The following is a 115,343-nucleotide window of genomic DNA, read 5'->3' on the forward strand; positions in this document are numbered from 1 at the left end:
ACAAGACGGCAGGCGCCGAACCCGAATCGACGCTGCAGCCGATCCACGTGCAGGCGTCCTCGCTGGGGACGGTGGAACGGCTCGACCGCGAAATGATCAGCAATGCCGCCGCCGTCAACGGCGACATGACCAGCATGTTGCGCATTAATCCGAATGTGCAGTTCGACGACGCGCTGCTGTCATCGGCGACCGGCGGCGAGATTGCGCCGGCCGAGATCAGCATCCACGGCGCCAAGGCCTACCAGAACGAAATCCTGCTCGATGGCGTATCGATTTCCAATGATATCGACCCGGGCAACAAGATCACTACCACCAGTCCCGACCTGATACCGGGTTCGGCGCAATCGCTGGCAGTCGATGCCAGCATCCTGTGCGATATCGAGGTGCTCGATTCGAACGTCTCGGCCGAATATGGCCGCTTCGTCGGCGGTGTGATCAAGTCGCGCGTGTGTGCGGCACGCAAACAATTCGGCGGCAAGGTCGCCATCGGCTATACCTCGTCGAGCTGGAGCAAGCTGCTGATCGATCCGGCGCGCGAACAGGAATTCGAAGAGTCGTCGAACGCCGACCTGCAACCGCGTTTCAAAAAATGGACCTATAAAACCACGGCGGAAGCCCGGTTCGGCGATGCCTGGGGGGTGTTGGTGAGCGGTGTGCGCCGCACTTCCGAAATTCCGCTCAACCGCTTCACCACCAGCAACGAAGGCACCACCGTCAGCCGCGAAGTGACGCAAAAGCGCGAGCAGGATACGCTGGTGGTCAAGGCCGACTACACGCCCGCGACCGGTATTCACAAGGGTGAAATGACGCTCGCTTATGCGCCGTCGAACAACAGCTATTTCATCGAAAACTACCGCGACAGCGACTACACCATCAAATCGGGCGGCCTCAATCTGAGCGGACGGATCGAATCGCGCTACGACCTGGCGACTGTGACCAACCAGCTGTCCTGGTCGCGTAACAAGCAATCGCGCCGGGGCGAAGCGGACACCTATATGAACTGGCGCTGGTCGGCCGACAAGAACTGGGGCGATCCGACCCTCGGCGTCAACCCGATGAGCGGCGAGGGCGCACAAGGCGATGTGGACCAGGAAATCAAGACCGCCGAATACAAGCTGCGCGCCGCCTTCACGCCTTTCAACACCGGACCGGTCAGGCACCGCGTGGCCAGCGGCCTGGAGCTGCGCAACCAGGAAGGCACGTATGCGCGCCTGAAAACCCAGTATAACTATTCCACCGTCTCGAGCCTGCCGGCCACCGGCATCATGGCGCGCTGCCTGGGCACCGATGGCATCACGGATACCGTGGCGTGCTCCGCCGCGCCCAGCCGGCAAGGCGTGGGACAGTACTTCCGCACCGAGATTGTCTATAACGTCGGCGCCATCGACGTCAAAGCCCATTCGTCTTCCGCCTATCTCGAAGACGAAGCCACGTGGGGCGATTTTTCGCTGCGGGCCGGCATGCGCGGCGACCGTGATTCGCTGATCGGCAAGACCAATATTGCACCGCGCGTCAAACTGGGCTGGCAGGCCAGCGACGTGCTGGCGCTGGACCTGGGCGCCAACCGTTATTATGGCCGTAACCTGTTTGCTTTTGCCATGCAGGAAAAGGTTAATGCGCTCAAGACCCAGCGCACCCGCAGTTCCTCGTCGCTGGTCTGGGGCGCTCCGACCACCACCAAACCGTCGAACCGCCTCGAGGACATGGACTCGCCCTACGACGATGAACTGACCGCCGGCCTGACCTACGAGTCGGACCTGCTGGCCGGGCCGCTGAGCGTGCGCTATACCCACCGCGACGGCAACGACCAGATCGTGCGGGTGTCGAGAACCAACCAGTCCGACTGCGCCAACAACAGCTGCTTCATCTTCACCAACAACGGCCAGAGCACCACCAGGGATATCACGGTCAGCTGGTCGAACGCGCGCGCATTCAAGATACTCAAGAGCGCCAACCGGTTCTGGGTAGCGGTCAACAAGAGCGATACCAAGGCCAACTACTCAACCTATGCGGCCAGCTACAGCACCGCCATGCTCAACGACGCACTGGTGATGTATGACGGCACCGTGATGCGCTATTCGGATATTCCCGCGGCCAACTACAACCGCCCGTGGACCGCCCGCCTGGGCGCCATGACCACCTTGCCGGCGCAGCACCTGACCATCAACAATATGCTGCGCGTGCGCGGCGGTTTCGAGCAGATCCTGCAACGCGGTTCGGCGGTGGTCGATGGCGTGAGCCTGGTCAATTTCGAGCGCACCAATATGCCGCGCTCGGTGGCGCTGGATACCGTGATCCGCTGGACGCCGCGCATCTACAAGCGGCAGGAACTCGAAGTGAAACTGACCATCGAAAATATTACCAACCACAAGAACATGATCGCGGTAAACGATACCTATGCGAGCTACGAACGCGGCCGCACCATCGCACTGGAGATCGGCTATGACTTCTAAATTCAAACTGATTGCCGTCGTCGGCCTGTGGTTCACCATGTCGGCTGCTACGGCGGCCGAAGCCTTCCGCTGGGACGAGCGCGTGCAGCGCGGCCAGCTCGATAATGGTTTTACCTATTACATCGTCGATGGCAAAACCATGGGCAGCACGGTTTCGCTGCAACTGGTGGTACGCGCCGGTTCGCTCGACGAGCGCGACGACCAGTCCGGCGTGGCGCACATGGTCGAGCACATGGTGTTCAAGGCGTCTGCCGCCCACCCCGAGGGCGTGGGCAACTACATGGAAAGCCAGGGCTGGCGCATCGGCAAGCACTACAACGCGCAAACCAATTTCGAGCGCACCTTGTACCAGCTGATGGCCGATAAAAAGCCTGACACGATCGCAGCCGGCGTGGGTGCGCTTGCGCAAATCGCCGGCGGCGCGCAAATCCCGGCCGATGCGCTCGAGCGCGAACGCCAGGTAATCCTGGAAGAGTGGCGTGGCAAGCTCGGTGTGCGCGAGCGCATGGACCGTCAGCGCCGCGCCATGCTGCGCGAAGGTTCGCTGTATCCGCAGCGGCCCACCATCGGTACCGAAGCGAGCATCCGCACGCAGCCGGCCGAATCGCTGCGCAAGTTTTACCAGGACTGGTACCGGCCCGGCAATATGGCGCTGGTGGTCGTGGGCGACGTCGATGCCAAGACCCTGCGTGCGCAAATTGCAGCCGCCTTCAATGGCTTGAAGCCGGCCGCGCTGCCCGCACGCAATGCCGCCGATCCGGTGTTGCGCGACCAGCTGCAAATCCTGCGCCTGCAGGATTCGGAAAGCGGCACCAGCCAGGTGGGCTTCGTCAACCGCTTTGCCGTGGACAAGCGCCAGGACGACGAAGGCTTGCGTGCTCGGCTGGTGGACCGCGTGGCCGAACGCAGCCTGCGCGCGCTGGTGCGCCAGGCCGCCGACAGCCTGCCGGCGGGCGTGTCGTCGCTTACCAGCAGCAAGGGCGAGCTGGGCGAAGCCACGGCGTCGCTGGGCTTTGCGTCCAGCGTTGCCGTTGGCAGCCACCAGGCGGGACTGCGCCAGATCCTCGTGATGCGCGAGCGCGTGCGCCGCGATGGCCTGCGCGAAGATGATATTCGCAGCGAGATCGCCGAGATCCGCCGCCTCAACGCCAAGGGTCCGCAGCAGCAGGCCGCGCGCGATTTCCAGGGCTGGCAGCAAATGCTGGTCGGCGCGGTGCAGGCCGAGCGCGTGCTGCAAGACCCGCAGCAAAAGCAGGCGCAGATCGGCCGCATCGCCGACGCCATCACGCCGGCGGAAGTAAACGCGCGCGTGCGCCAGTGGATCCATGCCCCCGACCGCGCCGTGTTCATGCTGGCGCCGGGTCTGAGTTCGCTCACCTTGCCGACCGCCGCAGAAGTACTGGCGATGCAGAAGGCGCTGGCTGCGGAACCGTTGCCGGCGCTGGTGAAGGTGAACAAGGAGGCGCCGGCCGCCTTGCCGGCAGTGGTGCTGCCCGAGATCGAATCGTCGGGCGCCGTGGTGCGCCAGGACGACCTGGGCGAGGGCGTGCAGCGCTGGACCCTGGACAATGGCGACTCGGTGGTGTGGCGTTACACGCCGAACGACACGGTGATGCGCTTTGCTGCCCAGTCGGGCGCCGGCTATCGCTTGCCGGGTGCGCCCGGCTGGCAATGGCAGCTGGCTGCGCAACTGGGCAACGCCGCCGACCTCGAAGGCCAGGAGCGTGGCGAGATGGCGCGCTGGAGCGCGGGCAACAAGGTGAGGCTGTCGCAACAGCAGACCGAAACCCAGCTGGCCTACACGGCGCAAGTGCCGGCGGCGCAGCTGGACGACTTGTTCCTGCTGTACGCGGCCGGCCAGGCACAGTCCGAGATATCGCAGGCCGCCCTGAGCGACGCCAGCGAACAACTGGCGCGCGTGAGCGCACGCCGCCCCGACAGCGCCGGCGACCGTGCCAGCCGCGAGATGAGCCGCCTGCGCTATGGCGAACGGCTGCCGGCCGACGCCATGCCGGACGTGGCGGCCGTGCAGGAACTCGACAGCCAGGCAGGGTTGCAGCTGGTGCGCCGCCAGTGGCGGCAACTGACGGCGCTGCCGGTCACGTATTTCGTCAGCGGTCCGGCCGATGCCGCCACCGTGAGGGCAGCGGTGGAGCGCCACCTGGCCGGCATTGCGCGCCAGGCGCCTGGCGCCGCTGCTGTCGCGCCCACGGCATCCAGCGCAGTCGGCGTCACCGGCGCCGGCACCGGTACTGCCGATGGCACCGCAACGCCTGCGTTTGCAGCCAGCGCGCTGCAGCAGGCAGCTGGCTACCGCGAAAGCCGGCTGGCGATCGGCATCGAGCCGCAGGGCAGCGTGCGCGCCCACGGCAGCCAGCCGTTGGCGTGGTCGCCGGAGCGGGCCATGCGCACGGCCATTGTTTCGCGCATCGTATATCGCCAGCTGCGCACCGAGCTGCGCGAAAAAGAGGCGGGCATCTATCGCCTGAACTACAAGCTGAGCCTGGAGCCGCAGGGCCGCCTCACCAGCGAACTGTCGTTCACCGCCGCGCCGGAACGGCTCGATGCGCTGTGGGCGTCCGCCCGGGCCGTGCTGGAAAACCTGCCGACACGGATCGACACCGCCATGCTGGACGAAGAAATCCAGCAAATGCGCAGCGACGAAGGCAAGCGCAAGACCGACGCCACGGCCCAGTTCAACCGCCTGCAACTGAGCTATGCGCGCTACGGCGACGCGCGGTACTTGAAGGAGAGCGGGCAACTGGCGGCGGGCCTCACACCCGGCAGCGTGCGCGCGCTGGCGCAGGAGTTCAGGCTGGCGGGCGACCTGGTGGTGGTGACGGTGCTGCCGAAGGACGCTGCGCCGCAATAGCGGTCATGTGTGCGGCAGGGCGCGTCCGGTTGCATGTGCGGGACGCGCCCTGCCGCCGAATCATGGTCAAATTCTCGCATTGCATCGATACGGGAGCGGCCATGAAACATACATTAAAAGTCGGCGACAAGGTGACGTGGGAATCGTCGCAGGGCACGGTGCACGGCACCATCAAGAAGAAGTTGACGGCGCCGACCGACCTCAAGGGCCACCACGTGGCCGCGTCGGCCGAGTATCCCGAGTATCTGGTCGTCAGCGACAAGACCGGCGCTGAGGCGGCGCACAAGGCCGAGGCCTTGAAAAAGGCTTGAAGATGGCGTTACGGTTGCCGGGCGCTGTTGGCGTCCAGGATGCCGATGATCATCTGCTGGAATTTCTCTGCTTCTTCCTGGTGTATTTGATGGCCGGAATTCTCGAACAGGAATAGCTGCTTGCGTGGAGCGTGGAGTTTTTCAAAATATTCGATAGCCACGCCGGTGGAAGTCTGGATATCGTTCTTGCCGACGAAGAAATAAACCGGGCACTGAACCGTTGCTAAGCTCTTGCGCAGGTCGATGCGCATCACGTCGGTCCATACCGAGGACCAGGTCTTCGACCACTCGCCGAAAAAGGCCTTGAATTCAGGATCGAACACGAATGTTTTACCCTCCTTGTAGAACAGCCATTTGCGGAGGTAGAACATATCCTGTGCAGTGTTGAAAGGAGGATTCACCTTGGCCAGTTCGTCGCTGGCGTCGGCATTGTCCTTGAGTTGGGCCTTCAGCGTTTGCAGCAGTTCATTTTCGCTGTCCATCTGGCTGACCACGGGATTGACGGCAAAGTAGGCGTGCAGCCAGTCGGGATGGTTTTTCACCATGTCGAAGCCAAGCACGTTGCCCCACGAACTGCCCAACAAGTATATTTTCTCCTGGCGCAGGGTCTTCCTGACAAACTCGACGACCTGGCGCGTGTCATCGGTCATCTGGGCCAGGGTTGGCGGATTCGGCGACGGGTTCAGTTTCAAGGTTTTTCCGGCGTCGCGCTGGTCCCACTGGACGATGGTAAACCTGGTTTTTAACACGGTGGTGTACCGGGCGGCATTATTCATCATGGAGCTGCCGGGGCCGCCAGACAAAAATAGCAACACCGGCTTGCTGGCATCGTCCGTTTTGATTTCGATCGCCTGCTTGATGCCGCCAATGTCGGGCATGAGCAGCACGTCCATTGCCGTTTCTTGCGCCAAACATACGGCGCTGGTCAGCGCCAGTAAAAACATCAACAGAGATTTTTTGAGCACGGGTAGGGCCTTGTATCGTGGGATGGACATTGATAAGCCCGCCAGGCGGGAAGATTGTCAATATACCAGCACTCGAGGCTGCGGCCTTACTGCGACTTTGGCTTAGCCATGGCCAACACCTGCGGCAGGTGCACCCGCCCGCCGACACCGCTCCGAACAATACTTCACCTGCTCCCAATCACGCTCCCACTTCTTGCGCCACGTAAAAGGCAACTGGCAATGCGCACACAGCTTGGTCGGCAGCTCGGATTTTTTGCGCATTTTCGCCATGCGATGTTCTCCTCAGTTGCTCTTGCCGAGCTCCTTCTCCAGGAAGGTTTCCAGGCCTTCCAGCGACTTTCCCTTGGTTTCCGGCAGACAGGTCGTGACAAAAATTAGCGATAGCACATTGATGCCGGCAAACACGAAGAATGTGGCACTGCCGAAGTGCGCCATGGCAATCGGGAACAGCAGCGCAACCAGGCCGTTGAATACCCACTGGCACGCCACGGCGGTGCCGGTCAGCACGCCGCGCACGTGCATCGGGAACAGCTCCGACATCAGCAGCCAGTACACGGGCGAAATGAGCATCTGCATGAACAGCAGGAAGCACAGGATGCAGGCCAGGGCGGCGTAGCTTTTGAGCAGTCCCTCGGGCATCAACAGCAGCACCGCACCGAGCGCGGCCTGGGTGGCAATCACGAAGCCCAGGCCCGTCATCAGCATCGGCCGGCGTCCGTGCTTGCCGATCAGCCAGATGCCGATGAAGGTGGCGATCAGTGCGACCACGCCGTTGCCGATGGTGGCGGTCAGCGCCGCGTTGGTGCCGAGACCAGTTGACTTCAAGATGATCGGCGTGAAGTACATGAAAGCGTTAACGCCGGTGAACTGGGCCACGAAGCCGAGGCCGATACCTATCCACAGCAGTTTGCGGATCCACGGCGTGCCCAGCACGGCCGACCAGCCGGCCTGGTCGCGGTCGATTTCGTTGAGCTTGACCATCTCGTCGAGTTCGCGCTCGATCTGCTTGTCGCTCGAGCGTATCTGTTCCAACACGGCGCGGGCGTCGTCCATGCGGTTCTTGCTGGCCAGCCAGCGCGGCGAGGCTGGCACCATCAACATGCCCAGCCCCAGCAGGACGGCCGGCACTGCCGCAATCGCCAGCATGTAGCGCCAGACGTCGGGCGAGCCGTAAAAATGCGCCAGCGCCGCGTTGAGGATGTATGCGATCAATTGCCCGCTGACGATCATCAGTTCGTTTTGGCTGACCAGCCGGGCGCGCCGGCTGGGTCCCGCCATCTCGGCAATAAACACCGGAACCGTGGACGACGCGCCGCCGACGGCCAGGCCCAGCACGAAGCGCATGGCCACCATGATCGCGACCGAAGGGGCAAACGTGGTGCCCAGCACGCCGATCAGGAACACCAGAGACAAGCCCATCAGGGTGGTACGGCGGCCATATTTATCCGACAGCGTACCGGCCATCAGCGAACCGATGGCGGCGCCAAACACCAGGGCAGACGTGACGATGCCGTCAGTGACCGGGGTGAGGCCCAGGCCGCCCTGTTCGAGCGGCGCGCTCATGAAGGGCAACGCGCCCGAGATCACGCCGGTGTCGTAACCGAACGCCAGCGCGCCCATGGTAGCGGCGATGGCTACCTTGAAGACAAAGCGGCTTTCCTTGGTGTCGGGCGGGGCCGCCTTGGCGGGCGGTTCTGAGTGGGAGGGCATGACTGAATCCTTCGCAATTTCTTAGCATCAATCTTGTGCAGATTAAATGAAATTGCTCGGGATGTAAGTTCGGTGGGAGACATATGGCACCTGCCAGCGGTCGCTCAGGAATCTGTCAGTTCGCCGTACAGCGCCAGGTATTCCTGGCTCAGCTTGTGATTGCGGTCAAGGTGGATCATCGGCAGGTTGCGCTCGTGCGATTCGCGGATGCGGACCGAACTCGACAGCTTGTTCTCGAATACCGGCAAGCCTTCTTCCGTGAGCTGCTCGACCATGCGGCGCGGCAGGCTGGCGCGCGGCTGGAACTGGTTGACGACGATGCCTTCGATGGCCAGGTCGGCGTTGTGGTCGGCCTTGATCTCCTTGATGTTGTTAATCAGGGTGTAGAGGGCCTGGCGTGAAAAATCGTCGCAATCGAACGGAATCAGGCAACTGTCCGCACCAATCAGGGCGGCCTGGCTGAAGAAATTATAGGCGGGCGGGGTGTCGATAAAAATGTCATCGTATTCCTTGCCCAGCTCGCGCAGCAAGTCGCGCAGCTTGTAGATCTTGTTGCGCGATTCGAGCTTCGACTGCAGGTCGCCCAGCTCCGGGTGCGCGACGATGATGGACAGGTTCTCGAACGGTGTCGGATGGACATAGTGGCCGGCCGGCTGGGCAAACTGGCTGAAGCTGAGCACCTGCTCGAAATAATCTTTCAAAGTCGGCGTGGCCGCGTGCGCCGCCGCGCCCAGCACGTAGCGGCTGGAATTGCATTGCGGGTCGATGTCGATCAGAAGAGTGCGCTTGCCCTGGCTGGCAGCGATCGCTGCCAGGTTTACCGCGATGGTGGATTTACCGACGCCACCTTTTTGATTGAAGATCACCCGTTTCATCGCACGCCCATGTAGTAATGGAAATGCAACCATTCTAGATGAACTGGCGTGGGTGGGCGATATAAAGATGGCCGGGTCACCCATCCCCTGGCACTACCAAGGCAATTGGTCTCCGTTGTACGACCGGAACGACCCGCTATCGGCCGGGGTGAGCGCATCGAGTACGCGCAGCATGTCGCTGGCGGCGTCGTGCGCCGGGCGGCCGATGGCGTCACCGCGAAATGGCTGCGACAGGTGCGAGTTGACCGTGCCCGGATGCAGCGCGACCAGCACGCAGTTCTTCTGGTTGCGCGCCAGTTCAATGGCAGCCGTCTTGACCATCATGTTGAGGGCCGCCTTCGAGGCGCGGTAGCTGTACCAGCCGCCGAGCCGGTTGTCGCCGATGCTGCCGACCTTGGCCGACAGCATGGCCATGACGGCCCGCTCGCTGTCCAGCAAAGGCACGAAGTGGCGCAGCAGCAGCGCCGGGCCGAACACGTTGGCCGTGAACGTGGCCTGCATTTGCGCGGTATTGAGGTCGGCGAGGCGCTTCTCCGGCATGAACGCTGGCGTGTGCAGCATGCCGGCGGCGTTGATGATCAGGTGCAAGCGCGGCCCGGCCGCGCACTGCCGCGCGGCCTCGGCGACGCTGTCCTCATAGGCAAAGTCGAGCGGCGGTAGTGAGTGGCGATGCAGTTCGCGCACCGATGCGCAGCGCGGCGAGGCGCGCAGCAGCGCGACAAAGGCGGCGCCGATGGTGCCGGAGGCGCCGATTACCAGCGCGTGAAACTGGTCGGGAAGGCTGTCCAGCATTGTGTGGTCCTTGTGCATGTCGATCGCAGAAGAATAATACGGCACGCATGCAAAAACGCCCACTGGCGAGAGCGGGCGTTCTGTTTGACACTGTTCTTGGTGGCCCGGGGCGGAATCGAACCACCGACACAAGGATTTTCAATCCTCTGCTCTACCAACTGAGCTACCAGGCCAAGGACCAGAATTATAGCAGGGTCCCGAAAAAGCGCAAGCGCCAATTTCTATTCCGCACAAACGCTATAATGGTTGGATGAATAAATCCACGTCCCCGTCCACCTCCGCCGCCACCACCGCCTCCACGGTCAGCGCCGAGATTTGTATCGTCGGCAATGGTGCGATTGCCAAGACCACGGCACTAGGGCTGGCGAATGCCGGCCTCAAGGTCATTCTGCTGGGGCCGCCAGCGCCCCCGGTGACGGCGCCCACTGAAGGCTGGGACGCCCGGGTTTATGCTCTCAACCATACTGCGCACCGCCTGCTGTCGTCGCTCAAGGTATGGGGCGCGCTCGATGCCGAGCGCGTCACCCCGGTCGATGCGATGATCGTTCATGGCGACGGTCCCCATCCCGGTGGCCTGGCGTTCGATGCCTACGGCGCCCACACTGACACCTTGGCGTGGATACTGGAAGAGCGCAATCTGAACCAGGCGCTCGACGCTGCGCTGCGCTTTGCCCAGAACGTCACCATTGTCGGTGGCCGCGCGGCGGCGCTGCTGCGTGGCGACGACCATGCCACCGTCACATTGGGCGATGGCAGCAGCGTCGAGGCGCAACTGGTGGTCGGTGCCGACGGCGCCGAGTCGTGGGTGCGCGGCCAGTGCGATATCGGCCTCGATTACCGCAGCTACGGCCAGCGCGGCGTGGTCACCAACTTCGCTTGCGAAAAACCGCACCACGGCGCGGCGCACCAGTGGTTCACCGGAGAGCAGGGCATCGTGGCGCTGCTGCCGCTGGCGGGCAACCAGGTCTCGCTGGTGTGGTCGGCGCCCGATGCGCTGGCCGATACCCTGCGCGCCGAGTCGGCGCAGCAGATCGCCGACCGCCTGGCCGTGTATGCCGCCGACAAACTCGGTGCACTGACGCCGTTGCAACCGGAACTGGTGCGCGATTTCCCGCTGCGCCTGATCCGCCCCCACACCATGACGTCGCCGCGCGTGGCGCTGGTGGGCGACGCCGCCCACGTGGTCCACCCGATGGCCGGCCATGGCATGAACCTGGGTTTTGGCGATGTCGCGCAACTGATCGAAACACTGGCCGCGCGCGAGCCGCAACGCGGCGTGGGCGACGCCCGCGTGCTGGCGCGCTACGAGCGCGCGCGCAAGGAAGACGTGCTGCTGATGCAGGTCACCACCGACGGCCTGGCGCGCCTGTTCGGCGCCGATGCCGAACCGCTGCGCGCGGTGCGCAACCTGGGCTTGAACCTGCTCGATAAAATTCCGCTGCTCAAGCGCCGGTTGATCTCGCACGCCATGGGCAAATAAGCTTAAATGAAGTTATTGGAGAAGTTATGAGAAAGAGTAAGTTGGCATTGGTGCTGATGTCGGTGTTGTTGGCGTCGTGCGGCAATGCGCAAGATGCGCAAAAAGCGCCGTCGGAAGCGCCGTCGGAAGAAGCGCTGCGCAAGATCGTCGAGCCGCGCCTGGGCGAGGGCGTCAAGGTCGATTCGATCAAGGCTACGCCGTATAGCGGCCTGTATGAAATCCGCATGGGCAGCGACATCCTGTACACGGACAAAACCGGTACCTATGTGTTCAATGGCCATATCTTCAACCTCACCACCGGCAAGGACCTCACGCGCGAGCGCATCGACGAGATGACCCGCGTGAAGTTCTCCGATCTGCCGCTGGACAAGGCGCTCAAGACCGTCAAGGGCGACGGTTCGCGCGTGATCGCGGTGTTCGAAGATCCGAACTGCGGCTATTGCAAGCAGTTCCGCAAGACCACGCTCACCGAAATCGACAACGTCACCGTCTATACCTTCCTCTATAACATCCTGCGCGAAGACTCGTTCACCAAGTCGGCCGGCGTGTGGTGCGCGCCCGACCGCAACAAGGCCTGGGATGACTGGATGTTGAACGGCAAGCAGCCACCGGCGGCGCCGGCATCGTGCGCCACCCCCAACCAGGAAATCGTCGCGCTGGGCCGCAAGATCGGCGTGACCGGCACCCCGACCATCATCTTCACCGATGGTTCGCGTCTGCCAGGTGCGGTAGACACCAAGACGCTCGAAGCGAAATTCGCGCAATTAAAAAAATAGCAGTCCGTCAGTCCAAACCAGCAGTACGTCCTCCAGGAGATTTTTTACATGATCACTTTGAATATCAACGGCAAGGACGTACAAGTCGATGCCGATCCGTCCACGCCCATCCTGTGGGCGCTGCGTGATAACCTGAATATGACCGGCACCAAGTTCGGTTGCGGCGCGGCGCTGTGCGGCGCCTGCACCGTGCACCTGGCCGGCGAGCCGGTGCGCTCGTGCGTGATGCCGATTTCGGCCGCCGTGGGCCAGAAAATCACCACGATCGAAGCGATGGAGTCCGACGCCATCGGTAAAGCGGTGCAGGAAGCGTGGGTCAAGCTCGACGTGCCGCAATGCGGCTACTGTCAGAGCGGGCAAATCATGAGCGCCACCGCGCTGCTGCGCACCAATAAAAAGCCGAGCGACGCCGATATCGACAACGCCATGAGCGGCAATATCTGCCGCTGCGGCACTTACCAACGCATCCGCGCCGCCATCAAAGACGCCGCCAGCACCATCGCTTAAGGGGGACGTATGCGTATCGAATGGATCAATAAAGACAACGTCGACGTCGCGCTGGCATCGCAGACTGCAGCCCCTGCCGGCGTGTCGCGCCGCGGCTTCATGAAGACCGGCGCTGTCGCCGGCGGTGGACTGGTGCTCGGCTTCTTCATGCCCGGCGCCGGCCGTTTCGCCAACGCCCAGCAGCCACCGGCCAAGGTGTACGAGCCGAATGCGTTCCTGCACATCGCGCCCGACAACACCGTGACGGTGCAGGTGAACCGCCTGGAATTCGGCCAGGGTGTGCAGACGTCGATGCCGATGCTGATCGCCGAGGAACTGGACGCCGACTGGTCGAAGGTCAACGGCGCGCTGGCGCCGGCGGGCGACCAATACAAGGATCCGGCGTTCGGCATCCAGATCACCGGCGGCTCGGGCAGTATCGCCCATTCGTACATCCAGTACCGCGAAATCGGCGCCAAGGCGCGCGCGATGCTGGTCGCGGCGGCCGCCGAACAATGGCAAGTGGCGCCCGCTCAAGTAAAAGCCGCCAACGGCGTGCTGACCGGCCCTGGCGGCCAGAGCGCCACCTTCGGCGCCATGGCCGATGCGGCCATGAAGCAGCCGGTGCCTGCCACCGTGGTGCTCAAGGACCCGAAAGACTTCAAGATCATCGGCAAGCCGGTCAAGCGGCTGGACGCCAAGCTCAAAGCCACCGGCAAGCAGCAGTTCGGCATGGACTTCAAGGCGCCCGACAGCAAGGTGGCGCTAGTCGCCCGTCCACCCGTGTTCGGCGCCAAGGTGGGCAAGCTGGACGCCAGCAAAGCCAAGGCGATCAAGGGCGTGCTCGCCGTGCTGGAAGTGAAAACCGACCGTGGCGGCAGCGGCGTGGTGGTGGTGGCCGACGGCTACTGGCCGGCCAAGATGGGCCGCGACGCATTGGTGATCGACTGGGACACCAGTGCGGTGCAAAAGGTCAGCAGCGAACAGCAGCTGAAAGAGTTCAAGGCGCTGGCGCAAAAGCCGGGCGCCGCCGCCCGCAAGGCGGACACCTCGAAGCTGGCCGGCGCGCCGAAGAAAATCAACGCGGTCTACGAGTTTCCGTACCTGGCGCACGCGCCGATGGAGCCGCTCAACTGCGTGGTCGATCTGCGCGCGGACGGCTGCACCGTGTGGGCCGGCACCCAGTTCCAGACCGTGGACCAGGGCGCGATTGCCGCCACCGCCGGCCTGAAGCCGGAGCAGGTGGTACTGCACACCATGATGGCCGGCGGCGGGTTCGGGCGCCGTGGCGTGCCCACGTCCGACTACCTGGTCGAAGCAGTCAACGTCGCCAAGGTGTGGCGCGCGGCCGGCAAGACCGACCCGGTCAAGGTGGTGTGGAGCCGCGAAGACGACATCAAGGGCGGTTACTACCGGCCGTCGCACGTGCACCGCGCCGACATCGGCCTCGATGCCAAGGGCAATATCGTCGCGTGGGATCACGTGATCGTGGGCCAGTCGATCGCCGCCGGCACCATGTTCGAGCCGATGATGATCAAGGACGGCGTCGATTCCACCATGGTCGAAGGCATGGGCGAGCCGTACGACGTGCCGCTGAACCTGAGCGCCCGCATCGCCAAGGCCAATGTGCCGGTGCTGTGGTGGCGCTCCGTGGGTTCCACCCATACCGCCTACGTGATGGAAACGCTGATCGACGAAGCCGCGCACGCGGCCAAGATGGACCCGGTGGCGTACCGCAAAAAAATCATGGGTGAGAAAGGCAAGCGCCACGTCGCCGCGCTGGACCTGGCCGTGGCCAAGTCGGGCTACGGCAAAAAAGCGCTGCCGAAAGGGCAGGCGTGGGGCGTGGCCGTGCACGAATCGTTCAGCACCGTGGTGGCCTACGTGGTGGTGGCGTCGGTCAAGGATGGCATGCCGAAGCTGCATAAAGTGACGGCCGGCGTGCATTGCAACACCGCCGTCAACCCGCTCACCATCGAAGCGCAGGTGCAGGGCGCGGCGCTGATGGGCCTGGGCATGACGATACCCGGCGCGGCCATCACGCTCAAGGACGGCGTGGTCGAGCAGCAGAACTTCAGCGACTACTCGGTGGCGCGCATGACCGACATGCCGGCCATCGACGTCCACATCGTGCCATCGAACGACGCGCCGACCGGCATGGGCGAACCAGGCCTGCCGCCACTGGCGCCCGCGTTTGCCAATGCGCTGTTCAAGATCACCGGCAAGCGCTTGCGCAAGCTGCCGTTCGATCTGGCATCGGCGTAAAAAGCTGTATGGCGTTGACCGGTATTTTGCTGGCGGCCGGACGGGGCAAGCGGTTCGACCCGTCCGGTGTGCAAAACAAGCTGCTGCAACTGGTCGATGGCGAACCGGTGGTGGCGCGCAGCGCGCGCCATATGCTGGCCGCGCTGCCGCGCGTGCTGGCCGTGGTGCGTCCCGGCGACGACCGCGTGGCGGCGCTGCTGGGCCGTTTGGGCTGTGAAGTACGCGTGGCCGACAACGCCGACCTGGGCATGGGCGAATCGCTGGCCACCGCCATCGAGTACACGCGTGGCGCCGAAGGCTGGCTGATCGCGCTGGGCGACATGCCGTGGGTGCAGCCTGCCACCATGCGGTCGCTGGCCGCCGCCATCGAAAGTGGCGCCAACATCGCCGCGCCGGTCCATCAAGGCCGGCGCGGCAATCCGGTCGCGTTCAGCGGTTATCATTTACCCTTGCTGCTGGCGCTGGACGGCGACCAGGGCGCGCGTGCCATCGTCAACAGCCATCCCGTGCACGAGGTGGTGGTGGACGACAGCGGCGTGGTGCGCGATATCGATATGCCTGCCGATTTGACATAGTAAACACCAGGATCAAGATGAAGAAAACGACTAAAACCCCGGCCATCGTCTATACCATCGTGGGTCACGACCTGGCGGCCCACCTGTTCCACGTGACCTTGACCGTGGCGGCGCCGTCCGAAGCAGGGCAGGTGTTCGCACTGCCGGCCTGGATCCCGGGCAGCTACATGATCCGCGAGTTTTCGCGCAATATCGTGCGCATCCGCGCCGAGTCGGACGGCCAGCCGGTCGAGCTGACCAAGCTCGATAAACACAGCTGGCAGGCCGCGCCGCTGAAAAGCCAGGCGGCGCCGCTCACGCTGCACTACGAAGTCTATGCATGGGACCTGTCGGTGCGCGCCGCCCACCTGGACCAGAACCACGCCTTTTTCAACGGCACCAGCGTGTTCCTGCGCGTGCTGGGCCAGGAAGAAACGCCGCACGTGGTCGATCTCCAGCGCCCGGACGACGATGCGGCCAAGACCTGGCGCGTGGCCACTGCGCTGCCGGAATTGAAAGCGAAGCGCTATGGCTACGGCACCTATATCGCCGCCAACTACGACGAATTGATCGACCACCCGGTGGAGCAGGGCGATTTCGCGCTGGCCACCTTCAAGGCGCACGGCATTCCGCACGACGTGGTGGTCACCGGCCGCGTGCCGAACCTGGACCTCGCGCGCCTGTGCAGCGACCTCAAACGTATTTGCGAGACGCAAATCACCTTCTTCGAACCAAAATCGAAAAAAGCGCCGATGGACCGCTACGTGTTCATGACCATGGCGGTGGGCGACGGCTACGGCGGCCTCGAACACCGGGCCTCGACCGCGCTGATCTGCAATCGTGGCGATTTGCCCACCACGGCAGCGGTAAACAAGGACATCGGCGACGGCTACCTGCAATACCTGGGCCTGTGCAGCCACGAGTACTTCCACACCTGGAACGTCAAGCGCATCAAGCCGGCCGCGTTTGCGCCGTACAACCTGCAAGTGGAGAACTATTCGCCGCTGCTGTGGCTGTTCGAGGGCTTTACCAGTTACTACGACGATTTGATGCTGGTACGTTCGGGCCTGATCGCCGAACCCAGTTATTTCAAATTGCTGGGCAAAACTATCGGCAGCGTGCTGCGCGGCAGCGGCCGCACCAAGCAAAGCGTGGCCGACTCGAGTTTCGACGCCTGGGGCAAGTACTACCGCCAGGACGAAAATGCGCCCAACGCCATCATCAGCTATTACACCAAGGGCTCGCTGATCGCGCTGGCGCTCGACCTCACCATCCGCGCCAAGACCGGCGGCAAGAAGTCGCTCGACGATGTGATGCGCGCCTTGTGGGAGCGTTTCGGCCGCGACTTTTACCAGGGCGGTGGCCGCGGTGTGACACCGGCCGAAGTGGAAGCGCTGTTCGACGAAATCGGCGGCGCGCGCTTCAAACCGTTCTTCGACAAGTACATCCGCGGCACCGAGGACGTGCCGCTGGCCAAGCTGCTGGCGCCTTTCGGCGTCAAGTATGCCGACGACCGCAAGTCGTCCAAGCCTAGTCTCGATGCCAACCTGGGCCGCGACGGCAGTGACTGCAAGTTAGCGGCCGTGCACGAAAAGGGCGCCGCGCACCTGGCCGGTTTGTCGGCCGGCGACCTGCTGGTGGCGATCGATGGCTTGCGCGTGACCGCCACCAACCTGGACAATCTGCTGGCGCGCTACGCGGTGGGCAGCTCGGTCGAAATCCATGCATTCCGCCGCGACGAGTTGATGGTGTTCAGTGCCGTATTGCAGGGCGAGCGGGTGCCCGGCATCACGCTCACGCTCGATCCGGTTGCGAAGAAATCGGCCGGGCCGTTGCGGCCGAGCGCTGCGCGGTAAAGCGCTGGCCGCATCCGGGCCGCCCCATTCATCGATGGCCGCACCCACCGTGCGGCCATTTTTTTACATTGGATGTGCCAGATTCCGGCATAAACACGCCATCATCCGGCACAAAATCCTGTAATCGGCCCCAACCACTGTCTCTTTTGGCATAAAGATGGTCACCGAGCCCCCGGTAATGCTGCTATCATGCGAATAATTCTCATTCGCTAAATTGCGCTTATCATGGCCACTGCATCGATTTCCCGCTCCGACATCGTCTGGCGGACGCTGGCTGCCGTCTTCGGCGGCTATGCCTTTACCTGGGGGCTGATCGCCTTCGGCATGGCTGCAATGGTTGCCGCCGACATGGAATTCCATGACGCTGAGCACCTGACCGCCATCATCGGTTTCCTGGTGTTTTTGACCATCTTCCTGACCGCATTCGCTGCGCGCAATATCGTACGCGTGTGGCTGGTGCTGGTCGGTGGCGCCGTGGTCATGGCCTCGGCTGCCGAACTTATCAAGAACCTGATCACGTAACCAACGCTGACATTACGGAGTTTTTCCAATGCTGCAGAATTTCAGACAGTCGATGGCCTGGGTGCATACCTGGTTCGGACTGGCCCTCGGATTTGTACTGGTGGTTGTATTTTTCTTCGGTTCGCTGTCGGTGTTCGACCGCGAGATCGACCGCTGGGCCATCCCCGCTTCGCGCTTCGAACCGCAGCCGATGCCGTCGTTCGACAAGTTGATGCGCCCCATTTTCGAAGACATGCAGCCGTTGCCGCAGGCGCGTGCTTTTACCGAACCGCTGGTCAATGGTCCGCTGCCTGATCATTTCGACAAGGTGAAAAGCTGGGGCGCGTACACCACCCACCGCGATCCGGTGCTGACCATGTTTGCCGGTTACGAGGTACCGAACGCCAAGGATCCGGAAACCATGATCTTCGCCCAGCGCACGGTCGATCCGCGCACCGGCGCCGCCTTGCCCGACGACCGCCTCAAGGTCGGCAGCGGTTTCTTCTACCCGCTGCACTACAGCCTCACCTTTTACTGGAAAAACGTCGGCTACTGGATCGTCGGTTTTGCCGCCCTGATGATGCTGGTCGCGCTGGTGACGGGCGTAGTCATGCACCGCAAGATCTTCCGCGAACTGTTCACGTTCCGGCCGAAAAAGACCACCCAGCGCAGCATGCTCGATCTGCATAATCTCACCGGCGTGGTTGCGCTGCCGTTCCACTTCTTCTTCGCCTTTACCGGCCTGGTGATTTTCGCCGGGATTTATTTCCCGATCGGCCACACCCAGCTGCAAGCCTTGCACGACCAGCACGAGATACACGAAGCGCTGGAAACCGGCCTGCCGCACGACCCGGCCGGCGTCCCGGCAAAAATGGCGTCGGTCGATGCCATGGTCAAGGAAGCGCAGCGCCGCTGGGCCGAGAAGGGCATGGCTGGCGACGTCGGTTTCCTGCAAGTGCAACACGTGGGCGACGCCAACGGCTATGTCAGCATTTACCGCGCCGGTACCGACCGTATCGCGCTCACCGGCGAGGGCATCCACTTCAAGGCGTCCACCGGCGTCGTGATGCGCGAAGACCCGCCGCCCACCGCCGTCGGCCGCATTAACGAATTCCTCACCGGCCTGCACTTGCAGCACTTCCGCCACTGGCTGTTGCGCTGGCTGTATGTGCTCGGTGGCCTGCTCGGTTGCGCGTGTATCGCCACCGGCTTTCTGTTCTTCGTTGAAAAGCGCAAGCGCCAGCATGCCAAGCAAGGCAGCAGCGGCGCCCGGGTTGTCGATGCCTTGGGCGTGACCACGCTCACCGGCATGATCATTGCCGCGCTGGGCATGCTGATCGCCAACCGCCTGCTGCCGGACGTCATGCCCGACGGCTGGCCACTGCGCGGCGACATGGAAAAATACTGCTTCTGGGGTACCTGGGTGGTGGCGATGGCGCATGCGTTCTGGCGCACCGCGCCAGTGGCCGAAGGGCGCATCGCCCCGGCCTGGCGCGAGCAATGCCTGGCCATTGCCGTGCTGGGCGTGACCGCGCCGGTACTGAACTGGGTCACCACCGGCGACCACCTGCTGCGCACGATCGGCAACGGCTACTGGCCGGTGGCTGGCGCCGACCTGTTCATGCTGACCGGCGCTGCGCTGGCGCTGGTTGCCGCGCGCAAGCTGCAATTGCGCGCCGAGAGCAAGGTCACAGCGAACACCCCCGTGATGGAGGCCGGTCATGCCTGATGCATTGATGTTGTTGGTGGCGCTGGTCGTCACCGTGATGGGCATGGGCTGGCTGGCCCTGTCGATGGAAAACCACTGGGAGCAGGTACGCGGCAAGGCTGCCTGTCCGCCGGCCACGGTCAAGTCGCTGCGGGTGCTTGGGGCGGTGGCGTTGTTGACGTCGCTGGTGCTGTGCCTGATGGTCGACTCGGCGTCGATGGCGTCGCTGGTGTGGGTGATGAGTGTGGCCGGCGCGGCGGTGATCGTGGCATTTACACTCACCTGGAAAGCAGCAGCACTGGCTCCCCTGGTATTCTGGACCAAGAGCGCCTGAAAATCCCTCCATAGCACGCTTGGAAGGGATTTTCAGGCGCACTACTGTTTAGTTAAACAGGCGGGCCAGCTCGGCGCCCGGATCGTCGGCGCGCATAAAGGCTTCGCCTACCAGGAACGCGTGCACGTTTGCTGCACGCATGCGCTCCACGTCGGCCGGCACCATGATGCCCGACTCGGTGATCACCAGCTTGTCGTCGGGGATGCGGTCCAGCAGCCCCAGAGTATTGTCCAGCGAGACCTCGAACGTGCGCAGGTTGCGGTTGTTAATCCCCAGCAGCCGCGTTTTCAAACGCAGCGCAGCGGTCAGTTCGTCGCCATCATGGGTTTCTACCAGCACGCCCATGCCCAGTTCGTGGGCCACCGCTTCCATCTCCGCCATCAAGCCGTGATCGAGCGCCGAGACGATCAACAGGATCGCATCGGCCCCCATCGCGCGCGCTTCGTAGATCTGGTAGATGTCGATCATGAAGTCCTTGCGCAGCACCGGCAGCGCACACGCGGCGCGGGCCTGTTCCAGGTATGCCACCGAACCCTGGAAGAACTGCTCGTCGGTCAGCACCGACAGGCACGCGGAGCCATTGGCTTCATAGGTTTTGGCGATGTCGGCCGGACGGAAGTCAGCGCGGATCACGCCTTTCGACGGCGACGCCTTCTTGATTTCGGTGATGACGCCCGGTTTGCCGGCGTCGATTTTTGCGCGCAGGCTCGCTTCAAAGCCGCGCAGCTGGGCGCGCAGTTCGATGTGCGATTCGACGTCGCCGCGCAAGCTGGCGAAGCTGCGGTGTTTTTTGGCGGCAGCCACTTCGTCGGCTTTGACGGCGAGGATTTTGTTGAGGATATCGGACATGGTCGGCGATTCGTTTATTCGGGTGTTCTATGGATCCCCGCATTCGCGGGGATGACGGAATTGCGTGTGGCGGTCGCGTTGGCGGGGCTTGCTTCTGGACGACGCTCTTCTGTTCGCCGTCAGCTGGCCTTAGTTGGCCTTATTTGGCCTCAGTTGGCAGCGCCCAAGGTTTGCGTCACGCTCACAAACTGCTCGACCTTTTTCAGCGCGTCGCCCGAGGTGATGGCGGTGCGGGCGCGTTGCAGGCCGTCTTCGATCGAACTGGCCACGCCGGCCGCGTACAGCGCGGTGCCGGCATTGAGCGCCACGATATCGAAGGCCGGACCCGGTTCCCCGCGCAGCGCTTCCATCATCTTGGCTTTCGATTCGGCGGCGTCCGCTACCTTCAGGTTGCGGCTGGCGATCATCGGCAGGCCGAAGTCTTCCGGGTGGATTTCGTATTCGCGGATTTCGCCGTTGACCAGTTCACCGATCATGGTGCCCGCGCCCAGCGACACTTCGTCCATATTGTCGCGGCCATAGACCACGATCGCGTGCTGTGCGCCGAGGCGTTGCAGCACCCGCACCTGGATGCCGACCAGGTCGGCGTGGAACACGCCCATCAGGATATTCGGGGCGCCGGCCGGGTTGGTCAGGGGGCCGAGGATATTGAAGATCGAGCGCACGCCGAGTTCGCGGCGCACCGGCGCCACGTGGCGCATGGCTGCGTGGTGGTTGGGCGCAAACATGAAGCCGATGCCGGTTTGCGCGATCGATTGCGCGATCTGCTCGGGCTTCAGATTGATGTTGGCGCCCAGTGCTTCGATGACATCGGCGCTGCCCGACGACGACGACACGCTGCGTCCGCCATGCTTGGCCACGCGCGCGCCGGCCGCTGCCGCCACGAACATGGCGGTGGTGGAAATATTAAACGTGTGGGCGCCGTCGCCGCCGGTGCCGACGATGTCGAGCAGACCGGTAGTGTCGGCCATCGGCACCTTGGTGGAAAACTCGCGCATCACTTGCGCGGCGGCGGCGATCTCGCCGATGGTCTCTTTTTTCACGCGCAGGCCCATGGTCAGGGCCGCGATCATGGTGGGCGACATTTCGCCGGACATGATCTGGCGGAACAGGTGCAGCATCTCGTCGTGGAAAATCTCGCGGTGTTCGATACAGCGCAGCAGTGCTTCTTGATGGGTAATCGCCATGACTAATCCTTCTCTCAAATTTTACGCAAACGTGCTTTGCTTAGCGAACCAGGAAGTTCTTCAGCAAGGCGTGGCCGTGTTCGGAAAGGATCGACTCGGGGTGGAACTGCACACCCTCGATGTCGTAATCCTTGTGCCGCACGCCCATGATTTCGCCATCGTCCGTCCATGCCGTCACTTCGAGGCAGGCTGGCAGCGAGCTGCGCTCGATCGCCAGGGAGTGATAGCGGATCACCGTAAACGGCGAGGGCAAGTCCTTGAAGACGCCCACGCCCGTATGCGCAATAAGAGAGGTTTTACCATGCATGACCTGCTTGGCGCGGATCACCTTGCCGCCGAACGCTTCGCCGATGGCCTGGTGACCGAGGCATACGCCGAGGATCGGCTTTTTGCCGGCGAAGTGTTTGAGCACGGCGATCGAAATGCCGGCCTGCGCCGGGTCTTTCGGCCCGGGCGAGATGCAGATGCGGTCGGGGTTCAGCGCTTCGATTTCCTCGATCGTGATTTCGTCGTTGCGGTACACGCGCACGTCTTCACCGAGTTCGCCGAAGTACTGGACGATGTTGTAGGTGAAGGAGTCGTAGTTGTCGATCATCAGCAGCATGTCAGAACTCCCCATCCAGGCCATCTTGTACTTGTTCGGCAGCGCGCAGCACGGCGCGCGCCTTGTTTTCGGTTTCCTGCCATTCCATCTCGGCGATCGAGTCGGCCACGATGCCGGCGGCGGCCTGCACGTACAACATGCCGTCCTTGATCACGCCGGTGCGGATCGCAATTGCCACGTCCATCTCGCCGCCAAACGACAGGTAGCCGCAGGCGCCGCCGTAGATGCCGCGCTTGGAAATTTCAAGCTCGTCGATTACTTCCATGGCCCGCACTTTCGGCGCGCCGGTAAGCGTCCCGGCCGGGAAGGTGGCGCGCAGCACGTCCAGGTTCGACAAGCCGGATTTCAATTTGCCTTCGACGTTGGACACGATGTGCTGGACGTGCGAGTATTTTTCGATGACCAGGCGGTCGGTCACCTTGACGGTGCCGGTGTCGGAGATGCGGCCCAGGTCATTGCGCGCCAGGTCGATCAGCATCACGTGTTCGGCGATTTCTTTCGGATCGGCCAGCAGCTCGGTGGCCAGTTCGGCGTCGCGCTCGGGCGTGGCGCCGCGCGGGCGGGTGCCGGCGATCGGGCGCAGCGTGACCTTTTTTTCGCCATCGGGCAGGGTTTCGTTGCGCACCAAGATTTCGGGCGACGCGCCGACGATCTGCATGTCGCCGAAATTGTAGAAGTACATATACGGCGACGGGTTCAGCGAACGCAGCGCGCGGTACAGCGACAGCGGCGAATCGACGTACGGTTTGCGCAGGCGCTGGCCGATCTGCACCTGCATCAGGTCGCCAGCCATCACGTATTCGTGGGCGCGGGCCACCGCTTTCAGATAGTCTTCCTTGGCGAAGTCGCGCGTGATCTCGGTGCGTACCGAGGCGCTGGTGACCGGCGCTTCCACGCCCCGGCGCAGCATCATGCGCAAGTCTTTCAGGCGCTGGCGCGCCTTGGAAAACGACTCGGGCTGCGTCGTGTCGGCATACACGATCAGGTACAGTTTGCCGGACAGGTTGTCGATCACCGCCAGTTCCTCGGTCACCATCAGCTGGATGTCGGGCAGGCCCAGGTCATCTTTTGGCTGGTTGGGCGAGTGGGCCAAAGTCTTTTCGATGTGGCGCACGGTGTCGTAGCCGAAGTAGCCGGCCAGGCCACCGCAGAAGCGCGGCATGCCGGGGCGTACCGCTACTTTAAAGCGCTGTTGATACGTCTCGATGAAGTCGAGCGGATTGCCGTCATGGGTTTCGATGACGGCGCCGTTTTTGACGATCTCGGTACGGGTGCCGAACGTGCGCAAGATGGTGTTGGCCGGCAGGCCGATGAACGAGAAGCGGCCGAAACGCTCGCCACCGACGACCGATTCGAGCAGGAACGTGTTCTTCCCCGTGTTCTGGGATTGGGCCAGTTTCAGGTACAGCGTGAGCGGGGTTTCCAGATCGGCAAAAGCTTCGGCGATCAGCGGGATGCGGTTGTAGCCTTCGTTGGCCAACGATTTGAATTCGAGTTCGGTCATGTGTGCTCTCCATGGCGCCGCGCGATCACGCTAGGGTGAGGGGAGAGGGCGGCGCTGTTCAAAAAACCTGCCGTGCACGCGCGGTGCGGGCGGCAGCAATACGGCTCGGGCGATTAGCCCTGCCAGGATTGCCAGCGTCGCCAAAGCCAGGCCTCAATCGAGCCTGGTTGGTTGACGGTGTGTTTTTTGGTGAGAGACATTTCGGTCAGTTGTTCACTAAGTGGGTGTATTTTGCGAACGAATCAGGCTAGCCGCTTCTAGCAGCGAGGTAACTATACCATCCGAATCAATGTCCTGTACAGATTCACCGTGGTTGTAACCATACGGTACCGTCAACACCGGGCAACCCGCAGCCCGGGCCGCTTGTGCGTCGTTGGACGAGTCACCGATCGCCACCACTTGCGCCGGTTGCAGGCCAAAGTCGGCGCACACGGTCAGCAAAGGCAGCGGGTCCGGCTTTTTGCGCGCCAGCGAGTCGCCGCCGTACACCACCTCGAAAAATCCATCGAGGCCCTTGAGCTTCAACAGCGGGGTGGTGAAGGCGATCGGCTTGTTGGTCACGCAGGCCAGGCGCAGGCCGCCGGCCTTCATGGCGGTCAAACCTTCGATCACGTCCGGGTACAGCGCGCTGTGCTGGCCGTTGATGGCCAGGTAGTGGCGCTGGTACGCCTCCATCGCAAAGTTGAAGCGCGCTTCCACCGGCGGCGAATGCGGCGCTTCGTTCAGTTGCAGTGCCAGCACGGCGCGGATCAGGTTTTCCGATCCCTTGCCCACCATGACCGCGATCTGCTCTTGCGCCACCGGCGGCAGGTCCAGTTCCGCCAGCATGCCGGTAATCGCCACGTGGAAGTCGGGAATGGTGTCGAGCATGGTGCCATCGAGGTCGATGATGGCTGCGCGCACGCCTGCCAGCACGGTAGCCTGCATGTTGGCCATTACGCGCCGACCTTGGCCAGGTTGGCGCGCATGGCGTCGATCACGGCCTTGTAGTCGGGCTTGCCGAAGATGGCGGAGCCGGCGACAAAGGTGTCGGCGCCAGCAGCAGCGGCAGCGGCGATGTTCTCGATCTTGATGCCGCCATCGACTTCGAGCATGATGTCGCGGCCCGATTCATCGATCAGGCGACGGGCGTCGGCGATCTTTTTCAGCGCATGCGGAATGAACGACTGGCCGCCGAAGCCCGGGTTGACCGACATGATCAGGATGATGTCGATCTTGTCCATCACGTGCTCGAGGTAGCTGAGCGGCGTGGCCGGGTTGAACACCAGGCCGGCCTTGCAGCCGTGGTCGCGGATCAGCTGCAGCGAGCGGTCGACGTGATCGGACGCTTCCGGATGGAAGGTGATGATGTTGGCGCCGGCCTTGGCGAAGTCCGGGATGATGCGATCCACCGGCTTGACCATCAGGTGGACGTCGATCGGTACCTGCACGTGCGGGCGGATTGCTTCGCAGACCAGCGGGCCGATGGTCAGATTGGGAACATAATGGTTGTCCATCACGTCAAAGTGGATGATGTCGGCGCCGGCGGCGACGACATTGCGCACTTCCTCGCCCAGGCGGGCGAAATCGGCGGACAGGATGCTGGGTGCGATGCGGTATTGGGTCATGGCAGGGGCCGCAATGGGCCTGGCGTAAAAAAGATGCGTCATTTTACGCTGGTCGCGGCCGCTCTGCCTAATTAGAGAGCAGATCGCCCCGATTTCTCCCAAGTCGTCCTTGCGCAGGTTGCCGATTTGCGGTGCAATGAAGGACTTGCATTCAAAGACATTGTATCTATTAAGGAAAGTTGATGGCCACTTACGAATTCACTGTATCAGTCAGAACCCAGTACCTGCCTGAGCAGTCGGACCCGGAGCGCACGAGTTTTGTGTTCACCTATTCCATCACCATTAAGAACACCGGCACGGTGGCGGCGCAGCTCATTTCGCGCCACTGGGTGATTACCGATGCCAACAACCATGTCGAGGAAGTGCGCGGCCTGGGCGTGGTGGGCCACCAGCCGCTGCTGCAACCGGGCGAGCAGTTCGAGTACACCAGCGGTTCGGCGCTGCAAACGCCGCAGGGCTCGATGGTGGGCGAGTACTTCTGCGTGGCGGAAGACGGCCACCAGTTCGAGGCGAAGATTCCCGAATTCGTGCTGTCGCTGCCGCGCACCTTGCACTGATCAGTGTTTGCCCCGGTTCCGGTGCCTGTTCTTGCGCCGGGTCCGGCCGTGGAACATCGTCCACCACACCAGGAACACCAGCAGGCCCAGCGCCACGCACACTTCCAACAACAATATCCACATAGCGATTCCCCATGAACTTTTCCCGCCGTAGTCTACTCGTTCCGGCGAGTGTTGCCATGCTCGCGCTGGCCGCTTGTACCACCACCCCGATTCCACCCGACCAGTCCGCAACGCCGGCACCGGCCGCAAAACCCGCGCAGCCGGCCAAGCCAGCGACGCCCGCCACGCCGCCAGCAACACCGACCACCGCGCCGGCAAAGCTGCAACTGGTGCCCACCACCTTCTCGGCGCTGCCCGGCTGGGACCGCGACGACGTGCGCGCCGCCTGGCCCGCCTTCATGGCCTCGTGCACGTCGCTGGCCAAGCAGGCAACCTGGAAAGAATCGTGCAGCATCGCCCGCACCGTCAACGGCAACGACGACAAGGCCATCCGCACCTTCTTCGAGGCATTCATGGTGCCGAACCAGGTGGTTGCGCCCGATGGCGCCACCGACGGCCTGGTCACCGGCTACTACGAGCCGCTGCTGCGCGGCGCCCGCAAGAGGGGCGGTCCTTACCAGACGCCGCTGTACAAGGTGCCGGACGACATGATCACCGTGGACCTGGCCAGCGTCTATCCCGATTTGAAAGGCATGCGCCTGCGCGGCAAGCTGGTGGGCAAGAAGCTGGTGCCGTATTCCAGCCGCGCCGAGATCGATACGGGCGAACTGAAGGGCAAGGAGTTGTTGTGGGTCGATGATCCGGTGGAAGCGTTCTTCCTGGAAGTGCAGGGTTCGGGCCGGGTGCAGCTGACCGATACCCAGGAGACCGTGCGCGTGGCGTACGCCGACCAGAACGGCCATCCGTATAAATCGATCGGCAAATACCTGGTAGAGAAGGGGGAGCTGCGGCTGGACCAGGCGTCGGCGCAGGGCATCAAGGCGTGGATCGGCGGCCATCCTACCCGCATGCAGGAGCTGTTCAACGCCAACCCGAGTTATGTATTCTTCAAGGAAGAGCGGCTGCCCGATCCGAAGATCGGCCCGAAAGGCGCGATGGGCTTGCCGCTGACGCCGCAGCGCTCGGTAGCGATCGACCCTACCCAGCTGCCGCTGGGCGCGCCGATTTTTCTCAACACCACCCAGGCCAACAGCGATATCCCGATGCAGCGCCTGGTGATGGCGCAGGACACGGGTGGCGCCATTCGTGGCGCGATCCGCGTCGATTACTTCTTCGGCTTCGGCACCGAGGCGGCAGAAAATGCCGGCCGCATGAAGCAGCGCGGCAACGTCTGGGTGCTGCTGCCTAAATAATCAGCGCAAAAATTAGCGCAACACCAGTACCGGCAGGGTGGTGTTAGACAACACCTTGTCGGTCTGGCTGCCCAGCAGGAATTTGTCCAGCCCCGTGTGGCCGTGGGTGGCCATGATGATCAGGTCGCAATTGAAGCGTTTCGACGCTTCGATGATTTCCTCGAACGGCACGGTGGACGTGGAAATGATGCCTTCGAACGGCACGCCGGCGATATTGGCGGCAGCGGCCAGCTTGTCGATGTGTTCGCGTGCAGCCTCCTGCATCTGCACCGCGAAGTCGCCCACGTCCACGACCACGCCCACGTCGCTGATCGGCGTCATCGGAATCGGCTGAACGACCGTGATGCCGACGATGCGGGCCTGGTGCAACATGGCGAACTGCACCGCAGTTGCGGTGGCTTTTTCCGACAGCTCGGAGCCATCGGTGGGGAAGAGAATCGATTTGAACATGGCGCACTCCAGTTGGCGGTTGATTGCAGTAAGACTAATGTTTTGTTGCGATTCTTGTCGCACGCTATCACACGCTGCTGCCCGCCGATTCCTCGATGGCTATCATACCGCGCACCGGGATAGCGGCTACAATCGACGCCATATCTATGCCACCGTGGAGGAACATCATGCAACAAGCACAGTACGCAGACCTGATCGTCGAAGTGCACGGCAAGACCGCGCTGATCCGCCTCAACCGTCCCAAGGCGCTCAACGCGCTCAATGACAACATGATGAACGAACTTGGCGACGCCTTGCGCATGTTCGATGCCGATCCGGCCATCGGCTGCATCGTCCTCACGGGCAGCGAAAAAGCCTTTGCCGCCGGCGCCGACATTGCCGCCATGGTCGATTACACGTATGCCGACACCTACCGCGACAACTACATCAGCCGCAACTGGGAGCACATCCTCAAGGTGCGCAAGCCGGTCATCGGCGCCGTGGCCGGCTTTGCCCTCGGTGGCGGCTGCGAACTGGCCATGATGTGCGACTTCGTCGTCGCCGCTGATACCGCCAAGTTCGGCCAGCCCGAAATCAAGATCGGCGTGCCGCCCGGCGCCGGCGCCACCCAGCGCCTGCCGCGCGCCATTGGCAAGGCCAAGGCCATGGACATGCTGCTCACCGCGCGCACCATCGATGCCGTCGAAGCCGAACGCATCGGCCTGGTCTCGCGCGTGGTGTCGGCCGAAAAGCTGATCGAGGAAGTGCTGGTGATAGCCGGGCAAATTGCCGCCATGCCCACGTCGGTGGCAATGATGGTCAAGGACGCCGTCAACCGCGCCTTCGAGACCCCGCTGACCGACGGCGTGGCCTATGAGCGCCGCCTGTTCCAGGCCGCTTTCGGCACGCCGGCGCAAAAAGAAGGCATGCAGGCATTCCTGGCCAAGCGCCCGGCCAACTTCGACGGACTGTGATGTCTCTTCCATGCGGATCCTGATCATCGAAGACAACCCGGACATCCTGGCCAACCTGTACGCCTTCCTGGAGCCGAAAGGCCATGTGCTCGACTCGGCCGCCAACGGCTATGCCGGGCTGGCGCTGGCGGCCCAGCACGAGTACGACGTGATGGTGCTCGACGTCATGCTGCCCGGGATGACGGGACTGGAACTGTGTCACAAGGTTCGCACCGAGCTGCGCCAGACGACGCCGGTACTGATGCTCACCGCGCGCGACACGGTGCAGGACAAGGTGGCCGGCTTCGACAGCGGCGCCGACGATTACCTGGTCAAACCGTTCTCGCTGGTCGAGCTGGAAGTACGGCTCAACGCGCTGGTGCGCCGCGCGCGCGGGCAAACCGCCGGTGCGGCCGTGCTGGCGGTGGGCGATTTGCGTTTCGATACCGAGAAATTCGAGGTACACCGCGCCGGCACGCCGCTGGTACTGACCAAGACCGGCTACGTGATCCTCAAGTGCCTGATGACCCAGGCGCCCAAGCTGGTCACGCGCGACATGCTGGAGCAGCAAGTATGGGGCGAGGACCGCCCCGACAGCGACGCCTTGCGCACGCACATCCATGCGCTGCGCCAGGTGCTCGACAAACCTTTCGACTTCGCCATGCTGCGCACCGTGTCCGGCATTGGCTACAAATTGCTTGCTACCGATGCCCCAGTTTAAATCCCTGCGCCGCCGCATCGTCGTCGCCTACCTGCTGTTTGCCGCCGTCGCCAGCCTGTTCTTTGCCATCATCGCTGCCGTGGCGGTCGAGGGCATCGAGGTCAAGCTGGTCGATGAGCGCCTCGAGGAAGTGGCGGCCTGGGCCTCGCCGCGCCAGGCAGGCGGCTTGCCGGTGGAAATGCCGGCTGGTCTCAGTTTCTTCCATGATGCCGAGATTCCCCAGTCGCTGCGCGGCTTGCCGCAGGGCGCCAATGAAATCACGGTCGATGGCGTCGACCTGCACGTGCTGGCCGGGCGCGATCCGTCCGGCGACTACGTGGTGGTGGACCACGCCAGTGCGTATGAAAAAATCGAGCTGGTCGTGTACAGCATGTTTGCCGTCGGCTTTGCCGGTTTCCTGGTCTCGTCGCTGATGTTCGGGGCGTTTATCGGCAACAGCGTGGTGCGTCCCATCATGGACCTGGCCACGGCCGTGCAGGCGCGCCGCACCGACCTGCCGCAGCAGGACAGTCCCGACGAACTGGGCATCCTGGCCCGCGCCTTTGCCGCGCGCACCACCGAGCTGACCGAGGTGCTCGACCGCGAGCGCTTCTTTACCGGCGACGTCAGCCACGAATTGCGCACGCCACTCACCGTCATCAGCGGCGCGGCCGAGGTGATCATGGCGCAGGCGCCGGGCAACCCGGCGATCCAGGCCGCCTCCGAGCGCATTTACCGCGCCGCGCGCGACGCGTCCGATTCGGTCACGGTGCTGCTGCGCCTGGCCCGTTCGCCCGAGCAGCTGGAAACAACACCGGTGTCGATGGCCGCGCTCGCTGCCGAGGAGTGCGCGCGCAGCCAGCCGCTGGTGGGTGCCAAACCATTGAGCTTGCGGTATGCGGGTGGCGCCGATTTCACGGTGACCGCACCGCGCGAACTGATGATCGCCGCCGTCGGCAACCTGGTGCGCAACGCCTGCCTGTATACATTGGAGGGCGAAGTGCTGGTGGTACTGCAGGATCGCTCGCTGTTCGTCGAAGACACTGGCCCCGGCCTGCCGCCGGCTGCCCGCGCCCGCGTGCAACACGAGGCGGCGCCGGTTGGCGCCAGCGGCTCGTCCGGCACCGGCCTCGGCTTGGGGCTGGTACAGCGCATCTGCGCCTACCTGGGCGCCAGCCTGCATTACAGCGAGAGGGCAGGGGGCGGCAGCGTGTTCGAGATTCGTTTTCCACGCATATAAAATTGGTTTAACGCAATCTTAACGCCGCCATGACGGCGAATTGACCCCCGGGTTTGTAAGGTAGAGGCTAGACTTTTGGAGCCTCGCGTGAACGTTCACAACCTGACCTTGCAGTTGCCGCTGGCACTGCGCACCTCCATCCTGCCGCGGCTGCGCAAGCTGACCTTGCATCCGATGCAACTAACGCTGGCCGCTTCGGTGTTCCTGGTACTGGCTTACAACTTCAGCTTCTGGAAAACTTTCGTGGTTGCCACCGGGGGCTTGCACGCTTCCAATATTCCGCTGTACCTGGGCGCATTCGCCATGCTGGCGCTGGTGTTCAACGCGTTTTTGAGCCTGGTCGGTTTCCGCTACCTGCTCAAACCGGTGCTGATCGTGCTGTTTTTCGTCACAGCCGGCGCCAGCTATTTCATGAACCGCTACGGCATCGCCATCGATGCCGCCATGGTCCAGAACGTGATGGAGACCGACCCGCACGAAGCCGAGGAGCTGCTGAGCTGGGATTTGTTGTTCACCTTGAGCCTGCTGGGCGTGTTGCCGTCGCTGTTCGTGTACCACGTCAAGCTGCGTTATCCGTCGTTGACCCGGAGCGTGGTGACCAATGCCATCGTGGTCCTGCTGTCCGTGTGTGCAGCCGGCATTTTGATGATGACCTTTTTCAAGACCCTGGCGCCGGCCGTGCGCGAGTACCGCGAAATGCGCTTCCTGCTCACGCCCACCAATGTCATCCAGGCAACCAACAGCTATTTTAAGCATCACTATGCCAAGCCGCTGGTGGTCGAACCGATGGGCCGCGACGCCATGAAGGGCAAGCTGTGGTCGCAGCCCCCCGATCATCCGATGGCGGGCGTGCAGGCGCCGCGCCGCACGGTGACCATCATGGTGGTGGGAGAGACTGCGCGCGCCATGAATTTCTCGCTCAACGGTTACAGCCGCGACACCAACCCGCTGCTGTCGCACCAGGCCGGCCTGATCAATTTCAAGAATGTGTATTCGTGCGGTACGGCCACGGCGATTTCCGTGCCTTGCTTGTTCTCGGGCATGACGCGGGAAAAATATTCGGAAGACAAGGCCAAGTCCCAGGAGGGGCTGCTGGACGTGATCAGCCACGCCGGTATCGACGTGTTGTGGCGCGATAACAATTCCGGCTGCAAGGGTGCGTGCGACCGCGTCACCTACGAAGACATGTCGGAGGTCAAGGCCGGCGATCCGTTCTGCGGCAAGGACGAGTGCTACGACGAGCGCATGCTGCAAGGCTTGCCCGACATTATCCGCAATACCAGGCGCGACCTGGTGATCGTGCTGCACCAGAAGGGTAGCCACGGCCCGGCCTACTGGAAGCGCTATCCGCCGGCGTTCCAGCGCTTTGGCCCCGTGTGCAGCAGCAATGAGCTGGAAAAATGCTCGCGCGAGTCGATCGTCGCGGCGTACGACAACACCATCCTGTACACCGACTATTTCCTCAGCAAGACCATCGACATGCTGCGCGCTGCCGGCGCCGAGAGCAACGTCGATACCGCGATGATGTATTTCTCCGACCATGGCGAATCGCTGGGCGAGAAAAATATGTACCTGCACGGCGCGCCGTACATCATTTCGCCCGAGGAGCAGCGCCATGTCCCGTTCATGCTGTGGCTGGACCAGAATTTCCGCGACCGCTTCAATATCGACCAGCGCTGCATGGAAGCGCGGCGCGACCAGGATTTCTCGCACGATAATGTGTTTCATTCGTTCCTGGGCATGTTGAACATCAACACCGCCGTGTATAACCCGCAACTGGATATGTTCCATGCCTGTACCCTTGCCAACCAGCCTTGACAGGCCTTTGACATCTCGCCGCATCGCCCTGCTGCGGCCGGTGGAGTGGGCGCTGCTGGTCGCTGCCCTGCTGATACTATGGATCGGCAATAACACCGATATCGACCTGGCCCTGGCCGACGCCATGTTCGACCGCGCCCGCAACGTGTTTCCATGGCAGCACGCGTGGCTGGCCGAGCGCTTCAACCACGAAATTTTGAAAACCGTGCTGCAAGTGCTGGGTTTTACGGTGGTGGGTGTGGCCAGCTGGGATTGCTTCAAGCCGTTCCGCAGCTGGACCGTGGCGCGCCGCACCGGCATGCGCGTGCTGGCGCTGTCGGCGCTGCTGGTGCCGGCAGCGATCAGCCTGCTCAAGCGTTTCAGCGATTCGCACTGCCCCTGGGATTTGCAGCGCTATGGCGGCAGCGAGCCGTATGTGCGCTTGCTGGAAATGATGCCGGCCGGGATACCTTCCGGTCACTGCCTGCCGGCTGGCCACGCGTCGAGCGCGCTGTGGCTGCTGGCGGTGGCCGTGTTCTGGCTGCCTGCGCGCCCGCGCATGGCCGCGGCTGTCGGTGCGGCCATGCTGGTGTTCGGCTTTGCCGTGGGGTGGATGCAGCAGTTGCGCGGCGCCCATTTCCTCACTCACACTCTGTGGTCGATCTGGATCGCGGTTGCCATCGTCTATTTTTTGTATGAGATACTCGGCTCACGTAAAGGGCGTGCAGCGTTGGCTTGATTTCATAAAGTACGCCACAATCCCGGTTGTCAGGTTGTTTAACTTATAACGGGGATTCCATGAACGAGCTAATCGCGAGAGATGTGGTGATGGTCCGCGCCATCGAGACCACCGATCAAAAGAAAGAAATTCTCAGCGAGGACGATCGCCTGTACGCCAGCCGCAGCGCGCGTGAACTGGCGCAATGGCAGGCTTCCGGCAAGCATGCCGAGGTGACCGGCGACGATTTCCTGCAGCAGCGTTCCGAATTGCTGCTCGAGCGCCTGGCCGAGCGCAACCCTGCCTTTGCCAGTTTCTCCAAGCGCCGCTACGGTCTGCAAGGGCTGACCTGGGCGCTGCCGCTGCTGGCCCTGGTAATGGGCGTGGCGCTCGACCGCATTACCGATCCGCACCGTGTCGATCTGCTTTCCGCCCCCTTGCTGCTGATCCTGGCCTGGAACTTCGTGGTCTACATAGGATTGCTGATCAGCCTGGTGGTTCCATCGCGCGCGCCGGGCTGGCCCAAGGACGGCATGGTGCGCCGCCTGAGCGTGGGCAAGCTGGCGCTGCCGCGCAAGATGCCGCCGGTACTCTCGACCGCCTTGCTCAGTTTTATGGGCGAATGGGCGCAACTGAGCGCCAGGCTGACGGCGGCCCGTCTCAACCGCACCGTGCACCTGAGCGCGGCGCTGTTTTCCATCGGCGCCGTCGCTTCGCTCTATGCGCGCGGCTTGCTGGCCCAATACGGCGCCGGCTGGGAAAGTACCTTCCTCAATGCATCGCAAGTGCATGGCCTGCTGTCTTTCCTGTTTGCGCCGGCGATGTTTGTATTTAACCTGCAAGGTTTTACCTTGGCCGAGATCGAAGCGCTGCGCTTCCCGCAAACCACGGCAGCCGAGGGCGGCGCGCGCTGGGTGCATTTATATGCGGCGACCATCTTCCTGTTCGTGGTGCTGCCGCGCCTGTTGCTGGCGCTGGCCTACAACCTGCGCGCGGCGCATTTCGCCAAACGCTTCCCGCTCGACCTCGACCATCCTTATTTCCGTCGCCTCAATGACACCATCGGCGTCTCCACCGGTGGCCTGCTGCGCGTGCTGCCTTACAGCTTTACGGTGGACGAGGTGCGCCACCAGGGCCTGGTGCAGGTCGCGGTGATGGCGTTCGGCGAGCAGGGCCGCATGATGTTGCGGCCATCGAGCGCCTATGGCGAAGACGCGCGCGAGCTGCTGCGTGAAGTCGATCTGACCGACCCCAACGTCAATATCACCGCCGTGCTGTTCAACATCACCGCCACGCCGGAGAAGGAAAACCACGGCGCCTTCCTCGACTACCTGGTCAAGTCCTCGCCGCGCGGCATCGCCGTGCTGCTCGATCAATCGAGCTACGTCGAGCGCATGGGCGACCATCCCGACGACCGCGCCCGCCTGGCCGAGCGTGTGGCGCTGTGGCAGCAGTTCTGCCACTTCCATCACACCAGGGCCACGGTGGTCAACTTGCTCAACCCCGGCGCCCATCCGCTCGAAGCCGGGCTGCCACTCTCGACACCACAATGACCGTTTCCACGCAAAAAGACGGTGTGCAGATTCAGTTTGCCCTGATTTCGCATACCAATAATGGCAAGACCACGCTGGCCCGCACCCTGGTCGGCGTCGATATCGGCGAAGTACGCGACGCCGCCCATGTCACCATCTTTGCCGAATCGCACACTTTATTAACCACGCCGCACGGAGACTCGCTGCAACTGTGGGATACGCCGGGCTTTGGCGACTCGGTGCGCCTGCTCAAGCGGCTGGGCCAATCGGGTAATCCGGTCGGCTGGTTCCTGCGCGAAGTGATCGACCGCTACCGCGACCGGCCGTTCTGGCTCAGCCAGCAAGCGATGCGCACGGCGCGCGATTCGGCCGACCTCGTGCTCTACCTGGTCAATTCATCGGAAGATCCACGCGACACCGGTTACCTGCCGGCGGAAATGAAAATCCTCGAATGGCTGGACAAGCCGGTAGTGGTGCTGCTCAACCAGGTAGGCCGGCCGCGCCCGGTGGGCGAGGAACACGCCGAGCAGGAGCGTTGGCGCCAGCACCTGCGCCAGTATCCGGCCGTGCGTGAGGTGCTGGCGCTGGACGCCTTTGCCCGCTGCTGGGTGCACGAGCGCGTGTTCTACGACACGGTGGGCAAGTTGCTCGACGTGTCGTTGCAGGCGGGTTACGCCCGGTTGTTTGCCACCTGGCAGGCGCGCAACACCGAGCGCTACGACCGCGCCGTTCACCTGCTGGCTGCGCAACTGTCCACAGCTGCACGCGACAGCGAGCAGGTCGTGGAAGAGGGCAAGAGCATGCTCAAGTCAGCGCTCAAGGTGGTGGGCATCGGCAAGAACGAAGAACAGCAGCGCCAGGACCGGGCGATGGCCACCTTGGTCGCGCGCTTGAACCAGCGGTCGATTGACAGCACGCGCGAACTGCTGATCCTGCACCAGCTCGATCCCACCGACGCCGGCAAGATCAACGAGCGCGTGCGCGAAAGCTTTGCTGTGCGCGCACCGATCGACAAGGCCCAAGCGGGATTGCTGGGCGCCATGCTCTCGGGCGCGGCCACTGGCTTGTCGGCCGACGTCATGGCTGGCGGACTGACATTAGGAGGCGGCGCCATCATCGGCGGCGTGGTGGGCGCACTGACCTTTGCGGGCGCCGCCTGGGGTTTCAACGCCAGCACCGATCGCAACGTCGCTGCCGTGCAGTTTACCGACGCCTTCATGCGCAACCTGGTCATCGTCGGCGTGCTGCGCTATCTGGCCGTGGCGCACTTCGGCCGGGGCCGTGGCAATTTTGTTGAAAACGAAGCGCCGGCATTCTGGCAGGAAGAAGTGGAGCAGGTCGTCAGCCAGCACGACGCCGGCCTGGTCGAACTGTGGAAAGACGTGCGCCGTGAAAAGGTCGCCATCACCGGCGACCGCGCAGCATTACTGATCAAGCAAATCATTTCCGCGACCCTGGTACGACTGTATCCAGACGTTGCCGGCACCGTGTAAAAAAGCCTCTTGCCAAGCCCCTGCTGGCTTGGCTATAATTCGCCCCCTCGCAGAACACGGCATGCAAATGCTGAACGAAGCGAGAAAAAAGAAGGTTGACGAAACAAGCTAAACGCTTCATACTCTTTCTTCTTCGCGGCAGACAAAACGATCGCAGCGAAACGCAGTACCGCAACACCAAATACAGTTCTTTAAAAATTAACAGTCGATAAGTGTGGACGTTTGATGACAGTGCACACGCTGCTTGCAGCGTGATACTTAAATTATCAAATGTTCACAAGAAGTAATGAAATAGGCGCTATGAAAATAGTGGCCTGTCAGTATTTTGAGTGAGCGACCCATCAGCGATGATGGTGCCGAGAAATCGGCAAATAAACAGAGATTAAACTGAAGAGTTTGATCCTGGCTCAGATTGAACGCTGGCGGCATGCCTTACACATGCAAGTCGAACGGCAGCGCGGGGCAACCTGGCGGCGAGTGGCGAACGGGTGAGTAATATATCGGAACGTACCCTGGAGTGGGGGATAACGTAGCGAAAGTTACGCTAATACCGCATACGATCTAAGGATGAAAGTGGGGGATCGCAAGACCTCATGCTCCTGGAGCGGCCGATATCTGATTAGCTAGTTGGTAGGGTAAAAGCCTACCAAGGCATCGATCAGTAGCTGGTCTGAGAGGACGACCAGCCACACTGGAACTGAGACACGGTCCAGACTCCTACGGGAGGCAGCAGTGGGGAATTTTGGACAATGGGCGCAAGCCTGATCCAGCAATGCCGCGTGAGTGAAGAAGGCCTTCGGGTTGTAAAGCTCTTTTGTCAGGGAAGAAACGGGTTTTTCTAATACAGAGATCTAATGACGGTACCTGAAGAATAAGCACCGGCTAACTACGTGCCAGCAGCCGCGGTAATACGTAGGGTGCAAGCGTTAATCGGAATTACTGGGCGTAAAGCGTGCGCAGGCGGTTTTGTAAGACTGTCGTGAAATCCCCGGGCTCAACCTGGGAATGGCGATGGTGACTGCAAGGCTAGAGTTTGGCAGAGGGGGGTAGAATTCCACGTGTAGCAGTGAAATGCGTAGATATGTGGAGGAACACCGATGGCGAAGGCAGCCCCCTGGGTCAAAACTGACGCTCATGCACGAAAGCGTGGGGAGCAAACAGGATTAGATACCCTGGTAGTCCACGCCCTAAACGATGTCTACTAGTTGTCGGGTTTTAATTAACTTGGTAACGCAGCTAACGCGTGAAGTAGACCGCCTGGGGAGTACGGTCGCAAGATTAAAACTCAAAGGAATTGACGGGGACCCGCACAAGCGGTGGATGATGTGGATTAATTCGATGCAACGCGAAAAACCTTACCTACCCTTGACATGGCAGAAATCCTCGAGAGATTGAGGAGTGCTCGAAAGAGAATCTGCACACAGGTGCTGCATGGCTGTCGTCAGCTCGTGTCGTGAGATGTTGGGTTAAGTCCCGCAACGAGCGCAACCCTTGTCATTAGTTGCTACGAAAGAGCACTCTAATGAGACTGCCGGTGACAAACCGGAGGAAGGTGGGGATGACGTCAAGTCCTCATGGCCCTTATGGGTAGGGCTTCACACGTCATACAATGGTACATACAGAGGGCCGCCAACCCGCGAGGGGGAGCTAATCCCAGAAAGTGTATCGTAGTCCGGATTGTAGTCTGCAACTCGACTGCATGAAGTTGGAATCGCTAGTAATCGCGGATCAGCATGTCGCGGTGAATACGTTCCCGGGTCTTGTACACACCGCCCGTCACACCATGGGAGCGGGTTTTACCAGAAGTAGGTAGCTTAACCGCAAGGAGGGCGCTTACCACGGTAGGATTCGTGACTGGGGTGAAGTCGTAACAAGGTAGCCGTATCGGAAGGTGCGGCTGGATCACCTCCTTTCTAGAGTAGCACTGGGTTAGCAATAACCTTCATCAAGCGTTCACACTTATCGACTGTCAATTAGAAGAACAGCATTTGGGGCTGTAGCTCAGCTGGTTAGAGCACCGTGTTGATAACGCGGGGGTCGTTGGTTCGAGTCCAACCAGCCCTACCAGTTAAGCGCAAAACCTTGTAGTAAATCTCAGGGGGATTAGCTCAGCTGGGAGAGCACCTGCTTTGCAAGCAGGGGGTCGTCGGTTCGATCCCGTCATCCTCCACCAAGAGTTCAAATGTAAGCCGCTAGGTTTAGATTTGGTCTTTTAGAGACCAAGTGCTGTATGTTCTTTAACAATCTGGAAGAAGTAAGTAGATTTTTATGTGTCGTGTTACGGTAAGACGTAATGCGATGGGTAATGATTGTATGTATCAACAAACGCAACAACGTAGTACTTCTTATTCCTATAAACGCTCCTTGTTTAGTCGCAGGGGCTAACGTTATAGGGACAAGTGAATAAGTGCACATGGTGGATGCCTTGGCGATTACAGGCGATGAAGGACGTAGTAGCTTGCGATAAGCTGCGGGGAGCTAGCAAACAAGCTTTGATCCGCAGATTTCCGAATGGGGAAACCCGGCCTTTTAGGTCATTGCAACCTGAATACATAGGGTTGCAAAGCGAACGCGGCGAACTGAAACATCTAAGTAGCTGCAGGAAAATAAATCAACCGAGATTCCCAAAGTAGTGGCGAGCGAAATGGGAAGAGCCTGTACGTGATAGTCGATTGAATAGTGGAATGCTCTGGAAATGGCAGCCATAGCGGGTGATAGCCCCGTACACGAAATTCAAACGGTGGTACTAAGCGTACGACAAGTAGGGCGGGACACGAGAAATCCTGTCTGAATATGGGGGGACCATCCTCCAAGGCTAAATACTCGTAATCGACCGATAGTGAACCAGTACCGTGAGGGAAAGGCGAAAAGAACCCCGGGAGGGGAGTGAAATAGATCCTGAAACCGTGTGCATACAAACAGTAGGAGCGGACTTGTTCCGTGACTGCGTACCTTTTGTATAATGGGTCAGCGACTTACATTCAGTGGCAAGGTTAACCATATAGGGAAGCCGTAGAGAAATCGAGTCCGAACAGGGCGATAGTCGCTGGGTGTAGACCCGAAACCAAGTGATCTACTCATGGCCAGGATGAAGGTGCGGTAACACGCACTGGAGGTCCGAACCCACTAATGTTGAAAAATTAGGGGATGAGCTGTGGGTAGGGGTGAAAGGCTAAACAAACTTGGAAATAGCTGGTTCTCTCCGAAAACTATTTAGGTAGTGCCTCAAGTATCACCATCGGGGGTAGAGCACTGTTATGGCTAGGGGGTCATCGCGACTTACCAAACCATTGCAAACTCCGAATACCGATGAGTGCGAGCTTGGGAGACAGACGTCGGGTGCTAACGTCCGGCGTCAAGAGGGAAACAACCCAGACCGCCAGCTAAGGTCCCAAAGATTGGCTAAGTGGAAAACGAAGTGGGAAGGCTAAAACAGTCAGGATGTTGGCTTAGAAGCAGCCATCATTTAAAGAAAGCGTAATAGCTCACTGATCGAGTCGTCCTGCGCGGAAGATGTAACGGGGCTAAGCCAGTCACCGAAGCTGCGGATATGCGTAAGCATATGGTAGGAGAGCGTTCTGTAAGCCTGCGAAGGTGTCTTGTAAAGGATGCTGGAGGTATCAGAAGTGCGAATGCTGACATGAGTAGCGATAATGGGGGTGAAAAGCCCCCACGCCGTAAGCCCAAGGTTTCCTGTTCAACGTTCATCGGAGCAGGGTGAGTCGGCCCCTAAGGCGAGGCAGAGATGCGTAGCTGATGGGAAGCAGGTTAATATTCCTGCACCGTCGTATGATGCGATGGGGGGACGGATCGCGGAAGGTTGTCTGCCTGTTGGAATAGGCAGTTTCTGGTTCATAGAAGGCACTTAGGCAAATCCGGGTGCGTAATTCAAGGGACTGGGACGAAGAACTTCGGTTCTGTAGCAATCGGAAGTGGTTCCAAGAAAAGCCTCTAAGCTTCAGTCATACGAGACCGTACCGCAAACCGACACAGGTGGGCGAGATGAGTATTCTAAGGCGCTTGAGAGAACTCGGGAGAAGGAACTCGGCAAATTGGTACCGTAACTTCGGGAAAAGGTACGCCCCGGTAGCTTGGTCACTTTACTGTGATAGGGCGAAAGGGTTGCAATAAACTGGTGGCTGCGACTGTTTAATAAAAACACAGCACTCTGCAAACACGAAAGTGGACGTATAGGGTGTGACGCCTGCCCGGTGCTGGAAGATTAAATGATGGGGTGCAAGCTCTTGATTGAAGTCCCAGTAAACGGCGGCCGTAACTATAACGGTCCTAAGGTAGCGAAATTCCTTGTCGGGTAAGTTCCGACCTGCACGAATGGCGTAACGATGGCCACACTGTCTCCTCCCGAGACTCAGCGAAGTTGAAGTGTTTGTGATGATGCAATCTACCCGCGGCTAGACGGAAAGACCCCATGAACCTTTACTGTAGCTTTGCATTGGACTTTGAATCAATCTGTGTAGGATAGGTGGGAGGCTTTGAAGCGGGAACGCCAGTTCTCGTGGAGCCAACCTTGAAATACCACCCTGGTTCATTTGAGGTTCTAACCTTGGCCCGTTATCCGGGTCGGGGACAGTGCATGGTAGGCAGTTTGACTGGGGCGGTCTCCTCCTAAAGTGTAACGGAGGAGTTCGAAGGTACGCTAGTTACGGTCGGACATCGTGACGATAGTGCAATGGCATAAGCGTGCTTAACTGCGAGACTGACAAGTCGAGCAGGTACGAAAGTAGGACATAGTGATCCGGTGGTTCTGTATGGAAGGGCCATCGCTCAACGGATAAAAGGTACTCTGGGGATAACAGGCTGATTCCTCCCAAGAGTTCATATCGACGGGGGAGTTTGGCACCTCGATGTCGGCTCATCACATCCTGGGGCTGTAGCCGGTCCCAAGGGTATGGCTGTTCGCCATTTAAAGTGGTACGTGAGCTGGGTTTAAAACGTCGTGAGACAGTTTGGTCCCTATCTGCCGTGGGCGTTGGAAATTTGAAGGGGGCTGCTCCTAGTACGAGAGGACCGGAGTGGACGAACCTCTGGTGTACCGGTTGTCACGCCAGTGGCATTGCCGGGTAGCTAAGTTCGGAAGAGATAACCGCTGAAAGCATCTAAGCGGGAAACTTGCCTTGAGATGAGATTTCCCAGAGCCTTGAGCTCTTTGAAGGGTCGTTCGAGACCAGGACGTTGATAGGCTGGGTGTGGAAGTGCAGTAATGCATTAAGCTAACCAGTACTAATTGCCCGTACGGCTTGTCCCTATAACCTTAGCAGGTTGTAGCGAATAAGAAGTGCGTTGGAACGTTCGTTGATACAACTTCATTACCCAGGTGTGTATGCACACCGACTACTTACTTCTCCCAGATTCTGGGCAACGTCAAACGACGCGGCCCGTACAGTTCAATGCCTGATGACCATAGCAAATCGGTCCCACCCCTTCCCATCCCGAACAGGACCGTGAAACGATTTTGCGCCGATGATAGTGCTGCAACCAGTGTGAAAGTAGGTTATCGTCAGGCTAGTTATATAGAGAAAGCCCCAATCAGTGATCTGGTTGGGGCTTTTTTGCTTTTGTAGGTCATATTCCTGTCACTTATGGACGCTAAACTTGTCTCTTTCCTAATAAGAGGTGGTTCAGCATGATGCGTCTTTCCCTGGTGTCGCTCGCGGTAATCTCCGTTTTGGCAGGCTGTGGTGGCAGCGACCACGATGCGGCGGCGCCCATCAATCCGGCCATGACCGGTGTGTTCCTCGATGGCGTGGTCGAAAACCTCGATTATGTCGCCGGCGCCGCACCGAAGGCGGTCACCAACGCCAAAGGCGAGTTCACCTGCTATGCTGGCGACACCGTCAGCTTCAGCATTGGCGGCATCGCCTTGGGCAGCACCTTGTGTGCGTCCACGGTCACTCCGCTGGAACTGGCCCGCGTGGTCGATATCAAGGACGCCAAAGTGATCAACCGACTGCTGGCCCTGCAATTGCTCGACGATGACAACGATCCGTCGAACGGCATCAAGCTGACCGCCGAGGCCAAGACCGCGCTGGCCGCTCAGACCGTCGATTTCAACGCCGCCGCCTCCGCTTTCAATACCAATCTGGGCGCCACCCTGGCCAAGGCCGGCGCCAAATATGCCGTGCGCAGCGTCGATGACAGCCGCCGCGCGCTGGTGCGCGAGCATTTCGAAGACACGCTCGCGTCCAGGCGCGGTACGCCGGTGAACGAAACTTTTACCCAAAAAAATAACTTGGGCGACGTGGCCGTCACCGTCACCCGCTACCAGGTCCAGGCCGACAGCAAGTTCTATATCCCCTACGAAGGCAGCAACGCCAGGGTCAAGGAAGAATTCCCGTTCGGCTTCCTGCCGTCGTATGGCTCGGCGCTGGCCTTCAAGGGCACCAATGCCAATGGCGACCTCGAGTTCTATGGCCTGACCGATCGCGGCCCCAACGGCGACGGCCCCAATCTGCCGGCATTGAGCGGTACCGGCGTGACGGGCAGCAAAATTTTCCCGTCGCCGAGTTTTGCGCCCTCGTTTGGGGTGATCACGGTGGGCAAGTCGGGTGCTGTGCTGACATCGTCCACGCCGATCAAGGTCTCGGCGACCGTCCCCACCTCGGGCCTGCCGGTGGCGCCGGGCACCGTGGGCTACACGTCCGAGCTGCCGGTGATGGACGTGATGAAATATGACGCCGCCAGCAAGGCCACCTTCAACGCGGGCGGGCTCGACTCCGAAGCGATCGTGTTCGACAAGAAGCGCAACGCGCTGTGGGTATCCGATGAATATGGTCCGTTCATCGAAAAGATCGATCCGGCCACCGGCCTCATCCTCAGCAAGTACGCACCGGGTACCGGCTTGCCGGCCATTTTCGCCAAACGCCGCGCCAATCGCGGCATGGAAGGCATGGCGCTCGATACCAGCACCGACAAACTGCACGGTTTCCTGCAAAGCCCGCTTACCGACGGCAATACCCTCTACACGGTGACCGGCAAAAGCGAAGCGATCGAACGCTTTGCGCGCTTCACGCGCTGGACCGAATTCGATCCGACGACGGGCACCTCGGGCAAGATGTACGCGTATCCGTTGGATGCTGCCGACTACCAGGATGGCCGCACCGGCAATGCCAAGCTCGGCGACGTGGTCGCGCTGGGTAACGGCAAGTTCATCGTGATCGAGCAGGGCGCCGCGCCTGGCGGCAACGTATTCAACAAGCTGATGCTGGTGGAAATTGGCGCTGCTACCGATATTTCGGCTACGCCTTACAACGCCACCACGTCCGACCTGGAAAAAAGCAGCATGGGTGGCGCGGCCGTCAACGGCGCCGACTGGAAATCGGTGGTCACCATGAAGAAAACCGTGTTGTTGGACTTGAACGCGATCGGCTGGCTGGCCGAAAAGGCCGAAGGTTTGACGATTGTTGACGGCAACACCCTGGCCCTGGTCAACGACAACGACTTCGGCATGAAAACCAAGGTGTTCAATGCCGCTGGCGCAGTAATCGAAGATGCCGACGTTACCAAGTGCAATATCGATGCCAACGGCGCCATCATCGCCAGCAGCGCTGCCGGTTGCGCGCCCGGCAACACCATCCGCGTTGCGCGCGGTACTGACCTTGAGCGCCCAAGCCGCCTGTGGCTGATCAAGTTCACCAAGGCGCTGACGTCGTTCTAGGCGTCTGCACCGGCAAGAGACAAGGGGCGCTTTATCTTCTTGTGGGCCCGATTCTTAGCTCACATCAAGGCAGCGGCGCAGCGGATTGCTACCTTCTCAGGGATAACCCTGGAAGGATTTCTTCATGGAATATGCACAGCTGACGCCCGGTCGCCGCTTTGCCCCGTTACACAGCCTGCTGTATTACAGCCAGCGCCTGGTCACGCGACCGGCATTGCGCCGGTTGGTGGTGCGCATCCTGACCTGTGCGCTGCGCCTGCGTCATGGCAGCGGGCGTGAACTGCACGCCGCCAGCGCCGTGGAGGGTGCCGCGCTTGCCAACCTCAGCCAGAGCGGCTACGCGCCGCTTGGCAATCTGCTCAGCAGCGTGCAGTGCGATGCCATCCGCACCTACCTGCAAGACAAAATGCTGACCGATCGCGACCGTGAGCGCGCGTTGTTCGCGCTGGCGCAGGTGCCGCAGGGCGTGCGCGTGGCCGATTACCACCTGCGCGACGTGATCGCTTGCCCGTACATCCTGGCCCTGGCCAACAGCGCACCGCTGCTGGGCCTGGCCGCGCGCTACATGCGCTGCAAACCCACCATCTCGGCGCTGGGCTTGCGCTGGTCGTTCCCGGTGGCGGGCAACGCCAGCGATTTGCAGGCGTTTCATCGCGACTCGGAGGATTGGCGCTATGTGAAGGTGCTGGTGTATCTGACCGATGTCGATCACGACGCCGGACCGCACGTGTATTTGTACGGCAGCCACCTGACGCAGGCGCCGGTGCGGTTGCGCTTTTACAGCGATGACGAGATCTCCGCCAACTACGGCGCCGAGCAGCTGCTCACGGCCACTGGCACGCGCGGCTTTTGCTTTGCGGTCGATACGGCCGGCATTCACAAGGGCACGGCGCCGCACCGCTTGCCACGGCTGATGCTGCAGATCCAGTACTCGCTGCTACCCAGCTATGCCTACCAGTATGCGCCGGAACCGTACGACGGCCCGCTGCTGCTGGACCCCTACGTGAACCGCCTGATCGTGCGGCCACTGCGCTGATGCCGGCGCCGCAGTACACGTGCACGCGGTGCGGGTCGGACTGGACCCGGCGCATTCCGCGCGCCTGGTGGATGCGGCTGCTGGCGGGCAGCGTGCGCGTACGCTGCCTGGCCTGTCACCATGAATTCCTGCTCAGAAAACGTTAAGCCTCTTTCACGCTGCCCTTGCTGATACTCTCGCCGTCGCTCTTGCGCAGCGACCAGAAGGTGATCGACGACAGAACGGTCATGACGGCCAGCGTGAGGAAGGCGTAATGCAGCGCCGCGGTGAGCGCGATGCGGTTCGATTGCGGCACGTCGCCGAGATACCAGCCCGTGATCAGCGAACCGGCCGCCAGGCCGAAACTCACCGACAACTGCTGCATCGAGCTGGCGATGGTGCTGGCCATGCTGCTGTCGTTACCCTCCACGTCGGCGTAGGCGATGGTGTTCATGCTCGAAAACTGCAGCGAATTGAAAAAGCCCAGGCACAGGCTGATCATCACGATCACGTAGATCGGCGTGCCTTGCTGGACGAACGAGAACAGGCTGATGGTAATCCCGATCAGCACCGTGTTCACGGTAAGCACCTGGCGGTAGCCGAAGCGCGCCAGCACCCGCGCCGAGATGAACTTCATGAACATGGCCGCCGCCGCCGACGGCATCATCAACAGGCCCGATTGCCAGGCCGGCAGGCCCAGTCCCAGCTGGTACAGCAACGGCAGCAGGAACGGCAACCCGCCGACACCGATGCGGGTGATAAAACCACCCATGACCGAGACGCGGAAGGTGCGCACCTTGAACAGGGCGATGCGCAGCAGCGGATACGCGGCCTCGCGCGCATGCCACACATAGGCGGCCAGCAGCGAGCAGGCGATAAACAGCAGTACCGACATCGACGTCACATCGAGCCGATGTTCGCCGAACACCTCGAGCAGCCATGACAACAGCGCCACACCGGTACCGAACAACACCAGGCCGATGAAGTCGAGCGGCCGCGCATCCTCGTTGCGGTAGTCGGGCATGTGCTTGTTGGCCAGGTACAGCGCAGCGATACCCACCGGGACGTTGACGAAGAAAATCTCGCGCCACGTCATCCAGTGCACGATCAACCCCCCCACCGTGGGACCGAGCAGGGGCCCGATGAGCGCCGGGATGATCACGAAGTTCATCGCCGCCAGCAGTTCGGACTTGGGGAAGGTGCGCACGATGGCCAGGCGCCCGACCGGCATCATCATCGCCGCGCCAAAACCTTGCAGCAGCCGTGACGCCACCAGCATCGGCGAGTTGACCGACAGGCCGCACAGGATCGAGGCAATCGTAAAAATGGTGATGGCGCTCATGAACACGCGCCGGGTGCCGAAGCGGTCGGCCATCCAGCCGCTGACGGGAATCGCCACCGCGAGGCTGAGCACATAGCTGGTGACCACCGCCTTGAGGCTGAGCGGCGTCACCTGCAGGCTTTCCGCCATGCTGGGGATCGCGGTGTTGACGATGGTGGAGTCCAGCTGCTCCATGAACAGGGCGGTGGCCACCACCCAGGGCAGGTAGCGCTTGGCGGCTACTTCGGCGGCGGATGGCCCGGGAGGTGGTGCGGAGTTTTGAGCGGTAGTATCCATCTGTCGATTTTCCCATAAATGTGCAAAGCAGGTCACCGGGCATGCGGGAGAGTTGCAGTGCCGTCATCATGCGGTCATGCCGGGGCGCTATGGTGCGTGCAACCATATCGAGGAGGCCAGATGCACGACCAACCGCCAATTCCGGGACGGCGCGGTTTTATGCGCCAGGTGGCAGGCACCGCGCTGCTGGGCACTGCGCTCGCTGCCTGCACCAGTACTGCCAGCCATGGTGACAACGCCGACAACGTCGGCCCGCTGCGCTTCGCTCACGGCGTGGCCAGCGGCGATCCCTTGAGCGACCGCGTGATCGTGTGGACGCGCGTAACGCCGGGCCAGGACAATGGCGGCGGCGACATCGCCGTGCGCTGGCAACTGGCCACCGACGCGGCCATGCGCTCGGTGGTCGCCTCGGGCAGTGTGACCACGTCCGCGCACCAGGACTACACCGTCAAAGTGGACGCTGCCGGCCTGTTGCCGGGCCATGTGTACCATTACCAGTTCGAGTCTGGCGCCGCGAAATCCACGGTGGGGCGCACCAGGACGCTGCCGCGCGCCGATGTACGGCAGGTAAAGCTGGCGGTGTTCTCGTGCTCGAACTACCCGTTCGGCTTTTTCAACGTGTATGCCGATGCCGCGCTGCAGGGCGATATCGACGCCGCGCTGCACCTGGGCGACTATATCTACGAGTACGAAAGCAGCGGTTACGGCGCCGAGCAGGGCAAGCAGCTCGACCGCGTGTCCGAGCCGCGCGACGTGCTGCTGCGCCTCGAAGACTACCGCCGCCGCTATGCCCAGTACCGCAGCGATGCCGATTTGCAGGCAGTGCACGCTGCCATGCCGTTCATCGCCGTGTGGGACGACCACGAAATCGCCGACGACACCTGGCGCGACGGCTCGCTCGACCACAAGACCAGCGCCTACGGTCCGTTCAAGCTGCGCAAGCTGGCGGCGGCCACCGCCTACCACGAGTGGATGCCGATCCGCACCCCCGATCCCTCGGCGCTTGACAAGATATACCGCTCGTTCGACTTCGGCGGCATCGTCTCGTTGCACATGCTCGATACCCGCGTGATCGGCCGCGACCAGCAACTGATGATGTCCTCGTATTTCGACGCCAGCAAGCGGTTCGACGAGGGCAGGTACCGCAGCGACCTGTATTCGCCGCGCCGGCAGATGATGGGCGCCGAGCAGATGGCATGGCTCGACCGGCAGGTGGAACAATCGACTGCGCGCTGGCAGATGCTGGGGCAGCAGGTGCTGATGGCGCGCATGGAGCATCCGCAGGCGGTGGTGCTGGGTGAATGTTCGAGCACCGATTACGTGGCGGCGAAGCGCCGCGCGGCGCTCGACCCCGCGGGCGTGACCGACCGCGAGCGGCGCTGGCTCGCATCGCCGTCGCTGCCGTGCTACCTCGATTCGTGGGACGGCTACCAGAGCGAGCGCGAACGGCTGTTCGCCATCATGGCGCGGCACCGCAAGAACGTGGTGGTGCTGGCCGGCGACACCCATAACGCATGGGCCAGCGACCTGTTGGACGCCAACGGCCGCCAGGTGGGCGTGGAATTCGCCACCCCTGGCGTGACGTCGCCTGGTATGGAAGGCGGCCACCGGGGCCGCAACCCGGACGACGTGGCGGCCATGATGACCGACATGATCGCGCCGCTGTACTACGCCGAAACCAGCAAGCGCGGTTACCTGGTGGTCACCGCCACGCACGAGCAGGTGCGCTGCGATTTCCGCTTCGTCGATACCGTGCAAAAGCACGAGTACACGGCAGCGGTGGAGCGCAGTCTGCGCACCCTGGCCGGTCCGGGCAACCGCAAGCTCGAGGAATGCCCGGCGGTGTGATTCAGTGCACCGCCTTGAGCGTGGTGAGGGCCTTCAGCGCATCGTACAGCGGCTGGGTGGCGTCGGCGATGCGTTCCAGGCTGGCCTCGCGCAGGGCGGCCGTATCGACCGTGTTCTGTGTATCGAGTCCGGCCCAGCGCAGCAGCGCGCTGCATGCCTGTGGCGTGTCGAACAGGCCGTGCAAATAGGTGCCAAGAATCTGGCCGTCGGCGGACACCGCGCCCTCGGGCCGGCCGTCGATCCTGAACGCCGGCCGTGCCAGCGCGTCGCCGGTCGAAGTGCCCATGTGGATTTCGTAGCCCGTCACTGGCGCGCCGTCGTCGTTGAAAGCGCAACGGCCATGCACCTGCACCAGCCGCTTGTGCGGCGTCATTTCGGTGGACATGTCGAGCAGGCCCAGGGCCGGTGAAGCGCCGGCATGGCCCTCCATGCCGAGGGGATCAAGCACGCTGGTACCCAGCATCTGGAAACCGCCGCACACGCCGATCACCTTGCCGCCGTAGCGCAGGTGGCGCGCGATGGCGGCGGGCCAGCCTTGCGTGTGCAGCCACGCCAGGTCGCCGCGCGTGTTCTTGCTGCCCGGGAGGATGATCAGGTCCGCCGGCGGTATCGGCTCGCCCTGGCGCACGAAGCGCAGGTCCACGTCCGGGTGCGCGCGCAGCGCGTCGAAGTCGGTGTGGTTGCTCATGCGCGGCAGGCTCGGGACCACCACGCGAAACGCGCCGGTCGAGGCCTGCACCGCCTGCACCGCATCCTCCGCATCGAGGAACAAGCCATGCAAATACGGCAGCACGGCCAGCACCGGTTTGCCGGTTTGCTGTTCCAGCCATTCCAGGCCCGGTTCGAGCAGCTTGATGTCGCCCCTGAAACGGTTGATCACGAAACCGATGGTGCGCGCCCGCTCGCTCTCCGACAGGCACGACAAGGTGCCCACCAGGTGAGCGAACACGCCACCGCGGTCGATGTCGGCCACCAGGATCACCGGGCAATCGACCTTCTCGGCAAAACCCATGTTGGCGATGTCGCGCGAGCGCAGGTTGATTTCAGCCGGGCTGCCGGCGCCTTCGACCATCACGCAATCGTATTGCGCCAGCAGGCGCTGGTGCGATTCCAGTACGGCTTCCATCGCCACCGTTTTGTAGCGGTGGTAGTCGCGCGCATTCATCTCGGCGCGTACCTGGCCGTGGATGATCACTTGCGCGCCGATATCGCTCGAAGGTTTTAATAGCACCGGGTTCATGTCGGTGTGCGGCGCCACGCCGGCGGCAATCGCCTGCAGCGCCTGGGCGCGGCCGATCTCGCCGCCGTCGGCTGTCACCGCGCTGTTGAGCGCCATGTTTTGCGGCTTGAACGGCGCCACGCGCACGCCGTCGCGCTTGAGCAGCCGGCACAGCGCCGCCACCACGGTGCTTTTGCCGGCGTCGGACGTGGTGCCTTGCACCATCAGGGTCGTGTAAGGAAACGCCATCAGTTCTTCCGCCGCTGGCGGGCCTGCTCCAGCATCTCGCACATGGCGCGGGTGCCGTCCACCATGCGAGGGCCGGCGCGGTTGAGCAGTTCGCCGTCGAGCGTAAACAGGTTGCCGTTGCGGACCGCTTTCATGGTGGTGTACTGCTTCCACAGCGTGACGCCGCCGTAGTCCTTTTCGGCGGTGCCGAAGATCGCTTCGGGATCGGCTAGCAGCACGCCTTCGATGCTGACCACCGGCGCCGTCACCTTCAGGTCGGCAAAGATGTTGACGCCGCCGCACACGCGCATGGCGTCGGTGACGATCGAGCCGCCGCTCAGGGTATACAGCGGCTTGTCCCACACCTGGTAAAACATGCGTACCGGCGGCCGGCTGGCATACTGTTTCGTCAGCGCGGCAAACTGCGCGCGGATTTGCGCGGCGGCCGGTTGCGCCACGTTTTCCGTGCCCAGCAACTGGCCCAGGCGCTGCACGTTGTCGGCGATGCCGTCGAGTTTCAAGGGTTCGCTGTGGAAGATCGGGATGCCCAGCTGGCGCAAGGTATCGATCTGGCGCTCGGAGCTGCCGTGCATCCAGGCCACGATCAGGTCCGGCTTCATGGCGATCACGCGCTCCATGTCGATTTGCCGGTTGGTGCCAATGCGCGGAATCTTCCTGGCCGCTTCCGGGTAGTCGCTATAGGTGACGGCGCCGACGATGCGCTCGCCACCGCCGGCCGCGAACAGCAGCTCGGTCACGTGCGGCGACATGGCGACGATGCGCTGCGCCGGCTTGGCCAGGGTGATGATGTTGCCATCGTCGTCGCGCACGGTGATGGCAGCGTTGGCGTTCATCGAGATGGCGGCCAGCGACAGCAGCGCCAGGAGTGTGATGCGTTTCATTTGTCGGTCCATTCTTTCAATGCGGATTCCAGGCGCCGCCAGCCTGCTTCTTCGGGAGGGAGGCCCAGGCGGATGCCGCGCGCGGCCTCGCGGAACAGCCGCACCCACACACCGCGTTCGGCCATGTGCTGCCATAACGCTTCCGGTTGCGGTTCGGCCCACCACTGGAACAGCGGCGTGCCGGTTGAGGCGATGCCGTGGCTGGCGAGCAGCGCGGCCAGGCGTGCGCCCTCCGCGTGCAGGTAGGCGTGGGTGTCGGCTTGCCAGGCCCGGTCGTGCAAAGCGGCGAGCGCGATGTGCTGTGCGGGACCGCTGATGGTCCAGGGGCCTAGCAGGTCGGCCAGGTCGCGCAGCAGGTCGGCGTGGGCGGCCACGAAGCCAAGCCGGATGCCGGCCAGTCCGAAGAATTTTCCAACAGAGCGCAGCACGATCAATCCCGGCTGCCCGCTGTGCGCGGCCACGCTGTTGTGCTGCGCGGTGTCGCCGAACGCTTCATCGACCACCAGCCAGCCGCCGCGTGCGGCCAGCTGCTGCCCCCACGCCAGCAACTGCGCAGCGGGCACGGTGGCGCCGGTGGGATTGTTCGGATTGCAGACCACCACCACGTCGCTGCGCGCGATGGCCGCATCGAGTTCCGCATACGGCGTTTGCGTGAGCGTGTGGCCGTGGCCATGCCAGTGGTGCGCATGTTCGGCATACGAGGGAGCGGCCACTGTCACGCGCGAAGGTCCGCGCATCCGGGGCAGGGCCTGGATCGCGGCTTGCGTGCCGGCCACCGGCAGCATCAGCGGCGCGCCGTAGCATGCTTGCGCTGCTGCGGCCAGTTCCGGCGATGCTTCGGGCAGGCGGTGCCACGCGTTGCCAGGCAGCGCGGGCGCCGGGTACCAGCGTGGATTGAGGCCGGTGGACAGGTCGAGCCAGTCGGAGCGGCCGAAGCGCAGCGTGGCGTCGCGCAGATTGCCGCCGTGTTCAAGCATGGAGCACCTCCAGCAGTTCCAGCAAAAGCGCCAGCGCCAGGCCGGCAATCAGCCACAGCGCGGTGGTGTGCGTAACCAGCTTCCACGCGCGGCTGATATCGACCCCGGTGGCGGGCACGCCGGCGCCGAGCACCGGGCGTTCTTCAAGCTGGCCGTGATAAATGGCTGCGCCGCCCAGTTGTACGCCGAGTGAGCCCGCGCCGCTGGCCATGACCGGGCCGGCGTTGGGGCTGTCCCACAGCGGGGCTTGCGCGCGCCAGCACTGCCAGGCGCGCCGTTTGGCGGCCAGCCCGGGCGCCAGCACCACGTACGACAGTGCGGTCAGCCGCGCGGGCAGGTAATTGAAGGCATCGTCCAGGCGTGCGGCGGCGCAGCCGAAGCGCAGCAGGCGCTCGGTGCGGTAGCCCCACATGGCGTCGAGCGTGTTCGCCATGCGGAACATGACCGCACCCGGACCGCCGCCGACGATGAACCAGAACAGGGTGGCGAATACCGCGTCGTTGCCGTTTTCCAGCAGCGATTCGGCGCTGGCGCGCGTGAGTTCGACTTCGCTGGCGCTGCTGGTATCGCGGCTGACGATGCGCGAGGTGAGATAGCGCGCCTGCGGCAAATCGTTTTGCGCCAGTGCGTGGGCGATGGGGAGGTTGTGCTCGCGCAGGCTGCGCAAGCCGAGGCATACGTACAGCATGGCCGCGTGCACCGCGGCCGCCAGCCAGAAACTCACTGTGGCAGCTGCCCAAACCAGCAGCGCGGCCAGCGCGGTGGCAGGCAGCACGGCCAGCATCCAGGCCAGCACGCCGCGCCGGAAGCGCGCCTTGCCGGTGCCGCGATTGAGCCGGCGTTCCAGCCCGATCGCCAGGTTGCCGAAGCCCACCAGCGGATGCCAGCGGCGTGCTTCGCCCAGCAGCAGGTCCAGCAGCACACCGGCGACCATCAGCACCGCGATGGCGGCAAAGGTCAACCCGGCAATCATCCCTTCAGAACCAGCGGCAGGCCGGCGGCGACGAACACCGCGCGGTCGCAAATGGCGGCCACCGATTGATTGAGGCGGCCCTGCTCGTCGAGGAAGCAGCGCGAGATGGCGCCGAACGGCATGATGCCCAGGCCTACCTCGTTCGATACCAGCACGATGTCGCTGCTGCACTTGGTCAGCGCGCTGGCCAGCATGTCGTGCTGTTCGTGGAACAATGCGGGCAGCGTGATTTCGCCCACGTCCGGGTATTCCTGGCCGCTCGAGAACAGCAGGTTGCTCAGCCAGAGCGTGAGGCAATCGACCAGGATCAGGCGTTCGGGCGACGACCAGCGCAGCAGCTGGTTGCCCAGTGCCAGCGGTTCTTCCACCGTGGTCCACTCGCCGGGGCGGCTGCCCTTGTGATGGGCGATGCGCGCTGCCATTTCGGCGTCGCCGGCCGTGGCGGTGGCGATATAAACGACTTCCTTGCCGGACTCGATGGCCAGGCGTTCGGCGTAGGCGCTCTTGCCCGAGCGCGCGCCTCCCAGAACCAGTGTACGTGTCATCCGTGTCTCCTCATGAACAAGGCGGCTGCCGCCGCCGGGTTGGATGGGTAATATGCGTGAAAATACGAAGCGGTCAATGAGCCAACGCGATACCAGGCTTCACCCTGGATTGCGGAGGGGTGCTTGATTGTATGCGCGGCTGGCGCCACTGTGGTTGTCAGTTTTGAATAATGAAAGGTGTGCCCGCGCAGAATGCCGTCGTCGGTGAGCAGTGCCTGCGGTCCCAGGCCGGCCAGGCGTGGCTGCATCGCCACAGCACCCGGCAGCAGGCCGGCCATCGGCCATGCTTGCCCCTGCTGGTCGGCGAGGGTATCGGCCAGCGCCATCATGCCGCCGCATTCCGCTACGATGGGCGTGCCGACGGCGTGCGCTGCGCGGATCGAGGCGCGCCAGGTGGCAGCTGCACTCAACGCCGGTGCGTGCAGTTCGGGATAGCCGCCGGGCAGGTACACCGCGTGCGCCTCGGTTGGCACCGGTTCGTCGGCCAGCGGCGAGAAGAAAGTCAGCTCGGCGCCCAGCGCGCGCAGCAGGTCCAGGTTGGCGGGATACAGGAACATGAAGGCAGCGTCGCGGGCAATCGCAATCGTCGTGCCGTGCAGTGGCGTCGCTTCGAGGGGCGCTGCTGGCGCTGCAGGCATCTCGATGCGTACCGGCGCCAGGGCTTCCCACGCCGCTTCGTCGAACATCAGCTGGTCGGCCAGTTGGTCGAGCAGGGCATCGAGGTTATGGATTTCGCCGGGGACCACCAGGCCCAGGTGGCGCTCCGGCAGCGATACCTGCTGGCGCGGCATGGTGGCAAACAGCGGGATGTCGCGCAGCGATGCGGCCACCATCTTGCCGTGGTTTTCGCTGGCGATGCGGTTGGCGATCACGCCAGCCATCTGCACCGGGCCGTAGTCGCGCAGGCCCATCACGATGGCGCCGGCTGTCTGCGCCATGGCGGAAGCATCGATCACGGCCAGTACCGGCACGCCGAAGGTGCGCGCGACATCGGCCGACGATGGCGTGCCGTCATATAAGCCCATCACGCCTTCGATCAGGATCACGTCCGCTTCTTGCGCGGCCTGCGCCAGCTGGCTGCGGCAATGTCCGAGCCCCACCATCCACAGGTCGAGCGTGCGCACCGGCGCACCGGTGGCGCGTTCGAGCAGCATCGGATCGATGAAGTCGGGACCGCACTTGAACACGCGCACGCGGCGGCCCAGCTTGACCAGCTTGCGCGCCAGCGCGGCGGTGCAGGTGGTCTTGCCCTGGCCGGACGATACCGCCGCCACCATCACCACTTTCACATCGAGGTAATTCACCACTCGGTACCCAGCTGCGCGGCGATGCCCGCCTTGAACGCGTGCTTTATGACCGTCATATCGGTGACCGTGTCGGCAATCGCGATCAGCTCCTGTGGCGCGCCGCGGCCGGTGATCACCACGTGCTGCATTTGCGGCCGCGCCAGCAGGTCGTTGATGACCATTTCCACGTCGAGGTAGCGGTACTTGAGGGCGATGTTGAGTTCGTCGAGCACCACCAGGCCATACGCGGGGTCGTCGAGGAAGCGCTTGGCCTGTTCCCATGCCAGCGTGGCTTTTTCGATGTCGCGTTCGCGGTTCTGGGTCTCCCAGGTGTAGCCTTCGCCCATGGTGTGGAAGCTTACTTCGTCGGGGAAGCGGCGCAGGAACTGTTCTTCGCCGGTGGCCATCGCACCCTTGATGAACTGCACCACGCCGACCTTCATGTTGTGGCCCAGCGCGCGCGCCACCATGCCGAACGCGCTCGAGCTCTTGCCCTTGCCGTTGCCGGTGTTGACGATGATGATGCCGATCTGCTTGTTGGCGGACGCAATCTGGGCATCGATGATGGCTTTCTTGCGCTCCATGCGCACGCGATGGCGCTCGTTCAGGGCGGCGTCGCCGGTATCAAGAGTGTTGGTCTGTTCGGTCATGGTGTCTCCTCGGAAGGGATGAAGATGCTGCGGTGGCCGTGGCGGATGATTTCTATCGGGTGGCCCAGGTAGTCGCCCAGGATATCGGCGCGCATCACGTCCTCCCTGTCGCCGGCCAGCCAGCGGCCATCGCCGCGCAGCAGCAGCGCGTGGGTGGAGACGCTGTGCGCCAGGGTCAGGTCGTGGCCGATCATGACGACGGTCTTGCCCTGCTCGCGGCACAGGCGCGCCAGCTGCGTCATCACGCTCACCTGGTGCGCCAGGTCGAGCGCATTGGCCGGTTCGTCGAGCAGCAGCAGCGGCGTGTCCTGCGCCAGCATGGCGGCAATCGCCACCCGCTGGCGCTCGCCGCCCGATAGGGTACGCACGTCGCGGCGGGCCAGGTCGGCCACTTCCATCGACGCCAGGGAGGCCAGTGCGATGGCGTGATCGTCGCTGCCTTCCCAGTAGCGGTGGTCGTGGTACGGGTGGCGCGCCGAGAGCACGGTTTCGATCACGGTGTAGGCAAAAGCGTCGCTGCGGCTTTGCGCCAGAAAGGCGCGCTGGCGCGCCAGTTCGGCCAGCGGCCAGTCGTTTAACGCGCGCTCGCGGATCGATACGGTCCCGGCGTCGGGTGGGCGCAAACCGGCCAGGGTGCGCAGCAGGGTGCTTTTGCCGGCGCCGTTGCGGCCGATCACGCTCCAGCATTCGCCAGCGCGCACCTGCCAGTCGAGGTTGGCGATCAGCTGGCGCTGGCCGATGTTCAGGGATAGTCGATGGGTGCTGATCATCATGGGAATCACTTGCGCAGCCGGTGCAACTGGTAGAGGAACACTGGCGCGCCCACCAGCGCAGTGATCACGCCAACGGGCAGCTGTTCCGGCGCGATGATGGTGCGCGCCAGCGTATCGGCCAGCATCAGGTAGGTACCGCCGGCCAGCGTGGCTGCAGGAATCAGCAGGCGGTGGTCGGGACCGACCGCGAAGCGGCATGCGTGCGGTACGATCAGCCCCACGAAGCCGATGCTGCCGGCGGTAGTGACCGCGCTGGCGGTGAGCAGGCCCGAAACGAAAAACAGACCCTTGCGCAGCGCGCCCACGCGGATGCCCAGCGTGGCGGCGGCTTCCGCGTGCAGCGCCATCACGTTCATGGCGCGCGCATTTTTGACTGCGAACAGCAGCGCGGCCACCAGCACCACGCACGGCATCCAGCGCAGCGGCGCGCCGGCCATGTCGCCGATCATCCAGAACACCATGCTGCGCAGGCGGCTGTCGGGTGCGATCGACAGCATCAATGTCACCAGCGCCATGCAGGCCGAGGACAAAATCACGCCGGTGAGCAGCAGCAGGGCGGTGCCGCCATCGGCTGCGGACCCGCCGCGCAAATCGCGCCGTGCCAGCAGGTACAGCAGCATGGAGACGGCCACCGCGCCGCCGAAGGCCGCCGCATCGACCATCCACGCCGCGCACATGAACATCAATGCCGCCAGCGCGCCGACCGAAGCGCCGGCAGAAATACCCAGCACATAAGGATCGGCCAGCGGGTTGCGCAGCAAGGCCTGCATCATCACGCCCGCCAGCGACAACGCCGCGCCGGTAATGAAAGCGGTGAGCGCACGATGCACGCGCAGGTCGAGCAGGGTGGCGGCCAGCGTCGACTTCTCGCCATGGAGCAGATTGGCTATCGCCGCCGGCATATCGGCAAGCGGCACCTCAACCGACCCGGTCATCCCCGAAAACACCAGTCCCGCCAGCGCGAACAGCGCCAGGCCGCCCAACACCACGGCGGCGCGCTGCTGCAACTTGCGAGAAAAATCAGCCATTTACTCTTTCCTAAAATTCGGGGTCAGTGCCGACATTTAGACACAGGCTCTGCAATGATAAAGCAGAGGTCGTGTCCGAATGTCGGCACTGACCCCGAAGTGGGGATTACTTGTAGCCGTAGCGGATGCCGGCAAAGACTTTGGCGCCCGGGGTATTGTAGTAGCGGGCCAGGTCGTATTGTTTGTCGCCGATGTTATTCCAGCGTACCAGAGCGGACCAGTCACGGGTGAAGGCATACATGGCGTACAGGTTTACCAGGCCGTAGCCGCCCAGGCGGACGGTGTTGGCGGCGTTTTCGAAGCGGGCGCTCGACAGCTCCACTTCCACGCCCGCTTTCAGGGCGCCGGTGCCGTAATCGGCGGTGATGTTGGCGTGGCGCTTGGCGCGGCGGATCAGGCGTTTGCCGGTGGTGTCGTCCTGCGGCTCTCGCAGGTCGGCGTTGGCGCCCAGGTTGACGCCCATCACGCGCGTCGCGGCCGACAGGGTGATGCCTTCCAGCGTGGCGCGGTTGACGTTGTAGGCGCAGCCGCTGGTGTAGCCGCCACCGAACGGGCACGGATTGGTGTTAACCAGCATGTCGGTCAGCCGATTGCGGTAGTAGCCGGCGCTCATCGCGTTGACACCGTCGTCGTAGCGCAGGCCCACTTCGGCGTTGCGGCCTTTTTCCGGCCGGTTGGCGGCGTTGCCATAGTTCGGGAAGTACAACTCGTTGTAGGTCGGCGCGCGGAAGCTGCTGCCATAGCTGGCGGTGACGCGCAGCGCCCGGGTGAACTGGTAGCCATAGCCGATGGCGCCGGTGTTCTTGTTACCGTAAACCGAATTGTCGCGCCGTGCGCTGGCGCTGAGCAGGTGCGCGCCACGGCGGGCGTTGTACGACGCCGCGAACGAATTGGTGTTGCGGTCGCGGTTCATGGCGGCCGCGCCGTTGGTGTCCACTTCTTCCTTGCGGTGCTCGTACAGCAGTTGCAGCGTGTCGCCGCCGATCGTCACGTCGTTTTGCCAGGTGATGAAGCTTTGTTCGGTATCGATACGGGTGTAGCCGGCAGCGGTGGCGTTAATGTAGTTGGCGCCCTTGTCGCGGGTTTCGGAATACTGCAGCAGGCTGCGCCACGATGGCAGCAGCTGCGCCCTGGCGAATACGCTGGCGGTGTCGATGGTGTTCTCGCTACGCGTGTCGTAGCTGGACAAGCCCGAATCGTATTGCGCATCGAGGCGGCTATGCAGGAACAGCGCGCCTGCTTCCACGCCCTTGGCCAGTTGCAAGCCGAATTGGCCGGAGACGTTTTCCTTGTCGTAGCCGTCGTCGTCCGGATTGTACGAGGACAGGCCGGGACGGGTGGTGGAGAAGCCATCCGACTTTTCCTTGCCGGCGCTGATGGCGTAGCTGAAGCTGTGCTCACCGCCGGTGCTGCCGGACACCGTGGCATCGGCTTCGCGCGTGTTATCGCTGCCGTAGCCGGCGAAACCGGTGACGGCCGGCGTGCCCTGGCCCTTTTTGGTAAAGATCTGGATCACGCCGCCGATGGCGTCCGCGCCGTACAGGGAACTCAAGGGGCCATAGACGATTTCGATGCGGTCGATGGCGGTGAGCGGAATCGCGCTCCAGTTGGCGGCGCCCGTCGTCGATGATCCGATGCGCACGCCATCGACCAGCACGATGCTCTGGTTGCTGTTGGCGCCGCGTATATAGACGTTCGACGAGCTGCCTGCGCCGCCGTTGCGCGTGACCTCGATGCCGCGCTGGCGCTTGAGCAGATCGATGATGGAGCCCGCGCCCGTCCGGGCGATCTGTTCGGCGTCGATGATGGTGCTGTCGCTGATGACGTCGGCCAGCGCTTGCGGCGTGCGGGTGGCCGTAACCAGTACCGTGGATGCAGGTTCTGCGTGAGCGTGGCAGGTGGCCAGGACGAAAGCGAAGGCGGGCAAGGGCAGCGCCGGGGTAAAGCGAAGGATCATGATTGCTGTTTCTGTAAAGGGCAACCGGCCAGCATCCCGCAGGCCAGATTGAACAGAAGCGCATGGCGGCGCGTGCGCCGGCTCGTGTGCTTCCACCAGGTTTGGCCGGTATCCGGGCTGACAAGCGGCCAATCCACCTTCCCATGCAGCGCACAGTGGTTGTCAGGACTGGGTTGTCGCCATAGGCGACGCTTGTTGACCGTTGCGGGGGCAGCACACGCAGGCCCGGTCGAGGGGGCTTCGTGTTTCCCGTTTAACTGCGCATCCGGACGGACGCGCGGGCACCAAAACCCGGGCATTATACGGCTTTGTGCCGTGTAGTCCCTCGCGCGCCCGATAAAGCCCTTGGCGCAAGGCGTGGCGACCAGGATAGGGGGGATGGTCGGCAAGAGTGGCTCCCCAGCCATCGAGCCATGACCGCGCGCTTACCTGGCAGAGCGGTGCGGCAGGATCAGCGCTTCGCCATATGGCAGACGGTGCGGCGCGCCGGCCGCTTGCAGCGCCATTGCCAGCGGCGCCAGGCCGGCGTGACAGGCGGCCAGCAACCGCATGGTGCCGGCGTGGCAGACCACGATCGCTGCGCCGTCTGTGCTGTCATCGAGATGGCGCGGCAGGTCGGCATAGAAGGCGGCAACGCGTTCAGCCATCTGCAGCACGCTCTCGCCATTGCCGGGGCGGTAGTTGGCCAGGTCGGCGGTCCATGCATCGACGCCTGCGCGGGGAATGCTGTCCCACGGCTGCATCTCCCAGTCGCCAAAATCCATTTCCATCAGCCGCGCATCGAACACGGGGGCAGGCGTCAGGCGCATCGCCAGCGCCGCGCAGCGTTGCAGAGGACTGGAAAACAGCGGCAGTCCGGCCGGCACCTGGGGCAGCAATGCGGCGACGGCCTGCTCCAGGTGTCCGGGCGCCACTGCCAGGTCGGTGCGGCCGTAGCACATGCCCGGCGCGACGTCTGGCTGCGGGTGGCGGATCAGGACCAGCCGCATGGTGCTAAAAGAACTGGCCGCTGGTATGCAGGCCGGCCAGCACGCACAGGTAGAACATCACTTCCGTCACCTGCTGCACGGCGCCCAGGCAGTCGCCCGTGTAGCCGCCGATGCGGCGCACGAATTTGCGGGCCAGCCAGATGGTGGCCACCAGCGCGCAAGCCACGCCGGACAGCAGCATGGTCCACGACAGCCAGTTCAGCCAGATCAGCAGCAGTGCCGGCGCCAGCGCGGTTACGGCGGCAATGGCAAATTCCGGCGTCGCCATTTTCTGCGCCAGCGGCTTGGCCTTGCCCTCGGCGCGCGCGTAGTCGAGGCGCCAGATCAGCGCCGTGGCCATCAGGCGCGACATCGGGTGCGCGAACAGCAGAGCGGCAATTGCGCCATACGGCGGCAGCATGGTCAGGGTCGCGCACTTGAGCAGCAGCAGGCAGAAGATACCGATCGCGCCGTAGGCGCCGATGCGCGAATCCTTCATGATCTCGAGCACGCGTTCACCGGTCATGCCGCCACCGAAACCGTCGCAGGTATCGGCAAAGCCGTCTTCATGAAACGCGCCGGTGACATAGATGCCGGCTGCCGTGGATAAAATGGCGGCAATCGCCGGCGGGAAAAGCTTAAAGGCGATCGTGTAGACGACACCTGTGATCAGGGCCACCACCACGCCGACGAGCGGAAAGTAGCGCGAAGCCTGGTTCAGCCACGCCGGATCGAATCCCACCCAGCGCGGGATCGGCAGCCGGGTAAAGAACTGCAAGGCGGTGAAGAACAGGCGGAGCTGGTGCATGGGTTAATCCGCCTTGGCGCTGACTTGCGCCGATTCGAACGTGGCCATGCGATTGAGGAAATTGACGGCTGCATGCAGCAGCGGCAGCGCCAGCGCGCAGCCGGTGCCTTCGCCCAGGCGCAGGCCCAGCGACAACAGCGGCTTGGCATCGAGCGCCGCCAGCATTTGGCGGTGGCCTTGTTCGTCGGAGCAGTGGGCGAACACGCAGTAGTCGAGGATGGCCGGTTGCAGCCGTGCGGCCACCAGCAGCGCACTGGTGACGATGAAGCCGTCGATCAGCAGCACCTTGCGCAGTGCTGCCGCCTTGAGCATGGCGCCAGCCATCATGGCGATTTCCAGGCCGCCGAACGTGGCCAGCACGTCGAGCGGCTCATTGACCGAGGCATGGCGGGCCACTGCCGCCTCGATCACGCGCTGCTTGTGCAGTACTCCTGTGGGCGACAGGCCGGTGCCGGCGCCCACGCATTGAGCAACCGGGATGCCGGTGAGTTTGTGCATCAGGGCCGCCGCTGCCGTGGTATTACCGATACCCATTTCACCGAAGCCGACCACATTGCCTTCCAGTTCAGCGGCCAGCGCCATGCCGGCGGCCAGCGCGGCGTGGCAGGTGGCGCGGCTCATGGCCGGCTCCTGGGCAAAATTGTGGGTGCCATTGGCCAGCTTGCGGTCGACCAAACCGTCACGCGGACCGAAGGCGTGGTTGACGCCGGCGTCGATCACTTGCAACGGGCAGTTGTTTTGTTCGGCGAACACATTGATGGCCGCGCCGCCGGCCAGGAAGTTCTCCACCATTTGCCACGTCACGTCCTGCGGATAGGCGGAAATGCCCTCCGTCACCACGCCATGGTCCGCTGCGAACACCAGGATGGCGGGTGAGCGCACGGCGATGTCGCGCGTGTTCTGGATCAGTCCCAGCTGTTTCGCCAGCGATTCCAGCACGCCCAGGCTTCCCAACGGCTTGGTCTTGTTATTAATGGCCTGATCGAGCAGGTCCGACAGGGCATCATCGGCGGTAGGGGAAATAGCAGGAATGAACATATTCTTGTTTATATAAGGAAGAGAGGACCGTTGCTACGATATCACAGAGAATAACGGCCACCCCCTTGCCAGCCCGGATACTCTGCGATATAGTTCTGTCCCTCGCAGAACACTGTGTCAAACACAGAGTGAAACGAGAAAAAAGAAAGTTGACGAGATAAAAGAAACACTTCATAATCTCGCTTCTTCGCTGACAGACAAAACGCTTTGTTGGCAAGCAGTACCGAATAAGTTCTTTAAAAATTAACAGTCGATAAGTGTGGACGTTTGATGACAGTGCACACGCTGCTTGCAGCGTGATACTTAAATTATCAAATGTTCACAAGAAGTAATGAAATAGGCGCTATGAAAATAGTGGCCTGTCAGTATTTTGAGTGAGCGACCCCTTAGCAATAAGGGTGACACGAAAGTGTCAAATAAACAGAGATTAAACTGAAGAGTTTGATCCTGGCTCAGATTGAACGCTGGCGGCATGCCTTACACATGCAAGTCGAACGGCAGCGCGGGGCAACCTGGCGGCGAGTGGCGAACGGGTGAGTAATATATCGGAACGTACCCTGGAGTGGGGGATAACGTAGCGAAAGTTACGCTAATACCGCATACGATCTAAGGATGAAAGTGGGGGATCGCAAGACCTCATGCTCCTGGAGCGGCCGATATCTGATTAGCTAGTTGGTAGGGTAAAAGCCTACCAAGGCATCGATCAGTAGCTGGTCTGAGAGGACGACCAGCCACACTGGAACTGAGACACGGTCCAGACTCCTACGGGAGGCAGCAGTGGGGAATTTTGGACAATGGGCGCAAGCCTGATCCAGCAATGCCGCGTGAGTGAAGAAGGCCTTCGGGTTGTAAAGCTCTTTTGTCAGGGAAGAAACGGGTTTTTCTAATACAGAGATCTAATGACGGTACCTGAAGAATAAGCACCGGCTAACTACGTGCCAGCAGCCGCGGTAATACGTAGGGTGCAAGCGTTAATCGGAATTACTGGGCGTAAAGCGTGCGCAGGCGGTTTTGTAAGACTGTCGTGAAATCCCCGGGCTCAACCTGGGAATGGCGATGGTGACTGCAAGGCTAGAGTTTGGCAGAGGGGGGTAGAATTCCACGTGTAGCAGTGAAATGCGTAGATATGTGGAGGAACACCGATGGCGAAGGCAGCCCCCTGGGTCAAAACTGACGCTCATGCACGAAAGCGTGGGGAGCAAACAGGATTAGATACCCTGGTAGTCCACGCCCTAAACGATGTCTACTAGTTGTCGGGTTTTAATTAACTTGGTAACGCAGCTAACGCGTGAAGTAGACCGCCTGGGGAGTACGGTCGCAAGATTAAAACTCAAAGGAATTGACGGGGACCCGCACAAGCGGTGGATGATGTGGATTAATTCGATGCAACGCGAAAAACCTTACCTACCCTTGACATGGCAGAAATCCTCGAGAGATTGAGGAGTGCTCGAAAGAGAATCTGCACACAGGTGCTGCATGGCTGTCGTCAGCTCGTGTCGTGAGATGTTGGGTTAAGTCCCGCAACGAGCGCAACCCTTGTCATTAGTTGCTACGAAAGAGCACTCTAATGAGACTGCCGGTGACAAACCGGAGGAAGGTGGGGATGACGTCAAGTCCTCATGGCCCTTATGGGTAGGGCTTCACACGTCATACAATGGTACATACAGAGGGCCGCCAACCCGCGAGGGGGAGCTAATCCCAGAAAGTGTATCGTAGTCCGGATTGTAGTCTGCAACTCGACTGCATGAAGTTGGAATCGCTAGTAATCGCGGATCAGCATGTCGCGGTGAATACGTTCCCGGGTCTTGTACACACCGCCCGTCACACCATGGGAGCGGGTTTTACCAGAAGTAGGTAGCTTAACCGCAAGGAGGGCGCTTACCACGGTAGGATTCGTGACTGGGGTGAAGTCGTAACAAGGTAGCCGTATCGGAAGGTGCGGCTGGATCACCTCCTTTCTAGAGTAGCACTGGTCAGTAATGACTCCTCATCAAGCGTTCACACTTATCGACTGTCAATTAGAAGAACAGCATTTGGGGCTGTAGCTCAGCTGGTTAGAGCACCGTGTTGATAACGCGGGGGTCGTTGGTTCGAGTCCAACCAGCCCTACCAGTCTTACCCATGGGGGATTAGCTCAGCTGGGAGAGCACCTGCTTTGCAAGCAGGGGGTCGTCGGTTCGATCCCGTCATCCTCCACCAAGAGTTCAAACGTAAATCAAAGCGATTTAGGTTTGGTCTTTTAGAGACCAAGTGCTGTATGTTCTTTAACAATCTGGAAGAAGTAAGTAGATTTTTATGTGTCGTGTTACGCTAAAACGTAATGCGATGGGTAATGATTGTATGTATCAACAAACGCAACAACGTAGTACTTCTTATTCCTATAAACGCTCCTTGTTTAGTCGCAGGGGCTAACGTTATAGGGACAAGTGAATAAGTGCACATGGTGGATGCCTTGGCGATTACAGGCGATGAAGGACGTAGTAGCTTGCGATAAGCTGCGGGGAGCTAGCAAACAAGCTTTGATCCGCAGATTTCCGAATGGGGAAACCCACCCTTTACAGGGTATTGCATACTGAATACATAGGTATGCAAGGCGAACGCGGCGAACTGAAACATCTAAGTAGCTGCAGGAAAATAAATCAACCGAGATTCCCAAAGTAGTGGCGAGCGAAATGGGAAGAGCCTGTACGTGATAGTCGATTGAATAGTGGAATGCTCTGGAAATGGCAGCCATAGCGGGTGATAGCCCCGTACACGAAATTCAAACGGTGGTACTAAGCGTACGACAAGTAGGGCGGGACACGAGAAATCCTGTCTGAATATGGGGGGACCATCCTCCAAGGCTAAATACTCGTAATCGACCGATAGTGAACCAGTACCGTGAGGGAAAGGCGAAAAGAACCCCGGGAGGGGAGTGAAATAGATCCTGAAACCGTGTGCATACAAACAGTAGGAGCGGACTTGTTCCGTGACTGCGTACCTTTTGTATAATGGGTCAGCGACTTACATTCAGTGGCAAGGTTAACCATATAGGGAAGCCGTAGAGAAATCGAGTCCGAACAGGGCGATAGTCGCTGGGTGTAGACCCGAAACCAAGTGATCTACTCATGGCCAGGATGAAGGTGCGGTAACACGCACTGGAGGTCCGAACCCACTAATGTTGAAAAATTAGGGGATGAGCTGTGGGTAGGGGTGAAAGGCTAAACAAACTTGGAAATAGCTGGTTCTCTCCGAAAACTATTTAGGTAGTGCCTCAAGTATCACCATCGGGGGTAGAGCACTGTTATGGCTAGGGGGTCATCGCGACTTACCAAACCATTGCAAACTCCGAATACCGATGAGTGCGAGCTTGGGAGACAGACGTCGGGTGCTAACGTCCGGCGTCAAGAGGGAAACAACCCAGACCGCCAGCTAAGGTCCCAAAGATTGGCTAAGTGGAAAACGAAGTGGGAAGGCTAAAACAGTCAGGATGTTGGCTTAGAAGCAGCCATCATTTAAAGAAAGCGTAATAGCTCACTGATCGAGTCGTCCTGCGCGGAAGATGTAACGGGGCTAAGCCAGTCACCGAAGCTGCGGATATCCGCAAGGATATGGTAGGAGAGCGTTCTGTAAGCCTGCGAAGGTGTCTTGTAAAGGATGCTGGAGGTATCAGAAGTGCGAATGCTGACATGAGTAGCGATAATGGGGGTGAAAAGCCCCCACGCCGTAAGCCCAAGGTTTCCTGTTCAACGTTCATCGGAGCAGGGTGAGTCGGCCCCTAAGGCGAGGCAGAGATGCGTAGCTGATGGGAAGCAGGTTAATATTCCTGCACCGTCGTATGATGCGATGGGGGGACGGATCGCGGAAGGTTGTCTGCCTGTTGGAATAGGCAGTTTCTGGTTCATAGAAGGCACTTAGGCAAATCCGGGTGCGTAATTCAAGGGACTGGGACGAAGAGCTTCGGCTCTGTAGCAATCGGAAGTGGTTCCAAGAAAAGCCTCTAAGCTTCAGTCATACGAGACCGTACCGCAAACCGACACAGGTGGGCGAGATGAGTATTCTAAGGCGCTTGAGAGAACTCGGGAGAAGGAACTCGGCAAATTGGTACCGTAACTTCGGGAAAAGGTACGCCCCGGTAGCTTGGTCACTTTACTGTGATAGGGCGAAAGGGTTGCAATAAACTGGTGGCTGCGACTGTTTAATAAAAACACAGCACTCTGCAAACACGAAAGTGGACGTATAGGGTGTGACGCCTGCCCGGTGCTGGAAGATTAAATGATGGGGTGCAAGCTCTTGATTGAAGTCCCAGTAAACGGCGGCCGTAACTATAACGGTCCTAAGGTAGCGAAATTCCTTGTCGGGTAAGTTCCGACCTGCACGAATGGCGTAACGATGGCCACACTGTCTCCTCCCGAGACTCAGCGAAGTTGAAGTGTTTGTGATGATGCAATCTACCCGCGGCTAGACGGAAAGACCCCATGAACCTTTACTGTAGCTTTGCATTGGACTTTGAATCAATCTGTGTAGGATAGGTGGGAGGCTTTGAAGCGGGAACGCCAGTTCTCGTGGAGCCAACCTTGAAATACCACCCTGGTTCATTTGAGGTTCTAACCTTGGCCCGTTATCCGGGTCGGGGACAGTGCATGGTAGGCAGTTTGACTGGGGCGGTCTCCTCCTAAAGTGTAACGGAGGAGTTCGAAGGTACGCTAGTTACGGTCGGACATCGTGACGATAGTGCAATGGCATAAGCGTGCTTAACTGCGAGACTGACAAGTCGAGCAGGTACGAAAGTAGGACATAGTGATCCGGTGGTTCTGTATGGAAGGGCCATCGCTCAACGGATAAAAGGTACTCTGGGGATAACAGGCTGATTCCTCCCAAGAGTTCATATCGACGGGGGAGTTTGGCACCTCGATGTCGGCTCATCACATCCTGGGGCTGTAGCCGGTCCCAAGGGTATGGCTGTTCGCCATTTAAAGTGGTACGTGAGCTGGGTTTAAAACGTCGTGAGACAGTTTGGTCCCTATCTGCCGTGGGCGTTGGAAATTTGAAGGGGGCTGCTCCTAGTACGAGAGGACCGGAGTGGACGAACCTCTGGTGTACCGGTTGTCACGCCAGTGGCATTGCCGGGTAGCTAAGTTCGGAAGAGATAACCGCTGAAAGCATCTAAGCGGGAAACTTGCCTTGAGATGAGATTTCCCAGAGCCTTGAGCTCTTTGAAGGGTCGTTCGAGACCAGGACGTTGATAGGCTGGGTGTGGAAGTGCAGTAATGCATTAAGCTAACCAGTACTAATTGCCCGTACGGCTTGTCCCTATAACCTTAGCAGGTTGTAGCGAATAAGAAGTGCGTTGGAACGTTCGTTGATACACAACTTCATTACCCAGGTGAGCATGACTCACCAACTACTTACCAATTCCAGATTCTGAGTAACGTTCACAAGAACGCGACTCGTACAGTTCAATGCCTGATGACCATAGCAAATCGGTCCCACCCCTTCCCATCCCGAACAGGACCGTGAAACGATTTTGCGCCGATGATAGTGCTGCAACCAGTGTGAAAGTAGGTTATCTTCAGGCTAGTTATATAGAAACAGCCCCGCTGTGGTGATCCCAAGGTGATCCAGGCGGGGCTTTTTCACCCCCAATTTATTAAAGCGGCGCGGAAAAAGACGCGACGCCCGTAGTACCGGTCAATGCTTGATGACCATAGCAAGTCGGTCCCACCCCTTCCCATCCCGAACAGGACCGTGAAACGACTTTGCGCCGATGATAGTGCTGCAACCAGTGTGAAAGTAGGTTATCGTCAAGCTAGTTATACTTAAAAGCCCCACCGAGCGCGCAACGCTGGTGGGGCTTTTTTCATTCCAGTATCATAAATTTTCCAGGTTCGGACCCCGCAGGTTGACCAGCAATGCGCGGCCTTGGCCATCGATGCGGAACTCGCCGTACCTGGCTGCGCTCCAGCGCTGCGCTTCCCCTTCCTTGAAGTACCAGGCATTACTCGCTGGCCGCAATCCGCTGCGGGTCTGTACCAGCTCGATCATGATTTCGTCTGCGGCCAATGGCTGGTCCGTCGCCAGTCGCTGTATCACCGCCACACCTCGATGATCGATGGCGGCAACGACCTTGGCACGGCGCGCGGTGCGCAGCGTTTCCAGTGGCGGCAGCTGGAAATTCAGTGTCATGTAATCCCCTTGCATCAATGAGCGCGGATCAGCGGGCGCCAGCGCGATAAACACCGGGCGGCCGCTGCTGATCAGCGTCTCTTTTTGCCAGATCGAAAAATTAGCGACGACCAGCGTGAGCGCCAGTGACGTGACGATGCCTGCCCGCTGCGCCCGCGTGGTCGTCAATACCGATGGCTGCGTCGACGGCAGAACAGCTGCTTGGCCATTGACGTCTCGGCTCAGCCAGGCAATCACGCCGAACGCGGCGCCCATGGCAACCATGATCGCGGCCTTGGTGGCGAGCGTGACCTCGAGCTGGTAATAAAATGTGCCGATGATCCAGGCGGCAGCGACCGCACTGGCCACCGCCAGCCGCCAGCGGCCGCTGCCCACGCAGGCGGCCAGTGCCAGCAGGGCGGCCCCCAGCCCCGGCACCAGCCACGACAGGATGGCAAGTATCGCGGCGGCAGCCGCATAACGTGGCGCCCGTAACACCGGCCAGCGTTGGGCCAGCCACCCGGCACCGGCAACTGCCATCACGGCCGACACTACCTGGATCAGCGAATAGGAAGAATCTGCCACATCCGCGAGGTGTGCAGTGCCGCTACGCATATTCCCCAGTGCCGCAGGCGATAAAAACGTGGCGCCGGCATCGTAGGCCAGCGCTGCCAACGTCAGCAGGATCCAGCCGTTGGACATGGTCTCCAGCACGATCATCCGGTGCGCATTCGCGCGCGATGGTGCCTGGCTGTCGGCAAAGAATGCGGCGATCAGCCACACCAGCAACGCCAGCTGATTGCCGGCCCACAAATTCAGATGCCCGGAGCCGTGCAGATCGGTATTCATCAGGATAAAGGTAAGGCTTGCAAGTGCACCGAGCAGCACCCGCAACCAGTGTTGCGGCACCAGCCACGCAGTCCCGATAGCCAGCCCCAGCAGCAGCGCCTCGGCGGCGATATACGGGATGTCGCGAAACAGCCCAAACACCAGCAACGCACCGCCGACCAGCAACACCGGCAAGCCCAGCTGCTCGACAAACGGTGACACGGTGTTCGACCGCAGCACGCGCACAGCGCCATACAGCAAGACTGCGCCCAGCGCATAGGTCAGCACCCCTTGCTCGAGCGCGCTGCCGAAGAGCATGAACAATACGCCCAACAACGGCACCGCGGCCAGCCATGCGCCCAGCCCCGTCATCAGCACCACCGGCCAGGGCCGCGGGGCCGAGCGGGGCGCGGTGTCGTGCGTCAAAATGCCTTCGGTCGTTGCGGCCTGAATCAAATCTTGCATACGCTGTCTCATACGATGTGCTCCCCGCCGTGCACGCGCGCCACATGCACGATCCATTTGACGGTGCCGGCCAGCAGCGCGGCCGATACCAGGCCGATCAACAACAGGGCACCGATTTCATTGCCGCGCACGCCGAGCAGCAGTTGCGCCATGCCGCACACCAGCACGCCATTTGCCGCCAGTCCCAGCGCGCTGAGGATAAAGATGTCGAATAGGGCACGGCGGCTGAAGGCAAACGCCAGTGTCGCCACGATCAGTAGTGCAAGTGGATAGAAACCGCTGTCGCTGGCGGAGAACAGGCTGATCAAGGCCATGGTTGCCAGGCCGACGATCGCGTAGATCATGCTCAGACGCACCGGCCAGGCGCCGGCGCCAGTCCAGGCGCGCGGCGCGAACTTGAAGACCAATGCCAGCGCCAAGGCCGGTACCCATGAGCCGAGGCTGTCGATCAGCGAGATATCGTTTTTCCACCACCAGTTATTGGTCTGCGCCTGCGCCAGCAACTGGGTGGCGGTGAGGGCAACAATGGTCCATGCCACCCATAACACGTCGTGACGCACGGCCAGGCACAGCGGCAAAGTGAGCGCGGCCCATAGCGCGAACAGCTGCCAGGGGTCGGCGCCGGTCTGGTAAGTCTGGCCGAAATAAGCGAACAGGCCGCCGCAGGCAATAAAGCCCAGCAGTGCAAGCGGAATGCGGGCGGCGAGCAAGCGCCATGCGCCGAGCAGGGTAGCGGCTACCACCGCCTGCAGCAGCACAAAGCGGGCGCTACGCGGCAACGCTTCCCAGTTGGCGGCCACCCAGAACACCAGGCCGAGTCCAGCCAGCACCGCCGCCAGCACCGCGATACCGAACGGCAGGTAGCGCAGCAGCGACGGCGGCGGCGCATCGAGCGCCGCCAGTTGCCGCAACCGGCGACCAGCAGCGGGTGCCAGGTTGTGGCGCTCGGCCAGGACGAGTATCGCAACGCGGAGATTCATGGGCATTCCACAAGTTATGGTATGCCAAGATTACTCTTTTTTTAACTACTCCGGTGCTGCCTTAGAACTGGTACGCCGCACTCACACCCAACAACCAGTTACGTTGCGGCGCCGCCTCGTAGTAGCGCTTGTTGGTATCGCCCACGATCACCGAGCCGACATAGTTCTTGTCGAGCAGGTTGTTCAAGCGCGCGAACTGCTTGAAGCGCCAGCCGTTCCATTGCTGGTTGGCGCTCACGCGCGCGTTGACGATGCCATAGCCGGGCGCCGCCTGGTCGGCGTTGGCGTCGTCCGCGTAGATTTTGCCGGTGGCGATGCCTTCCAGGGCGGCGCCGAAGCGGTCGGCGCTGTCTTTCCACGCCAGCTCGGCATACGCATTGGCTTTCGGCACGCCGGGCAGGCGGCTGCCCTCCGGGACGGCGCCAAACGCCTGATCGTATGTTGCACGTAGGGCGGTCAGTGCTACGCGCGTGCTCAGGCCGTACTGCCACGAGGAGTCGAGCGATACTTCGAGTCCGCGGCGCAGCGTCTTGCTGGCGTTGCGGTAGCTGGTACGGCCGCCGCCGCTGCTATCGACCACCACTTCGTCGGTGGTGCGGGCCTGGAAGATGGCGGTGTTCAGGCTGGTACGGTCGTCAAGTTTGGTTTTGACGCCGGTTTCCAGGTGCGTGCTGCGCGCCGGTTTCAATCCGAAATTGAAGCCGCCCGTGCTTGAATAAAACAGTTCATTCAGGGTGGGCGTTTCGAAGCCGCGTGCGGCGCTGGCGTACACGTTGACCATCGGCGTTACGCGGTACAGTACGCCCAGCACCGGCGTGGTGTGGCTGTACTCGAGGTTGCCGCTGTCGTTGCCGTTGCTCAGGTAGCGGTCATCGACCGCCACCTTGACGTTGCTGCGGCGTACGCCCGCGCTGAGCATCCATGCACCGGTCTGCCATTCGGCCTGCAGGTATGGATCGAGGTTCGACACTACGTCCTGCTCGTCGCGGCGCAGCGCGCCTTTTACGCCGAACTGGGTACCGATGTAATTTTCGTAGCCTTTGCGATCATCGTTCGAGCGGCCGTATTCGACGCCGAACGTGGTGCTCAGCTTGCCGCCGGCCAGTGCGCTGACGTGTGTCCAGCTCACATCGGCGCCATAGAAATCGCGGTCGAAGTCGATCACGCCGCCCGAGTGCGTGGCCGGCGCCTGGAATGCACGCGAGAACGACTGGTACTGGATCACCTGGCGGTTGCCCCCGTACGTCATCACGCGCAGGCGGTCGTCGCCGAACTGCTGTTCCCAGTTGGCGCCGATTTGCTGGTGGTCGATGCTTTTGCGGGTGTCGTAGCGGTCGGCCAGCGTGCGCTTCGGCGTTTGCGTGTCGGATGCATCGGTTTCGCCGGCGCGCGGGTCGCGCTGGTACGTCGCCCACGACACGCCCAGCGGATCTTGCGTGTCCTTCTGGCGCAGGCCGTTGGCGACGATGGTCAGCTTGGCGTTGTCAACGGGCGCCAGCGTCAGCTTGGCGAATGCCTGGTCGCGGGTGGCGGCGCTGTGGGCGCGGTAGCCGTCGGTCTCGAAGCGCGACGCGTCGAGCACATAGCCCACCGCGCCTTGCTTGCCCTGGGCATTCACGTCGGCCTTGCGGCTGCCGTAGCTGCCGGCGCTGAAGCTGGTCTCGACCGTGGGCGCGCCGTCGCCGTCACGGGTAAACATCTGGATCACGCCGCCCGAGTGGTTGCCGTAAATGGCCGAGAACGGGCCGCGCAGCACTTCGATGCGTTCGGCCATGTCGAGGTTGAAGGTGGCGGCCTGGCCCTGGCCGTCGGGCATGCTAGCCGGGATGCCGTCGGCAATCAGGCGCACGCCGCGCACGCCAAACGTGGACCGGGCGCCGAAACCGCGCGACGAGATCTGCAAATCCTGCGCATAGTTCTGGCGATTTTGCGCCACCAGCCCCGGAACGGCGGCCAGTGCTTCGCTGGCGTTGACGCGCGGCTGGCTTTGCTGGATGCGGCTGGCGTCGATGACGTCGATCGAAGCCGGCATGTCGAAGACCGTGTGGCCTACGCGGGTGGCGCTCACCACCACCACGTCGGCCATCGGCAAGGCCGCCGGTTCCTCGGCAAACGCGGTGGTGGAACCTGCCATCGCGACCAGCGCGGCAAGGACATTCCTGCAAACAGGATTTTGCTGCATAAAGACTCCGTATAGTGTGGGCTAGTGCTTGTCGTGTTCGGCGTCGAAGCTGGTCTTGAGGCGCGACGCCGCCAGCGGGCGGGTTTCGATAAAGCTGCGCACGGCCCAGATTTCCTGCGTCGTCAGCACGTCGCGCCACGGTGGCATGTAGATGATGCCGGCGCGAACCTTGCCCGAATTCACCGCCATCATAAAGTAGCCGTCCACATCCTGCAGGCAGCGTGCCTGCAGTGCGGTGGCCTTCAATTGCTGGCAAAAACTGTTCAGGCGGCGCAGGTCGGGTGCCTCGGCCGATGGCTGCGTGGCCTGCTCGCCGTGGCAGCGCGCGCAGTTGGCCTGGTAGACCTGGCCGCCGAGAGCGATGGCGCTGGCATCGCCGCGCGATGGGTTGCCGTCGGCGTGCGCGGACAGCGCCGCCAGCAGCAGCGGAAGTATCAATAAACGGTGCATGGCGTGCTCCGGTGTTACCAGTCGGTGGGGCAGCCTTTGCAGCCCTCCAGGTTGGCGTCGGGGAAAATGGTAAAGCGCAGGATGGCTCGCTCCAGGTTGGCGTTTTTGAGGTTGCTGCCCCAAAACTTGGCTTCCTGCAGGTCGGCATCGATCAGCACCGCGCCGTCGAGATTGGCCAGGTTCAGGCGCGCCGCTTCCAGGCTGGCGCCGCGCAGGTCGGCGCCTTCCATGTCGGCGCGCATCAGCCGGCTGGTTTCGAGGTTGATGCCGGCCAGCACAGCCTGGCGGAACGATGCGCCCGGTGCATTGAGCGAGTACGCCATGGCGCCGGTGAGGTCGGCGCCATCGAGCAGGGCGCCGGCCAGGTTGGCGCTGCGCAGGTTGGCGCGCATCAGGCGGGCGCCGCGCAAGTCGGCGCCGTGCAAGTCCTTGCCCACCAGGTTGGCGCCGCGCAGGTCGGCATTTGCACACTGTGCATACGGCCACAGGTGACAACTGTTGATGACGACAACCTCGGGCGCCGCTTCACCGTTGACGACCTGCGCTGCGGCCGGCAACGCCAGGCACAGCGTTGCCAGCATGGTCGTCCATAGCGCCGCCGTCAGGCGCGGGCCCATGCCCGCACCCACGCCCGGCATGGCCGGCCAACGCGCCAGCGCCATGCGCGATACTGGCTGGCGCCGCACCGGCGCGCTGCTGTGCGTATCGGCGGTGCAGCTGTTGATGCCGTTATCGGCCTCGCGATGGGCATGGCCATGGGAGGCATTCGGCGCGACTGCCACCCGGTGCGGCAGCGTCGTCATTACTTGCTCGAGACTTTGGCCGACGGCGCTTTCGGCAGCTTGAACACCCAGTAACTGCCGCCCTGCGTGACCTGCTTGGTCAGCTCCGCCATGTCGCCGCCCCACAGTGGCACCGCGCCGCCGTAGCCGCTGGACAGGCCGATGTATTGCTCGCCATCGATTTCCCAGGTGATCGGCACCGACACCACGCCGGAACCGGTCTGGTATTTCCACAGTTCCTTGCCGGTCTTGGCGTCGAACGCTTTGACGTAGCCGTCCGAGGTGCCGGTGATCAGCAAGCCGCCAGCCGTGGTCAGCGTGCCGCCCCACAGCGGGAATTTTTCCTTGTTTTCCCAGACGATCTTGCCGGTCTTCGGATCGATCGCGCGCAGGGTGCCGATGTGGTCGTCATACAGGCGCTTGATACGGAAGCCCTGGCCCAGGTAGGCGGAGCCGGCCTTGTAGTGGATTTGCTCGGTCCAGTAATCCATGCCCCAGTGGTTGGCGGGGATGTAGAACAGGCCGGTATCGGGCGAGTACGACATCGGCATCCAGTTGGTGCCGCCCAGGAATGGCGGCGACACGAACACGGCCTTGCCTTTGTCGGCGCCCGCTTCCGGTAGCGGCGGCCGCTTGCCGTTTTCCACCGGACGGCCGGTTTTCAGGTCGATGCTCTTGGCCCAGTTGATGCCGTCCACAAACGGCCAAGCGTTGATCAGCGACGTCGGTTTGTTCGGATAGCCGGCGCCGGTGGCCAGCTTGGTCCGGTCGGTGACGTAGAAGAAGCCGTTGCGGTCGGCGTGCGCGCTGGCCTTGATCAGCTTGCCCGTCTTGGCGTCCTTGTAGTCGAACAGCACCACCGAGTTATTGCCCGAGAAGTCCCAGGCATCGTTGGGCGTGTGCTGGTAAAAGCCTTTCAGCTCACCGGTGCTGGCATCGACATACGCCTGGCCCGACGTAAACAGGCTGTCCCAGTTGCGCGGGTCGTCGCGTTCCTTGGTGCGCTCCCAGGTGTTCCATGGCGCCGGGTTGCCGGCGCCAATGATGATGGTGTTGGTGTCGGGATCGAACGACGCCGTTTGCCATGGTGCGCCGCCGCCGTGCTCCCACGCTTCGCGCAGCTTGCCGTCCTTGTCGCGCGGCCAGCTGGGAGCGTTGGCGTCGCCGGTGGGCGTGCTCGGTTTGCCGTCGGTGCGGCCCACGTGACCTTCCACCAGCGGACGGGCCCATACCTCGGCGCCGGTATCCGGGTCGCGCGCGAACAGCCAGCCCTGGGCGCCGAATTCATCGCCCGAGTTGCCGTGGATGAGCAGTACACGGCCGCCTTTTTCGCGGATGATGAACGGTGCACCGGTCATCGTGTAGCCCAGTTTCTGGTCGCCGAATTTTTCGTTCCACATCACCTTGCCGGTGTTCTTGTTGAGCGCGACGATGCGGGCGTCGAGCGTGCCGAAGTACACCTTGTCACCGTAGATCGCGGGGCCGCGATTGACCACGTCGCAGCAGGGGCGGATATCGTCGGGCAGCCGGTGTTCGTACGCCCACAGCTGGCGGCCGGTCTTGGCATCGAGCGCATAGATGCGCGAGTACGACGCCGTCACGTAGATGATGCCGTCGTGTACCAGCGCCTGCGCTTCCTGGCCGCGCTGCTTTTCACCGCCGAACGAAAACGTCCAGGCCGGCACGATCTGGTCGACGTTCTTGGTGTTGATGCGCTTGGCCAGGCTGTGGCGCTGCGCCTTCAGGCCCAGGCCATAGCTGAGCACTTGCTTGGTGCCCTGGTCGGCATTGGCGATATCGTCCCAGGTGACCTTGGTATCGGCGGCGTGGGAAGCTCCGGCAATCAGGACAAGGATGGCGGCGGCGATTGGACGTGGAAATACTGGCTGCATGCTGGTCTCCGTTATAAGTTTTGTACTGAGAAGTTTTTGATGAAGCAGTGCGACGGGTTGCTGCGGTCATTTCAGCAACATGCGTGCCAGCGTGGCTGGCGGGGCGCGGCGGTCATCGCACCGGGCCGCGCTGCGCTGTCCTGCCACAGCCGCCGCACGGGGCTGTGACATTTTTGAACAACGGTACAGCGATAGCGCCGCTCGCCATGGAGGGCGGTGCCGCTGGCAACAGGAGAAGTGCCGCTGGCACAGCGGTTGCTGAACAGGGCTCCAGGAGGCCGCCGTGCGCCTTCATACCAATCACAAGGAGACCACCATGCAATCACCGCCACGCCGCCATTTCATTTGCCAACTGCTTGCCGTCGGCGGCATGGGCGCCACCGCGCTGGCCGGCGCACAAACCTCGGCGCCGAAGGTGGACGAGGACAGCGACCAGGCCAAGGCGCTCGGCTACCGCCATGACACGACCAAGGTCGATGGCAAAAAATATCCGCAACACGTGCCGGCCCAGCGCTGCGACAACTGTTCCTTCTTCCAGGGCAAAAAGGGCGACCCGTGGGCCGGCTGCGCGATGTTCGGCCGCAAGCAGATCGCGGCGCCCGGCTGGTGCGTGGCGTGGGCCAAGGCGCCGGCGTAGCCAATAAAAAAAGGCGCTGCCGCGGCAGCGCCCTTGCTTCTGCAATCACGACAATTACAGTTTTTGTTCGCGCTGCGACTCCAGATAAGCCTTCACCGCCCAGATAGCCTCTTGCGTGAACACGCCCTCGAACGGCGGCATGTACACCGCGCCATTGCGCGAACGGCCATGGCGCACCGTCTCCAGCACGTACTGGTCGATCTCCTGCGCACAGGCATCCTTTTTCCTGGCATCGGCCAGCACCGCGCAGTCGTTGTCGAGCTTGCGCAAGTCCGGCGCCATGCCGCCCGACACCGCCTCCAGCCCATGGCAACGCGCACAGTTTTGCGTGTAAGCAGCACTGCCGATGCGGATCGCCTCGGCGTTGTTCCGATACGGGTTTTCCGTGCGCCACTCGGCGCCCAGTTGTGGCAGGGTGGATGTATCGACTGCTTGCGGCGTCATATTGCCGTGCGCGTACACGGCTGCGGCCAGCATGCAAGTTGCCATGCCGCCCAGGCCGCCGAGGATGCGCCAGATACGGGTGTGGGTAGTTGTCATCGTAGTCTCCATGTTGTTGATCGATTCGGTTGATCGCATAGTGCGTGGCAGACAGCGATAGCAATCGGTATGCCATCGACGGCTGACCGCTGCGTTCACACCGCAGTGTTCAGGAATGGAACAGTTGTGCAATACCACCCGCCATCAGCTGATCCCATTTGACGCAGCGGCGGCGCTGGCAGCGGCTGTAGCGGCTGGCACGGCATTTGCGAAATGAAAGCAGGGCGGGAGATTCCGCATTTATAGATGTAATCCAACGAGAAAGAGGACGACATGAATCTGGCAGACATCAGCAAACTGGGCGTAGCCAATCCTTTCAAACAACGCTACGACAACTACATCGGCGGCAAGTTCGTGGCGCCGGTCAAGGGTGAGTACTTCGGCAATATCACGCCCATCACCGGCCAGGTGTTTTGCGAAGTGGCGCGCTCCACCGCCGAAGACGTGGAACTGGCGCTGGACGCCGCCCATGCCGCCAAGGTTGCCTGGGGAAAAACCTCGCAAACCGAGCGCGCCAATATCCTCAATAAAATCGCCGACCGCATGGAAGCGAACCTGGCGCTGATCGCCACTGCCGAGACCATCGACAACGGCAAGCCGATCCGCGAAACCACGGCGGCCGACATTCCGCTGGCCATCGACCACTTCCGCTACTTCGCCGGTTGCATCCGCGCCCAGGAAGGCTCGGTTGCGCAAATCGACTCGGAAACCTATGCGTACCATTTCCATGAACCGCTGGGCGTGGTCGGCCAGATCATCCCGTGGAATTTCCCGATCCTGATGGCCGTGTGGAAGCTGGCGCCGGCGCTCGCTGCCGGCAATTGCGTGGTACTCAAACCCGCCGAGCAAACCCCGGCGTCGATCATGGTGTTGATCGAACTGATCGGCGACCTGCTGCCGCCCGGCGTGCTCAACATCGTCAATGGGTTCGGGCTGGAAGCGGGCAAGCCGCTGGCATCGAACAAGCGCATCGCCAAGATCGCGTTTACCGGCGAAACCGGCACCGGCCGCCTGATCATGCAATACGCGGCGCAAAACCTGATTCCCGTCACGCTGGAACTGGGCGGCAAATCGCCCAACATCTTCTTTGCCGACGTGATGGATGCCGACGACGCATTCTTCGACAAGTGCCTGGAAGGCTTTGCCATGTTCGCGCTGAACCAGGGCGAGGTGTGCACATGCCCGTCGCGCGTGTTGATCCAGGAATCGATTTACGAAAAATTCATCGAGCGTGCACTGGCCCGCGTGGCCGCCATCAAGCAGGGCAACCCGCTCGACGCCGGCACCATGCTCGGCGCTCAGGCCTCGCAGGAGCAGCTGGAAAAAATCCTGTCGTACATCGACATCGGCAAGCAGGAAGGCGCGCAAGTGCTGGCCGGCGGCGAGCGCAATGTGCAGGGCGGCGACCTGGAAAGCGGCTATTACGTTCGGCCCACCGTGTTCAAGGGCGACAACAGCATGCGCATCTTCCAGGAAGAGATTTTCGGACCGGTGGTGTCGGTCACCACGTTCAAGGACGAGGAAGACGCGCTGCGCATCGCCAACGATACCCTGTACGGTCTTGGCGCCGGCCTTTGGACCCGCGATGGTTCGCGCGCATTCCGCGTGGGCCGCGCCATCCAGGCTGGCCGGGTGTGGACCAATTGCTACCACCTGTATCCGGCCCATGCCGCGTTCGGCGGCTACAAGCAGTCGGGCATCGGCCGCGAAAACCACAAGATGATGCTTGACCATTACCAGCAAACCAAAAATTTGCTGGTGTCGTACAGCCCCAACGCGCTCGGATTTTTTTAAAAAATGAATGCCACCGAAAGGGTAAAGGCCACCGCGGCCGCCATCGACATGCTGGCCACGCTGCGCGCACGGCATGGCCCATTGATGTTCTTCCAGTCGGGCGGCTGCTGCGACGGCAGCGCGCCGATGTGCTACGCGGCCGGCGAGTTCGCGGTGTCCGACAGCGACGTCTACCTCGGCAACCTCGATGGCACGCCGTTCTACATGGGAATCGAGCAGTTCGCGTACTGGGAGCATACGCAGTTGATCATCGACGTCGTCGATGGCAATGGCGGCATGTTCTCGCTCGATAACGGCACCGGGCGCCGCTTCCTCACCAGGTCGCGGCTGTTCACCGACGACGAGCTGGCGCAGTTGCAGCATCCCTCTGCGCCGGTGCGGTAGTGGCGTAACTGTTTTTTAGCGTCTCCTGGTTCCGATCACGCTGGCCACGTCTCCGCGTCAGCCCGGACAGGACTTCAAGCTGACGGCTGTTGCCGTCGGCTTTTTTTTGCGCGTTCGCTTTGTCGCGCGGCGATCCAATTCTGAACAGCCGGCGCAGCGGCGCTGATGCGATACGGCGCACCGCTCACACCTCCTTCCTCTGACATGAGCCGGGCATGCAAATTGCCATGATCGGATGGACATCACGCGCGATGTTCTACCCGATAAAAAAACAAGCTATGGAGATGAACGATGAAAAAGGCAATCATGGTGGGCGCGCTGGCCGCAGCCGCAATCCCTGCCGCGCAAGCGGTCGATTTCAAGGCCGGCGACTGGACGACGTCAAGGCACTGATCGGCATGTACAACGCCACCGCCACCGACAGCGCCATCTCCGCCAACAGCGGTGTCGATGTGCGCCAGGTGTATTTCTCGTTCGGTAACGACCGCATGGGCACCATCAAGCTCGGTCGCGACAACGGCATCTTCGGCGCCGGCGCCATCTTCGGCGACATGACCCTGATCGGCGCCGGCGCACCGGTGCAGGCCACCCAGCGCGGCCGCGTCACGCTCGGCCACATTGGCGCCGGCTATAGCTACGTCGGTTACTACGGCCAGATCGCGTACAGCGCACCGAAGTCGGCGTCCGGCATCGGCTTCGACGTGGCGCTGGTGAGCCCCGTGGCCGATACGCCGATCGTCGCCGCACCTGTGTACTCGTCCAAATCGAGCCCGCAGGTGCAGGCACAGGTCAGCTACGCGGCGGCCGGCTTCAAGACCTGGCTCGGCGCCAAGTCGCAACAATTCGAAGCGATTGTCGCTGGCGCCGAAGACTTCACCATGACCGGCGTGGAACTGGGCGCCTCGTACCAGCAGGGCGCCGTGGGCGTGATCGCCAACGTCCAGGGCGGCAAGGGACTGGGCATCCTGTCCGATGCCGACCAGGGCGACGTGCGCACCCGCGCCGCTTTTGTGCAGAGCACCTTCAAACCGAACCAGAAGCTGAAGCTGGGACTCGGCTACGGCATCAGCCGCAATCGCGACAACACCGCCGGCACCGGCGGCCTGAAGTCGAATGCCAACCTCACGCTGGTCGCGTACTACACGCTGACCCACGCCATTACGCTGGTGGGCGAAGCGGGGCAAACCCGCTTCAAGTGTTTCAATGGCGCAGAGGTGAAGCTCAATGGCGGCTCGGCCGGCGGCATCATCTTCTTCTGATGCCGATGAACGCGCATCTGCCGACGCTGCACACGCGCTGCCTGCGCATGCTGTCCATGGCGCTTTACCAGGGCGTCGGCGCGGCGCCGCCTTGCAAGTGGCGCGCAAGAAGCTGGGCTTTGGCGCCGGCAGCGACGCCAGCCGCATCGCCCGCGTGCGGCCGGACCTGCGGGAAGCCATGACCCTCCGCCAGTTGATCGATAGTGGCCTGGTGCGCCACCTGCGCGTGACCAACGGCGACATCGAAAAGCGGTATGCCCACAGCGACGGCGCCCGCCTGGACCAGGATGCGCTGGACCGGCCCCAGGATGCATTCATCGACCTGTACCTGGCGCTGGTGTCGGTGCCGTCGGTGGCGCACAGCCTGCTGACGGAGGAGAGCAGGCGCAAGCTGCAACCGTGGATCGCGGCCGGAGAATCGGCCGTGCTGGTGATGTCGGCCGGACGCCATCGCGTGCCGGGTGCGGAGTTTGTCCGTGGCGGCATCCCGGACCGGCTGCGGCTGCGCCAGCACCAGCTGCCGATCGACATGCGCGACCTCGATCTCGATCTGACGCTGCAACCCGGATCGGCGCTGCCACCTGGTGCCGATGTGACGGTGTTTCGCATCAACAGCGAAGCGGGCCTCGACCCCGGCGCTGCGCTGTACTTCACGCTGCCGGTCGTGCGCAGCAAGGGCCAGTTCTACCCGGAGCGCATTACGCGCGAGCTGGCGCTGGACTACCGCGTGCCGCCGCGCTTTCTCATCACGGTACCGGTCAAGCCGGCCGCGTGGTACGCGGCCTGGCGCGAGCGCCGCATCGACCTGCTGGTGCTGACAGCGGGCCTGGCTGTGCTGGCGGTCGCGCTGTCGCTGCCGCGCCGGCTCAGCGCCAACGGCCGGCGCTTTGCCTGGTTTCGCCGCGTGTACCTGCTGTTCACGGCGGGATTTATTGGTTATTACGCGCAGGCGCAACTGTCCATCGTCAATCTCACCGGCGCGGCGCAGGCGCTGGTGGCGGGGCGCAGCCTGGGATTCCTGCTGTTCGATCCGATGACGGTGGCGCTGTGGGCTTTCGTGCTGGTATCGCTGCTGGTGTGGGGACGCGGCACGTTTTGCGGCTGGCTGTGTCCTTTCGGCGCGCTGCAGGAAATGACCGGCAAGCTGGCGCACCTGGCGCGACTTCCCCAGGTGCGGTCCAGCGCAACAGTTGACGCGCGCCTCAAGCGCCTCAAGTACCTGTTGCTGGCGCTGGTCATCGGCACGGCGGTATCGGACGGGTTCCTGATCGCCCATGTCGAGACGTGCCGGGTAGCGGCATGTTGTTGCGATAGTGTGCCGGGATTGAGCAGCGCTGGCTGGACGGCGCAGCAAGTCGCCGCTGCGATTGACGCCGTGGTGGAACTGGAACCGTTCAAGACCGCCATCACGCTCAATTTCGTGCGCCACTGGCCGTATGTGCTGTATGCGGCGGTGCTGCTGGTGGTGAGCGCGTTCGTCAACAAATTCTTTTGCCGCTACCTGTGCCCCCTGGGCGCCACGCTGGCGGCGCTGGGGCGCTTCCGGCTGTGGAACTGGCTGCCGCGCCGCGCCGAATGCGGCACGCCGTGCCAGACCTGCCGCCACCGCTGCGATTACCAGGCCATCAAGCCCGATGGCGCAGTGGTGTACGCGGAGTGCTTCCAGTGCATGGATTGCGTGGTAATCCACGAGAGCGACGACAAATGCGCACCGCGCCTGCTGGCGCGCAAGCGCGCACGCAGCATCCCCATTCATCCTCGGCGCCATCGGCTCCAGCGTTGCCTGCGCCTGGTCGGCGGGCGGCCGCCTGCATACCGGCACGGCGCTGGCGTTTGGCACCATCATTAATATCGCCGTGGTCCATGCCGACGAAAAGCTGGCACGGCGCGCGATCAATGCGGCACTGGACGCGGCGCAGCAGGTCGATCGCCTGATGAGCATTTATCACGCCGACAGCCAGGTATTCCGGCTGAACCGCGATGGCGTGCTGCAGCCGGATCCGCAACTGCTGGCGGTGCTGGAACAGGCGCGCGGCTTGTCGCTGCTGACCGATGGCGCGTTCGACATCAGCGTCCAACCGTTGTGGCATGCATACAGTGTGGCAGCCGCACGCGGCACGTTGCCCGATGCGCAGCAACAGGACCGGGCGCTGGCGCTGGTGGACTGGCGCGGAGTCAAGTCCAGCAAGAGCCGCATCGAGCTGGCGCGACCCGGCATGGCGGTCACCCTCAACGGTCTCGCGCAGGGCTATGCGGCCGATGTGGCGTTGGCGGCTGTGCACGCACATGGTATCGAGCACGCGTTGCTCGATACGGGAGAATTCGCCGCCCGTGGCCGCAAGCACGGCCAGCCCTGGACCCTGGGCGTGCGCGCGCCGCGCGACCCGCAGGCGCTGGCAGCCACCTTGCACCTCGATGGCCGCGCGATGGCCACGTCGGGCGACTACGAAATGGCGTTTACGCCGGATTACCTGCACCACCACATCTTCGACCCGAAGGCGGGCTGCTCGCCGCCGCAGCTGGCCAGCGTGACGGTGCTGGCCCACAGCGCGATGCTGGCCGATGGGCTCTCCACCGCGTGCATGGTGCTGGGCGCGGATAAAGCGATGGCGCTGGCCGCGCGTCTGCCAGGCCTGGATCTGCTGGCAATCGACAAGGCCGGCCGCGCCTGGCGTTCGGCCGGCTTTCCGCCGGAAACGGCATGACCTGCCACGCCGAGGGTTCAATGCTTGAGGTGCGGCAGCTTGCGATAAATGGTATTGCGCGAGACGCCCAGCGCGCGCGCGGTGGCCGAGACATTGCCGCCATGCGCTTCGAGCGACTTGAGGATCACCGACTGCTCCATTTCCTCCAGGTTGGCGCCGTGCGCCAGCAGGCGTTCGGTGTTTGCTTCCTGCTGCTGCGGCTGATCGTGGGTGATATCGTCGAGGAAGTCGTCGGGCATGTGGCGCAGGCCGATGTCGGTTTCGTCGCCAGCCATCACGATGGCGGTGCGCAGCAGGTTGGTCAGCTGGCGGAAATTGCCGGGCCAGCGGTGCTGGCGGAACAACGTGAGAATTTCGGCCGACACCTGGTAGCGGCCGCCGTCCGATTCCGTGGCCAGGATTTTCTTCACCACGGTTTCGAGGTCGGTGCGCTCGCGCAGCGGCGGCAGTTTCACCACCAGGCCATTGAGGCGGTAATACAGGTCTTCGCGGAACTGGCCCCGGGCCATGCGTTCGCGCAGGTTGTGATTGGTGGCGCAGATCAGCTCCACGTTGACGGGGATCGACTTGTCGCTGCCCAGCGGCGTGACCATCCGTTCCTGCAGCACGCGCAGCAGGCGCGCCTGCAGGCTGAATGGCATGTCGCCGATCTCGTCGAGGAACAGGGTGCCGCCATTCGCTTGCAGGATTTTTCCGACCGCACCTTTCTTGCGCGCGCCGGTGAAGGCGCCGTCTTCGTAGCCGAACAGCTCCGATTCGATCAGCGTTTCCGGGATCGAGGCGCAGTTCACCGCCACGAAAGGACTCATGGCGCGCGGAGAATCGTTGTGGATCGCTTGCGCCAGCAGTTCCTTGCCGGTGCCGGTTTCGCCCATGATCATGATCGGAATGTCGCGCCCCAGTACGCGCGTGACCTTGTCGAGCACCAGTTCCAGCTGCGGATCGCCGGTACGCAGGTAGCGCAGGCCGGACAGGCGGCGGTTGTGCGCTGCCGCCTGGCTGGAGATAGCGGCCGGTTGCGGCGTATTGGCGACGGATGGGTGTTCGTCGGTCAGCGACTGCCGCAGCGCGCCGTTGGCCAGCCGTAGCTGCGCGCGTCCGTACACGCGCACGCCGTTGTGCATGCACAGGTTAAGCAGGCCGGGGGCGGCGGTGCGGTAATGGTCGTACAGCGCCGATACGGGCAATCCGAACAGGGAGCTGAAGGTGTGCGATTGCAGCGCGGTGAACGGCAACCCGAGCTGGAACAGGCCGTTGCGATTCGCGGCCAGAAAGCGTCCGCCGGGGCTGAACGAAGCGATACCTTCCATCAGCGTGCCGATAAATTCCGGCCGGGTGTGGAAGTGCAGCGTGATCGCATCCTCGAAGGTGGCCGCGAACAGCTGGTTCTCGATCATCAGTGCCGACATGCGCACCAGCGCCATGGTGTGCTTGTGGAAGCTGCGCTGGTCGCCCGATACGTCGAGCACACCGACCACATTGCCCAGGTGGTCGGTAATCGGTGCGGCCGAGCAGGTGAGGAAGTGGTTGGCGGACAGGTAATGTTGGTCGGCATGCACCAGCGTTGGCGATTTCTCGGCAATCGCGGTGCCGATCGCATTGGTGCCCTTGCTGGCCTCGGACCAGGCCACGCCTGGCTGCAGCGCCACACGGTTGGCTTTTTCCAGGAAGTCGTCGTCGCCCAGGGTATGGACGATGACGCCGGTGGAATCGGTCAGGATCACCATATTGTGCGTGTTGACGATTTGCTGGTACAGCGTTTCCATGGCCGGTACCGCATGGGCGTGCAGCAGGCGATTGCGTTCTATCAGGAGCGACAGTTCGCTGCGGGCGAGGGGGCCGTAGTCGGCGGGGGACTCGGGCCGCAATCCATAGCGCTGCGAGCGCTGGTGCGACGTCTCGATAATCAGCGGCATATTGTCGGCCCAGGCGGAAGCGACCGTAGAACTGTTCAGATCTGTAGCAGATGGCATGGCGTTCTCTTTGTCTCGTTTGGCCGCTACTCTATGGCGCGGCTCTCTGTAAGGAGCCTCGAAAAACCTACTGCGCGGTGCGCTATCGCCGCTCCGTTGCTCAGCGTACCTCCGTACGCTTCCGCTACTCACGCCGATAACAAACCGCTCGCTACGGTTTTTCGAGGCCCCTTGTACCTGAACAGGGTGTTCAATAATGTAGCACCTGTGCAGAATGGGAGCAAAAGCAGGGCTGCAAGCTGTTGCTGGGAGGGGAATATGCAAGGCCAATGCCAGCCCCTAAAAAGCCCTTGCCAGCCCCGCGCGGGCTGGCCTATAATTCGCTCCCTCGCAGAACACCGCATGCAAATGCAGAGTGAAGCGAGAAAAAAGAAGGTTGACGAAATGCTGCAAACGCTTCATACTCTTCCTTCTCGCTGACAAACAAAACGATTTGTCAAGAGCGAAAGTAGCAACCGAATAAGTTCTTTAAAAATTAACAGTCGATAAGTGTGGATGTTTGATGACAGTGCACACGGAGCCAGTCTCCGTGATACTTAACATATCAAATGTTCACAAGAAGTAATGAAATAGGCGCTATGAAAATAGTGGCCTGTCAGTATTTTGAGTGAGCGACCCATCAGCGATGATGGTGCCGAGAAATCGGCAAATAAACAGAGATTAAACTGAAGAGTTTGATCCTGGCTCAGATTGAACGCTGGCGGCATGCCTTACACATGCAAGTCGAACGGCAGCGCGGGGCAACCTGGCGGCGAGTGGCGAACGGGTGAGTAATATATCGGAACGTACCCTGGAGTGGGGGATAACGTAGCGAAAGTTACGCTAATACCGCATACGATCTAAGGATGAAAGTGGGGGATCGCAAGACCTCATGCTCCTGGAGCGGCCGATATCTGATTAGCTAGTTGGTAGGGTAAAAGCCTACCAAGGCATCGATCAGTAGCTGGTCTGAGAGGACGACCAGCCACACTGGAACTGAGACACGGTCCAGACTCCTACGGGAGGCAGCAGTGGGGAATTTTGGACAATGGGCGCAAGCCTGATCCAGCAATGCCGCGTGAGTGAAGAAGGCCTTCGGGTTGTAAAGCTCTTTTGTCAGGGAAGAAACGGGTTTTTCTAATACAGAGATCTAATGACGGTACCTGAAGAATAAGCACCGGCTAACTACGTGCCAGCAGCCGCGGTAATACGTAGGGTGCAAGCGTTAATCGGAATTACTGGGCGTAAAGCGTGCGCAGGCGGTTTTGTAAGACTGTCGTGAAATCCCCGGGCTCAACCTGGGAATGGCGATGGTGACTGCAAGGCTAGAGTTTGGCAGAGGGGGGTAGAATTCCACGTGTAGCAGTGAAATGCGTAGATATGTGGAGGAACACCGATGGCGAAGGCAGCCCCCTGGGTCAAAACTGACGCTCATGCACGAAAGCGTGGGGAGCAAACAGGATTAGATACCCTGGTAGTCCACGCCCTAAACGATGTCTACTAGTTGTCGGGTTTTAATTAACTTGGTAACGCAGCTAACGCGTGAAGTAGACCGCCTGGGGAGTACGGTCGCAAGATTAAAACTCAAAGGAATTGACGGGGACCCGCACAAGCGGTGGATGATGTGGATTAATTCGATGCAACGCGAAAAACCTTACCTACCCTTGACATGGCAGAAATCCTCGAGAGATTGAGGAGTGCTCGAAAGAGAATCTGCACACAGGTGCTGCATGGCTGTCGTCAGCTCGTGTCGTGAGATGTTGGGTTAAGTCCCGCAACGAGCGCAACCCTTGTCATTAGTTGCTACGAAAGAGCACTCTAATGAGACTGCCGGTGACAAACCGGAGGAAGGTGGGGATGACGTCAAGTCCTCATGGCCCTTATGGGTAGGGCTTCACACGTCATACAATGGTACATACAGAGGGCCGCCAACCCGCGAGGGGGAGCTAATCCCAGAAAGTGTATCGTAGTCCGGATTGTAGTCTGCAACTCGACTGCATGAAGTTGGAATCGCTAGTAATCGCGGATCAGCATGTCGCGGTGAATACGTTCCCGGGTCTTGTACACACCGCCCGTCACACCATGGGAGCGGGTTTTACCAGAAGTAGGTAGCTTAACCGCAAGGAGGGCGCTTACCACGGTAGGATTCGTGACTGGGGTGAAGTCGTAACAAGGTAGCCGTATCGGAAGGTGCGGCTGGATCACCTCCTTTCTAGAGTAGCACTGGGTTAGCAATAACCTTCATCAAGCGTTCACACTTATCGACTGTCAATTAGAAGAACAGCATTTGGGGCTGTAGCTCAGCTGGTTAGAGCACCGTGTTGATAACGCGGGGGTCGTTGGTTCGAGTCCAACCAGCCCTACCAGTTAAGCGCAAAACCTTGTAGTAAATCTCAGGGGGATTAGCTCAGCTGGGAGAGCACCTGCTTTGCAAGCAGGGGGTCGTCGGTTCGATCCCGTCATCCTCCACCAAGAGTTCAAACGTAAATCAAAGCGATTTAGGTTTGGTCTTTTAGAGACCAAGTGCTGTATGTTCTTTAACAATCTGGAAGAAGTAAGTAGATTTTTATGTGTCGTGTTACGCTAAAACGTAATGCGATGGGTAATGATTGTATGTATCAACAAACGCAACAACGTAGTACTTCTTATTCCTATAAACGCTCCTTGTTTAGTCGCAGGGGCTAACGTTATAGGGACAAGTGAATAAGTGCACATGGTGGATGCCTTGGCGATTACAGGCGATGAAGGACGTAGTAGCTTGCGATAAGCTGCGGGGAGCTAGCAAACAAGCTTTGATCCGCAGATTTCCGAATGGGGAAACCCGGCCTTTTAGGTCATTGCAACCTGAATACATAGGGTTGCAAAGCGAACGCGGCGAACTGAAACATCTAAGTAGCTGCAGGAAAATAAATCAACCGAGATTCCCAAAGTAGTGGCGAGCGAAATGGGAAGAGCCTGTACGTGATAGTCGATTGAATAGTGGAATGCTCTGGAAATGGCAGCCATAGCGGGTGATAGCCCCGTACACGAAATTCAAACGGTGGTACTAAGCGTACGACAAGTAGGGCGGGACACGAGAAATCCTGTCTGAATATGGGGGGACCATCCTCCAAGGCTAAATACTCGTAATCGACCGATAGTGAACCAGTACCGTGAGGGAAAGGCGAAAAGAACCCCGGGAGGGGAGTGAAATAGATCCTGAAACCGTGTGCATACAAACAGTAGGAGCGGACTTGTTCCGTGACTGCGTACCTTTTGTATAATGGGTCAGCGACTTACATTCAGTGGCAAGGTTAACCATATAGGGAAGCCGTAGAGAAATCGAGTCCGAACAGGGCGATAGTCGCTGGGTGTAGACCCGAAACCAAGTGATCTACTCATGGCCAGGATGAAGGTGCGGTAACACGCACTGGAGGTCCGAACCCACTAATGTTGAAAAATTAGGGGATGAGCTGTGGGTAGGGGTGAAAGGCTAAACAAACTTGGAAATAGCTGGTTCTCTCCGAAAACTATTTAGGTAGTGCCTCAAGTATCACCATCGGGGGTAGAGCACTGTTATGGCTAGGGGGTCATCGCGACTTACCAAACCATTGCAAACTCCGAATACCGATGAGTGCGAGCTTGGGAGACAGACGTCGGGTGCTAACGTCCGGCGTCAAGAGGGAAACAACCCAGACCGCCAGCTAAGGTCCCAAAGATTGGCTAAGTGGAAAACGAAGTGGGAAGGCTAAAACAGTCAGGATGTTGGCTTAGAAGCAGCCATCATTTAAAGAAAGCGTAATAGCTCACTGATCGAGTCGTCCTGCGCGGAAGATGTAACGGGGCTAAGCCAGTCACCGAAGCTGCGGATATGCGTAAGCATATGGTAGGAGAGCGTTCTGTAAGCCTGCGAAGGTGTCTTGTAAAGGATGCTGGAGGTATCAGAAGTGCGAATGCTGACATGAGTAGCGATAATGGGGGTGAAAAGCCCCCACGCCGTAAGCCCAAGGTTTCCTGTTCAACGTTCATCGGAGCAGGGTGAGTCGGCCCCTAAGGCGAGGCAGAGATGCGTAGCTGATGGGAAGCAGGTTAATATTCCTGCACCGTCGTATGATGCGATGGGGGGACGGATCGCGGAAGGTTGTCTGCCTGTTGGAATAGGCAGTTTCTGGTTCATAGAAGGCACTTAGGCAAATCCGGGTGCGTAATTCAAGGGACTGGGACGAAGAACTTCGGTTCTGTAGCAATCGGAAGTGGTTCCAAGAAAAGCCTCTAAGCTTCAGTCATACGAGACCGTACCGCAAACCGACACAGGTGGGCGAGATGAGTATTCTAAGGCGCTTGAGAGAACTCGGGAGAAGGAACTCGGCAAATTGGTACCGTAACTTCGGGAAAAGGTACGCCCCGGTAGCTTGGTCACTTTACTGTGATAGGGCGAAAGGGTTGCAATAAACTGGTGGCTGCGACTGTTTAATAAAAACACAGCACTCTGCAAACACGAAAGTGGACGTATAGGGTGTGACGCCTGCCCGGTGCTGGAAGATTAAATGATGGGGTGCAAGCTCTTGATTGAAGTCCCAGTAAACGGCGGCCGTAACTATAACGGTCCTAAGGTAGCGAAATTCCTTGTCGGGTAAGTTCCGACCTGCACGAATGGCGTAACGATGGCCACACTGTCTCCTCCCGAGACTCAGCGAAGTTGAAGTGTTTGTGATGATGCAATCTACCCGCGGCTAGACGGAAAGACCCCATGAACCTTTACTGTAGCTTTGCATTGGACTTTGAATCAATCTGTGTAGGATAGGTGGGAGGCTTTGAAGCGGGAACGCCAGTTTTCGTGGAGCCAACCTTGAAATACCACCCTGGTTCATTTGAGGTTCTAACCTTGGCCCGTTATCCGGGTCGGGGACAGTGCATGGTAGGCAGTTTGACTGGGGCGGTCTCCTCCTAAAGTGTAACGGAGGAGTTCGAAGGTACGCTAGTTACGGTCGGACATCGTGACGATAGTGCAATGGCATAAGCGTGCTTAACTGCGAGACTGACAAGTCGAGCAGGTACGAAAGTAGGACATAGTGATCCGGTGGTTCTGTATGGAAGGGCCATCGCTCAACGGATAAAAGGTACTCTGGGGATAACAGGCTGATTCCTCCCAAGAGTTCATATCGACGGGGGAGTTTGGCACCTCGATGTCGGCTCATCACATCCTGGGGCTGTAGCCGGTCCCAAGGGTATGGCTGTTCGCCATTTAAAGTGGTACGTGAGCTGGGTTTAAAACGTCGTGAGACAGTTTGGTCCCTATCTGCCGTGGGCGTTGGAAATTTGAAGGGGGCTGCTCCTAGTACGAGAGGACCGGAGTGGACGAACCTCTGGTGTACCGGTTGTCACGCCAGTGGCATTGCCGGGTAGCTAAGTTCGGAAGAGATAACCGCTGAAAGCATCTAAGCGGGAAACTTGCCTTGAGATGAGATTTCCCAGAGCCTTGAGCTCTTTGAAGGGTCGTTCGAGACCAGGACGTTGATAGGCTGGGTGTGGAAGTGCAGTAATGCATTAAGCTAACCAGTACTAATTGCCCGTACGGCTTGTCCCTATAACCTTAGCAGGTTGTAGCGAATAAGAAGTGCGTTGGAACGTTCGTTGATACAACTTCATTACCCAGGTGTGTATGCACACCGACTACTTACTTCTCCCAGATTCTGGGCAACGTCAAACGACGCGGCCCGTACAGTTCAATGCCTGATGACCATAGCAAATCGGTCCCACCCCTTCCCATCCCGAACAGGACCGTGAAACGATTTTGCGCCGATGATAGTGCTGCAACCAGTGTGAAAGTAGGTTATCGTCAGGCTAGTTATTCCTAAAAAGCCCCACCAGCAAACAACGCTGGTGGGGCTTTTTTCATTTGCTCCGATATTTCTGAATTACAATAAGTTCAACTCGGGGTTAAAAAAGATGTTAAATCGTGCAACGCGTCTGGCCGTTTTGTTTGCCTGGCTTTGGCTGGCAGCATGCGCCGTGGCCGCGCCGCTCAGTTTGCGCTTCGATCACCTCGGCGTGGAAGACGGACTGTCGCAAGAGACGGCGACCCGGATTTTGCAGGACCGCCACGGCTACCTGTGGATCGGTACCCAGGCTGGCTTGAACCGCTATGACGGTTACCGCGTCACTACCTTCAAGAACAATCCTTCCGATCCCGGCAGCCTGGGCGATAATTACATCCAGGCGCTGTTTGAAGACGCCCACGGACAGTTGTGGGTCGGTACCAAGGGTGGTCTCGATCGCTTCGACCGGGCGACCCGGGATTTCATTCACCACTCCACCGCGTCGGCCAACCTTTCGATCACCGGCATCATTGGCGATGGCAAGGATGGCCTGTGGTTGACGACCAGTGCCGGCTTGCAGCACTTCGATATCGCTACCGGAACGATGCGCGCGCTGCGCCACGTGCCCGGCGATGCCGGGTCGCTTCCCGATGATCGCGTGAACGCGGTGGTACGCGATTCTCGCGGCAACCTGTGGGTGGGTACCGCTAGCGGACTGGCGCTGCTGCCGGCCGGCGCCAGCAAGTTTCGCCACCTGACGCCGCAGGCGGTGGCAGCGCCATCGAACAATATTACCGTGCTGGACCTGGGCCCCGATGGCCGGATATGGGCGGCCGGCCTCACTGGTTTGCAAACCTGGCGCCTGGACGGCGATACCGCGATACAACTGCCGCTGGATGGGGCCGAGATCTTCGCCACGCGCCGGGTGTCTGCCATGCTGCACGATGACCAGGGACACCAGTGGGTGGGTTTGCGCGATGGCGGCCTGCTGCGCCGCGACCCCGAACCGGGTGAGCAAGGTAAACAGGGTGGCGGCGTGAAGTACCATCATTACCGCGCCAGTAGCCTCGACAGGAACGGTATTTCCGACAACGAGATCAGCGCGCTGTACCAGGACCGCACCGGCACGCTATGGGTCGGCAACTGGTACAGTGGCCTGAACCGGGTAGACCTGCTCAGCGGTGGATTCGAACGCTACACCGAGAACGCTGGCGTGTTGACTGCCATTAGCAACAACCAGGTGCGCGCGATTGCCAATGCCGGCGGCGACAAGCTGTGGCTGGCCACTGGCAACGGCCTGACCCGCCTCGATCCGGCCCGGGGCACCAGCGAAATCTGGCACACCGATACCGTGAATCCATCGAGCGTGCCCAGCAACCAGTTGCTTACCGTGGCCACCGACCACCAGGACCGCCTGTGGGTGGGCAGCGAGGCCGGGGTGGCGTGGCGCGATCCGGGCAGCGGGCGCTATACACGGCTGACGCTGGACGGCGACCCGACGTCACGCTCGGTGCAACGGATACTGGTCGACCGCGCTGGCCAGATCTGGATCGGTACCCGCGCGGGCCTGCACAGCGTCGATCCCCACACGCTGGCGGTGACCACTTACCGCTACGCTGCCGGCAATCCGGACAGCATCGATGGCCGCGTCAGGGCACTGCTGGAGGACCATACCGGGGTGTTGTGGATCGGAACCGAGAATGGCCTGGAGCGCTTTGATCGCCAGACCGGAAAATTCCGCCATTATCGCCACCAGCCCAGGCAGCGCGGCAGCTTGTGCCACCAGCGTGTGCAGTCTTTGTATGAAGACGCTGCGGGTGGCTTGTGGGTGGGTACCGGCGCCGGCCTGTGCAAGGCCGAAGCGGGGCCGGATGGCCAGTTGAGGTTCCGTTACTATCCGGTGCGCGAAGGCCGTTCGTCCGATCCGGTTGGCGCCATCCTGGGCGACGCCAAGGGCCGGCTGTGGATCAGCAGCACGAGCGGCATCGACATGTTCGATCCGGCGACGGGCGTGTTCAAGCAGTACATTGCCAAGGATGGCCTGCTCGACGGTTCTTATTTTGCCGGCTCCGGCTACCAGGCGCCGGACGGCACCATGTACTTCGGCGGCATCACCGGCATGACCGCGTTCCATCCGCTGCGCATCCACGACAACCCGATGCCGCCGCAAGTGGCGATCACCGATTTCTCGATTTTCAACCAGTCGATCCTGACGGCCATCATGCGCGAGGACGTGCTGCCGAAGGGACCGCTCGATGCCGCCAAGTCGGTCACGCTGGGGCCGCGCGACGCCATGTTCTCGATCGAATTCGCCGCCATGCATTTCGCCGACCCGCAGCGCAATGGCTATGCCTATCAGCTCGAGGGCTTCGATCCGCAATGGGTGTATACCGACAGCAGCCGGCGCCTTGCCACCTACACCAACCTCGATCCCGGCCGCTATGTATTCCGGGTGCGCGCGGCCAACAAGAATGGCGTCTGGACCAGCGAACCGGTGGCGCTGGAAGTGGTGATTACGCCGCCGTTCTGGAAGCAGTGGTGGTTCCGCCTGCTGGTCCTGGTACTGGCAGTGGGACTCGGTTACCTGTTGTTCCGCCTGCGCATCCGGCGACTGGTGCGGCAAAAGCAGACGCTTGAAAACGAAGTGATTGGCCGCACGCGCGAGCTGGTGCAGCAGAAGGAATCGGTCGAGCACGAAAAGCGCGAAGTGGAGCGGCAAAAGGACAGCGTGGAACTGGCGCACCGCAATATCTCGCTGCTGTCCGATATCGGCCGCCGCCTGACCGCCAACCTCGATAGCGAGGCGATCATGTCGATGTTGTACCAGCAGGTGCATGCGCTGATGGACGCCAGCGTGTTCGGCATCGGCATCTATCGCCCGGAGCAGGAATTGATCGAATACCCGTTCGCCATGGAAAAGGGCAAACGCTATACGCCCTACACCCGCAGCATGCTGGAGCCGAACCAGCTGGCCGTATGGTGCATCAACCATGCGCAGGAAGTGTTCATCAACGACCTGGAACAGGACTACCCGCGCTATATCGCCAACCTGGCGCTGGTGTCGGACGCGGAGCACATGGGCACCCTGGAAGACGGCTCGCTGCCATCCGAGCCGCGCTCGCTGATCTATGTGCCGATCTCGGTGTCGGGGCAGGTACGCGGCGTAATCACGGTGCACAGCTACCGCGCCAACGCCTACCAGCGCATCGATCTCGACATGCTGACCACGCTGGCCTCGTACGTGGCGGTGGCGTTTGCCAACGCCGATTCGTACCGCCAGTTGCAGGACGCGCAGCAGCAACTGGTGGAGCGCGAAAAGCTGGCGGCCCTGGGATCGCTGGTGGCCGGCGTCGCCCACGAACTCAATACGCCGATCGGTAACAGCCTGGTGATCGCCAGCACGCTGGAAGCGAAGACCACCGATATCGAAGCGCGCCACGCCGACAACGCGCTGCGCCGCTCGGACCTCAAGCACTACATCGAGGCGTCGCGCGAAGCGTCCACGCTGCTGATGCGCAGCTTGCATAACGCGGCGGAACTGGTGAACAGTTTTAAACAGGTGGCGGTGGACCAGGCCAGCGCCAAGCGGCGACGCTTCAATCTGCACCAGGCCAGCGCCGAAATCGTCACCACCATGAAGAACCAGATCCGCAAGGCCGGCCACCGGATGGTGCTGGAAATGCCGGACGATATCGAGATGGACAGCTTCCCCGGTCCCTATGGCCAGGTGATCATCAACCTGATCAACAACGCGCTGCTGCATGCGTTCGACGGTCGCGAAGATGGCTTGATCCGGTTGTGGGCGGTACGGGTGGGGACGGAAAACGTGCGCATCGTGTTCGAGGATGACGGCTGCGGCATCACGCTGGAACACCAGGCCCGGATCTTCGATCCGTTCTTCACCACCAAGCTGGGGCAGGGCGGCAATGGCCTGGGCTTGAGCATCACCTACAACATCGTCAGCTCGCTGCTCGATGGCGCGATCCGCGTCGACAGCGCCGTGGGCGTGGGGACGCGGTTTACCATCGACCTGCCGTTACAGGCCAGCCTGAACGGCGATTGATGATTTAGACGCCCCAGACGATAGGCTGGTTTTCCTGCTTGGCCAGGCGCAGCATCTCCACCAGCGGATAGGCGCGGGCCGCGAAGCCCACGCGCTGGGCCAGCGCATGTTCGACCGTCTCGCCTTCCTCGCGCTCGTGGGCGTGGATGTCGTATTCGATATCGGTTTCGGGATGCAGTTTGCTTTCGGCCACCTGGTCTTCCAGCACCGACAGCGCCTCGGCCGCTTCGGTGGCCGTGATCACGCCGCGCGTGGGATTCTTGTGCAGCAGGTCGAGGATGCGTTGGGCATGTTCCTGGTACATCAACACTTCAGGGCTGTAGCGGGTTTTGAACGTGATTAACATGATGCGCCTCTTGATTTTGTTGGATGGTGCGGTGCGCCGGCTCTCGTTGGCGGGCACGCCGTAAGACCACTTTAATTCATTTCTGAATGTTTGGAAGAGGCAAACCTAACAGTTAAGCCAACTCTAAGTGAGCAAATTGTTTCAAACTATTTCTGTTCATTGCAGCTTGAACGAGTCGAGGAAGGTCGCCACCTGCTCGCGCGCGATATGGCGCTCGGCGCCCATCACCACCACCTGGTACACGCGGCGGTCGCGCGCGATAAAGCGGCCGATCAGCAGCGTGGGCTCGCCATTGCGCACGCCTTTCGCTTCGGTGCTGACGGTCGTTTGCGCACCGTCGGCAACGGTGGCTTGGCTGGTGCTTTGGCTCGTAATGGTGGCGCCGATATTGCGCGCCAGCGCAGTCTGCATGGCCAGCAGCGCGGCCGGCGCCTGCGCCGCGTCGGTCAACTCGGCGCTGCCCACGGCGAATACCACGTCGTCCACTTCGGCCGCCGTCATCGTCATCCGCACCGGCAGCTCGCCCAGCCGCACATCGCGCGCGTGCGTTGCCGGTTTGCCGGGCAAAAGCACGTTGTACGGCGCGTCCTTGCTGCGGTAGTCGCGCCAGTTGTAGTGCGGGTCGCAGGCGCTGAGCACGAGCGCCAGCAGCGGGACCGCCAGCAGGCGCGTGTTCATTTGGCCGCCTTGCTCTTCTTGCGCGCCGCTTCGTCGGCTTGCCACGCCTCGATGTGCGCAGCGCGGCGCAGCACGCGCGAATACGGATCGATGGTCACCAGCGCGCGCGGCGGCAGCGTCAGCACGCCCTGGCCGTCCGTCATGGGCAGCTTCTCGATGCGGTCGTTGACGCGTACTTCGAGCGGCATCGGGAAGGCGCCGCCGTCCTTGAGCTGCCAGCGCAGCGTGAGCTGGTCGCCGGTTCGCGTCTCGACCAGTTCGGGCAGCGCGGCGTGGTACAGGTAGGCGTCGAAGAACCAGCCCAGGTCGCGGCCGGCCGCTTCGTTGGCGATGCCGATGAATTCCTTGGTGCTGCTCCAGCGCGGCTGGAACTGGCCCGGCACCGGCGTGTCGGTGCCATAGACCATGCGCCGCGTGGCGCGGAAGAAGGCGTCGTCGCCGACCAGGTTGCGCAGCGTGTGCAGGATCAGCGAACCCTTGACGTAGATGTCGTTGCCAGGACCGCCTTTATCGGCATCGTACACATCCTGGATGCGCTGGGTTTTGCCGCTGACGATGGGCGCCTTGTTCTTGATGGCCTGGCGCTGCTTGAACAACTCGGCCTGGAACGCCATCTCGCCGCGCAGCGACTGCAGGTACAGCGGCTGCATATAGCTGCCGAAGCCTTCGTGCAGCCACATGTCGTCCCAGTCGGCGTTGGTCATCTGGTTGCCGAACCACTCGTGCGATAGCTCGTGGTGCAGCAGCCAGTCGTAACCGTACGGCGACTTCAGGTACTTGTTGCCGTAGGCGTTGATGGTCTGGTGTTCCATGCCCAGGTGCGGGGTTTCGACCACGCCCATTTTCTCGTCGCCGAACGGGTAAGGACCGATGCGGCTCTCGAAGAAGTCGAGCATGGGCGTGAATTCATCGAACAGTCCCTGCGCTTTCTTGCGGTTTTCCGCATCCCCTTGCAGGTACCAGTAGCGCAGTGGGATGGTATTGCCGTAGCGGCTCACGTAGTCGCCCGCGAGCACCTCGTACGGCCCGATGTTGAGCGACACGCCGTAGGTGCTGGGGTTCCTGGCGCGCCAGTCATAGGTGCGCCACCCGTCTTTTTCCGTCATGCCGGTCGCCACGCCGTTGCCGGCGACGACCAGGGGAGACGGCACCGTGATGTGCAGGTCGATCAGTTTCGGTTTGCCCATCGGGTGATCGATACAGGGCCAGAACAGATCGCACCCTTCGCCCTCCACCGTGGTGGCAACCCACGGCTGGCCGTCGGCGGTCCGGGCCCACACGAAGGCGCCGTCCCACGGCGCCCGCTTGGCCACGTGCGGCACGCCGTGGTAGCGGATGCGCACAGTGGTGCGCTCGCCCGCCAGCAACGGCTTGGGCAAGGTGAGGTACAGGCGGCCGTCGGGATTGCTGATGGCCGCTGCCGGCAAGGCCACACCGTCCACGCTGGCGCCGTCGATCGGCAGGTTGCGGTCGAGTTCCACCGCGATGCGGGTGAGCGGCGCAGTGGCGGTGAAGGTGAGCGCGGTGTCGCCGCGGATGCTTTGCGTGGCAGGATCGACGCGCAGCGCCACATCGGCATGCTCGAACGTGACCGCCAGTTGCTCGGGCGCGCGCGGGCTGCCGGAGTTGGCGGTGAAGTCGGTCATCGGTACTGGAGCGGTGGCGCAGCCGGCCAGCACGGCGCTGGCGGCAAGCAGAAGGGGCAGGCGTGTCATGCGGATTCCGGCAAGTTGGAGGCAACGCTGAATATAGCAGCAAGGGTGGCGAACAAGTGATGTTATGCGCGCACTTCGACAGAATTTAGCGTGGACGATCTTCTCAAAAATAGTTCTCAAAAAAGCATCTTGCTGCGGTAAACTGCTGCGCACAAAACAGGGGCGATAGTGGACTCAATTTTCAGGGTATTTCGCATGGCAGGCTTTGCTGCCATGTTTGCCGCCGGCGATGTGGCGGCCGTGGAGCAGGACGAACGCCACCAGCGCGTTCCGCCATTGCCAGCCATGCTGGCCGACCGCACCGCCAGCTTGCGCATCGATGGCGCGCTCGATGACGACGCGTGGCGCGCCGCACCCGTATTCGACGCCTTCCACCAGTTTCTCCCCGCCGACGGCAAGCCGGCGCCGGCCAACCTGCGCACCACGGTACAACTGCTGATCGACGACGGCGCGCTGGTGTTCGGCATCCGCGCCTGGGACGACGCGCCCGAGCGCATGCGCGGCACCCTCACGCGGCGCGACAAGGTGAGCCTGGACCAGGACTTCATCGGTGTGTGGCTCGACCCCACGGGACATGGCCGCGCGGCGCAATTCGTGCGCGTGAATATCGCCGGCGTGTTCAGCGACGGCATCTATCGCGCGGATCTCGACGAGTCGGACCTGGGACCGGACTTTCCCATCGACGCAGCAGTCAAGCGCCTGGCCGACGGCTATACCATGGAGATCCGCTGGCCGCTGTCGAACCTGCGCTTTCCCTACGCCGACGGCAAGACCTGGCGCGTGATGATCGAGCGCAGCGTGCCGCACGCGGATGGCCTGCTGCTCACCAGCACCCCGCTCAAAAACGGCTCGCTGAGCCACATCGCGCTGTTGCAGGACGTGGGCGGCATGGGCGACACGGTGGCGGCGGTGCGCGACCGCAGCTTCGTGGAACTTAAGCCGGAACTGACCATGCGTTCCAACCGCGACCGCGATGAAACGGGGCGCCAGCGCGGCGACCGCGCCAGCGTGGGCCTGGAGATCAATGCCCGCCCGCGCGCCGACTGGGTGTTCAACGCCACCGTCAATCCCGATTTCTCGCAGGTGGAAATCGACGAACCCACGTCGTCGGGCGCCAGCCGCATCGCCCTGAGTCTGCCGGAGAAGCGCGGCTTTTTCCTCGAAAGCTCGGACGTGCTGGGCTTGCCGCTGTCGGCATTTTATTCGCGCACTGTGGCCGACCCGGAATGGGGCTTGCGCGCCACCTGGCGCGACGCCGGCGCCGACGCCACCGTCATGAGCTTGCGCGACCAGGAGGGTGGCGTGGTGCTGCGCGGCGGCGCCTACGAGACGGCCGAATACGCGCAAACCCGGCGCACGCTGGCCAGCATGGTGCGCACGCGCTGGCATGGTGAGCACACGGTGATGGGCGCGTTCGTCTCGCAGCGCGGTTATGGCGACGCCGGCAGCAACGAGGTGGCGGGTTTCGACGGCCAGTGGCGCGGCGAAGGCCAGCAGGCCTTGTGGCTGCTGATGCACTCGCAAACCAGCGCCGGTTTCGTGGAAGAGCCGGTGGCGCGCAGTGCCCGCGTGGCCACGCGCCACGGCGGCTACGCACTCGGCAAATTCACCAGCATCAGCGACGCCTGGTGGAACGAGTTTCAGCTGGAGGCGATCACGCCGGGTTTTGTGAACGACAACGGCTTTGTGCCGCAGGCGGGCGTGCTCAAGACCGACATCAATCTCAACCGCCGGCTGGGCGGACGTACGCTGGCACTTGGCGGCGCCGAGCTGGAACTGTACGAATTCGAAGCGCACCTGGGGGTACACGAGATCCGCACCCTGTCGGATAATCGGCTGGACCAGCAGGCCAACCAGGTTGTCGAGCGCAAGCTGCAGCCGGGAATCTGGTTCCGCGCCGGACGGCAGACCAACCTGTGGGCCAACCTCGGCTTCGACCAGCAGCGCGGCCGCCGACTGGGGCCTCTGCACGATGTGCCAGCAGTGCACTTCGGTTTCGAATCGTCGCCGCTGTCGTGGATGACCAAGTTCAATGCCGAAGTCACGCTGGGCCGCCAGCTCGACGTCGATGCCGATCGCGTGGGCAGCGGCGGCAACGCCGTCGTGGACCTGGGCTTGCGCCTGCCGTTGCCTGGCGCCCGTGGCTGGTCGATCGAGACCGATTTCCGGCTCAACCGCGCGTGGGTGCAGGGCACCCTGGGCCGGCCGGCATTCGTGGACAACGGCTGGCGCGCGCTGGGTATGCTGCACTTCACGGCTGCCGACTCATTGCGGCTGCTGGCGCAAACCACGTCGGCCGCGCGCCGTGACGACGGCGTCTCGGGGCTGGACCCGTGGGCCGAGCGGCAGATGCACCGCTCGCTGTTGTACCGTCACCTGTGGCGGCACGGCCGCTCGATGTCGGTGGGCTTTTCGCGCGACCGCACGCGCGACCCGGACACCACCAACAAGTCCCTGACGGTGAAGGTCCAGTGGGAGATGTGAGTTGAAGCCGTAAGCTATTCGCCCGGCGTGGCAGGAGTGGACGGCTCGGCAGGTTTGGCCTGCTCGGCCGGTTTAGGCGGCTTGGCCAGTTGCGCCTGCAACGCGGCAAACGAGGACATGCCCATTTCCAGCCGTCGCTGGTCGATATTGGCGATGTCCTCGATCCGATAGAACTGGATCGCACCATCCTCGCGGGTGCTGTACTGGGTACCGTAGATCTGCGGCCGTTTCTCGAATATGCGCACGCGGTCCAGCGTGGTGGCCAGGTTGACCAGCCTGATTTCATGCCTGGCGGCCGCCGCGCGCATGAAGACCGCCCAGTGCTTGAGCTGCGCCGGTGGCGCGTGCTGCGCGACCAGCCACGCCTCGTTGGCAGCTTGCGCGCCCACCATTGAAATCGTGGGCCAGCCCTTGGTAGTGACGATCTGGCGCAGGCGCCGCTGGCGTTTGCGATCGTCCGCCGCAAACTTCTTTTCTGACGCGGCATCGCGCTTGCCGGCAGCCCAGGCCTGGCGCACCGCGCGGTCCTGCGTCCCCATCTCGATCAGTTCGCGTGCGATGTCCGGCTGCGGTACCGGCAGCGGGTAGAGCAGCATGGTTTGCGGAATGGCGGTGGCGGCATCGGACACCAGTTGGGTATCGGCTTCCCAGTCCGTGTCACCGAGCATCACGGTGCACGTGACGGCGGGCGGCAGGTCGATGCGGTAGGTATCGGCTTCGATCTGGCCATGGATGCGCTCACTGCCATCCTGGCAGTCGGCAAAGATCGCGGCTTTCGGCGGCAGGGTGCCGGTGGCGCTGACGATTTTGCCGGAGTAGGGGATGGGGTGGGTGGCCGGAGTTGGGGCCGGCGTGTCTTCGGCGCGGGCGGTACCGGTGAGCGCTGCGAACAGGAGCGCGGCGACGGCGATTGGTTGTCTGCGGGTTGAATTCATGGTGTGATTCTCTCACAGCCCGAGCGCTCACCGATCCTTCAACGCCCGCCGATACTGCACCGCCTCCCCGATATGCTGTTCGCCGATGCCTTGGGCCCCGGCCAGGTCGGCGATGGTGCGCGCCACGCGCAGGATGCGGTGGTAGGCGCGGGCTGACCACTGGAAGTGTTCCATGCTGCGTTTGAGCTTGGCCTTGCCTGCCTTGTCGGGCTTGCACAGGCGGTCGATTTCGCGGGTGGTAAGGAACTGGTTGCGCTTGCCCTGGCGCGCCAGCTGGATCTCGGCGGCGCGTTGCACGCGGACGGCAATCGCGGTGGAAGGTTCGCCGTCGGCGTCGGCGGCCAGGGTGTCGGGTTCCACGGCGGAGACTTCGATCTGCATGTCGATGCGGTCGAGCAGGGGGCCCGAGACGCGGCCTTGGTAACGGGCGATCTGCTCGGTCGTGCAGTTGCATACGCCGCTGGGATGGCCGTGGTAGCCGCACGGGCACGGGTTCATCGCGGCGATCAGCTGGAAGTGGGCGGGGAACTCGGCCTGCTGCGCCGCGCGCGAGATGGTGACGCGGCCCGACTCCATCGGCTGGCGCAGCACGTCCAGTACGCGCCGGTCGAACTCGGGCAGCTCGTCGAGGAACAGCACACCGCGATGGGCCAGCGAGATTTCTCCCGGACGCGGATAGCCGCCGCCACCCACCAATGCCACGCCGGATGCCGTATGGTGTGGCGCACGAAACGGCCTGCGCTTCCAGTCCTCGATCCGGAAGCCGCCGGTGAGCGACTGCACGGCCGCCGCTTCCAGCGCTTCGTCGTCGGTCATCGGCGGCAGCAGGCCGGGAAAGCGCGCCGCCAGCATGGTCTTGCCGGCGCCGGGCGGGCCCACCATCAAGATGCTGTGGTTGCCGGCCGCCGCCACCTCCAGCGCGCGCTTGACCATGAACTGGCCCTTGACGTCGGCCAGGTCGGCCACCTCGGTCATGGCCACCGCCAGCGCAGATGTGTGCCGGGTCAGCATCGCCTCGTGTGAGCTGGCCGCCAGGTGGGCGCACACTTGCAGCAGCGAGCTGGCCGGGTAGATGGCGGCGCCGTTCACCAGCGCCGCTTCGTCGGCATTGGCTTGCGGCAAGATGAAGCCACGCCGGTCAGCTTTACCGGGCGGAGTACGCTGCTTGACAGGCTCTTTACCGTGCTCGCCATTGTGTCCGCAATCACGCCCGGCATCGCGCGTCATCGCCAGCGACATCGCCAGCGCCCCCCGGATCGGTCGCAGCTCGCCCGACAGCGACAGCTCGCCGGCAAACTCGTACTGGTCCAGGATATCGGCGGGAATCTGGCGCGAGGCGGCCAGGATGCCCAGTGCGATCGGTAAATCAAAACGGCCCGATTCCTTGGGCAGGTCGGCCGGCGCGAGATTGACGGTAATGCGCTGGGCGGGAAACTCGAAGCCGCCGTTCTGGATCGCGGCGCGCACGCGGTCCTTGGCCTCCTTCACTTCGGTATCTGCGAGGCCGACGATGGTGAAGGCCGGCAGGCCGTTGGCCAGGTGTACCTCGACATTGACTTGCTGCGCTTCCATGCCCGCGAGGGCGCGGCTCTTGAGTACGGCCAGGCTCATGTGTTTCCCCTACGTGATCACGGGCTGCCGCGAGTGTAGCGGGTTGGCCAGGCCAGGCCTTGATCTGCGGCAGGAGCGGTGCTACCTTGCGCAAGGAAACATTGATAGATGGTAAAGTTGTTGATCGTCGATTTTGTGGAGCCCGATATGCGCATTGCCACTGTGATTCAACGAACGGGTTTGCGAACCATCCAGGCCGGCTTGCTGGCGCTGGCGGCGGGCGGCGCGATGGCGCAAGCGCCGGACCAGGATGCGGCGGCGGCCGCACCGCCGCCGCCACGCCCGCTGTTGCTGCTGCTGCAGCCAGCACCGTTCAACCATCCCGACAAGGCTGGCGCCGGCATCGGCGTAGTCGATGTCACGCTCAAGGTGCCCGACGTGCAGGTGGGCGCCGATACTGCGCTGTTGCAGCTGCCGCTCGTGCTCGAGCAAGGGGAAACGGTGGCCGTCACGCTCAAGGAACTGACCGTGCGCGACAGCCACGGCAACGTGCCGCTGGCCACGCGCGACGTCAAGGGACCGGACGGCAAACTGCGCGAATGGACGTCGCCGCGCGAGGTGCAGGGCGACCTGGTGGTGCACTACCAGGCGCCGGTGGAACCGCCACCGCCCAAGCGCCGCGCCGCCGCGCCGGCCGACGCGACCCCAGGTCCAACGCTGCCACCGCCCGCCACCAGCGCGCTGCGCGCCGAGCGTGGTGGCCTGGCCGTCGCAGGCAATGCACTGGTGCTGCTGCCGCCGGACGGCAGGCAGTATCCGGTGTCGGTGCGCTGGGATTTGTCGAAGCTGGGCGACGACGCCATCGCCAGTTCCAGTGCGGGTGACGGCGATGTGCTGCTGCCCATGGGCGCGCCCTCGCGGCTGTGGTCCGCCACCTTCACTATCACACTGCCTAAACGCGCAAGCAATTGACCGGAGGGCATGACCTCCGGCGTCGTGCATCGCCTATACTCGGCGTTGGCATCTTTGTCATCGTTTTCATGAAAAGGTAGAACAGCCCATGGCCAAAAAAACCGCTTCTGTCCACGCATGCCTGCTGGCGCTGGCGTCCCTCTCGGTCGGTGTGCACGCCGGCCCCGCACCAACGACGCTCACCGAGTGGCAGCAACCGGAAGTGGTGGCCGTGAACCGCGAACCGATGAAGGCGACGTTCTTCAATTTCGAAAGCCGCGACAAGGCGATGGCCGGCGACATGGCCGCCTCGCAATACTACCTGTCGCTCGACGGCACCTGGCAGTTCGCCCATTCCAATACGCCCGGCGAACGCCCGAAAGATTTCTACCGGAACGATTTCGACACCAGCCGCTGGGGCACCATCCAGGTACCGGGCATGATCCAGGCGCAGGGATACGGCAAGCCGATTTTCACCAACGTCGATTACCCGTTCCCGCTCGACGAACCGCATGTGCCGGACGCCTTCAACGACGTCGGTTCGTACCGGCGCGACTTCGTGGTGCCCGCTGGCTGGGAAGGGCGCGAAGTGTTCCTGCACGTGGGCGCGGCCGGTTCCGCTTATTACATATGGGTCAACGGCGAGAAGGTGGGCTACTCGGAGGACTCCAAGCTGCCCGCCGAATTCAAGCTCAATCGCTACCTCAAACCGGGCAAGAACAATATCGCGCTCGAAGTCTATCGTTGGGCCGACGCCTCGTACCTGGAGGACCAGGACTTCTGGCGCCTGTCCGGTATCGAGCGCAGCGTGTACCTGTATGCCGAACCGAAAGCCTGGCTGCGCGACTACACCGTCACTGCACTGCTCGACAAACACTACACCGATGGCGTGTTCAAGCTCAAAGCGGAATTGGCCGGCGCATCGGCGGCAGGCGAAATAGCGGTCACGCTGTTCGACGGCGAGCGCGAAGTATTTTCCCGCAAGGCGAAGATCGACGGCAGTGCCGCCACCATCGATAGCGTGCTGCCCAAGGTGCGTGCCTGGTCGGCCGAGACGCCCAACCTGTACCGCATGCTGATCGAATACCTGGATGCCGACGGCAAGCTCGTATCGGCCACGTCGCGCCGCATCGGCTTCCGCACGGTGGAGATGAAAGATGGCGAAGTACGCGTCAACGGCAAGCGCATCATGATCAAGGGCGCCAACCGCCACGAGCACGATCCGGTCACGTATCGCTTGATGTCGCTGGACCTGATGCGCAAGGACGTGGAGATGATGAAGCAGGCGAACGTGAACGCCGTGCGCACCTCGCATTATCCGAACGATCCGCGCTGGTACGACCTGGCCGACGAATACGGCCTGTACGTGATGGACGAAGCCAATATCGAATCGCACGCCTACATGCATTTGGGTGACCACTCGAAGGTGCCCGGCTACCGCGAACAGGTGCAGCTCGGGTACAAGCCGCAGTGGCGCGCGGCTCATCTCGACCGCGTCTCGCGCATGGTCCAACGCGACAAGAACGCGCCGTCGATCATCTTCTGGTCGCTGGGGAACGAGGCCGGCACCGGGCCCAATTTCGAACACGCGGCGCAGTGGATCCGCGCCAACGATCCCACCCGCCTGGTCAGCTACCTGGGCTACGGCACCATCGGCGAAACCCACAAGCCCAACGCCTACGTGGACATCTATGCGCCGATGTACGACGACATCGAAAAGATGGTCGACTATGCGGTCGATCCGCGCTTCACCCAGCCGATGATCCAGTGCGAATACGTGCACGCGATGGGTAATTCGCTCGGTAACATGGAAGACTACTGGCAGGTCATCCGCGCCCATAAAAAACTGCAGGGCGGCTTTATCTGGGACTGGGTGGACCAGACCGTGTTTGCCACCGACGACAAGGGCCGCCGCTACTGGGCGTCCGGCTTCGACGTCAATCCCAAGGTAGGCGACAACAGCGTGGTGGGAGACGGCGTGGTGCGCTCGGACCGTACGCCCGATCCCGAATACTACGAAGTGCAAAAAGTGTATTCGCCGCTGGTGTTCGAGGGCGATCCGAGGTCCGGCAAGGTCACGGTGGTCAACCGCTACGACTTCCGCGATACGTCCGACCTCGATTTCGACTGGGTGCTCACCAACGACGGCAACGAGGTCACGCGCGGTGCGCTGACCGTGCCGGCCGTCGCTGCAGGCGCGAGCCGCCAGGTGGAAGTCAGGCTGCCCAAGCTGCGTTCGACCGGCGGCGAACAACTGGTGACCTTGCGCGCCAAAGCACGCACCGGTTCGGTCAAGGGCGTGGCGGCCGGCACGGTGGTGGGCTGGTCGCAGTTCGTCACGGTGCCAGCTTCCACTCCGGCGGCGACGGCCAAAGCGGTGCAGCCAACGCGCGCGGGCGACGACATCCGCCTCGCTGGCGGCCCGGCCGTCTTGCGGCTCGATGCGAAGACCGGCCTGGTGGACTACGCGGTAAACGGCAAGACCGTGCTCAAGGGCGGCGCACCGAACTTCTGGCGCGGGCTGATCGACAACGACGAAGGCGCGGGCGTGGACAAGACGCACCAGGTCTGGAAGACGTTCTCGGAACAGCGCCACGTGCGCTCGGTCACACTGGACGGCAACCGGGTAAAAGTCTTGTATAGCTTTGGCGCCGGCGCCGCCCATTGGCAAACGACGTATACCCTTGATGCCGATGGCGCGCTCGGTGTGGCGGCGACGTTTACGCCGCTGCGCGACGACTTGCCCGATCCGCTGCGCCTGGGCCTGCGCTTCGACAACGACAACACGCTCGACACCATCGCATGGTACGGCCGCGGACCGCAGGAATCGTATGCCGACCGTGCCACCGGCTACGCCATCGGCCGCTACACCGGCAAGGTGGCGGACCAGTACCATGGCTATAGCCGTCCGCAGGAAAGCGGCAACAAGACCGGCGTGCGCTGGCTGTCTCTGTTCAACTCCCAGGGCAGCGGCATCACCGTCAAGGGTACCGCGCCGTTGTCGGTCAACGCGCTGGCGTTTCCGTACGAAGACCTGTACCTGCGCCCGCGCGGTGCCTGGAAAAGCTCGGAGATCGCGCCGCACGGCGCCGGCTCGCTGCTGATCGACCTGGCCCAGAGCGGCGTGGGCGGCGACACCGGCTGGAACCTCACCGGCCGCGCCCACGTCAAGTACCGCATCAAGCTTGAACCGGCCAGCTACAGCTTTACCATCGCGCCGCTTGCTGCCAAACCGCAGGAAACAAAATGAAAATAATGAAAACCGCCGTCGCGCTGGCGCTGGTGTGCAGCGCGCCGTGGACGACTGCTCAAACTCCCGCACAACCGGGCGGCCCGTGGGTAGCCGACCTCGGCAACGGACGCTACCAGAACCCGATCCTGTACGCCGACTATTCCGATCCCGACGCCATCCGCGTCGGCACCACGTTCTACATGACCGCGTCGAGCTTCAGCAACGCGCCGGGACTGCCGCTGCTGCAATCGACCGACATGGTCAACTGGGAACTGGTGGGCCATGCGCTGCCCAAGCTGGTGCCGGCGCAGGCATTCGCCACGCCGCAGCCGGGCAAGGGCGTGTGGGCGCCGTCGCTGCGCCATCACGCCGGCAAATTCTGGATCTTTTATCCCGATCCCGATTTCGGCGTGTACGTGATCACCGCCACCAGCTTTGCCGGACCGTGGAGCGAGCCACACCTGCTGTTGGCCGGCAAAGGCATCATCGATCCGTCGCCGCTGTGGGACGACGACGGCAAGGCGTACCTGGTGCACGCGTGGGCCAAGAGCCGTGCCGGTTTCAACAACATCCTGACCTTGCGCGAGATGGATCCCGAGGCGCGTACGCTGCTCGACCAGCGCGGTAAAGACATCATCGACGGCAACAAGCTCGGTGGCTACACCACGCTCGAAGGCCCGAAGTTTTACAAGAAAGACGGCTACTACTATATCTTCGCGCCGGCCGGTGGCGTGGAACACGGCTGGCAGTCGGTATTCCGCTCGCGTACCATCGCCGGGCCGTACCAGGACCGCATCGTGATGGCGCAGGGCGGCTCCACCACCAACGGCCCGCACCAGGGCGCGTGGGTCGATGATCTGAAAGGGCGCGCCTGGTTCTATCACTTCCAGGACAAGCGCGCGTATGGCCGCATCGTCCATTTGCAGCCGATGCGCTGGCACGACGGCTGGCCGGTGATCGGCGAGGACAAGGCCGGCAAGGGCACGGGAGAGCCGGTACTGATGCACGACAAGCCGGCCGGCAAGGACAGCGGCATCAAGGCGCCACCGGCGGGCGACGAATTCAATGCCGCCAAATTGGGGCAGCAATGGCAGTGGAACGCCAACGAGGCGCCGGGCTGGTATGAACTCAACGCCAAGCAGGGCAGTTTGCGATTGCACGCGCAGGCGGCGCCGGTGGGTGGCAGCGTGCGCGACGTGCCTTCGGTGCTGACGCAAAAATTCCCGGCGCCGGCCTTCACGGTCGATACCCGTATCGCCGTGCAGGGCGACCTGAGCCGCGCGGGCCTGGTGGTGCTGGGGATTCAATACGCGTGGATCGGCGTGCAGCAGGGCAAAAATGGCAGGGAGCTGGTGCTGGCCACCTGCGCAGAACCTGCTGCCGCCTGCAAGGAGCAGGTGCAAGTGCTAAGGCCGCTGGACCAGGGCGCGGACAAACATGCGGATAAACAAGCGCTCTACCTGCGGGCGCAAGTGAGCGACGGCGCGGTGGTGCGCTTCTCTTACAGTATGGACGGCAAGCAGTACACGCTGGCGGGGCAGCCGTTCACGGCCAGTGTGGGACGCTGGGTGGGGGCGCAAGTGGGCTTGCTGGCAACGCAGGCGCCGGGAGCCAGCGGCGCCCCGGCGTATCTCGATGCCGACTACTTCCGCGTCGGCAAATAATCTCAACAATGCGCCGGCAGATTACCCGCCGGCAGCTTGCTTACAGCACCTCGCCTTTGGCGATCTCCACTTTCGGTTCAGGTGCCACCGCAGCCGGCTGCACCGGTGCGGCTTTCGCCTCGAGCGCCGCCAGGCGCGTTTCCAGGGCTTCCAGCTTGGCGCGGGTTTTGGCCAGCACCTGGGTCTGAATATCGAACTCTTCGCGGGTAACCAGGTCGAGCTTGGAGAAGCCCTGGGTCATCATGGACTTGACGTTCTTCTCGATGTCCTTGGCGGGCGAATTTTCGACGGCCTTGGAGATCTTGTTCTGCAAGTCGTTAAAAAAAGTATTCATATCCATAATATTCCTTGATCTGGTGGCTGGACGGATGCACCATTGAAGTGCGTCCGTGTATCGGTGTGGTGCAAATTCAAACAGCGCGGCCAACTTTCCTTCCAAATTATCACTTTTGTCAGAGCCGGCGCCCTGTCGCCCATGACAAAGCAGGCAACTACTGCTATCTACCAGGCAACGTTAGCTGGCACGCATTCTGCTATAGAAGCCAGGGAATGCTTAACGCTTCGCTTCACAAGGATTTTACCCGCATCGCACCTAGTATCTGTATTCAGTTTCGATAACTACAAGGACAAAATGATGAAGAGCCAAAACAAAAGCCTGACCCGAACCCTGACAGCAGCAGCGTTGACTTTGGCATTCGCCACCATGAGCGCTCAAGCGCAGGCCCAGGAAGCGCAACCCGCTGCCGAGGCCGTACCAGACAACCAGATTACCTATAACGTCGCCGTTGTCAGCGATTACCGTTACCGCGGCATTTCGCAAACCCGTCTGCAACCAGCCGTGCAGGGCGGTGTTGACTATGTCAACAACCCCACCGGTGTATATGTAGGGGCCTGGGCCACCAATATCAAGTGGATCAAGGACGGCGGCGGCGATGCATCGTATGAATTCGACGTCTATGCCGGCAAACGCGGCCAGATCACTGATACCTTTGCCTACGACGTCGGCGCGCTGTACTACGCCTACCCTTCGAACAAGCTGAGCACCAACGCCAACACTTTCGAATTGTACGCCCAGGTGAGCGCCGGTCCGTTCTCGCTCAAATACTCGCACTCGACCAGCAACCTGTTCGGTACCGCCGACAGCAAAAACAGCGGCTACCTCGACGGCCAGTTCAACTACGACGTCTATGACGGCTATGTGCTCAATCTCCATGCCGGCCACCAGAACGTCAAGAACAACGGCCCGGTCAGCTATAGCGACTACAAGGTCGGCGTGACCAAGGACTTCGGCGTGTTCTCGGTGTCGGTTGCCGGCATCAAGACCAATACCGATGCATACGTCGGCCGCAACGGCAAAAACCTCGGTAAATCGGGCGCGGTTGTGACTATTTCCAAAACTTTCTAAGCGAGGCTCTCATGAAAATGATTACCGCCATTATCAAGCCGTTCAAGCTCGATGAAGTCCGCGAAGCCCTGTCGGCGATCAATGTGCAGGGCATCACGGTGACCGAGGTGAAGGGTTTCGGCCGCCAAAAAGGGCACACCGAGCTCTATCGCGGCGCCGAATACGTCGTGGACTTCCTGCCGAAGACCAAGATCGAAGCGGCCGTCGATGACAGCATCGTCGAACAGGCGATCGAAGCGATCGAAGGCGCAGCCCGCACCGGCAAAATCGGTGATGGCAAGATCTTTGTGTACAACCTGGAACAGGTGATCCGCATTCGTACCGGCGAAACCGGCAACGAAGCTCTTTAAGGGGATTTAGATGAAGAAAACTATAACAACGTTGCTAGCTGGGGTATCTCTGCTGTTCGCTCTTGCCGCACCTGTCCATGCGCAAGATGCCAAGCCGGCTGATGCGCCGGTGGCCGCCGCCACCGCCGCTGCACCGGAAGCTGCCGCTGCACCCGCCGCTGCGCCTGCGGCGGCCACCGCCGCCGTGGCTGAAACCGCTCCTGCCGCCGCGCCCACCCCGCAAAAGGGCGACAACGCCTGGATGATGGTGGCCACGCTGCTGGTGATCATGATGACGATTCCTGGCCTGGCCCTGTTCTACGGCGGCCTGGTCCGTTCCAAGAATATGCTGTCGATCCTGATGCAGGTCTTCATGATCTTTGCCGTGATCGTCGTGCTGTGGTGTATCTACGGTTACTCGCTGGCGTTTACCGAAGGCAATGCATTCTTCGGCAACCTGCATGACCGCACCTTCCTCAACAATATCTACGATCCGGTCAAGGGCACCTTCGCCTACGCTGCCACCTTCAGCAAAGGCGTGGTGATTCCGGAGTTCATGTTCGTTGCCTTCCAGGCCACGTTCGCAGCGATTACCTGCGCACTGATCGTCGGTGCATTTGCCGAACGCGCCAAGTTCACCGCCGTCCTGCTGGTCGTGGTGATCTGGTTCACCTTCTCGTACCTGCCTATCGCCCACATGGTCTGGTTCTGGACCGGTCCTGACGCGATCAAGGATGCCGCTACCCTGGCGACCGAAACCGCCAAAGCCGGCTACCTGTTCCAGCACGGCGCGCTCGACACCGCTGGCGGTACCGTGGTGCACATCAACGCCGCTGTGGCCGGCCTGGTCGGTGCTTACGTGATCGGCAAACGCGTCGGCTACGGCCGCGAATCGATGGCGCCGCACTCGGTGACCATGACCATGATCGGCGCTTCGCTGCTGTGGGTCGGCTGGTTCGGTTTCAACGCCGGTTCGCCGCTGGAAGCTGGCGACATCTCGGCCCTGGCCTTCATCAACACCTTGCTGGCCACTGCAGCTGCGACCGTGTCGTGGGTCTTCGCTGAATGGATCTTCAAAGGTAAACCATCGATGTTAGGTGGCGCTTCGGGTGCGGTAGCGGGCCTGGTCGCGATTACCCCGGCTTGCGGCTTCGTCGGTCCAATGGGCGCGCTGATCATGGGTCTGCTCGCTGGCGTGATCTGCCTGTGGGGCGTGAATGGCCTGAAACGCCTGCTGGGCGCCGACGACTCGCTGGACGTGTTCGGCGTGCACGGCGTGGGCGGCATCCTGGGCGCCATCCTGACCGGCGTGTTCGCTGCGCCATCGCTCGGTGGCCAGGGCATCTTCGACTACGTGGCCAACAAGCCATCGGCCGACTACTCGATCAGCGGCCAAGTGCTGATCCAGGCAACCGGCGTGGGCGTGACCATCGTCTGGTCGGCAGTGGTTGCCTTCATCGCCTTCAAGCTGGTTGACATGGTGATCGGTCTGCGCGTGCCGGAAGAAGAGGAACGCGAAGGTCTGGACATCACCACCCACGGCGAGTCCGCCTACCACATGTAATCCGGCATGTAATAACGTTGCAACGTTGTTGAAAAAGCCTCCGCACTTGTGCGGGGGCTTTTTTTTATTTCCGCCTTTAAAATAGGGTTATCGCCCCGATGTAGGTTGTCCACAAGGTAATATTCGGTGTTTCAGCGTGCCTGGAGGGTCGTCCTCCCGCATCATTTAAGGAAGTAAACATGGTTCCCCATCTCGCCACGGCCCTGACCGGCCCGCTCCACGACCTCGAAGAAAAGATCCTGGCCGCCACTCCCGCCATCGAGCGCTGGTTCCGCCTCGAGTGGCAAGAGCACACGCCGCCATTCTATTGCTCGGTCGATATGCGCAACGCCGGCTACAAGCTGGCGCCGGTGGACACCAACCTGTTTCCCGGCGGTTTCAACCACCTGGCGACCGAGATGCTGCCGTTGTCGGTGCAGGCCGCCATGGCCGCGATCGACAAGTATTGTCCCGACGCGCGCAACCTGCTGATGATCCCGGAAATCACCCAGCGCCACCCCACGTACTGGCAAAACGTCGCCCGCCTGATGCAGATTTTCCGCCAGACCGGCTTGCACGTGCGCCTCGGTTCGCTGTCGCCCGAGGTGACGCAGCCCACGCCGATCGCACTGCCGGACGGCAATATGCTGGTGGTGGAACCGCTGGTCCGCTCGGCCAACGGCCGCCGCGTGGGGCTGAAAGACTTCGATCCGTGCACGGTGCTGCTCAATAACGACCTGTCGGCGGGCATCCCCGACATCCTGCAGAATATTCACGAACAAAGCCTGCTGCCGCCGCTGCACGCGGGCTGGGCACTGCGCCGCAAGAGCAACCACCTGAACGCCTACGACGAAGTGGCGAAGAAATTCGGCAAGCTGATCGGTGTGGATCCGTGGATGTTCAACCCGCTGCACGCCAAGTGCGATGCAGTGAATTTCCGCACCGGCGAGGGCTACGAATGCCTGGCCGCCAATGTCGATACGCTGCTCTCGAAGATCAAGAAGAAATACAAAGAGTACGGCATGAAGGAACAAAAGCCGTTCGTGATCATCAAGCCCGACGCCGGCACCTATGGCACCAGCATCCTGACCATCAAGGATTCCAGTGAAATCAAGGACTTGACGCAGGCCCAGCGCGACAAGATGATCGTCATCAAGGATGGCAAGGAAGTGACCGACTTCATCATCCAGGAAGGCGTGCCCACCTTCGAGAGCATCAAGGACGATGTGGCCGAGCCGGTCGTGTACATGATCGACCGCTACGTAGTCGGTGGTTTTTACCGCGTCCATGCCGAAAAAGGCGTCGACCAGAACCTCAATGCGCCCGGCTCGCAGTACGTGCCGCTGGCGTTCGCGCAGCAGCACGCGGTGCCCGATTTGAAGGCCAAACCGGGCACGGCAGCGCCCAACCGGTTCTATGTGTACGGCGTGGTGGCACGGCTGGCGCTGCTGGCGGCGTCGCTGGAGATGGAGCGCACCGACCCCAATCCGGAAGTGTATTGAGAATCTCGGCTAAAATCAGATCTTCACCAAACCGGAAGCATCCATGAAAATCGCTTTTCTCGCAGATCCGTTAGCCACGTTCAAGACTTACAAGGACTCCACCTACGCCATGATGGTCGAGGCCAACCGGCGCGGCCACACCGTGTATGCCTTCGAGCAAAAGGATATGGCAGTGCTGGGCGGTATCGCCACGGCCAAGGCGTCGCAGATCAGCTTTACCGGCGACGCTACCGACTGGTACCGCGCCGCGCCGGCGGTGGAAACCAACCTGGGCGAGTTCGACGCCATCGTCCAGCGCAAGGACCCGCCGTTCGACATGGAATACATCTACGGCACTTACATGCTTGAGCTGGCCGAAGCCCAGGGCGCCAAAGTATTCAACAAGCCGTCGGCCATTCGTGACCACAGCGAAAAGCTGGCGATTGCCCAGTTCCCGCAATACACGTCGCCCACCCTGGTGACGGCCGACGAGGCCCGCATCCGCGCCTTCCAGGCCGAGCATGGCGATATCATCCTGAAGCCGCTCGATGGCATGGGCGGCACCGGCATCTTCCGCGTCAAGCCCGATGCCATGAATCTGGGCGCGATTATCGAGACACTGACCCAAAATGGTGCAACCACCATCATGGCGCAGCGCTTCATCCCGGACATCGCCAAGGGCGACAAGCGCATCCTGGTCATCGCCGGCAAACCGGTGCCGTTTTCGCTGGCGCGCATTCCGCAAAACGGCGAAGTGCGCGGCAACCTGGCGGCCGGCGGCCTCGGTGTGGCCCAGCCATTGACCGAGCGCGATTTCGAGATCGCCAACGCCATCGGCCCGACCCTGGCTGCCCGCGGTTTGCTGCTGGTGGGCCTGGACGTGATCGGCGACTGCCTGACGGAAGTCAACGTCACCAGTCCAACCTGCTTCCAGGAAATTACCCAGCAAGCGGGCTTCCCGGTGGCAGCCACCTTCATCGACGCGGTGGAAGCGGCCGTGTCGGCAGGTTAAAAAAGATGCAAATTCAAAATAATTTTGCCGGACGGTCGCAATTTAGTCCGCGCTCACTGGCGGATTAAGAATATGGTTGGCATACTGCTTATGACGCACGCGCCGCTGGGACAGGCATTTATTGCCGCCTGCGCCCACGTGTTTCGTGGTCCCACCGAGCTACTGGAAGCGATCGACGTGATTGCCGACCAGGATCTCGGCCAGGTCCAGCAACTGGCGGCGGCGGCGATCAAACGGCTCGACGACGGCGATGGCGTGCTGGTCATGACGGACGTGAAGGGCGGTACGCCGTCCAATTGCTGCGACCGGTTGGCGGACGCGGGCAGGGTGGAAGTGATCGCCGGCATCAGCTTGCCGATGTTGTTGCGGGCCATCACCTACCGCCGCGATACGTTGGACGTGGTCGTCGAGATGGCCCTGGCCGGTGCGCAAAGTGGGGCGGTGCGTGTCGATAACCGGATTCGCGTCGGATAAATTCGACTGGCGCGGGATTTTTAGAGTGCGGCTTTCTCGCAGTTTTTCGAAGAGACAATATAAAAATGATTCAGCAAGAACTTGAGATTATCAACAAGCTCGGCCTGCACGCACGCGCGTCCGCCAAATTCACCCAGCTGGCCGCCAAGTTCCAGAGCGATGTCTGGCTGAGCCGCAATTCCCGCCGCATCAACGCCAAGTCCATCATGGGGGTGATGATGCTGGCTGCCGGCAAGGGCGCCAAGGTCCTGCTCGAAGCGGACGGCGCCGACGAGAAGGAATGCATCGCCGCCCTCACTGCACTGGTCAACGACAAGTTTGGCGAAGGCGAGTAATGCCTTCGGATCGCGGCCGTTCCCGTCCTTATTCCGGCGCCCCCATGGCTTCGTTTACCCTGCACGGCATCCCGGTGTCGCGCGGGATAGCGATTGGCCGCGCCCACAAGCTGGCGCCTGCCGCGCTCGACGTCAAGCACTACCTGGTGGCCGAGGAGCATCTTGAAGCCGAAGTGCTGCGCCTGCAGCAGGCGCTGGCCCAGGTGCACAAGGAACTGCAAACCCTGTGGAACGAGCTGCCCAAGGATGCCCCGACGGAACTGGGCGCGTTCATCGACGTCCACGCGCTGATCCTGTCCGACCCCATGATTTCCGAGGCGCCGCTCGACATCATCCGCGCGCGCCACTACAACGCCGAATGGGCGCTGCTCACCCAGATCGA

84 protein-coding genes, 7 tRNA genes, 10 rRNA genes and 1 riboswitch (2 of these 102 running past the window's edge) are annotated in these 115,343 nt (G+C 61.9%); of the genes, 59 read left to right on the forward strand and 42 right to left on the reverse strand.

Annotated elements, in window-relative coordinates; translation table 11 throughout:
* The 3 genes from SR858_RS01560 to SR858_RS01570 all read left to right on the forward strand — a co-directional run.
* On the forward strand, positions 1–2,453 hold the 3' portion of the coding sequence (locus tag SR858_RS01560; protein WP_084670119.1) for a TonB-dependent receptor. 403 nt of this gene lie to the left of the window's left edge; the window shows 2,453 of its 2,856 coding nt (coding positions 404–2,856); the start codon falls outside the window, past its left edge; its stop codon occupies positions 2,451–2,453.
* Positions 2,443–5,325 carry a M16 family metallopeptidase gene (locus tag SR858_RS01565; RefSeq protein ID WP_019923854.1) on the forward strand — a complete coding sequence of 961 codons (2,883 nt, stop codon included), beginning with the start codon at positions 2,443–2,445 and terminating at the stop codon, positions 5,323–5,325. The genes SR858_RS01560 and SR858_RS01565 overlap by 11 nt, the downstream gene beginning before the upstream one ends.
* Before the next feature lie 101 nt (positions 5,326–5,426).
* Entirely contained in the window at positions 5,427–5,636 is a 210-nt protein-coding gene (locus SR858_RS01570) for a hypervirulence associated TUDOR domain-containing protein (RefSeq protein ID WP_026637635.1), read from the forward strand.
* An 8-nt stretch (positions 5,637–5,644) separates the two neighbouring features.
* Here the strand turns inward: SR858_RS01570 and SR858_RS01575 are convergent, their stop codons facing one another.
* From SR858_RS01575 to SR858_RS01600, 6 genes are all read right to left on the reverse strand, one after another.
* Positions 5,645–6,601, reverse strand: a complete 957-nt coding sequence (locus tag SR858_RS01575; RefSeq protein ID WP_322534297.1) for an alpha/beta fold hydrolase — start codon at positions 6,599–6,601, stop codon at positions 5,645–5,647.
* A gap of 102 nt (positions 6,602–6,703) precedes the next feature.
* A complete protein-coding gene (locus SR858_RS01580) occupies positions 6,704–6,871 on the reverse strand; it encodes a DUF2256 domain-containing protein (protein WP_084670121.1) in 168 nt (55 codons plus the stop codon).
* Between the two features lie 12 nt (positions 6,872–6,883).
* On the reverse strand, positions 6,884–8,311 hold the full coding sequence (locus SR858_RS01585) for a sugar porter family MFS transporter (RefSeq protein ID WP_019923857.1): 1,428 nt from the start codon (positions 8,309–8,311) through the stop codon (positions 6,884–6,886).
* A gap of 104 nt (positions 8,312–8,415) precedes the next feature.
* Complete coding sequence (locus SR858_RS01590) at positions 8,416–9,186, reverse strand: ParA family protein (RefSeq protein WP_019923858.1); 771 nt, start codon at positions 9,184–9,186, stop codon at positions 8,416–8,418.
* Between the two features lie 93 nt (positions 9,187–9,279).
* On the reverse strand, positions 9,280–9,978 hold the full coding sequence (locus SR858_RS01595; protein WP_040378095.1) for an SDR family NAD(P)-dependent oxidoreductase: 699 nt from the start codon (positions 9,976–9,978) through the stop codon (positions 9,280–9,282).
* Positions 9,979–10,075: 97 nt separating this feature from the next.
* A tRNA-Phe gene (locus SR858_RS01600) sits at positions 10,076–10,151 on the reverse strand.
* A gap of 77 nt (positions 10,152–10,228) precedes the next feature.
* Here SR858_RS01600 and SR858_RS01605 point away from each other — a divergent pair.
* The 9 genes from SR858_RS01605 to SR858_RS01645 all read left to right on the forward strand — a co-directional run bounded on the left by SR858_RS01605 (position 10,229) and on the right by SR858_RS01645 (position 19,938).
* Entirely contained in the window at positions 10,229–11,458 is a 1,230-nt protein-coding gene (locus SR858_RS01605; RefSeq protein ID WP_019923860.1) for an FAD-dependent monooxygenase, read from the forward strand.
* A 26-nt stretch (positions 11,459–11,484) separates the two neighbouring features.
* Positions 11,485–12,234: a DsbC family protein gene (locus SR858_RS01610; RefSeq protein WP_026637636.1), complete on the forward strand. Its 750-nt coding sequence runs from the start codon at positions 11,485–11,487 to the stop codon at positions 12,232–12,234.
* Between the two features lie 48 nt (positions 12,235–12,282).
* Positions 12,283–12,741 carry a (2Fe-2S)-binding protein gene (locus tag SR858_RS01615; RefSeq protein ID WP_019923862.1) on the forward strand — a complete coding sequence of 153 codons (459 nt, stop codon included), beginning with the start codon at positions 12,283–12,285 and terminating at the stop codon, positions 12,739–12,741.
* A 9-nt stretch (positions 12,742–12,750) separates the two neighbouring features.
* On the forward strand, positions 12,751–14,985 hold the full coding sequence (locus tag SR858_RS01620) for a xanthine dehydrogenase family protein molybdopterin-binding subunit (protein WP_019923863.1): 2,235 nt from the start codon (positions 12,751–12,753) through the stop codon (positions 14,983–14,985).
* An 8-nt stretch (positions 14,986–14,993) separates the two neighbouring features.
* A complete protein-coding gene (locus SR858_RS01625; RefSeq protein ID WP_019923864.1) occupies positions 14,994–15,560 on the forward strand; it encodes a nucleotidyltransferase family protein in 567 nt (188 codons plus the stop codon).
* A 17-nt stretch (positions 15,561–15,577) separates the two neighbouring features.
* Complete coding sequence (locus SR858_RS01630; RefSeq protein WP_019923865.1) at positions 15,578–17,395, forward strand: M61 family metallopeptidase; 1,818 nt, start codon at positions 15,578–15,580, stop codon at positions 17,393–17,395.
* 225 nt (positions 17,396–17,620) lie between these two features.
* Entirely contained in the window at positions 17,621–17,917 is a 297-nt protein-coding gene (locus SR858_RS01635) for a hypothetical protein (RefSeq protein ID WP_019923866.1), read from the forward strand.
* A 28-nt stretch (positions 17,918–17,945) separates the two neighbouring features.
* Positions 17,946–19,625: a PepSY-associated TM helix domain-containing protein gene (locus tag SR858_RS01640; protein WP_019923867.1), complete on the forward strand. Its 1,680-nt coding sequence runs from the start codon at positions 17,946–17,948 to the stop codon at positions 19,623–19,625.
* On the forward strand, positions 19,618–19,938 hold the full coding sequence (locus tag SR858_RS01645; RefSeq protein WP_019923868.1) for a DUF3325 domain-containing protein: 321 nt from the start codon (positions 19,618–19,620) through the stop codon (positions 19,936–19,938). The genes SR858_RS01640 and SR858_RS01645 overlap by 8 nt, the downstream gene beginning before the upstream one ends.
* Positions 19,939–19,986: 48 nt before the next feature.
* On the opposite strand, the gene trpC is transcribed toward SR858_RS01645, so the two are convergent.
* The 6 genes from trpC to rpe all read right to left on the reverse strand — a co-directional run bounded on the left by trpC (position 19,987) and on the right by rpe (position 25,689).
* Entirely contained in the window at positions 19,987–20,787 is an 801-nt protein-coding gene (gene trpC, locus SR858_RS01650; RefSeq protein ID WP_019923869.1) for an indole-3-glycerol phosphate synthase TrpC, read from the reverse strand.
* A 149-nt stretch (positions 20,788–20,936) separates the two neighbouring features.
* Positions 20,937–21,974 (reverse strand): anthranilate phosphoribosyltransferase, encoded by a 1,038-nt coding sequence (gene trpD / locus SR858_RS01655; RefSeq protein WP_019923870.1) that lies wholly within the window; start codon positions 21,972–21,974, stop codon positions 20,937–20,939.
* Positions 21,975–22,014: 40 nt separating this feature from the next.
* Positions 22,015–22,578, reverse strand: coding sequence for an anthranilate synthase component II (locus tag SR858_RS01660; RefSeq protein ID WP_019923871.1), 564 nt, complete (start codon positions 22,576–22,578; stop codon positions 22,015–22,017).
* 1 nt (position 22,579) lies between these two features.
* Entirely contained in the window at positions 22,580–24,082 is a 1,503-nt protein-coding gene (gene trpE, locus SR858_RS01665) for an anthranilate synthase component I (RefSeq protein ID WP_019923872.1), read from the reverse strand.
* A gap of 216 nt (positions 24,083–24,298) precedes the next feature.
* Positions 24,299–25,018 (reverse strand): phosphoglycolate phosphatase, encoded by a 720-nt coding sequence (locus tag SR858_RS01670; RefSeq protein WP_019923873.1) that lies wholly within the window; start codon positions 25,016–25,018, stop codon positions 24,299–24,301.
* Complete coding sequence (gene rpe, locus SR858_RS01675; RefSeq protein ID WP_019923874.1) at positions 25,018–25,689, reverse strand: ribulose-phosphate 3-epimerase; 672 nt, start codon at positions 25,687–25,689, stop codon at positions 25,018–25,020. The genes SR858_RS01670 and rpe overlap by 1 nt, the downstream gene beginning before the upstream one ends.
* Positions 25,690–25,871: 182 nt before the next feature.
* Here rpe and apaG point away from each other — a divergent pair, with 182 nt between their 5' ends.
* A complete protein-coding gene (apaG, locus tag SR858_RS01680; protein ID WP_019923875.1) occupies positions 25,872–26,246 on the forward strand; it encodes a Co2+/Mg2+ efflux protein ApaG in 375 nt (124 codons plus the stop codon).
* Here the strand turns inward: apaG and SR858_RS01685 are convergent, their stop codons facing one another.
* On the reverse strand, positions 26,247–26,369 hold the full coding sequence (locus SR858_RS01685) for a hypothetical protein (RefSeq protein ID WP_322534298.1): 123 nt from the start codon (positions 26,367–26,369) through the stop codon (positions 26,247–26,249).
* Positions 26,370–26,425: 56 nt separating this feature from the next.
* Here SR858_RS01685 and mltA point away from each other — a divergent pair, with 56 nt between their 5' ends.
* A complete protein-coding gene (gene mltA, locus SR858_RS01690) occupies positions 26,426–27,601 on the forward strand; it encodes a murein transglycosylase A (protein ID WP_019923877.1) in 1,176 nt (391 codons plus the stop codon).
* 12 nt (positions 27,602–27,613) lie between these two features.
* Here the strand turns inward: mltA and SR858_RS01695 are convergent, their stop codons facing one another.
* The gene (locus tag SR858_RS01695; protein WP_019923878.1) at positions 27,614–28,051 is read right to left on the reverse strand and encodes a universal stress protein; all 438 of its coding nucleotides are present in this window, start codon (positions 28,049–28,051) and stop codon (positions 27,614–27,616) included.
* Between the two features lie 167 nt (positions 28,052–28,218).
* On the opposite strand from SR858_RS01695, the gene SR858_RS01700 reads away from it, so the two are divergent.
* The 14 genes from SR858_RS01700 (at position 28,219) to SR858_RS01765 (ending at position 45,174) form a co-directional block, all read left to right on the forward strand.
* Positions 28,219–29,004: an enoyl-CoA hydratase gene (locus SR858_RS01700; protein WP_019923880.1), complete on the forward strand. Its 786-nt coding sequence runs from the start codon at positions 28,219–28,221 to the stop codon at positions 29,002–29,004.
* Positions 29,005–29,014: 10 nt separating this feature from the next.
* Positions 29,015–29,704 carry a response regulator transcription factor gene (locus SR858_RS01705; protein WP_019923881.1) on the forward strand — a complete coding sequence of 230 codons (690 nt, stop codon included), beginning with the start codon at positions 29,015–29,017 and terminating at the stop codon, positions 29,702–29,704.
* Positions 29,691–30,923 carry a sensor histidine kinase gene (locus tag SR858_RS01710; RefSeq protein ID WP_019923882.1) on the forward strand — a complete coding sequence of 411 codons (1,233 nt, stop codon included), beginning with the start codon at positions 29,691–29,693 and terminating at the stop codon, positions 30,921–30,923. The genes SR858_RS01705 and SR858_RS01710 overlap by 14 nt, the downstream gene beginning before the upstream one ends.
* A gap of 87 nt (positions 30,924–31,010) precedes the next feature.
* A complete protein-coding gene (locus SR858_RS01715; RefSeq protein WP_019923883.1) occupies positions 31,011–32,741 on the forward strand; it encodes a phosphoethanolamine transferase in 1,731 nt (576 codons plus the stop codon).
* Between the two features lie 7 nt (positions 32,742–32,748).
* The gene (locus SR858_RS01720; RefSeq protein ID WP_019923884.1) at positions 32,749–33,459 is read left to right on the forward strand and encodes a phosphatase PAP2 family protein; all 711 of its coding nucleotides are present in this window, start codon (positions 32,749–32,751) and stop codon (positions 33,457–33,459) included.
* 59 nt (positions 33,460–33,518) lie between these two features.
* Positions 33,519–34,991 carry a DUF2868 domain-containing protein gene (locus SR858_RS01725; RefSeq protein ID WP_026637639.1) on the forward strand — a complete coding sequence of 491 codons (1,473 nt, stop codon included), beginning with the start codon at positions 33,519–33,521 and terminating at the stop codon, positions 34,989–34,991.
* Positions 34,988–36,463 carry a GTPase domain-containing protein gene (locus SR858_RS01730; protein ID WP_019923886.1) on the forward strand — a complete coding sequence of 492 codons (1,476 nt, stop codon included), beginning with the start codon at positions 34,988–34,990 and terminating at the stop codon, positions 36,461–36,463. Before SR858_RS01725 ends, SR858_RS01730 begins: the two co-directional genes overlap by 4 nt.
* A 384-nt stretch (positions 36,464–36,847) precedes the next feature.
* Positions 36,848–38,376, forward strand: a 16S ribosomal RNA gene (locus SR858_RS01735).
* A gap of 77 nt (positions 38,377–38,453) precedes the next feature.
* A tRNA-Ile gene (locus SR858_RS01740) sits at positions 38,454–38,530 on the forward strand.
* Between the two features lie 30 nt (positions 38,531–38,560).
* Positions 38,561–38,636 (forward strand) — tRNA-Ala (locus SR858_RS01745).
* Between the two features lie 220 nt (positions 38,637–38,856).
* Positions 38,857–41,729, forward strand: a 23S ribosomal RNA gene (locus SR858_RS01750).
* A 145-nt stretch (positions 41,730–41,874) separates the two neighbouring features.
* Positions 41,875–41,987: ribosomal RNA gene (gene rrf / locus SR858_RS01755) — 5S ribosomal RNA — on the forward strand.
* Together the 16S, 23S and 5S rRNA genes with 2 tRNA genes alongside form the textbook arrangement of a ribosomal RNA operon.
* Positions 41,988–42,107: 120 nt before the next feature.
* Positions 42,108–44,138, forward strand: a complete 2,031-nt coding sequence (locus tag SR858_RS01760) for an esterase-like activity of phytase family protein (protein ID WP_019924921.1) — start codon at positions 42,108–42,110, stop codon at positions 44,136–44,138.
* 124 nt (positions 44,139–44,262) lie between these two features.
* Complete coding sequence (locus SR858_RS01765) at positions 44,263–45,174, forward strand: phytanoyl-CoA dioxygenase family protein (protein ID WP_019924920.1); 912 nt, start codon at positions 44,263–44,265, stop codon at positions 45,172–45,174.
* Positions 45,175–45,316: 142 nt separating this feature from the next.
* Here the strand turns inward: SR858_RS01765 and SR858_RS01770 are convergent, their stop codons facing one another.
* On the reverse strand, positions 45,317–46,771 hold the full coding sequence (locus SR858_RS01770) for a DHA2 family efflux MFS transporter permease subunit (protein WP_019924919.1): 1,455 nt from the start codon (positions 46,769–46,771) through the stop codon (positions 45,317–45,319).
* Positions 46,772–46,891: 120 nt separating this feature from the next.
* Between SR858_RS01770 and SR858_RS01775 the strand changes: the two genes are divergently transcribed.
* Complete coding sequence (locus SR858_RS01775; RefSeq protein ID WP_026637855.1) at positions 46,892–48,619, forward strand: alkaline phosphatase D family protein; 1,728 nt, start codon at positions 46,892–46,894, stop codon at positions 48,617–48,619.
* Between the two features lies 1 nt (position 48,620).
* Here the strand turns inward: SR858_RS01775 and SR858_RS01780 are convergent, their stop codons facing one another.
* From SR858_RS01780 to cobT, 13 genes are all read right to left on the reverse strand, one after another.
* Positions 48,621–50,087: a cobyric acid synthase gene (locus SR858_RS01780; RefSeq protein WP_019924917.1), complete on the reverse strand. Its 1,467-nt coding sequence runs from the start codon at positions 50,085–50,087 to the stop codon at positions 48,621–48,623.
* On the reverse strand, positions 50,087–50,968 hold the full coding sequence (locus SR858_RS01785) for a cobalamin-binding protein (protein ID WP_019924916.1): 882 nt from the start codon (positions 50,966–50,968) through the stop codon (positions 50,087–50,089). The genes SR858_RS01780 and SR858_RS01785 overlap by 1 nt, the downstream gene beginning before the upstream one ends.
* A complete protein-coding gene (cobD, locus tag SR858_RS01790) occupies positions 50,965–51,945 on the reverse strand; it encodes a threonine-phosphate decarboxylase CobD (RefSeq protein WP_019924915.1) in 981 nt (326 codons plus the stop codon). The genes SR858_RS01785 and cobD overlap by 4 nt, the downstream gene beginning before the upstream one ends.
* Positions 51,938–52,918 carry an adenosylcobinamide-phosphate synthase CbiB gene (cbiB, locus tag SR858_RS01795; RefSeq protein WP_019924914.1) on the reverse strand — a complete coding sequence of 327 codons (981 nt, stop codon included), beginning with the start codon at positions 52,916–52,918 and terminating at the stop codon, positions 51,938–51,940. Before cbiB ends, cobD begins: the two co-directional genes overlap by 8 nt.
* Positions 52,915–53,463, reverse strand: coding sequence for a bifunctional adenosylcobinamide kinase/adenosylcobinamide-phosphate guanylyltransferase (gene cobU, locus SR858_RS01800; RefSeq protein ID WP_019924913.1), 549 nt, complete (start codon positions 53,461–53,463; stop codon positions 52,915–52,917). The genes cbiB and cobU overlap by 4 nt, the downstream gene beginning before the upstream one ends.
* Positions 53,460–54,740 (reverse strand): cobyrinate a,c-diamide synthase, encoded by a 1,281-nt coding sequence (locus SR858_RS01805; RefSeq protein WP_040378230.1) that lies wholly within the window; start codon positions 54,738–54,740, stop codon positions 53,460–53,462. The genes cobU and SR858_RS01805 overlap by 4 nt, the downstream gene beginning before the upstream one ends.
* A gap of 23 nt (positions 54,741–54,763) precedes the next feature.
* A complete protein-coding gene (cobO, locus tag SR858_RS01810; RefSeq protein WP_019924911.1) occupies positions 54,764–55,399 on the reverse strand; it encodes a cob(I)yrinic acid a,c-diamide adenosyltransferase in 636 nt (211 codons plus the stop codon).
* Positions 55,396–56,169, reverse strand: a complete 774-nt coding sequence (locus tag SR858_RS01815) for an ABC transporter ATP-binding protein (RefSeq protein ID WP_040378229.1) — start codon at positions 56,167–56,169, stop codon at positions 55,396–55,398. Before SR858_RS01815 ends, cobO begins: the two co-directional genes overlap by 4 nt.
* Positions 56,170–56,177: 8 nt before the next feature.
* Positions 56,178–57,200, reverse strand: coding sequence for a FecCD family ABC transporter permease (locus SR858_RS01820; RefSeq protein ID WP_019924909.1), 1,023 nt, complete (start codon positions 57,198–57,200; stop codon positions 56,178–56,180).
* Positions 57,201–57,306: 106 nt separating this feature from the next.
* Positions 57,307–59,157 carry a TonB-dependent receptor domain-containing protein gene (locus tag SR858_RS01825; protein WP_019924908.1) on the reverse strand — a complete coding sequence of 617 codons (1,851 nt, stop codon included), beginning with the start codon at positions 59,155–59,157 and terminating at the stop codon, positions 57,307–57,309.
* An 86-nt stretch (positions 59,158–59,243) separates the two neighbouring features.
* Positions 59,244–59,461: riboswitch (cobalamin riboswitch) on the reverse strand.
* A 121-nt stretch (positions 59,462–59,582) separates the two neighbouring features.
* Positions 59,583–60,146, reverse strand: coding sequence for a histidine phosphatase family protein (locus tag SR858_RS01830; protein WP_019924907.1), 564 nt, complete (start codon positions 60,144–60,146; stop codon positions 59,583–59,585).
* Between the two features lie 4 nt (positions 60,147–60,150).
* Entirely contained in the window at positions 60,151–60,933 is a 783-nt protein-coding gene (locus SR858_RS01835; protein ID WP_019924906.1) for an adenosylcobinamide-GDP ribazoletransferase, read from the reverse strand.
* 3 nt (positions 60,934–60,936) lie between these two features.
* Positions 60,937–61,971 (reverse strand): nicotinate-nucleotide--dimethylbenzimidazole phosphoribosyltransferase, encoded by a 1,035-nt coding sequence (gene cobT, locus SR858_RS01840; protein WP_019924905.1) that lies wholly within the window; start codon positions 61,969–61,971, stop codon positions 60,937–60,939.
* Between the two features lie 429 nt (positions 61,972–62,400).
* Between cobT and SR858_RS01845 the strand changes: the two genes are divergently transcribed.
* The 6 genes from SR858_RS01845 to rrf (SR858_RS01870) all read left to right on the forward strand — a co-directional run bounded on the left by SR858_RS01845 (position 62,401) and on the right by rrf (SR858_RS01870) (position 67,760).
* Positions 62,401–63,929 (forward strand): 16S ribosomal RNA (locus SR858_RS01845).
* A 77-nt stretch (positions 63,930–64,006) separates the two neighbouring features.
* Positions 64,007–64,083: transfer RNA gene (locus SR858_RS01850), tRNA-Ile, on the forward strand.
* 11 nt (positions 64,084–64,094) lie between these two features.
* Positions 64,095–64,170, forward strand: a tRNA-Ala gene (locus SR858_RS01855).
* A gap of 221 nt (positions 64,171–64,391) precedes the next feature.
* Positions 64,392–67,265 (forward strand): 23S ribosomal RNA (locus tag SR858_RS01860).
* Positions 67,266–67,415: 150 nt separating this feature from the next.
* A 5S ribosomal RNA gene (rrf, locus tag SR858_RS01865) occupies positions 67,416–67,528 on the forward strand.
* Between the two features lie 119 nt (positions 67,529–67,647).
* A 5S ribosomal RNA gene (gene rrf / locus SR858_RS01870) occupies positions 67,648–67,760 on the forward strand.
* Between the two features lie 61 nt (positions 67,761–67,821).
* On the opposite strand, the gene SR858_RS01875 is transcribed toward rrf (SR858_RS01870), so the two are convergent.
* The 6 genes from SR858_RS01875 to SR858_RS01900 all read right to left on the reverse strand — a co-directional run bounded on the left by SR858_RS01875 (position 67,822) and on the right by SR858_RS01900 (position 75,694).
* Positions 67,822–69,408: a GDYXXLXY domain-containing protein gene (locus SR858_RS01875; RefSeq protein ID WP_019924936.1), complete on the reverse strand. Its 1,587-nt coding sequence runs from the start codon at positions 69,406–69,408 to the stop codon at positions 67,822–67,824.
* A gap of 8 nt (positions 69,409–69,416) precedes the next feature.
* The gene (locus SR858_RS01880) at positions 69,417–70,388 is read right to left on the reverse strand and encodes a DUF2157 domain-containing protein (protein WP_019924935.1); all 972 of its coding nucleotides are present in this window, start codon (positions 70,386–70,388) and stop codon (positions 69,417–69,419) included.
* A 61-nt stretch (positions 70,389–70,449) separates the two neighbouring features.
* A complete protein-coding gene (locus SR858_RS01885; protein WP_026637857.1) occupies positions 70,450–72,570 on the reverse strand; it encodes a TonB-dependent receptor family protein in 2,121 nt (706 codons plus the stop codon).
* Positions 72,571–72,591: 21 nt separating this feature from the next.
* The gene (locus tag SR858_RS01890) at positions 72,592–73,020 is read right to left on the reverse strand and encodes a c-type cytochrome (protein ID WP_019924933.1); all 429 of its coding nucleotides are present in this window, start codon (positions 73,018–73,020) and stop codon (positions 72,592–72,594) included.
* A 14-nt stretch (positions 73,021–73,034) separates the two neighbouring features.
* Positions 73,035–73,823, reverse strand: coding sequence for a pentapeptide repeat-containing protein (locus SR858_RS01895; protein WP_019924932.1), 789 nt, complete (start codon positions 73,821–73,823; stop codon positions 73,035–73,037).
* The gene (locus SR858_RS01900) at positions 73,823–75,694 is read right to left on the reverse strand and encodes a methanol/ethanol family PQQ-dependent dehydrogenase (RefSeq protein WP_019924931.1); all 1,872 of its coding nucleotides are present in this window, start codon (positions 75,692–75,694) and stop codon (positions 73,823–73,825) included. The genes SR858_RS01895 and SR858_RS01900 overlap by 1 nt, the downstream gene beginning before the upstream one ends.
* Before the next feature lie 316 nt (positions 75,695–76,010).
* Here SR858_RS01900 and SR858_RS01905 point away from each other — a divergent pair, with 316 nt between their 5' ends.
* Complete coding sequence (locus SR858_RS01905; RefSeq protein WP_019924930.1) at positions 76,011–76,331, forward strand: high-potential iron-sulfur protein; 321 nt, start codon at positions 76,011–76,013, stop codon at positions 76,329–76,331.
* 54 nt (positions 76,332–76,385) lie between these two features.
* Here the strand turns inward: SR858_RS01905 and pedF are convergent, their stop codons facing one another.
* Positions 76,386–76,820, reverse strand: coding sequence for a cytochrome c-550 PedF (gene pedF, locus SR858_RS01910; protein ID WP_154820164.1), 435 nt, complete (start codon positions 76,818–76,820; stop codon positions 76,386–76,388).
* Positions 76,821–77,144: 324 nt separating this feature from the next.
* On the opposite strand from pedF, the gene adh reads away from it, so the two are divergent.
* From adh to SR858_RS01935, 5 genes are all read left to right on the forward strand, one after another.
* The gene (gene adh / locus SR858_RS01915) at positions 77,145–78,665 is read left to right on the forward strand and encodes an aldehyde dehydrogenase (RefSeq protein WP_019924928.1); all 1,521 of its coding nucleotides are present in this window, start codon (positions 77,145–77,147) and stop codon (positions 78,663–78,665) included.
* Between the two features lie 3 nt (positions 78,666–78,668).
* A complete protein-coding gene (locus tag SR858_RS01920; RefSeq protein ID WP_019924927.1) occupies positions 78,669–79,049 on the forward strand; it encodes a DUF779 domain-containing protein in 381 nt (126 codons plus the stop codon).
* Between the two features lie 398 nt (positions 79,050–79,447).
* A complete protein-coding gene (locus SR858_RS01925; RefSeq protein WP_019924925.1) occupies positions 79,448–80,308 on the forward strand; it encodes a hypothetical protein in 861 nt (286 codons plus the stop codon).
* A gap of 97 nt (positions 80,309–80,405) precedes the next feature.
* Positions 80,406–82,157 carry a 4Fe-4S binding protein gene (locus tag SR858_RS01930; protein ID WP_322534603.1) on the forward strand — a complete coding sequence of 584 codons (1,752 nt, stop codon included), beginning with the start codon at positions 80,406–80,408 and terminating at the stop codon, positions 82,155–82,157.
* 7 nt (positions 82,158–82,164) lie between these two features.
* Entirely contained in the window at positions 82,165–83,013 is an 849-nt protein-coding gene (locus SR858_RS01935) for an FAD:protein FMN transferase (RefSeq protein ID WP_019924923.1), read from the forward strand.
* 17 nt (positions 83,014–83,030) lie between these two features.
* Here SR858_RS01935 and SR858_RS01940 read toward each other — a convergent pair whose 3' ends face one another.
* A complete protein-coding gene (locus tag SR858_RS01940; RefSeq protein ID WP_040378231.1) occupies positions 83,031–84,986 on the reverse strand; it encodes a sigma-54-dependent Fis family transcriptional regulator in 1,956 nt (651 codons plus the stop codon).
* 662 nt (positions 84,987–85,648) lie between these two features.
* Here SR858_RS01940 and SR858_RS01945 point away from each other — a divergent pair.
* The 6 genes from SR858_RS01945 (at position 85,649) to SR858_RS01970 (ending at position 94,826) form a co-directional block, all read left to right on the forward strand.
* A 16S ribosomal RNA gene (locus SR858_RS01945) occupies positions 85,649–87,177 on the forward strand.
* A gap of 77 nt (positions 87,178–87,254) precedes the next feature.
* A tRNA-Ile gene (locus tag SR858_RS01950) sits at positions 87,255–87,331 on the forward strand.
* A gap of 30 nt (positions 87,332–87,361) precedes the next feature.
* Positions 87,362–87,437, forward strand: a tRNA-Ala gene (locus tag SR858_RS01955).
* A 221-nt stretch (positions 87,438–87,658) separates the two neighbouring features.
* Positions 87,659–90,531, forward strand: a 23S ribosomal RNA gene (locus tag SR858_RS01960).
* 145 nt (positions 90,532–90,676) lie between these two features.
* Positions 90,677–90,789, forward strand: a 5S ribosomal RNA gene (gene rrf / locus SR858_RS01965).
* Positions 90,790–90,956: 167 nt separating this feature from the next.
* Positions 90,957–94,826 carry a sensor histidine kinase gene (locus tag SR858_RS01970; protein ID WP_322534304.1) on the forward strand — a complete coding sequence of 1,290 codons (3,870 nt, stop codon included), beginning with the start codon at positions 90,957–90,959 and terminating at the stop codon, positions 94,824–94,826.
* Between the two features lie 4 nt (positions 94,827–94,830).
* On the opposite strand, the gene SR858_RS01975 is transcribed toward SR858_RS01970, so the two are convergent.
* The 3 genes from SR858_RS01975 to SR858_RS01985 form a co-directional block, all read right to left on the reverse strand.
* Positions 94,831–95,172 carry a DUF1840 domain-containing protein gene (locus SR858_RS01975; protein WP_026637769.1) on the reverse strand — a complete coding sequence of 114 codons (342 nt, stop codon included), beginning with the start codon at positions 95,170–95,172 and terminating at the stop codon, positions 94,831–94,833.
* A gap of 156 nt (positions 95,173–95,328) precedes the next feature.
* Positions 95,329–95,850 (reverse strand): hypothetical protein, encoded by a 522-nt coding sequence (locus SR858_RS01980; RefSeq protein ID WP_019924478.1) that lies wholly within the window; start codon positions 95,848–95,850, stop codon positions 95,329–95,331.
* On the reverse strand, positions 95,847–97,565 hold the full coding sequence (locus SR858_RS01985; protein WP_019924477.1) for a M1 family metallopeptidase: 1,719 nt from the start codon (positions 97,563–97,565) through the stop codon (positions 95,847–95,849). The genes SR858_RS01980 and SR858_RS01985 overlap by 4 nt, the downstream gene beginning before the upstream one ends.
* Positions 97,566–97,760: 195 nt before the next feature.
* On the opposite strand from SR858_RS01985, the gene SR858_RS01990 reads away from it, so the two are divergent.
* Positions 97,761–100,049, forward strand: coding sequence for a DOMON domain-containing protein (locus SR858_RS01990; RefSeq protein ID WP_019924476.1), 2,289 nt, complete (start codon positions 97,761–97,763; stop codon positions 100,047–100,049).
* A 14-nt stretch (positions 100,050–100,063) separates the two neighbouring features.
* Here SR858_RS01990 and SR858_RS01995 read toward each other — a convergent pair whose 3' ends face one another.
* Both SR858_RS01995 and SR858_RS02000 read right to left on the reverse strand, forming a co-directional pair.
* Positions 100,064–100,984 carry a DUF6624 domain-containing protein gene (locus SR858_RS01995; protein WP_019924475.1) on the reverse strand — a complete coding sequence of 307 codons (921 nt, stop codon included), beginning with the start codon at positions 100,982–100,984 and terminating at the stop codon, positions 100,064–100,066.
* A 27-nt stretch (positions 100,985–101,011) separates the two neighbouring features.
* Positions 101,012–102,595 (reverse strand): YifB family Mg chelatase-like AAA ATPase, encoded by a 1,584-nt coding sequence (locus tag SR858_RS02000; RefSeq protein ID WP_019924474.1) that lies wholly within the window; start codon positions 102,593–102,595, stop codon positions 101,012–101,014.
* Positions 102,596–102,775: 180 nt separating this feature from the next.
* Between SR858_RS02000 and SR858_RS02005 the strand changes: the two genes are divergently transcribed.
* From SR858_RS02005 to SR858_RS02015, 3 genes are all read left to right on the forward strand, one after another.
* Positions 102,776–103,507, forward strand: a complete 732-nt coding sequence (locus tag SR858_RS02005; RefSeq protein ID WP_154820137.1) for a hypothetical protein — start codon at positions 102,776–102,778, stop codon at positions 103,505–103,507.
* Positions 103,508–103,595: 88 nt separating this feature from the next.
* Positions 103,596–106,736, forward strand: coding sequence for a glycoside hydrolase family 2 TIM barrel-domain containing protein (locus tag SR858_RS02010; RefSeq protein ID WP_019924472.1), 3,141 nt, complete (start codon positions 103,596–103,598; stop codon positions 106,734–106,736).
* Positions 106,733–108,382, forward strand: coding sequence for a glycoside hydrolase family 43 protein (locus SR858_RS02015; protein WP_154820139.1), 1,650 nt, complete (start codon positions 106,733–106,735; stop codon positions 108,380–108,382). Before SR858_RS02010 ends, SR858_RS02015 begins: the two co-directional genes overlap by 4 nt.
* 40 nt (positions 108,383–108,422) lie before the next feature.
* On the opposite strand, the gene SR858_RS02020 is transcribed toward SR858_RS02015, so the two are convergent.
* A complete protein-coding gene (locus tag SR858_RS02020) occupies positions 108,423–108,722 on the reverse strand; it encodes an accessory factor UbiK family protein (protein ID WP_019924470.1) in 300 nt (99 codons plus the stop codon).
* A gap of 294 nt (positions 108,723–109,016) precedes the next feature.
* Between SR858_RS02020 and SR858_RS02025 the strand changes: the two genes are divergently transcribed.
* The 8 genes from SR858_RS02025 to ptsP form a co-directional block, all read left to right on the forward strand.
* Positions 109,017–109,787 carry a TorF family putative porin gene (locus tag SR858_RS02025; RefSeq protein WP_026637768.1) on the forward strand — a complete coding sequence of 257 codons (771 nt, stop codon included), beginning with the start codon at positions 109,017–109,019 and terminating at the stop codon, positions 109,785–109,787.
* Between the two features lie 11 nt (positions 109,788–109,798).
* Positions 109,799–110,137 carry a P-II family nitrogen regulator gene (locus SR858_RS02030; RefSeq protein WP_008444920.1) on the forward strand — a complete coding sequence of 113 codons (339 nt, stop codon included), beginning with the start codon at positions 109,799–109,801 and terminating at the stop codon, positions 110,135–110,137.
* A 10-nt stretch (positions 110,138–110,147) separates the two neighbouring features.
* Positions 110,148–111,680: an ammonium transporter gene (locus SR858_RS02035; protein WP_026637767.1), complete on the forward strand. Its 1,533-nt coding sequence runs from the start codon at positions 110,148–110,150 to the stop codon at positions 111,678–111,680.
* Between the two features lie 179 nt (positions 111,681–111,859).
* Entirely contained in the window at positions 111,860–113,161 is a 1,302-nt protein-coding gene (gene gshA, locus SR858_RS02040) for a glutamate--cysteine ligase (RefSeq protein WP_019924467.1), read from the forward strand.
* A 43-nt stretch (positions 113,162–113,204) separates the two neighbouring features.
* Positions 113,205–114,152, forward strand: a complete 948-nt coding sequence (gene gshB, locus SR858_RS02045) for a glutathione synthase (protein WP_019924466.1) — start codon at positions 113,205–113,207, stop codon at positions 114,150–114,152.
* Between the two features lie 72 nt (positions 114,153–114,224).
* Positions 114,225–114,626 carry a PTS sugar transporter subunit IIA gene (locus SR858_RS02050; RefSeq protein ID WP_026637766.1) on the forward strand — a complete coding sequence of 134 codons (402 nt, stop codon included), beginning with the start codon at positions 114,225–114,227 and terminating at the stop codon, positions 114,624–114,626.
* Positions 114,627–114,691: 65 nt separating this feature from the next.
* Entirely contained in the window at positions 114,692–114,961 is a 270-nt protein-coding gene (locus SR858_RS02055) for an HPr family phosphocarrier protein (RefSeq protein ID WP_019924464.1), read from the forward strand.
* 44 nt (positions 114,962–115,005) lie between these two features.
* Positions 115,006–115,343, forward strand: the 5' portion of a protein-coding gene (gene ptsP / locus SR858_RS02060) for a phosphoenolpyruvate--protein phosphotransferase (RefSeq protein WP_019924463.1). Its footprint extends 1,411 nt past the window's final position; 338 of the gene's 1,749 nt are visible here — the first part of the coding sequence; its start codon is at positions 115,006–115,008; its stop codon lies beyond the right edge, outside the window.

The sequence above is a fragment of the Duganella zoogloeoides genome, assembly GCF_034479515.1.
GTDB lineage: Bacteria > Pseudomonadota > Gammaproteobacteria > Burkholderiales > Burkholderiaceae_D > Rugamonas > Rugamonas zoogloeoides.

What these genes read in the sequence shown, in the direction of transcription:
- SR858_RS01940 (WP_040378231.1), bottom strand. Translation starts at nt 84,986, where the DNA reads ATGCCATCTGCTACAGATCTGAACAGTTCTACGGTCGCTTCCGCCTGG.
- SR858_RS02025 (WP_026637768.1), top strand. Translation starts at nt 109,017, where the DNA reads ATGAAGAGCCAAAACAAAAGCCTGACCCGAACCCTGACAGCAGCAGCG.
- SR858_RS01610 (WP_026637636.1), top strand. Translation starts at nt 11,485, where the DNA reads ATGAGAAAGAGTAAGTTGGCATTGGTGCTGATGTCGGTGTTGTTGGCG.
- rpe (WP_019923874.1), bottom strand. Translation starts at nt 25,689, where the DNA reads ATGACCCAATACCGCATCGCACCCAGCATCCTGTCCGCCGATTTCGCC.
- SR858_RS02050 (WP_026637766.1), top strand. Translation starts at nt 114,225, where the DNA reads ATGGTTGGCATACTGCTTATGACGCACGCGCCGCTGGGACAGGCATTT.
- SR858_RS01685 (WP_322534298.1), bottom strand. Translation starts at nt 26,369, where the DNA reads ATGTGGATATTGTTGTTGGAAGTGTGCGTGGCGCTGGGCCTGCTGGTG.
- SR858_RS01990 (WP_019924476.1), top strand. Translation starts at nt 97,761, where the DNA reads ATGGCAGGCTTTGCTGCCATGTTTGCCGCCGGCGATGTGGCGGCCGTG.
- SR858_RS01630 (WP_019923865.1), top strand. Translation starts at nt 15,578, where the DNA reads ATGAAGAAAACGACTAAAACCCCGGCCATCGTCTATACCATCGTGGGT.
- apaG (WP_019923875.1), top strand. Translation starts at nt 25,872, where the DNA reads ATGGCCACTTACGAATTCACTGTATCAGTCAGAACCCAGTACCTGCCT.
- cobT (WP_019924905.1), bottom strand. Translation starts at nt 61,971, where the DNA reads ATGTTCATTCCTGCTATTTCCCCTACCGCCGATGATGCCCTGTCGGAC.
- SR858_RS01700 (WP_019923880.1), top strand. Translation starts at nt 28,219, where the DNA reads ATGCAACAAGCACAGTACGCAGACCTGATCGTCGAAGTGCACGGCAAG.
- SR858_RS01820 (WP_019924909.1), bottom strand. Translation starts at nt 57,200, where the DNA reads ATGGCTGATTTTTCTCGCAAGTTGCAGCAGCGCGCCGCCGTGGTGTTG.
- cobD (WP_019924915.1), bottom strand. Translation starts at nt 51,945, where the DNA reads ATGCTTGAACACGGCGGCAATCTGCGCGACGCCACGCTGCGCTTCGGC.
- cbiB (WP_019924914.1), bottom strand. Translation starts at nt 52,918, where the DNA reads ATGATTGCCGGGTTGACCTTTGCCGCCATCGCGGTGCTGATGGTCGCC.
- SR858_RS01780 (WP_019924917.1), bottom strand. Translation starts at nt 50,087, where the DNA reads ATGGCGTTTCCTTACACGACCCTGATGGTGCAAGGCACCACGTCCGAC.
- SR858_RS02010 (WP_019924472.1), top strand. Translation starts at nt 103,596, where the DNA reads ATGGCCAAAAAAACCGCTTCTGTCCACGCATGCCTGCTGGCGCTGGCG.
- trpE (WP_019923872.1), bottom strand. Translation starts at nt 24,082, where the DNA reads ATGACCGAACTCGAATTCAAATCGTTGGCCAACGAAGGCTACAACCGC.
- SR858_RS01695 (WP_019923878.1), bottom strand. Translation starts at nt 28,051, where the DNA reads ATGTTCAAATCGATTCTCTTCCCCACCGATGGCTCCGAGCTGTCGGAA.
- SR858_RS01625 (WP_019923864.1), top strand. Translation starts at nt 14,994, where the DNA reads ATGGCGTTGACCGGTATTTTGCTGGCGGCCGGACGGGGCAAGCGGTTC.
- SR858_RS01815 (WP_040378229.1), bottom strand. Translation starts at nt 56,169, where the DNA reads ATGATCAGCACCCATCGACTATCCCTGAACATCGGCCAGCGCCAGCTG.
- SR858_RS01885 (WP_026637857.1), bottom strand. Translation starts at nt 72,570, where the DNA reads ATGCAGCAAAATCCTGTTTGCAGGAATGTCCTTGCCGCGCTGGTCGCG.
- SR858_RS01705 (WP_019923881.1), top strand. Translation starts at nt 29,015, where the DNA reads ATGCGGATCCTGATCATCGAAGACAACCCGGACATCCTGGCCAACCTG.
- SR858_RS01760 (WP_019924921.1), top strand. Translation starts at nt 42,108, where the DNA reads ATGATGCGTCTTTCCCTGGTGTCGCTCGCGGTAATCTCCGTTTTGGCA.
- cobU (WP_019924913.1), bottom strand. Translation starts at nt 53,463, where the DNA reads ATGACACGTACACTGGTTCTGGGAGGCGCGCGCTCGGGCAAGAGCGCC.
- SR858_RS01770 (WP_019924919.1), bottom strand. Translation starts at nt 46,771, where the DNA reads ATGGATACTACCGCTCAAAACTCCGCACCACCTCCCGGGCCATCCGCC.
- trpC (WP_019923869.1), bottom strand. Translation starts at nt 20,787, where the DNA reads ATGTCCGATATCCTCAACAAAATCCTCGCCGTCAAAGCCGACGAAGTG.
- adh (WP_019924928.1), top strand. Translation starts at nt 77,145, where the DNA reads ATGAATCTGGCAGACATCAGCAAACTGGGCGTAGCCAATCCTTTCAAA.
- SR858_RS01615 (WP_019923862.1), top strand. Translation starts at nt 12,283, where the DNA reads ATGATCACTTTGAATATCAACGGCAAGGACGTACAAGTCGATGCCGAT.
- SR858_RS01605 (WP_019923860.1), top strand. Translation starts at nt 10,229, where the DNA reads ATGAATAAATCCACGTCCCCGTCCACCTCCGCCGCCACCACCGCCTCC.
- pedF (WP_154820164.1), bottom strand. Translation starts at nt 76,820, where the DNA reads ATGGCAACTTGCATGCTGGCCGCAGCCGTGTACGCGCACGGCAATATG.
- SR858_RS01765 (WP_019924920.1), top strand. Translation starts at nt 44,263, where the DNA reads ATGGAATATGCACAGCTGACGCCCGGTCGCCGCTTTGCCCCGTTACAC.
- SR858_RS01660 (WP_019923871.1), bottom strand. Translation starts at nt 22,578, where the DNA reads ATGCTGCTGATGATCGACAACTACGACTCCTTCACCTACAACATCGTC.
- SR858_RS02035 (WP_026637767.1), top strand. Translation starts at nt 110,148, where the DNA reads ATGAAGAAAACTATAACAACGTTGCTAGCTGGGGTATCTCTGCTGTTC.
- SR858_RS01875 (WP_019924936.1), bottom strand. Translation starts at nt 69,408, where the DNA reads ATGCAAGATTTGATTCAGGCCGCAACGACCGAAGGCATTTTGACGCAC.
- SR858_RS01570 (WP_026637635.1), top strand. Translation starts at nt 5,427, where the DNA reads ATGAAACATACATTAAAAGTCGGCGACAAGGTGACGTGGGAATCGTCG.
- SR858_RS01985 (WP_019924477.1), bottom strand. Translation starts at nt 97,565, where the DNA reads ATGACACGCCTGCCCCTTCTGCTTGCCGCCAGCGCCGTGCTGGCCGGC.
- cobO (WP_019924911.1), bottom strand. Translation starts at nt 55,399, where the DNA reads ATGACCGAACAGACCAACACTCTTGATACCGGCGACGCCGCCCTGAAC.
- SR858_RS01880 (WP_019924935.1), bottom strand. Translation starts at nt 70,388, where the DNA reads ATGAATCTCCGCGTTGCGATACTCGTCCTGGCCGAGCGCCACAACCTG.
- SR858_RS01620 (WP_019923863.1), top strand. Translation starts at nt 12,751, where the DNA reads ATGCGTATCGAATGGATCAATAAAGACAACGTCGACGTCGCGCTGGCA.
- SR858_RS01805 (WP_040378230.1), bottom strand. Translation starts at nt 54,740, where the DNA reads ATGGTGGCGGCGGTATCGTCCGGCCAGGGCAAGACCACCTGCACCGCC.
- SR858_RS01925 (WP_019924925.1), top strand. Translation starts at nt 79,448, where the DNA reads ATGTACAACGCCACCGCCACCGACAGCGCCATCTCCGCCAACAGCGGT.
- SR858_RS01920 (WP_019924927.1), top strand. Translation starts at nt 78,669, where the DNA reads ATGAATGCCACCGAAAGGGTAAAGGCCACCGCGGCCGCCATCGACATG.
- SR858_RS01595 (WP_040378095.1), bottom strand. Translation starts at nt 9,978, where the DNA reads ATGCTGGACAGCCTTCCCGACCAGTTTCACGCGCTGGTAATCGGCGCC.
- SR858_RS01710 (WP_019923882.1), top strand. Translation starts at nt 29,691, where the DNA reads ATGCCCCAGTTTAAATCCCTGCGCCGCCGCATCGTCGTCGCCTACCTG.
- SR858_RS01635 (WP_019923866.1), top strand. Translation starts at nt 17,621, where the DNA reads ATGGCCACTGCATCGATTTCCCGCTCCGACATCGTCTGGCGGACGCTG.
- SR858_RS01900 (WP_019924931.1), bottom strand. Translation starts at nt 75,694, where the DNA reads ATGCAGCCAGTATTTCCACGTCCAATCGCCGCCGCCATCCTTGTCCTG.
- SR858_RS01580 (WP_084670121.1), bottom strand. Translation starts at nt 6,871, where the DNA reads ATGGCGAAAATGCGCAAAAAATCCGAGCTGCCGACCAAGCTGTGTGCG.
- SR858_RS01995 (WP_019924475.1), bottom strand. Translation starts at nt 100,984, where the DNA reads ATGAATTCAACCCGCAGACAACCAATCGCCGTCGCCGCGCTCCTGTTC.
- SR858_RS02015 (WP_154820139.1), top strand. Translation starts at nt 106,733, where the DNA reads ATGAAAATAATGAAAACCGCCGTCGCGCTGGCGCTGGTGTGCAGCGCG.
- SR858_RS01585 (WP_019923857.1), bottom strand. Translation starts at nt 8,311, where the DNA reads ATGCCCTCCCACTCAGAACCGCCCGCCAAGGCGGCCCCGCCCGACACC.
- SR858_RS01775 (WP_026637855.1), top strand. Translation starts at nt 46,892, where the DNA reads ATGCACGACCAACCGCCAATTCCGGGACGGCGCGGTTTTATGCGCCAG.
- SR858_RS01590 (WP_019923858.1), bottom strand. Translation starts at nt 9,186, where the DNA reads ATGAAACGGGTGATCTTCAATCAAAAAGGTGGCGTCGGTAAATCCACC.
- SR858_RS01890 (WP_019924933.1), bottom strand. Translation starts at nt 73,020, where the DNA reads ATGCACCGTTTATTGATACTTCCGCTGCTGCTGGCGGCGCTGTCCGCG.
- SR858_RS02055 (WP_019924464.1), top strand. Translation starts at nt 114,692, where the DNA reads ATGATTCAGCAAGAACTTGAGATTATCAACAAGCTCGGCCTGCACGCA.
- SR858_RS01980 (WP_019924478.1), bottom strand. Translation starts at nt 95,850, where the DNA reads ATGAACACGCGCCTGCTGGCGGTCCCGCTGCTGGCGCTCGTGCTCAGC.
- SR858_RS01825 (WP_019924908.1), bottom strand. Translation starts at nt 59,157, where the DNA reads ATGATCCTTCGCTTTACCCCGGCGCTGCCCTTGCCCGCCTTCGCTTTC.
- SR858_RS01830 (WP_019924907.1), bottom strand. Translation starts at nt 60,146, where the DNA reads ATGCGGCTGGTCCTGATCCGCCACCCGCAGCCAGACGTCGCGCCGGGC.
- SR858_RS01670 (WP_019923873.1), bottom strand. Translation starts at nt 25,018, where the DNA reads ATGGCCAACATGCAGGCTACCGTGCTGGCAGGCGTGCGCGCAGCCATC.
- SR858_RS02030 (WP_008444920.1), top strand. Translation starts at nt 109,799, where the DNA reads ATGAAAATGATTACCGCCATTATCAAGCCGTTCAAGCTCGATGAAGTC.
- SR858_RS01640 (WP_019923867.1), top strand. Translation starts at nt 17,946, where the DNA reads ATGCTGCAGAATTTCAGACAGTCGATGGCCTGGGTGCATACCTGGTTC.
- SR858_RS01975 (WP_026637769.1), bottom strand. Translation starts at nt 95,172, where the DNA reads ATGTTAATCACGTTCAAAACCCGCTACAGCCCTGAAGTGTTGATGTAC.
- SR858_RS01905 (WP_019924930.1), top strand. Translation starts at nt 76,011, where the DNA reads ATGCAATCACCGCCACGCCGCCATTTCATTTGCCAACTGCTTGCCGTC.
- trpD (WP_019923870.1), bottom strand. Translation starts at nt 21,974, where the DNA reads ATGGCGATTACCCATCAAGAAGCACTGCTGCGCTGTATCGAACACCGC.
- mltA (WP_019923877.1), top strand. Translation starts at nt 26,426, where the DNA reads ATGCTCGCGCTGGCCGCTTGTACCACCACCCCGATTCCACCCGACCAG.
- SR858_RS01645 (WP_019923868.1), top strand. Translation starts at nt 19,618, where the DNA reads ATGCCTGATGCATTGATGTTGTTGGTGGCGCTGGTCGTCACCGTGATG.
- gshB (WP_019924466.1), top strand. Translation starts at nt 113,205, where the DNA reads ATGAAAATCGCTTTTCTCGCAGATCCGTTAGCCACGTTCAAGACTTAC.
- SR858_RS02020 (WP_019924470.1), bottom strand. Translation starts at nt 108,722, where the DNA reads ATGGATATGAATACTTTTTTTAACGACTTGCAGAACAAGATCTCCAAG.
- gshA (WP_019924467.1), top strand. Translation starts at nt 111,860, where the DNA reads ATGGTTCCCCATCTCGCCACGGCCCTGACCGGCCCGCTCCACGACCTC.
- SR858_RS01730 (WP_019923886.1), top strand. Translation starts at nt 34,988, where the DNA reads ATGACCGTTTCCACGCAAAAAGACGGTGTGCAGATTCAGTTTGCCCTG.
- SR858_RS01895 (WP_019924932.1), bottom strand. Translation starts at nt 73,823, where the DNA reads ATGACGACGCTGCCGCACCGGGTGGCAGTCGCGCCGAATGCCTCCCAT.
- SR858_RS01725 (WP_026637639.1), top strand. Translation starts at nt 33,519, where the DNA reads ATGAACGAGCTAATCGCGAGAGATGTGGTGATGGTCCGCGCCATCGAG.
- SR858_RS02000 (WP_019924474.1), bottom strand. Translation starts at nt 102,595, where the DNA reads ATGAGCCTGGCCGTACTCAAGAGCCGCGCCCTCGCGGGCATGGAAGCG.
- SR858_RS01835 (WP_019924906.1), bottom strand. Translation starts at nt 60,933, where the DNA reads ATGCACCAGCTCCGCCTGTTCTTCACCGCCTTGCAGTTCTTTACCCGG.
- SR858_RS01785 (WP_019924916.1), bottom strand. Translation starts at nt 50,968, where the DNA reads ATGAAACGCATCACACTCCTGGCGCTGCTGTCGCTGGCCGCCATCTCG.
- SR858_RS01565 (WP_019923854.1), top strand. Translation starts at nt 2,443, where the DNA reads ATGACTTCTAAATTCAAACTGATTGCCGTCGTCGGCCTGTGGTTCACC.